The organism is Mesorhizobium sp. BH1-1-4, from assembly GCF_020165665.1.
Classification (GTDB): domain Bacteria; phylum Pseudomonadota; class Alphaproteobacteria; order Rhizobiales; family Rhizobiaceae; genus Mesorhizobium.
In genome coordinates, this window is record NZ_JAIUIN010000010.1 from 1 (window position 1) to 108632 (window position 108632).

Consider the following 108632-nt stretch of genomic DNA (forward strand, 5'->3'; position numbering starts at 1 on the left):
CTCCAGGAGCGGCGCGCCGAGGCTTTCCTCCATGCCCTTGATGCGCGCGCTGGCCGAGGCCAGCGCCAGGCCGGCGAGTTCGGCGCCATGCGTGATGCTGCCGCGTTCGGCGACCAGCAGGAACAGCCTGAGATCGGTGAGGTCGAAGCGCATTTTTCGCTCCCGCAAATCGTGTCGTGCCGGATCAGCCTTCGTTCAGGGCGAAGGCTGGCAGCGCAATTTCCACATTGTGGGCGGCCCGGATCTCAGTCAAATCATTTGGCGTGGAGATATGCGATGACCGAAAAAGCGACAGGCCGGCGAGGGCTCGGCATTCTTGAAGGCGCGGCGATCGTGCTGGCGCTCGCGGTGGCCTTGCTTGCGGTCACGCAAACGCGTCCTGGTTCGCGGGAATGCACCGTGGCGGCGGCTTCCGCCAACCGCGATGCCGCGCCGGCAAACCCCGATCGGGATGCCGAAGCGACGGACATGCTGTTGCATGACTGAAGCAGCCGGCGTGCCCGGGCTCATGCTGAGCGCCCATCCATGCTGAGCGCCCATCCATGCTGAGCATCGGCGCCGTCGCCTTCGTCGGTTTCGTGTTTCTCGCCGCCGGCCTGGTCAAGGGCGTCGTCGGCATGGGGTTGCCCACCGTGGCGATGGGCCTGCTGGCGGTGACCATGCCGCCGGCGCAGGCCGCTGCTCTGCTGCTGATCCCGTCGCTGGTCACCAACCTGTGGCAATTGTTCACCGGCCCGTCCTTCGGCGGCTTGTCCAAGCGGCTGTGGACGATGATGGCCGGCGTCGTCATCGGCACCGTCGCCGGCGCCGGCCTTCTGACCGGCGCGCACACGACGATCGCCTCGGCCGGGCTTGGCACAGCACTGGTGCTCTATGCGCTTGTGGGCCTCGCAAGGGCCGGCTTCACCACGCCGGCGCGCCACGAAGCGTGGATGTCGCCTCTGGTCGGCGTGGCGACCGGCCTGGTCACCGGCGCCACCGGCGTCTTCGTCATTCCGGCGGTGCCTTACCTGCAATCGCTGCGGCTGGGCCGGGAAGAGCTGATCCAGGCGCTCGGCCTCTCCTTCACCGTGTCGACCTCGGCCCTCGGCTTCGGCCTGTTCAGGACCGGCGCGCTGGCCTCGCCGACGGCGCAACTGGCGGGGTCGGTTCTGGCCTTGCTGCCCGCGCTGGCCGGCATGTTCGTCGGCCAGGCGCTGCGCCAGAGGATGAGCGTCGAGACCTTTCGCACGGTGTTCTTCGCCGGGCTGCTGGCGCTCGGGGCCTATCTCATGCTGGAGGCCGCGCTTTAACGCCAGGCCAGCCTTGGCACGCGCAAGGATCAAGCGCTGCGCTTGCGCGCCTGCATGACGCTCAACCATATGGCCGAGACGAGAAAATAGAAGGCGCCGAACGCGGCATAGGGGGCGATGTCGGTGATGCCGGGCGACGCTGCTCCGATTGCCTGCTTGATGAAGAAGCCGCCGGCAAGCGCCGACTGCGCACCGCTCAGCACCATCGCCCATTGCGCGCCGGCCCGCCAACGGCGCACGCCGGTGGCAAGCTGGAACAGGCCGGAGAGAACCGCCCACGCCCCGAACACCGCCAGCACGGTGTGCAGGCCCTGTCCAAGCGCGACGACGACCGCGATGGCGGTGATCGTGCTCACCGCAGCGTTGAGCGCCTGGCTGGGATTGGCCTTCAGGCCGCCGCTGCGCTGCGCATCCACGATGTTGGCGATCGCGTCCCATAAGGGGTAGGCGACCAGGAGGAGCGCCGCGACCGGCGGCGCGCTTTTGCCAAGGGTAAAGGCCGCCGCAACCCAGGCGACCGAAAAGCCGGCCCGGATGAAATAATAGGATCTCAGCCACTGCGATGCGGCAATGCCCGAGGGCGCCTGGATGGTTTGAGTGCTCATTGGAATTTCCTGTCTTGGTGGTTGGACGGCGGTCGACCCGCTTGATCGACTGGGATCACGTCCGCTTCGGATGATTGGGAAAGCTCACGCTCGCATCTCAACTTGCGGGAATGGCTTTGATCCAAGATGAAAACAGCGCATAATCACTGCGAGATGCGCTATTCTTGCTAGGGAATGTAGGGAAAACAGCCGGCCTCATCCATGATTGAATCGCCTGAAAATTTGACCATTCTTCCGGATGGAGGGCCGCGTGCCGGTGTCTCCGGCGACCTTCTCTCGCATGTGCTGGCGCAGATCAGGCTTACCGGCGACGAGGTTTTTTCAAGCGCGCTGGCGGAAGCGGAGCAGCTCGATCTCGACGACGGGCAGGCTCATATCGTCGTGGTGAGGTCCGGCGCGCTGCGCATGGAGAGCGAGGATCAGGCCGCTGTCGTCATCGAGGCTGGCGGCCTCGTGCTGCTGCCTCGCGGTCCCGGCGCTTTGCGGCTGGTGGCGGCGCATCCGCGCGTGGAGATCGTCGTCTGCCGCTTCTGGTTTGATCCGGACAGCCTGCGGGGAATGATCTTCGCCTTGCCGCAATGCATTCACATCCAGCGTACCCAGGGGGCAGGGTGGGTCGACGGAATGTTGCCGTTCCTGATGGTCGAAACCAGCGGCGCCGAGCCAGGTGCCGCCTTGATGATTTCGCGCATCATCGATCTCATGGTCATCCGCACCTTACGCAGCTGGGTCCATGAAGGGCACGCCACGGGTTGGCTCGGCGGGCTTTCCGACGCCCGCGTCGCCCGTTCGCTGAAGGCCATCCACGAAAGGCCGCTGCAGCGATGGAGCATCAATGAACTGGCCGACAAGGCCGGCATGTCGCGTTCGAGCTTCTGCGATCGTTTCGCCGCGCTCGTCGGGCGCTCGCCACTGCGCTACCAGAATGAATGGCGCCTGGGCCTGGCCCGCGACCTCCTGGCCAGACGGGACGCGCGGGTGGGCGAGATCGGCTTGCGCATCGGCTACGAGTCCGAGGCCGCCTTCAGCCGCGCCTACAAGCAACTCTTCGGGCATCCGCCACGGGTTGAATATGCCTTGGCGAATGAACTGGGCAAGCAGCCCTGAACGCCGGCGCCATTCTCAAAATAGCAAGGTGCGGGACCAGACGCTACCGCACCACCAGCACCGGGATTTCGGTATAGGACAGCACTTCCGCCGTCTGGCTGCCCAGAAGCAGCCTGCCGAGGCCCCGGCGACCATGCGAGGCCATGACGATCAGGTCGCAGCCTTGCGTCCTGGACAGCTCCAGGATCGCTTCGGCGGGTCGCTTGTCCTCGACATGGACCAGTTTGGCGGTGACGCCGGCCGCATCGGCGGATGCCTTGCATTTGTCGAGCACTTCCTTGCCGTAGCGGCGCGATTCTTCCTGGTAGACGGCCAGTTCATCGCCGGCCGCGTAACCGGCCATGGCGCCGCCCCAGGCGAAGATCGGGAATTGTTCCGAAACGGTGACGAAGGTGACGGCGGCGCCGAGATCCTTGGCCAGAGTGAGGCCCTGGGCGACGCCCTTGTCGGCCAGTTCCGAGCCGTCGGTGGCGATGAGCAGATGTTTGTACATGATGGTGTTGCCTGTCGTGCCTGAGGACTATCCAACAGAGATAGTTATGCCCCCGCGCCCATTCATTGAGCCAATGCGGCGGGGATCAGGGCCAGCGGGATGGCTTGACATACAGGCGTCTGGGGCGGTCAATCGTTGGCGTCGGCGCCGCCCCTCATTGCCCTGCCGGGCGTTTCTCCCCGTAAACGGGGAGAAAGAAGCCGCCGCAACGCCGGCGCGTACTTGCGCTGGCGAAATCATCCGACACGGCATGGTGAGGGGCGGCGCCAACCTGTCGAGAAGAGGCACGCCGCGCATTTCGCCAACCGGATTCCCCTTTGCGGAATCGTCCTCTAAGGTGCCGACGACATCGAAAGGCATCCCATGAGCAGCGCGTTTCCCCAAATCCATCTGGTCCGGCATGGCGAGACGGCGTGGAGCCTTTCGGGGCAGCATACCGGCCGCACCGACATGCCGTTGACGCCGGCTGGCGAGGCGGCGGCGCGCGGTCTCGCGGACCGGCTGAAAGGCCTGTCGGTTTCCCAGGTGTGGTCGAGCCCCTCGCAGCGCGCCTACAACACCAGCGTGCTCGCCGGCTTTGGCGCGCGGAGCGTGAAGATTGACGATCTGCAGGAGTGGGACTACGGCGCCTATGAAGGGCGCACGACGAAAGAAATCCTGGCCGGGCGGCCGGGCTGGAACGTGTTCCGCGACGGCTGCCCGCAAGGCGAGGTGGCGGCCGATGTCGGCGCCCGCGCCGACAGGATCATCGACCGGTTGCGCCATGCCAATGCCGACATACTGATCTTCTCCAGCGCGCATTTCCTGCGCGTGCTCGCCGCCCGCTGGCTCGGCCTGCCGCCCAAAGGCGGCGCGCTCTTCGTGCTCGACACGGCCAGCATCAGCGTGCTGGGTTACGAGCACGATCTGACCGAGCCGGTCGTGCGCAAGTGGAACCTTAAATAGGGGAGCAACGGCGCCTGCACAGCGCGGAAGCGCCCGTCACTTCGTCATCCACGGCGGAGCTAGGAGCGTAGCGACGCGGCGCAGACCTCTGGAGCTGCTCCGCAGCCCAAGGGATCCATGCCGGGACTCCGGTGCATTGCCACGGTCCAGAATTCTGCTCCGCTGCGCTCGATGGCGAAGGTCGCGGCATGGATCCCAGGGTCTCCGCGACGCCGCTTTCGCGGCTGCTCCGCCCTGGGATGACGAACGCGGGGAGGTCTCGGCTAATTCCGGATGCTGGGCTGCCCTCTACCTCTCGAATTTCCGGATCGCCTCCGCCGACACCGGGGTGAAGAAATTCACCAGATTGCCGTCGGGGTCGCGGAACAAAAGCGAGCGGTTGCCCCAAGGCATGGTGGTCGGCTCCTGCACGGTCGTCTTCTTGATGAGGTCCGACAGCCGGTCGAATTCTGCATCGACGTCGCCGACGCGGAATTCGAGGATGGCGGTGTGGTTGTCGGCGGGGCGGGCGATGTCGCCGCCGAACAGCATCAGGGTGCGTGTGCTGCCGATCGCCAGGGTGCAGGCCGGCGTCGCCAGTTCGGCGAAATCTTCCGTGTACACCGTCATCGGCATGCCGGTGATCTCCCCGTAGAAGCGCACGAGGCGCTGGACGTCCGACGTTATAATGCGGACAGAGACGAAATTCATCGCATTGGCTCCTTGGTCGCTGAAGCCGCGAGCGGGCTTCCCGCCGATGCATAGACCAGGCCTCCTGACAGCTTTCTGTCAGGAGAGAGGGAGCGGTTATGCTTCGGACCTGATCGGCGCCTGGACAGCGGGAGGGGAGAAATCATCGGCAGGCGACAACGTGTTGCAATCGGCAATCTGTTCTTGGCGCATTTTATGGTCTTAAGAATTTCGTGGCGTTGTTTCGAGATAAATACTTCATTTCGTCCGGTATGAGTATTGAGAATGGCGATCTCCGGGGCCATTCATCGATCTTTTTCTGATAACCATGAATTGATTGGCATGGCTGTTTCCGTGATTTGTTGCTTGCTCCGGGCTGTCATAAAATCGTCGGCCGGAGAGTTCCTAAACCGGGGGGAGACAATATGAGGCGCCGCGCGACACCTATCATGACGGGGCTGGTACTTCTGGGGCTGGCGGTCAGTCCCGCGGCTGCTTCCAACCGGACGTTCACCTACCAAAAGACAGCGCTTTCGGGCCGTGATGTCTATTTCTTCGGCGGGGCGAGCCTGAACGTGGATTGTTCCAGCGAGGGCAGGGACGATGTGAGGGTGGTCTCGGGTCCAAGCCACGGAAATGTAAAACTCGTCCATGACAAGGTGTTCACGCATTACAACAAGTCGAACGACCGGGCAAAATGCAATCTCCGCAAGGTGAATGGCATCAAGGCGCTCTACAGGTCGAGCCCGAGCTTCAAGGGCTGGGATCAGGTGACGATCTCGGTCCACACCTATGACGGCAACGCCTTTAAATATGTCACCAACATCAAGGTGGAGTAGCAGGCTTTCCGTCGCAAGGGCTGCGGAGGCCTGCCAATATCCGCCCGCATGCCGTGGCGGGCGGCAAATCGTGTAGCCAGGAGGATCGTTGAAATGAAGCGTCGAACGACAAATTTGATAACGGCATTGGCGATTCTGGGCTGCGCCGCCTGGCCGGCGGCGGCGTCGAGCTACGAAAAATCGGCGCTCTCCGGACAGGAGATCTATATTTTCAGGAATGTCAGCCTGAATGCCGACTGTTCGAGCGCGGGCGCCAACGATGTCCGGATCATCGCGGGTCCAAGCCACGGCAAGGTCAGGCTCGTCCACGCCAGGATCTACGCCGGTTTTGCCAAATCGAACGACCGTTGGAAATGCAACGCGCACAAGGTCGACGGCATCAAGGGGCTTTATCGGTCGAAGCCCGGATACAAGGGTCGCGACCAGGTTACGTTTTCGGTCCACACCTATATGGGCGACGCTCACCAGGCCGTGGTGAGCATCAACGTCGAATAGAAACTTAGACGCCCGTTCAGTCCGCCAGCAACGCCAGCTCCTCCGCCGTCAGATGCCGTGCGGCACCCTTGGCGAGATCGCCCAGCGGCAAGCCGCCGATGGCGATGCGGATGAGGCGCTTGACCTCGATGTCGTGGGCGGCGAGCAGGCGGCGGATGTGGCGGTTCTTGCCTTCGTCGAGCACGATCTTCAGCCAGGCGGTGCGGCCGCCGCTGCGCAAAAGCCCGATCGAGTTTGCCGCCAGGGTCTCGCCATCGACGGTGACGCCGGCGCGGAGCTTGCCCAGCATGACGTCATCCGGCACCGTGGCGACCTGCACGTGATAGGTCTTGGGCAGATGCGAGGCCGGATCCATCAGCCGGTTGGCGAAATGGGTGTCGTTGGTCATCAACAGCAGCCCTTCGCTCGCCTTGTCGAGGCGGCCGACCGGCGAGACATAGGGCAAATCGAGCCCCTCGAGACAGGCATAGACGGTGTCGCGCTGTTGCGGATCGTCGCGGGTGGTGACCAGCCCGCGCGGCTTGTTCAGCATCAGATAGACCTTGCGCTCGGCAACGACCGCGTCGCCGTCGACGACGATGCGGTCGCGGTTCATGTCGACGCGCAACGCCGCATCGCGCACCACCTTGCCGCCGACCCGCACGCGGCCCGCCGCGATCAGCACTTGCGCCTGCGTGCGCGAGCACAGACCGAGTTTCGACAGCGCGCGGTTCAGGCTGACGCCGGGAGGCCCGGCGGCGCGTGGCTTGCCGGGGGCCGGCCGGCCGGGCGGTGGTGATCGTGCTGCCATGGTTTTGCCGATGATCCCTTCCAGGCGACAGATGCCATGGAGAAAGCGGGCACCGCAAGCCACGCCTCCATGCGGCTGGAGGCTCCGTCCGAGCGATGAATCGTCAAGCACCGGGTTGAACTTTTCAAGCCGGGACTGATATTCGCTAGATCGGGTCTGATAGGGGCGGGCAGACTATTTGGGAATTGGTGCGGGCCAGACGGAATCCTTGGAGACGCTGACAACACCGGTCGCGGAACTGGCGAGGGCCGATCGCGACCGGATGTTTGCTCTCTACGAGACCTATTACGAAGCGATCGATCGCGGGCTTTTCGAGCGTGATCTGTCCGAGAAGGACGCCGTCGTGCTGACCCGTCTCGGCCCCGAGATCGTCGGCTTCTCGACCTATCTCGTGCGCCAACAGGCGATCGGCGGCGAGACGGTGCATTACCTTTTCTCCGGGGATACCGTCCTGCACGCCTCGCTTTGGGGCAATCCCGTGCTGCTGAAAGGTTTTTTCCGCGCGGCGGGCGCGGCCAAGGCCAAGGTCGACGGCCGGCTGTTCTGGTTCCCCATCATCAAGGGACACCGCACGTTTCGCATCCTGCCCGATTTCTTTCGCAAGTTCGTTCCGGCCATCGAAGGCCAGGGAGCGCCCTGCCTGCTGGCAATCCGCGATGCGATAGCATCTGCCCGCTACGGCGATTATTTCGATCCTTCGACCGGGCTCATCGATTTCGGTCCATCGCAAGGCCATCTTCGGGAACAATGGGCCGACGCCAGGCAAACGGCGGCCCACAATCCCCTGGCGGCCTTTTTCGTCAGAGCCAACCCCGACCATTCCAGAGGTGTCGAACTCGCCTGCCTGACCGAGTTCGAGACCGGCAATCTGAAGCGCTATGGCGCCACGAGCTTTGCAGAGGGGCTGGGCGATGGCCGCTGACCCCTGGGCTCGGATCGCCGGCGCGACCGCTGCCATCGAAGCAGGCTTTCGGGCGCGGCTCGGCCATGTCGAGGCAACGCAGCGCGATCTGCTGCGGCGGCTGATCGAGGCCAATGCCGGGACGGAGTTCGGCCGCGACCATGGTTTCGCCAGCGCCACGTCGGCCGAGGCGTTTCGCGATCTGGTTCCGATCGCCGACTACGAGGCGCTGCTGCCTTACATCAAGCGCACGATCGACGGCGCCGGCAATGTGCTGACGGCCGAGCCGGTCCGCTTCCTGGAGCAGACCGGCGGCAGTTCCGGCGGCTCTAAATACATCCCCTATACCGATAGCGGCCTGCGCGCATTCACCGACTGCCTCTATCCCTGGCTGGCGGACCTGATCCGCCGCCGGCCGGGCGTGGCGCAAGGGCATGGCTATTTCGCGCTGAGCCCGGTCGGCCGTGGCGCCGAAGAGCGCGTCGGCGCCCACAGGCTGGGCAGTCCGGTGCCTTTCGCCTATTTCGGGGCCTTGCGCGACAGCCTCGTCGAGCTGTCGGCCGTGCCGATGGAACTGAGGCTACTCGGCGACTTCGCCAGCTGGCAAAGGCAGACCTGTCTGCACCTGCTGGCCGCCGACGACCTCAGCCTGATCTGGGTCTGGAGCCCGACCTATCTGACCGAGATCCTGCGCGCCATGCGGCGCGATGCGGCGAGCCTGCTGCCGGAGCTTGGCGAGAGGCTTGGCGCCACGCGGCCGGCGGCCGCGGTGAGCCGCCGCATCGCCGTTCTGGAGGCAGCCCTCGGTGGGGCCGGTGCCGGCCTGTCGGCGATCTGGCCTCGGCTCGATACGATCAGCTGCTGGACCGATGCCTCGAGCCAAGGCTTCGCCGCCGAATTGCAGGCGCAATTTCCCCAGGCCTTCCTCCAGGCGAAAGGCCTTATGTCCACCGAGGCCGCCGTGTCGTTTCCCCATGGCGATGGTCCCGGCTCGATCCTGGCATCGCAAAGCGGATTCTTCGAATTTATCGACGACGACGGCGCCGGCCGCTTCGCCTGGCAGCTCGAACTTGGCCGCTGCTACCGGCTGATCGTCACCACCGGCTCGGGGCTTTATCGTTACGACACGCAAGACGTGGTCGAGGTCCGCGGCTTCACCGGCGACACGCCGCGCCTGCGCTTCATTGGCCGGGCAGGCATGGTGTCGGATCTCTGCGGCGAGAAACTCACCGAAGCCTTCGTCGCGCGCTCTCTGGCCGAAGCTGGGTTCGATCCCCGTACCTATGCGCTGCTGGTGGCGGTCGCGGCACCGCATCCGCACTACCAGCTTTTCATCGAATCCAGGCGCGCCCCGGGCACGGTCGCGTCGCCGGGGTCAGCCGTCGAGCGCAAGCTGATGGCCAATCCGCAATATGAATATGCGCGCCGCATCGGCCAGTTGGGCGCGTTGCGGACGACCGCGGTCGATGATCTCTATGGCCGGCTGAAGCGCCACCGCCTTAAAGGCGGCACGAGCATTGCCGGCATGAAAGCGCCGATCCTGCTCGGGCAATCGGATGAGGCGCTGCTTGCGGCCCTCAATGCCGGTGAAGCGGGGGTTTAGGATGATGCGTCATCCCTTTGGACCGGAATCGGAATTTGCCTTGGCGGCCGACGAGGTGGGGGCCAGCCTTTTCCGCTCAGGCAGTCAGGCGCAACGTCAGCGCGTCCAGGCCACGGATGGAGGAATTGTCCATCCATTGCCAGCCGACAGGCTCGATGATTTTCCAGCGGGCGAGCGCGGCTTCCAGCACCGCATGGCCCTCCATCTCGGCCAGCGCCCTGCCGATGCAGACATGCGCGCCACGGCCAAAAGCCAGATTCTGCCTGCCGGCGCGGCCAAGGTCGAAACGCGATGCATCGGCAAACTGGGCGGGATCGCGATTGGCGGCGCCGACCAGCAGCACCACCAGCCGGTCCTTGCCGATCTCGCGGCCGCCAAGGACCACGGGCTCGAGCGGCCAGCGGCAGATCTTCTGCACCGGGCTTTCCAGCCGCAGAGTTTCGGCAACCGCATTGGCGGCGAGCCGGCGGTCGGCGCGCAGCGCCGTCCATTGGTCGGGCCGGTGGGCAAGATGGAACAGCATATTGCCGATGAGATGCACCGTGGTCTCATGGCCGGCAAAGGCCAGGAAGGCGATGTTGCGGCCGGCGGCCGTCAGCCCCAGCGCGTCGGCCAGAGACGGCAGGCCCGCCAGCAGCGGCGGCAGGTCTCCGGCGGCGAGCAGATGGCGCAGATGCTCCACGAAATAACCGGACATCTCGTCGGCGGGATTGGCGCCATCGCCAAAGGCATCGTCGAAGCCGGTGTCGAGCATGGTGCGGATCGCAACCGACCAGGCCCGGATCAGCGGCATGTCCTCGTCCGGCACGCCAAGCAGGCGGCCGATGATGCGTTCGGGGACGGCGCGCGTGAAGGCGGCGACGACATCGACCGCACCCGACAGGCCGGCATCGCCGACGAATTCGTCGACCGCTTGCGCGACCACCGGGCGCAGGGCGGCCATGCCCTTGCCCACAAAGGGCTGTTGCACGGCCTGGCGCAGCGCGGCGTGGGTGCTGCCTTCCTGGTAGATCAGCCAGTCGCGTATCGCCGAATCTGGCTGCGCCGCCTCGCTGCCCGGCGGCACATGCGAGAGCTTGCGGTCGGCAAGACTGTTGGAGACCAGATCGTAGCCGGTGACATAGATATCGCCCCAAGGCGCCTGCCAGACGGGCGCTTGCCGGCGCATTTCATCATGGATGGCATAGGTGTCGGCGGCGCCCTCGAAGGCGCCGGCGCGAACCCCTTGCCAGGGATGTTCGACTGCCTCGGAGGGCCCGGTATGCATCGCTTTTCGAAAAACCCCACCTTGCCGGCCAAATCAGGCACGCGTCCGCAAACCGATAACCGGCCATGACCACCGATCAAGGGCCGATCTACTATTTCTGCACGCGCCAACACGCTTACACGATGGGCGTGCTGCTTGGCTATTACGACCATGGGCTTGGCGAACAGGTGCGGATCATTCCCTATGAGCATGTCGCGAGGCTGGGGCCGGTCGCGCTCGGCACCTTCATCTTCACCGATTTCGAACGGCTGTCCGCCGCGCAATCGCAGGCGGCGATTTCGCTGCACGGGCGCATCCGCTCTGTCAATCCCGACCTGTTGCTGCTCAACGATCCGGCGATCGTGCCCGGCCGGTTCGACTTGCTGAAACGGCTGAAGGCCGCCGGCCTCAACCATTTCGACGTGCATCGCCTGGAGGAGCGCAAGGCAATCCGTCGTTTCCCGGTCTTCGTGCGCTGGGAGAGCCAGCATGAGTTGCCGTTGACCGGACTGGTCGACAGCGCGGAGGCCCTCGATCGGGCCATCGCCGGCCTGCCGGCGCGTATCCGCCGCGACCCGGACCTGATGATCGTCGAATATGACGCGGCACCTTCGGCCGATGGGCGGTTTCGCAAATATTCGGCCTACAAGGTCGGACCGACGGTCTATCCGCAGCACTGCTTCATCAATGAAAGCTGGTACATCAAGTTTCCAAGCACCCGCTTCAGCGAGGCGGACAGGGCCGAGAGCCGCGCCTATGTGGCCGAGAATCCGCATGCCGAGCAGATCGAGCGTGTCTTCGCACTGGCCGGCATCGACTATGGCCGCATCGACTACGGCATCGTCGACGGCCAGGTCCAGACCTTCGAGATCAACAACAATCCCACGGTCCTGGCGCGTCCGCCCGGTTGGGAGGCAGGCGCCGACTACAGCCGCTACGCCGCCATGCACGCCCAGGCGCTGCGCGGCATCATGCGGCCGGCTTCCGGCCTCAGTCTCGTGCTCGGCGACGGCACGATGAGCGTCGATGCCGCCCATGCCGACGCCATGCAGGCGGTGCGTCGGCGCATTGCGGGGTTTTCGCTCAGGCGGCGCTTGTCGCTGCGGGTGCTGAAAAGGCGGCTGGCGCGTCTGTTGGGATGATTGCCGGGGGTGTTTCGCCCCCGGCAATAAATGCGTTCTGGCCGAGCAGGCTCTGCCCGGCCGGGTCGTTCTCAGGCCGCCTTGGCCTCGCCGCCGATGCCGTCCAGAACCTCGATCGCGTCGGCCGGCAGCTTCAGCTCCGCCGCCGCCAGGTTCTCCCTGAGATGGCCGACCGACGAGGTGCCGGGGATGAGCAGGATGTTGGGCGCGCGCTGCAGCAGCCAGGCGAGCGCCACCTGCATCGGCGTCGCGCCGAGCTTTTGCGCGACGTCGGCAAGCGTGCTCGACTGCAGCGGCGTGAAGCCGCCGAGCGGGAAGAACGGCACATAGGCGATGCCATCGGCGGCAAGCTCGTCGATCAGCGCATCATCCTGGCGATGCGCGATGTTGTACTGGTTCTGCACGCAGACGATGTCGACCTTGCCGCGCCCCTGCACGATCTGCTTGCGGGTGACATTGCTCAGGCCGATATGGCGCACAAGGCCCTGGCGCTGCAGTTCGGCGAGCGTGTCGAGCTGCGGCTCGAGCGATCCTTCGGCGGGTCCGTGGATGCCATGCATGGAGCGCAGGTTCACGACCTCGAGCACGTCGAGTCCGAGATTGCGCAGATTGTCGTGCACGGCCTGCGTCAGCTCCTGCGGCGACATTGCCGGGATCCACGATGCGTCCGCGCCGCGCCGGGCGCTGATCTTGGTGACGATGGTGAGGTTGGCGGGGTAGGGATGCAGCGCCTCGCGGATGATCTGGTTGGTGACGTGGGGGCCGTAGAAATCCGACGTGTCGATGTGGTCGACGCCGCTGGCGACGGCCTCGCGCAGCACGGCGAGCGCGGCATCGCGGTCCTTCGGCGGACCGAAGACGCCGGGTCCGGCCAATTGCATGGCGCCGTAGCCGAGACGTTTTACGGTGCGGTCGCCGAGCTTGAAGCTTCCGGCCTTGCTGATGTCGGTCATGGTGTCGTCTCCTTTGGATCAGCCAGATATAGACAACGCGCGCCTGCACGATAATATGGTGTAATCGGCACAACCTGTGCGGAAAGGCGAACAATGGCGGCGGATCTGGGCGACCTCCAGGCATTCATGGCGGTGGCGCGCGCCGGCGGCTTTCGCGAGGCGGCCCGGGTGGGAAGCGTCAGCGCCTCCAGCCTGTCGGAGACGGTGCGGCGGCTGGAGAGCGAACTCGGCGTGCGGCTCCTGAACCGCACGACGCGCAGCGTGGCGCCGACCGAGGCCGGCGCGCGGCTGCTCGAACGGCTCGGCCCGGCGCTCGGCGAGGTCGAGGCGGCGCTCGACGTGGTCAATGGCTTTCGCGGCCGCCCGGCCGGCACGCTGCGGCTCAACGTGCCTGTCGTGGCGGCCAAACTGGTGCTGCCGCGCCTCTTGCCGCCCTTCCTCGCCGCCTATCCCGAAATTCGGCTGGAAGTGACCGCCGAGGACAATTTCGTCGACATATTGGCCAGCGGCTGCGACGCCGGCATCCGCTATGACGAGCGGCTGGAGCAGGACATGATCGCCGTGCCGATCGGCCCGCGCCGGCAGCGCTTCGCCACCGCCGCCGCAACGGCCTATCTCGACCGGCATGGCCGGCCCGAGCACCCGCGTGACCTGCTCGACCATGCCTGCCTGCGCGGCCGCTTCGCCAGCGGCTTCACGCCGCCCTGGGAGTTCGAACGCGACGGCGAGGTGGTCAGCGTCGAGCCGACCGGACCGCTGCTGGTCAGCACCGGCACGGCAATGGCGCTCGCGCTGGAGGTGGCGGTCGCCGGCGGCGGTATCGTCTCGCTGTTCGAGGACTGGCTGCGCCCCTATTTCGACGATGGCCGGCTGGAACCGGTGCTGGAGCCCTGGTGGCAGGAATTTTCAGGCCCGTTCCTCTACTATCCCGGCCGCCGCCTGACGCCGGCGCCGCTGCGCGCCTTCATCGATTTTGTCGGCGGGATGCGGTGGTGAGGGGTTCCAGCTGAGCCAACGCGGCCTCCGGCAGCGCCGCCTTGCGCCCGCATTCGAACAATCCAAACGCGGTCTGTAACGGTTTGTTTTCCTGCCCGACGTATCAGAAGGGCGATTTCGCCAACGCCGGATGCACCTTCAAGAGGCAAAATGAAGGGGGACGCGTAAGAAAATGGGTTCGCCCTGGTCCGAATTGCTGGCCAACCTGGCGGTCGTCGCGATGTTCGTTTCGGTCTGGATCCACACCCATGTGTGGCTGGATCGCTGGGCGCCCGCCGTAAAGGCGGCGGCCTTCGGCCTGCTGATGGGCGTCGGCGCCATCATCCTGATGCTGACGCCCATGCAGTTGCAGCCGGGCGTGCTCGCCGATCTCCGGGCGACGATGATTGCCGTTGCCGGCTTCTTCGGCGGTCCTGTGGCCGGCATCGTCGCCGGGATCATGGCCGGTGCGTTCCGAACCTTCGAAGGCGGCATCGGCGCCTTCGCCGGCGCGGTGGGGATCGCGGCCGCCATGCTGGTCGGCATTGCCGGCAACCTTGCCCTGCGGGGGCGCCGGCCCACCATGATCGACATCATGATCCTCGGCGCGGCGGCAGCGGCGGCGTCGCTGCTTGGCCTCAGCGTCCTGCCTCGGGATGTGCTGCAAATGGTCCTGCCGAAGGTGGCGCTGCCTTCCTCCCTGCTCATCTTCGTCTCGGTGGTGTTGTCGGGGCTGACGCTCTACCAGGAGCGGCGCCGCCTCGAAGCGCTGCAGTCGCGGCGCATCTACAAGGCGGTGGTGGAGACGCTGCCCGATTGCCTCAACGTCAAGGATCTCGACGGGCGCTTCATCGCGGCCAATCCGGCAACGGCCGCGCTGATGCATGCGCCCGACGCCAAGGCGCTGATCGGCAAGACCGATTTCGATTTCTATCCGCGCGAAACGGCGCGGGGATTTCGTGAGGACGAGCTTGCCGTGCTGGCCTCGGGCGCCGCCTCCACCATCGAACAGCGTGTTCATCACGAGGACGGCACCGATGGCTGGCTGGCGACCCTGAAGGCGCCGTTTCGCGACAGGAGCGGGGCCGTGGTCGGCCTGATCACGCACAATCGCGACATCACCGTGCGCAAGCAGCTGGAGACCGAACTGGCGGAAAGCCAGGCCAGGCTCGGAGACGCGCTGACGCACATGGCCGATGGCCTGGTGATGTTCGACCCGGACGGCAAGATGGTGCTCTGCAACGCCCGCTACAGCGCCATGTTTCCGAAGACGGCCGAACTGAGGGTGCCCGGCGCCGATTACCGCGACATTCTGCGCGCCTCGGCGGCGCGCGGCGAGGGAACAACACCGCCTGGCGCCGTCGAGGAGTGGATCGCCGGCATCATGGCCGCGCAGAAGCTTGTCAGCCACCGCCAGATCCGGCTCGCCGACGGACGCTGGCTCGACGTGCGCACCCGCCCGACCGGCGACGGCGGAAGCCTCAGCGTGTTTTCCGACATTACCGAGACCAAGCAGGTCGAGGCCGAACTGATGGCCGCCAATGAGAAGCTGAACCTTCTGGCGCATTGCGACGGCCTGACCGAACTGTTGACGCGCCGCGCTTTCGACGAAGCGCTGGCGCGCGAATTCGCCCGCGCCAGCCGCAACGCGATGCCGCTCAGCCTGCTCATCATCGATGTCGACTGGTTCAAGCGTTTCAACGACCATTACGGCCATCCGGCGGGCGACGAATGCCTGCGCGCCGTCAGCCGCTGCATCGAGGCCGCAGCTCGCCGGCCGGCGGACGCCGCCGCCCGCTATGGCGGCGAGGAATTCGCGCTCATCCTGCCCGAGACAAACGCACGGGGCGCCTTCGTCATCGCCGAAAAGCTCAGGAGCAAGGTGCGCGACCTGGCCGTGGCGCATGCCGGAAGCGAGAAAGGCATCGTCACCGTCAGCATCGGTGTCGGCACATTCGAGGCAGGCGCCGCCGCGATGGAGATTGCCGATCTGCTACGGCGCGCCGACGAGGCGCTCTACGGCGCCAAGGCCGCCGGGCGCGACCGGGTGCATGGCTGGCGTCCGCATCTCAGCGATCAACGCTCGGCGGGTTCTCGCAAGACGTGAGCCTCGCCGTACCGCAAGCGTTGCGGGGAAAATTCGATCGAGGATGATCTGGCTGACGAAGCCTCTCGGCTTCAGCCGGATCCATCTCAATCCGTGCTGGCGGGATCGAGCTTTACAAGGCGGGCTCTTGCTTCGCCGACGCGTTGTTGCGCGGTTCTTATCCTGTCGCAAAGCCTCAGATTGATACCGACACCACAGTCCTCGTCCAGCATCGCGTTTGCCCGCTCAAGGGCGAGTTCCGCCCGGTTGAGGCGCTGCCTCGCCGTGGCCAGTTCCAAGGTCAGAAGTTCCATTACTCCGCTTCCGTGGTTGCGGTCCCTTCGAGTGGGAAACCGCTGCCGGTCGTTTTGGTTCCGGGGCGGATCGCCAAGCTGCACGGGCGCGTCGGCCCCGCCTTGCCGAAGCCGCCGCGTTTCGTGGAATGCGAAGGTTTTGGCTACGTCATTGTTTATTGACCCCGACGGCGACAGGCGTATTTTGCCCAAGCCGTCCGCAACGCCAGGCACGCTGACGCTTGGGAGCATCATCCTGCTTCCGCCAAATTCCAGGAGGAAGGTGTGAGTAGGCTGTTACGGACGCGCAAGGGCGAATACCTCGATCACCGATTAGAATGTCCGTTCTGCGGCACCATTCGCCTGAACATTCCGGCCGATGCGCAACCTTCGACCCGGATCAGTTGCGCGGAGTGCGGCAGGTATCTCGGGATATGGGACGAGCTTCAGACCGACTTCGAGCTCCAGGGCGGTAACGATGGCGTGTTCCGTCTCGACCAAGGGCGCATCCAGAAGCTCGACTAGCCGCCAGTCTTCACGGGCCTGTCTTCTCACGCCTCTCTTGTCACGCCTGCCTCTCTTGGCGGTGTCAGGACGGCCTTGGGTGGGCCAGGCTGGCGTCGAAGGTGGCCGGCAGCACAGGTGTGTCACCGCGTCCGGTCGAGGCCGTCGTCATCGTGTCGACGGGCACGATAATGACCATGCGGGCATGCTGCTCCGGCCACAATGGCTTGCCGAAAAGGAAGAACGTGCTGGCGAGGAAACAGACCAGCAAGAGGATGGCCAAGGTGTTGGCGACGATCTCACCAAGTTGCATTTACGTGTCCTCCAAATCGCCCGCCTGGTAGCGCAACGAGCATCGGCGGCCGATGTTCGGCATATGGGACCAATGCGCCGACGGTTGGGACTTCAGTCCCAATTGCAGCTGCGGCGATAAAGCCGCAACCTGCCCGCGCACCGGCCGAGCCTCCATCAAGCGGGGTAGCCGGCGCATAGCCCGGCCTGCTCGCCAACGTGCCGAACCTTCCGCCAAAGCGGGCCGGGCTCCCGCCATGAGAACATCACCAGCGGACCGCGATTTCCACGGGCAGGGGCGAGCGTTGGTTGCGCAACGAAGACAAGGCCCGATCGGCGGGCTGGCGGAAAGCACGCCGGAACCGGCCCGCTTGCTCGGCGGCGAGAAAGGCGCGGTTCTCGTTCCTCTGGCGGCCAGCCAGCGTGGTCAGGTTGGGGTTGTGTGACCGGATCTGACGTCTCATCGCCTCAGCCTCCCGCAATGAAGGCAGCTACCAGCTCAACGTAAAGCTGACGAGCAGAACGGCGACCAGGGCCGATAGCGGGACCGCCATCAACAGCGCCGCCTCGATCAGTTTGGTTTCCTTGTCGCTGAACATCACGATCTCCTGCCGTCTTGGCCCCGGCGGCGGAATTCAGGGTTCGCCCGCCACCCGGAAGCAACGAGCGAACCCTATTGGCGCAGGAAGGGACGGAGCTGCGCCAATGCCTGAACTTGCAGTCGACAACGAGCGCAAAAGGTGGCTGTTCCCGGCGGCGGCGCCGATAGGACCATTGCCTTTCTTGATCGGCCTTAAGTCCTGGGTGATGCCGGACCGAAGCCCGACCCTGGAACGTTCAACCCGGGCTGAAGTTCGGTTCCCAGCGCGGCGACAATTCCGTGCCGTGCGAATTCCAGATGGAGGATCTCATGAAGAAGAATCTTGCCGCCCTGGCAGCGGTCCTGTTGCTCAGCGGTGTCGGCGCCGCCGCCGCAGAGGACATCGTCATCCAGCCCGAGCAGGAGACGGTGATCAAGGAGTACGTGCATAAGCAGCCGCTGGCTTCGGTCAAGGTTCCCGGCGTGGAACTCAATGTCGGCACCGCATTGCCCGACACCGTCGAGCTGCACGAAGTCCCTAACGTCAAGTATCGCTACACCGTCGTCGACGACCGGACCGTGATCGTGGATCCAAGCACCCGCAAGATCATCAAGATCATCCAGTAACATCGCCTGGCCCGCCCCCCGCGCCGGGGCGGGGCGGGGACTCAAGCGGTTCCCCTGAATCAGAATTTGCGCGGGTCGATGCCCTTGGTGCCCGGCCCGTAAGGGCTCGGATAAATCTCACCGATGGTCATCAGTTCGATCTCGCCGTCGAGGGTCGAACCGATGATCCTGACCTCGGGATCGTCGCAACAGAACTCCCAGATCACCTGCCTGCATTCGGCGCATGGCACGCCCGAATAGGGACCGTGGCAGACGATGGCCTCGATCTGGCGTTCGCCGGCCGCGGCCATCCGCATCACCGCGTTGCGCTCGGCATGCACCGATTGCTGGAGGGTGACGATTTCGACATTGCAGGCGGAAAACAGCCGGCCCGAAGCAGTGCGCACGGCCGAGCCGACCTTGTGGTTGGAGTAGGGCGTGTAGGCCTTGTCGCGTGCCTGCGCCGCCGCTGTGACGAGCGCCTGGTCGGCGCTCGAAAGTTGGTCGAAGCTTGTCTTGCGCATCGGTCTCTCCGTATGCGGGCTCCATCCCGAATTGATTCAGGATGAAGCTTTATCGCATTGCTTTCTTGATCTTCGCCGTCACGCCGGCTGCCGTTGCGACCGGGCGACGAGCCCGGCGACGAAGGGGACGAGCGAGAGCAGGAAGCCGACCAGCGAGGCGGGAATGCCGCCCGGCTCGCCCATCAGCACGAGGATCGCGGTCGAGCCGGCGCCCAGCACGATGGTTGCCAGCATCGACCAGGAGGGAATGCGCCAGCCGAAGGTGGCCGACAGCACCGGCAAGAGCAGGCCCGGCACATAGACCGAGAAACCAAGCATCAGGATGGTGACGATGCCGGGCACCGAGAGCGCCACGACCAGCGCCACGAGGCCGAGCACGAGCAGCAGGATGCGGCTGGTCCACAGCCTCTCCCTGTCGCTTGCGCCTGGGCGCATGCGCGAGATCACGTCGCGCTGCAGCGTGGTGGCGGTGATGAGCAGCGTGGTGCTCGCCGTCGACATCGCCACCGCCAGGAAGGCTGCGACCAGCACGCCGATGACGCCGTGCGGCAGCAATTGCCCCATCAGGTCGGGCATGGCGTTGACCGGGTTGGCGCCGGCCGGCAGCAACGCCTTGGCGGCGACGCCGAGGAAGGTGAGGACGACGCCGAAGATCGCCATGATGACGAAGCCGTTGATCAAGCCCTTGCGCGCGGTGTCCGGCGAGTTGGCGGAAAAGACGCGCTGGAAGCCGATCGTGTCGATAAAGCCGGCGGGCAGAAGCAGGAACCAGACGAACAGCGTCGCCGGCGGCACGTTGGCGAACAGATTGTAGAAGCCCGGAATGTCCTTCGTCGCCTCGTAGATGCGCGGCACGCCGGGTCCGAAGATGACGTAGAGCGGCGCCACGACGCCGATGATGACGAGGAAGATGACGGCCTGCAATACGTCGGTCGCCACCACGGCGAGGAAGCCGCCGAGCATGGTGTAGACGATGACGACGAGGAAGGCGACGATGGCGCCGGTCCTGGGATCCATGCCCGAGAACAGGGTGAACACCATGGAGATGCCGAACACCTGCGCGGCCGCCCAGGCGAGATAGTTCCAGCTCGTCACCAGCGAGGCGGCGACGCGCACCGAGCCCGGATAATCCTGGGCGACGATGTCTGGCGTCGTCACATGCATGCGCTGGCGCACGATTTTCGCGAGGAAGATGCCCATCAGCAGCAGGCCGATCGGGAAGGTGAACCACCACCAGGTGCCCGCTATGCCGTAGCGGACGACCATTTCGGGCGTGCCGAACAGACCGGCAAGCCCGGTCCAGGAGGCGAAGGCCGAGATGGTCAGCCAGAGCGGCCCCATGCGCCGGCCGGCGACGATGTAGTCTTCCTCGGTCCTGATCGAGCGGGCGAAGTAGAGCCCGATGCCGGTGACCGCCACGAGATAGACGGCGACGACCGCAATATCCAGATTTCCCATTTTGTACCCCTTCACATGCGAAGCCGATGGCGCGCCACATTCCTTGGCGCGCGTGCTGTCCTGTCCGTTGTCCCTCTTGGCGGGACTTGACGACCCTCTGCAAGATTTGTCACATGCAAAAAAGTTTTTTGCAAGCGCTGAATCTAGACCGTGATCGGAGACTTCGAATGACCCAAGCGCCTACCAATTCGGCTAATGCCAGTCCGGCTGATGCCAATGCGGCCGATGCCGAACTGGTCGAGCGCGGCCGCGCCCGCATCGCCTGGATCCGTTCGCGCATGGCGTTGCTGGCGGGGCTGCGCGAGGAGTTCCGCCGCACGAGGCCGTTCGCCGGCCGGCGCATCGGCGTGTCGCTGCATGTCGAACCCAAGACCGCCGTGCTGCTCGAAGTGCTGGCCGAGGGCGGCGCCGAGATCGTCGGCACCGGCAATCACGGTTCGACGCAAGACGATATCGTCGCCTTCCTGCAAAGCCGGGGCATAGGCATCTTCGGCCGCCGCGCCGACACGCTCGCCGACCATCACGCCAATCTGGCGCGGGTGCTGGATGCCAGGCCCGACATGCTGCTCGACAATGGCGCCGACCTTGCCGCCGGAATCGTCGAACGGGGCAGGGCGGCGTCGATCCTGGGCGGCACCGAGGAGACGACATCGGGCGGCGACCGGCTGCGCGGCGAACTCTCCGGCAAGGTGCCGTTCCCCTCCATCGTCATCAATGACAGCCCGCTGAAGGCGATCGGCGAGAACAAGCACGCGGTCGGCCAGTCGGTGGTGGAAAGCTTCATGCGCATCACCAATCTGATGATCCCCGGGCGCCGCTTCTGCGTCGTCGGCTATGGCTGGTGCGGGCGCGGCATCGCGCAATATCTGCGGGCGCTGGGGGGCCGGGTGGCGATCGTCGAGGTCGACGAGATCAAGGCGCTGGAGGCCGCCCTCGACGGCTACCGCGTGGCACCGCTTGCCGACTTCGCACCATGGGCCGAAGTGTTCATCACCGCCACCGGCCGCGCCGGCGTGCTGCCGGCGGAGGCGATTGCCCTCATGCGGGATGGCGCGGTGCTGGCCAATTCCGGGCATTTTCCCTGGGAGATCGACACCGAGGGTCTTGGTGCCATGACCACCGCGACCACCGACCTGGACGGCACGCTGCGGCGGCTGGATCTCGCCAATGGGCGGCATGTCATCCTCGTCGCCGAGGGACGCATGTTCAACCTTGCCGGCGTCGAGCCGAAGGGCAATTCGATCGAGTCCATGGATATCGGCTTCATGCTGCAGGCGCTGTCGCTGGAGCGGGTGGTGAGCGGGAAGGACCTTGCCGCGGGCGCGCAGCCGGTGCCCGACGATATAAACCGCCGCATCGCCCGGCTGATGACGGCTTCGATGGGGGCCGCCTTGTAGCTATGGTAGCCCCATGATTCTCTCCGTCTGACGCCTGAAGGATTGTGGGCATGGCTGGCAAGACCGCGGAAGCGCCGGACTATTCGGTTCCGGCCCTGGAAAAGGCGTTCGATATCATCGAACTGCTGGCCGAGCAGAAGGACGGGCTGAACCAGGGCCAGATTTCCGAGGCGGTCGGACGCTCGATCCACCAGATCTACCGCGTGCTGCAGGCGCTGGAACGGCGCGGCTACATCTTCCGCGACCGGCCGGCCGGGCTCTATTTCCTGTCGCCGCGCCTGTTCGAGCTGGCGCACCGGCACGAGCCGCTGCGCGGTCTCGTCCAGGCGGCGCTGCCGTCGATGCGGCGGCTGTCGGACGCCATCCAGCAATCCTGCAATCTCGGTGTCCACAATGCCGGCAGGGTGCTGATCCTGGCGCAGGTGGAAAGCCCGGCCGCGTTCGGCTTCCGGGTTCGCGTCGGCGCCGAGTTTCCGCTGTTCGGCACCGCGACCGGCCGTACGCTGATGGCGTTCCAGCCGCAGGATAGAATCAATCAATGGCTGCAAGCCGCTGGTATCGCTGACGAAAAAAATAGCGAAGTGCGCGACGCGCTCGTCCGCATCCGCGACGCCGGCCATGAGGAGGTGGCGGACGGGCTGCAGCCTGGCGTCATCGACCTGGCCTTTCCGGTCATCGGGCCGCTCGGCCATTCGGTCGCGGCTCTCACCGTGCCCTATGTGGCGACCAGCTACAGCGTGGTCGACCTCGCCACCGTGCGCCGCCATGCCGCGCAGGCGGCGCACGGGATCGCCCTGGTGCTGGCGCCCGAACCTTCTGCCTGAAGCGCGGCGCCGTGACCGATCCTGCCGCGCCGATCGTCAAGGCTATCGCCATCGATACCGACCCGGCCAAGGTCTGGCGGGTGCTGACGATGCCGGCACTGATCGCGCAATGGATGTCCGACGAAGAACTGGATGTCAGCCTCGAGGCGCATGCCGGCGGCGCGATCGTGATCCGCGGCGTGCTGCATGGCATGCCGTTCGAAAACCACGGCACCGTCCGGGCGTACGAGCCGGCGAAGAGCTTCGCCTACAGCTATTGGAGCACGCTCTCGGCCTCGCGGCTGGCTGATATGCCCAAGAACCACACGGTGGTCGGCTTCGCTCTTGCGCCGGCGCATGGCGGAACCCTGCTGACCCTGACGCTGAGCGGCTTCGCCGAGCCGTCGATCCGCCCGCATGCCAATCTCTACTGGGGGCCGACCTTGCAAATCCTGAAGGCGGTGTGCGAGCGCCCTTAAGGGCTACACAGCGACGGGCTCGGAGGCATCTTGCTCTTTGCGGCGGCGGGCGAGGTCGCGGATGCGATCAGCGACCGCACTGTCCACCGGATTGTAAACGGTCAGGCTCAAATCCGGCCGGCCATCGACCGCGAAGGCCGAATATTCGAGCTCGATGTCGCCAAGCACGGGATGCTTCAGGCGCTTGGTCCCGTCGCCATGGGCGAGCACGTCGTTTTCCCGCCAGAGCGCGGCGAATTCCGCGCTGGCGCCGCACAATTCGTCGACGAGCTGGGCGACCTCGGACACCGCGCCGGCGCGCGCCGCGTCGGCCCGGAACGCGCCGACCACGAAGCGGGCGAGGTTTTCCCAGTCGTGCTGCTTGGCGCGGATGGTCGGGCTCAGGAACATGAAGCGCAGTATGTTGCGCTGGCCGTGGGGCAAGGTGCTGTAGTCGGTCATCACCACTTGCGCGGCGCTGTTCCAGGCAACGACATCCCAAGTCGCCGTCTTGATCAAGGCGGGGCTTGCCTCGAGCGTATCGATGAGGCGCTGCAGCCTCGGGCTGACGCCGTCGGCGCCGACGTAGCGAACCTCGGGCGGACGCCCGAGCCCGAGCATGAAGAGATGTTCGCGCTCGGCCTCGGTCAAAAGCAGCCCCTTGGCGATGCGGTTCAACACATCGGCCGAAGGCGCGCCGCCGCGTCCCTGTTCAAGCCATGTGTACCAGGTCGGGCTGATGTTGGCGCGCTGGGCGACCTCTTCGCGGCGCAGCCCCGGCGTGCGCCTGCGCCCGGAAAAGCCGAAGGACGAGGGGTCGAGCCGGGTGCGCCGGTCTTTCAGGAATGCGGCGAGCGAACCGGGAGAGCTGTTGGGCATCCTGCTGGCCATCCTGTTAAAGATTATACCATGATAAGGTCACTACTTTAATGGAATAATAGACCAGCGATATTGCGCAGGCAACCGCAGGAGATTTGTATGCGTATCTTTCTCACCGGCGCGACCGGTTTCATCGGTTCGGCCATCGTTGCCGAACTTCTTCAGGCCGGCCATCAGGTGGTCGGCGTCACCCGCTCCGATGCCGGGGCCGAGGCGCTGGCGGCCGCGGGCGCCGAGGTGTATCGCGGGACCCTCGAGGATCCGAAAGGCCTGCGCGACGGCGCGGCCAAGGCGGAAGCCGTGATCCACACCGCCTTCGATCATGATTTTTCGCGGTTCGCCGAGAACTGCGAAAAGGACAGCCGCGTCATCGCCGCGCTCGGCGAGGCACTCGCCGGCTCAGACCGGCCATTGGTGATCACCTCGGGCGTCGGCATGGGCAGCCCCGGACATGGCGAACTGGCGGTCGAGGATGTCTTCAATCCTGGCCACCAGAACCCCCGCATCGCCTCGGAACTCGCCGGCAATGCGTTGCTGGAGGCGGGCATCAACTTGTCGGTGATGCGCCTGCCGCAGGTCCACGACACGAGGAAGCAAGGCCTCATCTCGCCGCTCGTCGAGATCGCGCGGCAAAAGGGCGTCTCGGCCTATGTCGGCGAAGGCCGCAACCGCTATTCGGCCGGCCATGTGCTCGACGCGGCACGGCTCTACCGGCTTGCGGTGGAAAAGCGGCAGCCCGGCGCGCGCTATCACGCTGTCGGCGAGGAAGGCGTCGAGGTGCGCGCCATCGCCGAGGCGCTTGGCCGAGGCCTGAACCTGCCGGTGGTTTCGATCGCGCCGGAACAGGCGGCGGAGCATTTCGGCTGGATGGCGCTGTTTGCCCCGATGGACCTGCCCGCCTCCAGCGCGCTGACCCAGGCACGGCTCGGCTGGCGCCCGACCGGCCCGACGATGATCGCCGACCTGAATGCGATGCAATACTGAGGCGCGTGGCAACGTTCTGAATTGGCCGCGGCTTCTAAACTTCGTCATCCACGGGCGGAGCAAGGAGCGTAGCGACGCGGCGCAGACCCGAGGATCCATGCCGCGACCCATGAGCGTTGCCACGGTGCAGAATTCTGCTCCGCCGCGCTCTTCAGCCCAGGTTACGGAATGGATCCCAGGGTCTACGCGACGGAGCTTCGCTCCTGCTTCGCCCTAGGATGACGAAATAATGGAGGCGTGCAGTCCGTCAACGCAAGCAACAAATGGAGGAAAACCGGTTCCTCCTCAAGATCATGCGGGGCTCACGGCGTAGCGTAAGTGGATCACCCCATGCGCCAGGGTTTTGCAGTCGGTAAGCGACAGCCGCACCTTGCCTGCAAGCCCGGCCTCGCCGAACTCGACAAAGCCCTGGTTCGCCGCCCGCGCATCGAGCGCGGGGGCAACGAGAAGGCTGAGTTCATCGACCAGCCCCGCCGCCAGGAAGGTGCCGTTGATGCCGGCGCCGCCTTCGAGCAGCAGCCGGCGGATGCCGAGCTCGCGTCCGAGCACGTCGAGCATCGCGGCGAGATCGATGTCGGCCGTTTCCGACACGATGTAGGACACGCCGTCGGCGGTAAGTTCGGCCAGATGGCTGTCCTCGACATCACGCCCGAGCAGCACCACGACATGATCGCCGCCGATGTCGGGCTTGGCAAAGTGCAGCTTGCCGGAGGCATCGAGCGCCACGGCATAGCTGCCCGCGTCGCGCCGCGCGAAATGATGCGGCCGCTCGACCTTGCCCACATGCGCCGTCGGGTGCGCACCGGCCTTGCTCATCTCGGCCATGGTGACGCGGCCGACGATCCAGGCGTCGCCTTCGAGGTCGTTGTGGATCTGTTCATAGAGGCCCGACCACTCGGCCCGGCTGCCGTCGGGGCTTTCGGTGTAGCGGCTCGGATGAAGGCTGCCGTCGAGCGAGGCAAGCATATGGCAGATGATGTGCGGCTTCATGGGGCTTCTCCGGGATAGGCTGAGGGCCAGTCCAAACTAGTGCCGCAGCTGCAGAATGGAAGCAGCATGCCCGCGATCCAAAGTTCCGACAATTCCGGCAATTAGCTGACCGGCTCTGTTATATCGATGTTGCACAAATGGTTGACCCTGGGTTAGCATCCTCTTGTTGACGCCGATCGGAGGAATTTAGGCGGCGGTCAGCTGGAGCGGCATGCGTTCTTGGCGCAAGGAGGATGCTCCAACACTTTAACCGGCGCGCGATCCTTCCTTGAAACCGGTCCCGGTTTTTGGGGGCCGTGCGCTTTCGTGGAGGAGGAACCCAATGAACAGACGTGAATTCCTGATGACGTCCGTGGCCGCGGGCGCCATGATGCTGGCCGCACGCTCGGCTTTCGCCGAGGACAAGCTCACCATTCTCGGCTCTGTGCCCAGTCTGGGCTTTCCGTTCTTCGTGCACATGCTGAACGAGATCAAGGCCGAAGCGCAGGCGCAAGGCGTCAATTTGACCGAGAGCGACGGCCAGAACTCGGCCACCAAGCAGACCGCCGACATCGAGGCGGCCCTGGTGCAGAAGGTCAACGCCATCGTGATCTCGCCGCTCGACGTCAACGCGCTGGCGCCGGCGATCGAGGAAGCGGTCAAGGCCGGCGTTCCCGTGGTGACGATCGACCGCCGCGTCGACGGCGTGGAAGGCATCCTCGCCCATGTCGGCGCCGACAACGTCAAGGGCGGCGAGGCCGAGGCGCAGGCCGTGGTGGCGGCATTCCCCAATGGCGCCAAGCTGTTCCACCTGCAGGGCCAGCCTGGCGCGGGTCCCGCGATCGACCGCAACAAGGGCGTGCACAATGTGCTCGATCCGGTGAAGGACAAATACCAGATCATTTATGAGCAGACCGCCAACTTCGCCCGCGCCGAGGCGTTGTCGGTGACGGAAGCCGGCCTAGCCGCCAACGGCAAGCCGGACGCCATCATCTGCGCCAATGACGACATGGCGCTGGGCGCGCTCGAAGCCTGCGCCGCGCGCAACTTCACCGACGTCAAGATCTACGGCTTCGACGCGCTGCCGGAAGCGCTGGTCGCCGTGCGCGACGGCAAGCTCGCCGGCACGGTCGAACAGTTCCCCGGCAAACAGTCCCGCACCGCCGTGCAGATCGCGGTCGCCTATGCCAAGGACAAGACCGAGCCGAAGGAGAAGCTGGTGCTGTTGACGCCCATCGTCATCGGCAAGGATAATTTGGACAAGGCCGAGAGGTTGAACGAGACGAAATAGGGCTGATTGGCAAGGCAGGCGGGGCATCGCCCCCCTCTGCCCTGCCGGGCATCTCCCCCTCAAGGGGGAGATCGGCCGTATGTTTGGCTTTCGCCAATTTTAATGCCGCAGGAGAAGGCGACGACAGCGATGCTGCCAATCTCCCCCCTTGAGGGGGAGATGTCCGGCAGGACAGAGGGGGGCGTTCAAGCGCTGACGGAGCCCGGATGAACTCCACTAAGGAAACAACCCTTGCCAGCTGAAGCCGCACCCGTCCTGCTCGCCGTCGAAGGCGTCACCAAGCATTTTTCCGGCGTCACGGCACTCAGCGACGTCTCGCTCGACATCCATCCCGGCGAAATCCTCGGCCTGCTCGGCGAGAACGGCGCCGGTAAGTCAACATTGCTCAAAATCCTGTCGGGCGTCATGCCACCCTCCAGCGGCCGCATCATTTTCGACGGCGCCGAATACACCCCGTCCAGCCCGCAGGACGCCAAGCGGCTCGGCATCGTCACCATCTACCAGGAACTCAGCCTGATCCCGACGCTGACGGTGGCGGAGAACATCTTCATCGGGCGCGCGCCGACCGGGCCGCTCGGCCTGGTGAGCTGGCGCAGGATGGAGCAGGAGTCCCGCGCCATCATCGCCCGCGTCGGCCTCACAATCGACCCGTTGACGCCGGTCTCGGCGCTGTCGGTGGCCGAACAGCAGCTGGTCGAGATCGCGCGTGCGCTGTCGCTCAAAAGCCGGCTGATCATCATGGACGAGCCGACTTCGGCGCTGACCGAGACCGAGGTGCAGCGGTTGCTGTCGATCATGGACCGACTGCGCAAGGACGATGTCGCGATCATGTTCGTCACCCACCGGCTGGAGGAGGCATCCGCCATTTGCGACCGCATGACGGTGCTGCGCGACGGCCGGCTGGCGGGGCATCTCGACCGTCAGGGCGGGCCGATCAAGCTGCCCGCCATCATCGAAAAGATGGTCGGCCGCGCCGCCTCCGAACTTTACGCCAGGCCCGCGCAGCGCGCGGTGGCCGGCGATGTCGTGCTTTCGGTGCGTGGCCTGCGCACCGTGCGCGACCCCGAGGCGCCGCATGCCATCGTGCTCGACGGCGTCGACATCGACCTCAAGGCGGGCGAAATCCTCGGCGTTGCCGGTCTTGTCGGCTCGGGCCGCACGGAGCTTGCGCGTGCCATTTTCGGTGCCGACCGGATCGCGGCGGGAACGATCACGCTCGACGGCAAGCCGATCGCGCCTGCTTCGCCGGCCGACGCCATCAAGCTCGGCATCGGCCTGGTGCCGGAGGACCGCAAGCACCAGGCGATCTTCGCCGCGCTCGGCATCCTGCCGAATTTCTCCGTCGCCTCGCTCGGCCGCTTCAGCACCGGTTTTGGGTTCATGGCCGAGCGGCGCGAGCGCGACGCGCTGTCGGGTTTCAGGAAGATGTTGTCGATCCGCATGGCGTCGGCCGAGCAGGCGATCGAGGGCCTGTCGGGCGGCAACCAGCAGAAGGTGATCCTGGCGCGCTGGCTGGCGCGCGATCCAAAAGTGCTGATCGTCGACGAGCCGACGCGCGGCGTCGATGTCGGCGCCAAGGCGGAGGTCCACCAGATCCTGGTGCAGCTGGCGGCGCGCGGCATAGCGGTGATGATGATCTCGTCCGAACTGCCCGAGGTGCTGGCGGTGTCGGACCGCATCGTCACCATGCGCCGGGGCCGCATCACCGGTGAGATGCCGGGCGTCGAGGCAAATGAGGAAAAACTGATGGAACTGATGGCGCTCGACAGGCGGGAAACGCCGCCACAGGATGCGGAGGGGCAGGCACGATGAGCATCGCCGAGGACCAGAACCAGCGCGGCGGCGCGACGCTCGCAAAGCTTTTGATGAGTTTCGGGCCGCTGCTGTTCCTGGCGGCGCTGGTCGTCGTCTTCACCGTGCTGAAGCCGAGCTTCATCGACCCGATCAACCTCTTCAACATCACGCGCCAGATCTCGATCACCGGGCTGATCGCGCTCGGCATGACCTTCGTCATCCTCACCGCCGGCATCGATCTTTCGGTCGGCTCGCTGCTCGCCTTCTGCGGCATGGTGGCGGCGGTCGTGGCCAAGGGCGGCACCGCCAACACGCTGTCGCTGTCGACGTCGGGCACGCAGGGTTTTGGCTGGTTCGCCGCACTGCTGGCGGCCGTCGTGGTCGGTGCGCTCGCCGGCGGCGTTCAGGGGCTCGCCATCACAAGGCTGAAAGTGCCGCCCTTCGTCGTCACGCTGGGTGGGCTGACGGTATTTCGCGGGCTGACGCTGACCATCTCCAATGGCGGCCCGATCTCGGGCTTCGACGCCTCGATGCGCTGGTTCGGCACCGGCCTGATCGGCCCGGTGCCCGTGCCGGCGCTGATCTTCGCCTTCGCCGCCATATTGTGCCACATCGTGCTGCGCTACACGCGCTATGGCCGCGCCGTCTACGCCGTCGGCGGCAATGCGGAAGCCGCGCGGCTGTCTGGCCTGCGCGTCGACCGCATCCTGGTCTCGGTCTATGTCATCGTCGGCTTCTTCGCCGGGCTCGCCGCCTTCGTCTTGTCGGCGCGGCTGAATTCCTCCGAGGCGGTCGCCGGCATCGGCTACGAGCTGACGGTGATCTCCGCCGTCGTCATCGGCGGTACGTCGCTGTTCGGCGGCATCGGCTCGGTCGGCGGCACGGTGGTGGGGGCTGCGCTGATCGGCGTGCTGCAGAACGGGCTGCAGTTCAACAACGTCTCGTCCTACACGCAAAGCATCGTCATCGGGCTGATCCTGATCCTGGCGGTGGCGTTCGACCGGTGGCTGAAGTCGCGGGTGAGGCGGTAGGTCGCAAGGTCTGGGGGGGCCTCGCATCAGCCGGAAATCATTTCAACCCGGCAACTTCTCCTCGATGATCCGCGTCGAGCCCGGCACCAACTGTCCGGCATGGTCGAAGCGCAGCACCACCACCCAGTTGAAGACATCGCGCGGCCATTTGCCGTTCGGCAGCAGCGCGTTGGGGTAGACGCCGAAGGCCTTGATCAACTTGCTCAACTGGCCGTGATGCCAGGCGATCAGGATCGACTTGCCGTGCGTTTCGCTGGCCAGCGCGGCGACCAGGCCCTTGACGTCCTTGTCGGCGAAGCGCTGGTCGATCGGCAGTTTCAGGGCTTGCGCGAGCGGCGTCAGCGTCAGCCGTTCACGCGCGCTGTTTTTGGAATCGGCGCTGGCCACCAGCATATCGGGCCGGACCGGCGTGCCGTCGAGCATGAAGGGTTGAAAATAGGCGACATAGGCCTGCGCACGGGCCTCGCCCGCCGGCGACAGGCCGGTGCCGCTGTCGGGCTTCTCGCCATGGCGCACGATCAGCACGGTGGCGTCGGCAAGCCCCGATAGGGTGTCGCCGGCGGCATGGGCGGACAAAGCGAGTGCCATCATCCAGGCGGCTACAAGAACAAGGCGTTTCATGGCGGGTCCTTCCAGCGCTTTTCGAGGCATCAATCAGCGCATCATTCCGACGGAAAGAGGGCCGCCGGCATGCGCGGCGGCAAGGTAGCGAGCAGCGGGTGCGCGGAAGGTTCCCGGCCCGGTTGCAAAACATCGGCGCCTTGCTAGAAAGGCCGGGGCGGGTGGCGTCATGAGGGGTGCTCATGGTTGCCGACATCATCAGGCCGATCAGCTTGAGCTTTTCGCTGCTGCGGCGGTTCTGGCCGCAGTTCGTGGCGCTGGTGCTGGCCGGGGTGCTGGCCGGCGATCTGCTGATGCAACTGGCGGCGAAGGTGGCACTCGCCAATCATTTCGCCGGGCTTGCCATGCTCACCCTGGTGGCGCTGGCGCAACTGGTGGTGACGGTGGCGATGTTCCATGTGTTGCGGCCGGGCCTGCCCAACGTGCTGGCCGCGCAGCGCGGCGCGGGCAAGGCCGCGGCCGCCGGCAAGCAGGCTGGCGATACCGACCGGCGCGGCTCGCGGCTGGTGCGCATGATCACCATCGCACTGCTGCCGTTCTTCGCCTATTACGCGGCCTGGGGTTCCTCGGCGACATCGTGCGGCAATATTCGCGCGAAACGCTCGACCAGGCCGATTTCGGCCAGAGCGCCAATGTGCTCGACGTGCTCGAACTCAGGCCGCTTCGAGCGCCCACAGGCGATGGCCGTAGCGGCGGAAGAAGCGGGCCATGAGAAGCTGCCGCCTTGCCCTGGCGAGATCGGGCAGGCGCCGTTCCTGGCGCCAGCGCGGCATGTTGCGCCAGCCGGCGATGAAGCGGGTGGCCTCCTCGACGGCTTCGTGCGCCGACAGCGCCGGGCCGATCGCGGCCAGGAACAATGGCTCCGACTGTTTCAGCTCGTCGATGACGGCCTTGCGGCTGAAATGGTCGAGACGGGCCTGCGCGATGCCGTTGCGGCGGATCGCATCGAAGGCTTCCAGCAAGACTGGACTGTCGCCGGTATAACCGCAGGCGCGGGCGAAATCGGCGGCATCCATTCTTGCTCCCGGATCATGCGCGTGCAATTCCGCGCCGACTCACATCTGCAAGAATTATATAAGCATAACTCAAACAGACATAAAAGAGAGACTTTTGGAGGTGTTTGAAAACCGCGACTCGACTCCCGCTTCAAAACACGGGAAGATAGGAACAAATCAGAAACAAAAGGACAGGGGATGATGGCGTTGCCAGGCAGGGAAGCAGTGATCGCGCAGGTCGCCTCGCTGGCGGTCGAGTGCGCCGATTGCGGCCGCAACAGGTGGTGGCGGCCCGATCAGCTGAAGCGGTTCGGGGTGAACGGCAACACGCCGCTGGCCGCCTTGTCGGGCAGGATCGTGTGCTCGGCCTGCCGCGCCGACGGGCTGCCAGGCACGGCGATCTCCATCCAGGCCGCCTTCATCGACGAGCGCCAGCGCGTGCGCAACGAAGCGCGCATGCTGAGCGACCGGGACGTGCCGCTGGAAGGGGCGAGGCGGGCTTGAGGAGCGCTGGCTGGTAGCTGTCAGCGGACGTCGTCTTCATCGGAGAGAATGACGTCTCGTCCCCCTGACACTGAATGCGATCGTGGCTCGCCGGTGATAGCCGACGGTACGTAGGCCCGGTCTGATGTCGTCGTGGCGTGTGCCGCGTTCGGGAAACACGTCAAATTCCGCGCAATAGTCGATCAGGCGATCGACATAGGTTCGCGCAATCCGCTCGCCTGCCTGAGGAACCAGGTAGGACAACAAATCCGTCAGGTCGTCCTCCGCGGCCTTGCTGAAGACGACCCTGTACGTCATCCTTGGCGCGACGGCTTGCCCACGAGGGCGTCAATGCGCCCATGCAGCCGTTTGCGCACCTCCTCGAGAGGTGCAACGAGGGAAGGATCCTTATGGAGCGCGTCCATCGTCGGTGCGACCTCTTCCCGCAACCAGCGATCGACCGCCGCGTCGCGCGCCGCGAGAGTTCTCAGGCCATCGCGAATAACTTCGCTTTCGGTGGCGTACTCGCCCGATGAAACCTTCTCCTTCACCATCCGCGCCATTTCGAGCGGCAAGGTAATGGTCAGGGGCTGGGTGCTGCGCATTGTCGTTTCCTGAGTGGCGTGTGACTTAATCATACGCTTTTGTGGGAGCAGCCGCTAGGTGGGATGGTGCACCATGGGCCGCTAATACCCCAGCAGTTCCTTCAGCGGGATGACACGCCAGACCTGCTTGATGGCGTAGCGGTTGAAGGTCAGCGTCCTGGGTGGATTGTATTGTTCGACCACCAGCTCGCCCGCGGTGCGCCGGACCAGTTTCTTGATGAAGGCCTTGCCGTTCTTCTCGTTCTCTTCGGGAAAGGTCTCGATCACCACATGGTCGCCCGGCACCGCGTCGCGGCCGCCGCAATAGATTATGTCGCCGGGTTCATAGCGCGGCACCATGGAATCCGAGAGCACATGCAGCGCGAACACTTTCGGCAGGTTGCGCACGCCTGGCGGACGCTGGACATATCCCGCTGGCTCGCCGTTGAAGGTGAAGTCGCCGTCATCGCCGCCGACGGCGGCGCCAAGCACCGGAATATCCATCGCTCCGGCCGGCAGCGGGCCGGCATCGGTGACGATCTCGGCGTCCGCCACCGGCCCGGCGTCGTCGAGGAAGACGACCTGCCCCTGGCCGAGCGCCACGGGGTCGACGCGCAGGAAGGCGGCCGTCTTCAACAGGTTCTCGGTCTTGGGCAGGTTGCGCCCGGTTTCCCAATTGCCGACGGCGGCGACATCGGTGTCGTTGTGCTCGGCGATATGGCGCATGACCAGGCCGCGCTGCTTGCGGGCCTGGCGGATCGCGGCTCCGACCCTGATCGACAGTTGCGTTTTCACCATGGCCTCATGTGATCGACAAGTCCTGCTTCCGTCCATGAAAGAATGGCTTGCATCATTTTTTGAGTTATGCTTATATCAACCCATGCAAAAGCTCAACCCCCTCAGAGTCGACAGCGCCTCCAGCCCGGCCTTGCCGGTCTGCCCTTTCCCTTCCGACCCGGCCGCCTCCTCCCCGGCCGGGGCGAAGCGCGAAGCCGATTGCCTTGACGCATCGGCCTCGCGTCCGGTCCGCCCTTCCGCGGCGGCCGGAACGGCCGGAGCCGCCGCTCCCCGCGGCTCCGGCCCCCCATTCGACCCGGCCACGGGTTGTTCCCTGATCGGCACGCGGACCGTCGTCCTGTACCAGCCGAAGACGGGCAGGGCGATTTCCGCCGGCGATAGGGACATGGCGCTTGCCGCGCCCGTCGGCCGGCCGGGCTGAGAGCAGGCCCCTCCACAGGCAATCCCACCGGTCGACAGGCCGGACCACGGCCGACAGCCCATGGCGGCTGTGGGCAAACCCCGACGCTTGCCTGAAGGCGCCGTGCGCGGCAGCCGCTGGCCGCGCAATGGAGACGGACATGGCAAGCTACAGCGACAGTGAATTGCAGGCGATCGCCGCCTGGCTGAAGGACGGGCTTTCGGCCTCGCGCATCGCGGCCGTGTTCAGCCAGCAGCGTGGCTCGCCGGTATCGCGCAACGCCATTATCGGCATCGTCCACCGCAACGCCATGCTGGGCGCGATCGGCTTTGCCAATGGCAAGGGCCTGCCGGCAGCGGTGGCCGTGGCTGCGCGCCACGCCGCCACGGCGGAACGCAAAGCCGTGGCCAAGACACCGGCTCCCGCCTCGGCACCGGCGGCGCGCAAACCGGCCACACAGCTCAAGCGGGATCCTTCGCCGGCCCGGCCACGGCTTTTCCAGCGCGAGGCGGGGCTGCTGGTCGCCGACGGGCAAACCTATCGTTTCAAGGTGCCGGTCCGGCCGCGCGCTCCCATCGGCCGGCAGCCGCATGGCGTGGCCATGCGCTTCATCGACTGTCTGTTCAACCGCTGCCGCGCGCCGCTCGACCTGACGCTGGAGGACGATCCTCAAAATGATGCGCCCGGCGGACGACCCGGCCAGGAGATGCTGTGCTGCGGCATGCGCACAAGGGGGATGAAAAGCTACTGCACCTACCATCAGGCGCGCTTTCAACGCCGGGTCTGAAAATGAGAGCTTGCCTTCTCCCCGTCTCTATACGGGAGAAGGTGCCGGCAGGCGGATGAGGGGCAGCGCCGACATGGCGGATTTGGAGCTTCAGCGGACGCCAACCTGTGGAAACGCTTGTTCTGCCGTCATTGCCCTACCGGGCATGCTCCCCGTTCATGGGAGAAGGACGCTCCGCGAAATATTGGGAGAATTGCCTTGAACCGCTATCGCGCGGCACCGCTATTTCGGCATCTGACGGCCTTGCTTGGGCAGGCGGCTCTGCACCGTCCTTGCCTCCAGCGCCACCCCAGGGCCGCCTCCGGCAACCAGGATGCCGGTAACGCGGGCGAAGCCGGTGAAGACCTTTATCGCGTCGGATTGCGAGATCTGCGCGGCGATGGCCGCGCTGCAGGCGTTGAGGGCGCTGCGGTAGACGTGACCCCGCCGCTCGATCGGCCAACGCTGCAGGAAATCGGCGGCGTCGCTGACGGTCTCGATTTCCTCGACATGCCCGTCCAGGCACACTTTGAGCGGCACTCCGGTTTTCATCGTACCCACGGCGTTCACCTTCGGTCTGGCGTCAGAGCGCGCGGCTTTCAAGCCGACGCTCATAAACGCACGAGGCCGGCAGGCGGTTGCATCGCCGCCGCGCCCGACTCAGGGGCCGGCCGCGGCGTCAAGCCAATCATGCGCGCGGCTGCGTGGCCTGCTCACCAATATGCCCTGCTGTCTGGCCGCCTCGCGGAAGGCCTCGAAGGCGGGGCGCGGACAGCACGTGCCCTCGACGGCGAGCCGGACGAGCCGTGCGGCCTCGAGATAGCCCGGTGCGGTCTTGTCGGGCCATTGCTGATGAAGCGCCGTCGCCGCGTCGGCCACCGAGCCGACCAGCATGGTCTTGTTGTCGCAAAAGCGCAGGGTCACCGGCATGAAGGCCGTCATCGGCGGTCCTCTCCTTGGTTTGGACGCGTCACAACGTCCGGGCCGGGGACTGGTTCCATGAGCGCGAGCGCAAGCACGGCGTGGAGCGCGGCATGAGCGAACGGCCCTTCATGCAGCTTTACGTCTCCGATTTCGTCGGCGACACGCTGCAGCTCTCGACCGAGCAGATCGGCGCCTACATGCTGCTTTTGATGGCAATGTGGAATGCCGGCGGGAGCCTGCCCGACGACGAGGCCAGGCTGGCGCGCGTGGCGCGCCTGCCCTTGAAACGATGGCGGGCGATCAGCGCCGATCTGTTGGCCTTCTTCGAGCGCGAGGGCGGCCAGGTCGGCCACAAGAGGCTGACCAAGGAGCTGCGCAAGGCGCTGCTCAAGAGCGAGGCGAGGGCGGCCGCCGGCGCGCGTGGCGGGGCCGCTACCGCCTTGAAAACAAAGGCGCATGTCACGGCAAATGCCGATGTTTTGGCGCGGCATTCTCCAGACACCAGAAACCAGATGGAAAAAGCTTCCGCTTTTTCAGCGCGCGGGGCGCGCGAAAGCGTGGGGATTTCGATGCGGGAAAGCGGTGAGGGTGCTTCGCGCTCGCACGGCCCGGGCCGGCCCAGAAAACCACCGGGCTGGATCAGGCCGAGAACCCATGGCGACGCCGCCAACACCATCATCAAGGAGCTCCGCGCACATGACCACGGCCGAACTGCAGCAGGCGACGAAGGCGCTGGCGGCACTCTTCTCCTGCTTCCCGCAATCCGCGCTGACTGACGTCGAGATGCAGATGCGCGGCTATCTCGGCGCCGTCAGGGATGCCGAACTGGGTGATCTGCAGGCCGCCATCCAGCGCTTCGTGCGCGGCGAGGTGAGGAGCGGCAACGCCCAGTTCTGCCCTTCGAGCGCGCAGCTCTGCATCGAAGTGCGCGAGCGGCGGGTGATGCGCGAACTGCTGGCGCGGCGGAGTGGGCAAGCGGCGGCAAAACAGTTGACGGGATGATCATCTCCGCCAGCCTTTCCAACAAAACGTCACACCCCAAACCCGAGAGGAGCCACCCCATGCCCAAAAAAGCCAGACCCGCCAAGCCGCAGGCGCCGAAACTGCCGAAGGGCGAGGCCGAGCAGGTGCGCATCCGCCGCGAGGTCGGGCATGATTTCGCGCTGAGAAACGACGCCTTCGGCCGCAAGCGGCTGACATCGGGCACGGCCGAGGCGCGGCGCGTCTACGAAGTGTCGAATGACGGCCACACCTCGACCGGCGGCATCGTGCGGGTGCGCAATGTCGATCCGCTCGTCGGCATCACCTCGCTGTCGCGCCAGCAGCGCGAGGCCGGCCTGCGCTACCGCGAGCATTTCCGGTGCAGCCAGCAGGCCGACATCAAGCCGATGCGCTGGACCGAGCGCGTCGACGGCGGCCGCACCGGCGGCATTGCCGACAGCGTGCTCAACGCCGGCCGCGCCCACGCCGCGGCGACACGGGCGCTCGGGCATTGGGACGTGGCGGCGATCGTGCGAAAGGTCGTGTGCCTGGAACAACCGGTGAAGACCGTGGCCGAGCAGAATGGCGAAGGCCGCGACGTGGTGACGAAGCTCTTGAAGCTCGGGCTGGACCTGCTGGCGGTGCACTATGGGATGATGGGGCGGTGAGGGAAGGACAGCACGCAGGTTTTAGAGACGCCGTTCTTACATCTTCGAAACCGCAATCACCTCCGCTTGCGGGTATTCGCGTTCCTCTTTGTAGAGAATGATGTAACCGGCGAGGGCGGTTGCCTGCCATCCCGAGGGCAGGGCCGCGACGACATGGCGGATAGCGGTGCGTGGAGTGAGCGGACCGCTCAATGACGAAAGCACGGTGCTGTCGAAATCGTCGTGGGGCTTCCTATTCCGGCCGCCGCTCCCTTGATAGCGGAAAGTATATGGCAAAGCCTCCTTGAGGCGTGCGAGAGCGCTAGCGGCTGTTTCGTCGGCATCAATGGCGAAAGCCAATTCCCGATCGATGTCGATGGGAAATTGAGCATCATAGTTCTTGGGATCTACCTTGGTCGTATCGCGTTCTCGCCCAGGATCATTCGAGCCGAATCCGCTACCGTTCCAATCAATCGCTTTCACGCCGCCATAGTGGCGGATGAGGTCCGATTCCAGATCTACCGCGGTGAACACGAAGATGCGCACCGCCTTAAAACTTACCCGAGCCGGATCGAGACCGACACGATGCATGATCTTGCGCGCATGGCGCGCTAGACGTTTGTGAAGACCAGCATCGGCGTCGGTCTTGCCGACGTATACAACGCGATCGTCAAGCAGAAGCTGATAAACGCCCTGTTCTTCGGGAACCTCTTGCAAGTTCGCGCTGTTGAGTGGGGCGGTGTCGAGTTCGTCGAGCACTTTGATAAGGCGCGCCAACAAGGCGCCAGGAAGGTCGAATTCGAACTCGGTATATGCCTTCATTTCAGGAAGTCCGATCCCCCAAATGATAGATGGCGTTTCACGCTGCGCGCGATGATGTTCGCCAGTTCCACCGGAACAGCATTGCCGAGCTGACGCATGGTTTCGGACCATGCGCCGTGGAAACGGAAATTATCTGGGAATGTCTGCAAGCGCGCGCTTTCGCGCACGGTGAAGTAGCGCACGCTACCATCCGGCCGCAGCAGCATGTTCTCGCCACCCGGAACGCCGTGGACACCTGCTTTCAGCGTCTTGGCCGGTTCGTCGAGTGGGCTTCCGGTATGCCCGGGGTAGGATCGCGCCCCGGGTTGGAACCGGTGGTTGTTATGGTTCGCGGCTTTTCGCAATTCATGCTCGGGATCGGGCAGATCGCCAATCGCGTCTCGCGTCGTCCGCCATGGCGCGGTTTTTGGTTTGACGTCGAGTCGTGCCGCGCGCTCGGAATGCCTATCGCCAACCTTGCGATCAGCATTGCGGACCTTGTGTCGATCCCAGTAGTCCCCCTTTTCCTGATCCCACAGCAAGGCCTCGAGAGAGTGCGTCTCCAACGGGAAAGCCCATTTGATGTCGAGGTCGGCCCGGAAGCCTACAAAAATCACGCGCTCCCGACGCTGCGGGATACCGTAATTCGCCGCGTTCAACGACCGTGGAACGACCCGATATTCAAGGCCTCTCGGTCCGCGACGGCCGGTATGATGCTTTTCAAGGCGGCGCAGATGGCTTTCCCAACCCTCGTCGGATTCGGCGACCAGCTCCGGGTAAGTCATTTGCAGCACGATGTGTGAAAAATACGTCGCGAAGGTTTCGCGGGTCAGCCCCTTCACATTCTCGAAGATGAAGGCGCGTGGCTTGGTTTCCCGAACCGCCCGGACCGCTTCCGGCCACATATCACGCGAATCCAGATGGGCGCGATGCTTGCCGCCCAACGAGAATGGTTGGCAGGGCGGGCCGCCTGTCACCAGATCGATCTTGCCCTCGTGCGCACGAAAATCCACGCCGCGGACATCGCCCTCGATGGGCTCGGGCCAATCACCAACCAGCCCGAGGCCATCAGCCCGATTTTCGCGAATGGTATCGCAGCACCAGCGATCCCACTCAACCACGGCTTCCGGCGTGAAGCCGGCACGGCTCACGCCCATGCCAAGCCCGCCAGCGCCCGCGAACAGCTCGATCGATTTCATGCTATTCCCCCACGAATTGGCGCAGTTTGTTCTCTAATTGTTCACTCTGCCGCAATTCGCATTCCCAGACAACCAGTACATTCCAGCCGAGCCGCTTCAATGCATCCTGTTTGAGGGCGTCGCGCTCCGCGTTCGCCGACAATTTTGGTTTCCAAAAGTCCAGGCGGGACTTTGGAAGCCGGGCGAGCCGGCATGCCGGATCGTCGTGACGATGCCAAAAGCACCCATGAATGAAAATCGCCTTTTTGCGTTTTCCAAAAACAATGTCCGGTTTTCCGGGCAGGTCGCCACGATGGAGCCGGTAGCGATAGCCCATCCCGTGGAGTAGCCGGCGCACGACCATCTCCGGCTTCGTATCCCTGCCATGGATACGCGCCATCCGCTCGCTGCGTTCGGTGGTCGAGAGGGTGTCCACTTTTCATGATCCCATGATTCGGGAAGATGGTGTTGCGTTTTGCCGCGAAAGTGAAGGGCCAGAGGCGCAAGCATTGATGGAGGCAGACATCTCGCACGAAACTTGAAAGCTCGCTAAGCTCGATACCAAGCAGTGCCTGGGGGAATCGTGAAAGCCGTTTTCGATGTGAAGCCTGGCTCGGGTTACGACGACGACATTTCCCGTCGCTATCATTTTCCTGCCCGCAATAATTATCTGGAAGCGGCCCGAAACGCCATTGGCGATTGGGTGCTCTTTCGTGAGCCGCAGCGTAATGGCGGCCGCCGCGCCTATATCGGCTATGCGCGTGTGACCGATGTCGTATCAGACCCTGAACGGTCTGATCACTATTATGCCTATGTGGCCGACTATCTCGAATTTCCGACGCCGGTGCCTTTCGTCACCAACGGCCGCTACGCGGAGGCGTTATTGCGCGATGTCCTCGATCCAAGCCGTGTCGGTCAGGCCGTGCAGGGTAAGTCAATGCGCCCGATCCTGAATGAGGATTTCGACGACATCGTTCTTGCTGGCTTGAAAGAGACACTCGATCCCATCAACGCCAGAAAGCTCACTTCCGATATGCAGCCGTTGGATCTACCGCTGCCAGTGCAACCTGGTTTTAGAGCACAGCCCGGTTTTGCAGAGACAGTCGATCGTCGGGTAGAGCAGATTTTGCTAAACCGCAAAGTCCGTGACGCGACCTTCCGGCTCGAGGTTTGCCGCGCGTACGAGGATACCTGTGCCGTCACCGGCTTGCGCATCATCAATGGCGGTGGTCGAGCTGAAGTTCAGGCCGCTCATATCAAGCCTGTCGCGGCTGGTGGTCCCGATGTTGTGCGGAACGGCATCGCGCTATCGGCCACTGTACACTGGTTGTTCGACAGGCACCTGATTTCCATGGATGAGAACCATCGGCTGCTGGTCGCGCATAATCGAGTTCCCAGCGAATTGAGAAACCTCTTTCGCCCTGAATCCCAAGGTTTGCACTGGCCCAAGGATCCGCGATTGAGGCCAGATCCGGCGTTCCTGGCTCATCACCGAGAGCAGTTCGCGGGCGTGCACTGATGTTGAAGCCTTTTATCCGCCCGTTGGAAGCGATCCGGCCGGCTGATGCCGGCCGGATCAATCCCAAGCTCAAAAGCGGCAGACGCGCACTCTTTCGATGACGCGGTGGTGATGGCGCCAGTGCTTCACCAGTTCGGTGTGGCAGCGGCGATGGTGCATGCCGTAATAGCGCGGGCGGTAGCCGTCGTCGCTGTAGCGGTAGTGGCGGCGGCCGTAATAGGAGCCGTCGTCGGAATAATGGCGGTAATAGTCGCGATGTCTGGGAACGTAGTAATCGTCATCATAGCCGTTCCCGATGCCAAGCGTGATGCTGGCGGCATTTGCGGGGGCGATCACGGACACCGCCGAGACGACCGCGATCACGGATGCGAGCAAGAGCTTTTTCATGACAACCTCCTCCTTAAGGTATGTCTAATAAACGTCGCGGCGGCGGCCCTGTTCCCATAAAAATTGGCGAATCGATGGTTCGAGCCACGCGCCGTGACGGCAAAGCGCCTGTCCATGGCGGTGCATGGCCGCACGTGTCAGCATGGTGAGGCGCGTTTTGAACCTTGGTCGCCGCCATCCATTCCCCCTGTACACAAACAGCCAGGGAGAATGGACCATGCATATCATTCTTGGCGGCACCGGGCATGTCGGCTCGGCGGCCACGGCGGCGCTGCTGCGCCAGGGCGAGGCGGTGACGGTGGTGACGCGCGACGAGGCCAAGGCGGCGCCTCTGGCCGCCCAGGGCGCCGAGGTGGCGGTGGCTGACGTGCTCGACGTCGAGGCGCTGCGTGGCGTGTTCAGGCGCGGCAGGCGGGCGTTCCTGCTCAATCCGCCGGCCGACCCCTCGACCGACACGGATGCCGAGGAGCGCAGGACGGTGGCGGCGATCATCGCCGCGCTGGACGGTTCGGGGCTGGAGAAGGTGGTCGCGGAATCGGCCTATGGCGCGCATGCCGGCGAGCGGGCCGGCGACCTCACCGTCCTGCATGGGCTGGAAGAGAAGCTGCATCGTCAACCCATTCCGGCCAGCATCATCCGTGCCGCCTATTACATGAGCAATTGGGATGCCTCGCTGGAGACAGCCCGGCGTGACGGCGTGGTCCACACGCTTTTGCCGGCGGATTTCGAACTGCCCATGGTGGCGCCCCGCGACCTCGGCGAGGCGGCGGCGCGCCTGCTGATGGAGCCGGTGGAAAAGAACGGCCTGCATCACGTCGAGGGGCCGTCGCGCTACACGGCGAGAGATGTCGCCGCCACCTTTGGCGAGGCGCTCGGCAAGCAGGTGAGCGTGGTCTCGGCGCCCCGCGAACATTGGGTGGAGGCGTTCGAGGAGATGGGGTTTTCACCGCAAGCCGCGCAATCCTACGCGCGCATGACGGAGGTGACGGTTGATGACACCTATGATCCGCCGACCAGGCCGGAGCGCGGGAAGGTGACGCTGGAGCGCTATGTGGCTGATTTGGCTGGGTCAGGCTGAGTGGATAAGGAGGAACGCCGCGCTGCCCCTCATCCGCCTTCCGGCACCTTCTCCCCGTGAACGGGGAGAAGGGAGCCAAGCCTTTCTGGAAACAGCGCCTTTTCCAGCGGTTCTTCCAGCGTTTCGGCAAACGCCGTCGCCAGATGGTGCCGGTCGCGGAAGGCGAGCTTGCCGCCGATGAAGACGTGGCAGGTGGCGCTGTCGCAGAAGCGGTCGGTGAGGTCGACATAGAGCGTGCCGGGCACGCTTTGGACCACGGCGCGCTCTTGCGCCGCGGCGCCGTCATTGGCGGCCTGCGCCCGCGGCGTGTCGCACCGCGAGGGCGCCTCGCGCCACCACAGCGCGCGGGCGACGCAGGCATCGGCGAAGCTGCCGCCGATCGGCGTGTCGCGGATGACGGCGGTCGCGACGCCGGCCTGGCTGAAGGCCTCCAAGGTGGAGCGCAGGCCGGCCTGCCAGCGCGCGGTCTCGGCGGTGCGGCCGGCGGCGGTCATGTCGCGCGTCAGATTGCCGATCGAGAATTCCGAGATCACCACCAGGCGCGGCTTCCCGCGGATGATGTCGGCTATCGCCTGTTCGCGCCAGGCGTCGCATTCGGTGTAGTCGCGCTTGAGCACGGCGCTGAAGGTCGACAGTCGCGAGGCGCGGCATGACGACTTCAGATAGGTGACCACCTTGGTGTCGTTGCGCCGGGCCGCCGCGACCAGCGGCGTCGACCAGTGGTCGGCATGCGAATCGCCGAACAGCACGATGGTGTTGGCGGCATCGGCCGGCCCGAAGGTGCACGGTTTCGGCTTCACCGTCTGGAAGTCGAGCAGGCAGTTCGCGTCGGTGGCGCGCGCGAGGGAAGGCTGTTCGGCGGCCTCTTCGATGCCGCGCTGGGTGGGGTCGATGCTGCGCGTGGCCAGATGCGCGTTCGCGTAGGCGGCCGCCACGCCGGCGCCTGTCAGCACGAGGGCGGGGGCCAGCACAAGCCCGGGGAAAAGCCGGAGCGGTCTTGCGTCCGGACCGGCGTTGAGGCGAAAGGCTTTCGCGGCCGCCGCCAGCCAGTCGCCGCGCCGCGCCGGATTTTCGATCAGCCGATAGGTGAGCGCCGACAGAACCAACGCCAGCACGGCGCAGCCGAGGCGCTGCGCCACGCCGAGATCCGGCCGCAGCATCCCGGCATAGACGATGACCGGCCAGTGCCAGAGATAGAGCGAATAGGAGAGCGTGCCGACCCACTGCAAGGGCGCCAGCGAAAGCAGGGCGGCGGGCGCCAGGGCCTGCCAGCGCCCTACGCCCGGGGCGTCGCCCTGCTCGCCGGCGCCGCTCAAGAGCACCAGCACGGTGCCGACAACCGGCAGCAGCGCGTACCAGCCGGGAAAGGGCAGGTCTTCGCTCAAGGTGAGATAGGCTGTCGCGATCAGCGCCAGGCCGAGCCACCCCTGTGCCGCCCCTAGCCAGGATCGGTGATGCCAGAGCGCCGGCGAGACGAATGTCGCCAGGCCGCCGGCGGCGAACTCCCAGGCGCGCAGCGGCGAGAAGTAGAAAGCCCAGGCCGGCGCCAGGCTGGTGAGCCAGAGGCAAGCGGCGAAGGAGGCGAGGCCGACGATGCCGATCACCGCCACGGTCATGCGCCGGCCCGGCCGCAGCCAGGCGGCCAGGACAAGCAGCGCCGGCCAGACGAGATAAAACTGCTCCTCCACCGACAGCGACCAGAAATGGATGAAGGGGTTGCTCAAGGCGTCGGCGGCGAAATAGTCGAACGACCAGCGCAGCAGCCACAGATTGATGGCGTAGGCCGCCGCATACATGGCGCCGCGCGAATAGAGCGCCTGTTCCTGCGGCGCCATGATGAGGCTGCCGACGGCAAGCGTGGCCAGGATGACAAAGATCGCGGCCGGCAGCAAGCGCCGTGCGCGCCTGGCATAGAAGCGCCAGAGGTCGAGCCGGCCGGTCTCGGCGATCTCCCGCATCAGATGCGTCGTGATCAGCCAGCCGGAAATGACGAAGAAGATGTCGACGCCGGCAAAGCCGCCCGGCAGCGCCGTGAGGCCGAAATGGTAGGCGACGACGCCGCCAACCGCCAGCGCGCGCAAGCCCTGTATGTCAGGCCGAAACGATGCCGCCACGAGGTCTCCTTGGTGCAAGCCCGAAGCCCAGCCCTTGCCGGTATCGGCCGGGAAGTCGCTACCGCAATGCAACAAGTTTCTTATCGCAATGCAACATGTTTTTCGCAATGCAACATGGCCAGAAAAAGGACGAGCGGTGGGAAGAGGTATCGCCTGGGTGCCGATGGATCCGGCTTTACCCGCCGTCGACACAAGCGCCGCGCGGCCTCCCAGGAGCGAAGCCGGCACGCCGCATCAGCCTTTCCGGGGGCGAAACCGGCGAACATGATCAAACGGGCGACAAGTCGGGGCGGCGGCAGTGACAAAAAGACAGCCCCGCGAACGGGGCTGTCTCCAGGGCAGTGGCGCGTTATCAGCTGCCGCCATTCAGCTTTACGCTGCTGCAGAATTCCGGATGGGTGTTGGTGGGGTTTGCGTTCTTGGCCTCGTCGGCGCAGGCGGTCTTCATCGCCGTCTGGTCCTCGGGCGTCAGCGCCTTCCAGGCTTTCACGAAGTCATCATTGCCGACCATCGTCTTCATGCCGGAGTCCGTGTAGAACGGCTTCATCTTGGCAGGATCGTCGAGGGCGGACGTTCCCGTGCTGCCTCCCGCGAGAGCCGAACCGGCGGCCATTGAAAGCGCCATCGCGCCAAGACAGATCATCTTGATGTTCATGATTGGGTCCTTCCCTGTTGCTTTGTGACCGTCGAAGCAACGATCAAGCTTTCTAACGAAACAGTTTGCCCGAAAGTTCCGGATTTTCAGGCCAAAATTCCCCAAATGGGACAAAATAGCGTTTAAACCTTCGCCGGATCTGAAAGCAACGCGGTTCTGTCCTGCATCTACTGGTTTCAGCCCAGCCCCTCCCGCCGCCGGCGCCTGCGCGGGCTTCTGTGTGTCGGCCAGGCTTCTGGCCGCCTGGACAACTTCTCGATTCGTCGATGGTTCCCCGGGCGACCGACGGCCTCGGGCGAGCATAAAAAAAACCGCCGGCAAGAGGCCGGCGGGCATTGAATGGAGGGTCTTGCTATCGCCTTGGCGATCACGCAGCAACGAGGGCGGCTTGCGGAAAGTTTCAGGCTCTCGCCGTCTGTTGCTTCGGGCTCAGCCGGCTGGTGCTCGGCGACCCTGTTGGATCAGCGACCGGGCCGCGTCCGCTCCGGCCGCCAGGATGCGATCCGACAGGTCCGGCCCTTCCACGGCGCGGGCCAGTTGAAGCGCGCCGATGAGTGTCGCGAAGATGCCGAATGCCACGCCTTCGGGGTCGCTCGTATCGGGCGGGAGGGCGGCCGACACCTGCCGCACCAGGATCATCAGGCGCTCGGTATAGAGCTGCCGCGTTTCGGACTGCTGCCGCGCGATTTCCGGCAACAGCGCGGCGGAAGCGCAGCCCGTGCCCGGATTGTCGCGGTGCTCCGGCGACAGGTAGGCGTCCATGGCCTTTTCCAGCCCGCCGGAGGCCAGCGCCTCCGCGATCTGCCCGGACTGGCCCTCCAGTGCCGCCGCCACGCATTCCCGTACCAGCGCCGTCTTGGAGGGAAAGTGCGGATAGAAGGCGCCGTTGGTCAGCCCGGCGTCGCTCATGATGCTTGCCAGTCCGGAGGCGGCGATGCCGTCGCTGCGGAACCGCTCGGTGGCGACCTCCATGATCCGGCCGCGCGATGCATCCTTCCGGCCCTTTTCGTAGCGCATGTCCTTGCTTTCCCACATTACTATTGCATTATGATCATAATCTGATATTACGAGCATAATTCAATCTGTCGCGGAACGCTAGCCCGAGGGGCTCTGGAGCATCAAATGAAACGCACTCCGGAAAGATCGCGATCGTGAGAGAGCGAGTGCGATGAAAGCCTTTGTCGTCGACAAATATCAGAAGAACGGCGCGCTGCGGCTCGCCGAAATGCCCGTGCCCGAGCCGGGGGACAATGACGTCCTGGTCGAAATCCACGCCGCCGGCGTGAACGTTCTGGATTCCAAGCTCCGGGACGGGGAGTTCAAACTGATAGTGCCGTATCGGCCGCCCTTCGTCCTGGGCCACGACGTGGCCGGCGTCGTCGTGCGCGTCGGCTCGAAAGTCCGCAAGTTCAAACCCGGTGACGAAATCCTTGCACGGCCGCGCGATGGCCGGATCGGGACATTCGCCGAATTCATCGCCATCGACGAGGCCGACATGGCCCTGAAGCCGAAAAACCTCAGCATGGAGGAGGCCGCCTCCATGCCCCTGGTCGGCCTGACCGCCTGGCAGGTGCTGGTCGAAAGGGCGGGCTTACGGAAGGGCCAGAAGGTCTTCATCCAGGCCGGTTCCGGCGGGGTGGGCACGATAGCCATCCAACTGGCGAAGCATCTCGGCGCCACGGTCGCGACGACGGCGAGCGCGGCGAGCACGAACCTGGTGAAAAGTCTCGGCGCCGATATTGTCGTCGACTACCGGAAGGACGATTTCGAGCAGGTGCTGCAAGGCTACGACGTCGTCGTGAACAGCCAGGATGCCAGGACGCTCGAAAAATCGCTGCGCGTGCTGAAGCCGGGCGGGAAGCTGATTTCCATTTCCGGTCCGCCGGATCCAGGCTTCGCCAGCAAGCAAGGCCTGAACGTCGTGCTGAAGCTGGGGATGTGGTTTCTCAGTCTCGGCATACGCCGCAGGGCCGAACGCGCCGGTGTCGACTATTCCTTCCTGTTCATGTGGGCGCAAGGCGATCAGTTGAGCCGGCTCGCGTCGCTTGTCGAAACCGGCATCATACGCCCTGTCATGGACCGGACGTTTGCGTTCGAACAGACCAACGAAGCCCTGGCCTATGTCGAAACCGGGCGCGCCAAGGGCAAGGTGGTCATCAAGGTCAGGTAGGAACAGTCGGGAGCGAGGCCTCGACCTCCTGGAGATAAAAAACCTTGCTCGGCTGCAGGTGGTCGACGCAGAGCTGCGCCAGCACCCAATTGTCGCTGCGCTTCAGCGCCTCGATCATCATCAGATGGTGCTGGCGCGAGATGTCGAGCTTGTCCCGGTCGGCCAGGGAATTGGCCCGCACCGGCAGGCTGAGGCGCATATAGTGCTCGATCGAGGCCACCAGATAGGCATTGCCGCAGGCCGAGAACATGGTCAGGTGGAAGCGGTCATTGGCCTCGTGGATGCCTCTGAGATAACCGGCGTCGACATGGCCGCTGTAGACATGGTGGATCTCGGTCAATTCCGCGATCAACGCCTCGCTCGCCGGCAGGCGGATCATCAGCGCGGCCTGGCGCTGCAGCATCTCGCGCACCTCGTAGATCTGCCGCACTTCCTCGGGCGCGAGCCGGCGCACCATGGCGCCCTTGTTGCGCTCGCGCGTGGCGACGCCGAGCCTTTCCAGCTGGTAGAGCGCCTGGCGGATGATGTGGCGCGAGACCGGGAAACGGGCGAGCAGCACGTCCTCGACCAGGCGCGTGCCGGGCGCCAGCCGGCCGAAGATGATGTCTTCCTCCAGCGCGTGCACGATATCGGCTTCCTTGCCGCCATAGTCGACCGTGTTGAGCATCGCTCTCTCTCGTTGGCCAGGCCAAATCATCCTTGGCGCCGACCACTCTAGCCTTCGCGCGCGAGGCTGGCCACAAGCTGGTCGAGACGCGGGTCGTCGAGGCTGACGACGCCCGACATCCGCATTGCCTGCCGCAGGCCGATCCTGCCGACTTCCTGGCGCATGATGACCTTGATGCAGGCCGGCCCGGCTCCGGTCAGGACGAAGGCCTTGCCGACCAGCACCGGCTCCGAGAAGGGCGCCCATTGCACGGCCATGATCGACGGCTCGGCGGTCTGGCGGCGGTTGATGGCGGCGAAATAGATCCAGTTCAGGCGCGAGATCGCCACGCCATAATGCCAGCCCGGGACACGCGCGCCGCCCTGGCGATGGCCCTCGACCCAGCGGGTCACGCGCCTGAACGTCACCAGCTCGGCCTGCCGCCGCACGAAGGTGACCGAGCGCATCAAAAGGTCAGGGCGATCGGGAACCGCGAAGTAGGTGAAGTAGGCGCCGCCGGCGATGGCGGGGCTGGGGCCGCGAACCATGTTTTCGTAAAGCGTTTCGTGCATCGGCGACAGGAGGGCGTGTTGCGATGCCGCCGCTTCCGGCGCGCGGTACAATTCGTCCTCGTCGATGCGGAAATAGTCGCAGATCAGTCGCGCCGTGGCCCGGTTGGGCAGGCTCTTGCCTTGCAGGTAGCGTTCGAATTGCGAGCGGTTCATGTTCAATCCGCGGCAAACCGCGCTCACGGACGGATGGCTGCCGACCAGCCGTCTGAGATTCGCGGCTAGATTCCTGCGAATTGGCACGACCCCGCCCCGACGTCCCGACCATATTCAAGCAATTGCTGATATTAGGGCAATGTCGCACAAGATGGGCGCGGCGCGAATGGGACCTTCGGCCAATATCACGTGAGATGGAGAAAGGCCCGCCACCGACGCGACTCGTGACGGGCCTTCTGGAGTAGGCCGGGCGTCCCACCGCCCTGGCCGTTTGCAAAACCCGCCGGCGGCGCGATCGTTCCATCACAACGGGAGGCCCACCTCTGGGAGAAGGGGTATGCCTTGCGGATCGCTATCTATGAATGATCCATTCTATCAAGCCGGTCTCGACCAGATCGCAGCCGGTAAACTCGTGAACGAGGCTTCTGGCCAGATCGCGCCATTGACACTCGGGCACCTTCGTTTCCGAGACCAGATCTCGAAACACAGCGCGCAGAATGTCGGCATCGAACGCCGAGACGGCAACGGGAACCGGGTCATCTGCCCAGGCTCGGCTGTCGTCGCGCTGGCGTTGGCGAATCCGCTTCAGAAGCTCGCGCGATTGCGCGATCACGCGCCGGGAATGGTCTATTTCGCGGCGAAAGGCGACGTTCCCAGCAATGGAACGATGTCGTAGCAGGAAGCTGGCTTCGATAGCGGCCTGCGCTATGTCTTTATGGCTTCCAATCATCGCTGCCTCCCGAGTTGCATTTTTTACGCCTTTGAAGGCGCATCTCAAAGGGGATTCAACGTACGATTCGGTACAGACCTCGCCGATGCGGTTCAGCGATGCTCACACCGCCCGGTTGCTCAGTTCCTGTCGGACGGCTTGGAGCGCATCCTCGACACCGTCTCGCGTTCGGCGCGCTTGGAGCGCAACGGCGGCAGGCCCCGATCGATCAGGTCCATGTCTTCCAGCACCATGTCGCCCATGCGCTTGAAGGCGATGTCGAGGGCGCCGGCGCGGTGGGCGGAGCGCAGGAAGCCGGGCAGCGCCCGCACGGGATGGTCGCCCGCCAGCGGCTCCTCGGGAAAGACATCACTGGCGGCAAGGATGTGGCCGCTCTTCACCGCCGCCATCAAAGCCGGGAAATCGACCACGCCGGCACGGCTGAGCAGGATGAAGGCGGCGCCCTTGCGCATCGCGGCGAAAGCGTCGGCGCCCAGAAAGCCCTGGTTCTCGGAGGTCACCGAGGCCACGACGAAGACGAAGTCGCTCGACGACAGCACCGCGTCCAGCGAGGCCGGCTCGACGCCATTTTCCCTCAGGATCGACGGCGGCAGCCAGGGGTCGAACACTTTTGTTCGGGTGCGGAAACCCGACAGCAGGCGGTTGAGCGCGCGCCCGAGATCGCCGAAGCCGATAATGCCGACATCGGCGCCCGAAAGCAGCCGCGCCGTCTGGTTGCCATCGCCGCCCCAGAGCTCCCGACCCTGGCGGAAGGCGAGGTCGGCATCGACGATGCCGCGGGCAAGGTTGAGCGCCATGGCCAGGCCGAGTTCGGCGACCGGCTCGGCGAAGACAAGGCCCGTTGTCACGACATGGATGCCGCGCGCGAACAGGGTTTCATAGGGCATGTTGTCGAGGAGGTTGCTCTCGACATTGAAGACGCAGCGCAGCGCCTTCATGGCCGCAAGCGTTTCGGCCGAGATCGGCGGCTGGCCGACGATGTAGCGCGCTTGCGCCAGCACCTCGGCCGGCAGTTGCGCTACGCCGTCCGCCGTCGTCTCGACAATGCGGTAGTTCGCCTTGAGCCGCCCCAGCTGCGGCGGCGTGAAGATCAGTTCGAGCGTGCGCGGCTCGGGCGCGCTGATGACCAGCGGCAAGGCGGTGTTCGACATGGCAATATCCTCCCGAAGCGGCTCCCAGGGCGCTTCCTAGGCAAATCTATCGCGGATTAAACGATTTACAGGCACGATAAATCGATTTACTCATTTCGGAAGCAGGCCGATACAAGCCGGCCCTCGGGGAGGAGGACAATGGCGCACAGGCAGGCCCAGCAGCGGCGTCCGTCGATCCACGACGTGGCGGATCGCGCCGGCGTCTCGGCGGCCACAGTCTCCAAGGTGTTGTCCGGCGTCGCCACGGTGAAGCAGGAGAATGCGCGGTGCGTTCTCGATGCCGTAGAACATCTGGGCTACCGGGTCGATCCGCTGGCGTCCGACATGCGCAGGGCAAGGCGCCGCATCATCGGCGCCATCGTGCCGGAATTCGAAAGCGAGTTCTTCGGCCAGATGGTCACCCAGCTGGAGAGCCTTGCCGAAGAGCGTGGCTACACGCTGGTGGCCGCCTCGAGCCGCGAATCCGAGGCGCGCGAAAAGGAGATTCTGGCCCGCATGCATGACTGGCGGGTGGCCGGCGTGGTGCTGGCCCCGGTGCGCAACGAGCACGGACCGGCGGCCGGGTTCATGAAGGCCAACGGCATGACCGGCGTGCTGATCGACCGCGTGCTGTCGGACGCGGTTTTCGACACGGTGTCGGCCGACAGCGCGGCGGCCAGCGCGCAAGTGGCGCGCGAACTGGCCGGCAGGGGCCATCGCCACATACTGATCGTCGGCCTAGGCGAACAGGCGGCCACCGTGCGCGCCCGTCTCGATGGGTTCCGCGCCGCCGCGCTTGCGCTCGCACCCGACACGCGCATCGACGTGGTGCTGGCCGAAAGCGATGTCGAGCCGCTCAGGGTGCGGTTGCGCGACTATTTCGGCGGATGCGAGCAGAAGGGCGAGCGGCCTACGGCGGTTTATTCGCTGTTCCTCAGGGGTACGCTGGTCGCGCTGTCGGAGTTCCGCCGGCGCGGCTGGCGTTGCCCTGACGACATTTCGCTGGTCGGCTTCGACGATGCCGAATGGATGCAGGTGACATGGCCGGCCATCGCCGCCGTGGTGCAGCCGGTGGGCCGCATCGCGGAACACGCCATGGCGGCGCTGTTTGCCAGAATCGAGGGCGGGGAGGGGCCGCCGGCCGCGCGGCTGGAGCCGTGCCGGCTCCTGATGCGTGATTCCGTGGGTCCGCCGGCCGGCAATGCGGCGGCACGGGAAGGGAGAGGTTGAGTTGACGAACGTCTTTGGACTGCACACATTTGCGATTGCCCCGGTCTGGCATCTCGATTTGATCGAGCCCCAGATGAAGCGATTGAAGGGGCTCGGCATCGGGCTGCTGGAAATCCCGCTGCTGCGCCCCGAGGAAATCGACACGGCGCGCACGCGCGCCTTTGCCGAACGCTGGAATGTCGCGCTTATTCCGTCACTTGGCCTGCCGGCCTCACTCGATGTCGTGGCGCGTCCGGACGAGGCGCTGGCCTTTCTCGAACCGGCCTTCGGCGTCTGCGAGGCGGTCGGCAGCGAGGCGCTCGGCGGCGTCACCTACGGCACGATCGGCAAGACTTCGGGCCGCGCGCCGACGGCTGGCGAGATCGACGGCATGTGCCGCTTTCTCGCCCGGGCCGCCAAGGCGGCCGGTGCGCACGGGCTGAAGCTCGGCATCGAGCCCTGCAACCGCTACGAGACGCATCTGATCAATCGCGGTGTCGACGCGGCCGACATCATCGAGCGCGTCGGCGCCGACAACATCTTCATCCATCTCGACACCTATCACATGCATATCGAGGAGGAGAGTTTCGCCGCCGGCTTCAAGGCGGCGGCGCCCTATCTCGGCTATGTCCATGTGTCGGAAGCCAATCGCGGCGTACCCGGGCGCGGCATGCTCGACTGGGCGGCCTGCATGAAGGCGATCGCCGATATCGGCTATACCGGCGCCATTACGCTCGAAAGCATGAACCATGTCGATGCCGACATCGCCGGCGGCCTGGCGGTGTGGCGCCCGGTGGCCGACAATCCCGACGACGTCATCGGCGTCGGCCTGCCGTTCCTGCGCGAGGCGGCGGCGAAAGCGGGTTTGCGGCTGGGAGCGGTTCGCTGACAGAACTGGACTTCATCTCAAGGGCCACACCTCGACCACGCCATGCGCGACAGCACAGGGGACCTGCGAGACTTTCTCGATGGCGTCGGTAAGGTCAGCAGCTTCGATCACGGCAAATCCGGCGATCGGCAGATCTGACGACATGAACGCACCATCGCGCGTTTCCACTCCCGACGCTTCCGGATTGCGCACCTGTACCGGCGTCCCCGCCCTCCCTATCAGGGCGCCTTCGGAGAGCAACTTCACGTCCTGTTCATGAGCGGCATCCCTGATGGGTTGGGGCGTGCGGTCATACCCGGCCCGGTCGCCATATTGGATCGTAACGAACTTTGGCATTGTGAGTTCCTTTCAGGTTTCGACGTGACGCGGGGTGACGGCTGCCATTCTCGCAACCGCTTCGCGTAGGGGGGCCATGCTCCGGCGATCACCGAGAGCTTCTGTCGCGAGATTTATCGGGGCATCCTGAGCGCCGATCCATCGCGCCGACTTTCCAGTTGCGTTTTGCAACTAGTTTGAACGTATCCAAACCGGTTGCATATTGCAAGTGGATTTGAAGCCGATCTTGGAAGCCTTGCGGCGCCAGACCTTCGAGATGGTGAAATCTTATCCTGGCAGGCCGTCGAGGCGTTGGTGCCTGGGATTTTCGGAACCTTCGTGGGATCGCCTTGTCCCGCCGACCTCATTGCCGTGCTGGCCTTCGCTGCCGCGTGCCGTGACGCTCAGCAGGCGCCCGCGTCACGACGGCGCTTTGACGCGGCGGGCTTTCGCGGCTTGCCGCTGTCGCTTGCCGTGTTGCTCGCCGTGGACAGCCGCTCCTCGCGAAGGCGGGCGGTCTTGGCGTCGCGAGCCAGCCGTTCGGCGTCGAGGATGATCCTCGACTCGCGGTCGGCTCTCTCGAGCTTTTGCTTGTCGACCACTCGGGTCACTTCGTTCTCCGGCGCGATGCGATGTCCTAGAACCATTCGGATGCGGCAAGGTTCCGCCGGCTCGCGGACCAATCGCGTCAGGATTGCGCCACGCCTGACCGTCCGGCGCGATGACCGGCCTGCCAGCGGGTCAGTTCGCGCTCGGCCTCGGAAATGGTCACGCTCATCAAGCCGTCAAATTCGGCCATGGCTTCCATATGGCCATGGTCAATGATGGATTTACGAAGAATGCGCATCGCCAGAATAGCATCCTGCAACGCGCGGTCGATATTCTTGACCATGACAAGATCTCCTGCGGGGATAACCTGTCGGCGCGCCGCTTGTTCCGGACGAACGGCACTGGATTTGTTTTTTTCAACCCCGTGGAAAGAAACCGCTGTCTTCGATTGCGAGGAAGATTGGGAGGCGCCTCACGCCATGCCCGGTTGCCGCCGCGATCCCAAATGGCGCACCTTGCGGCCGATGAGCATCAGCCGGCGTGCCGTGTTGTTACGCAGGCGCCGCACGCGCCATTCCAGCCCGTTTTCGGTTGTGATCCGCCTGGCGTAGACACTCACACGCATGCCGGCCTCGTCGGAGGCCACCTTGACCGGATCGTCATAGAAAGCGGCGATCTTGTCGGCCGCCATGCCTGGCGTCTCCAGCCAGCGTGGAATGTGCACGGAGTGGAGTTGATCGATGTCGATCATGACCCGCCCAATTCCGACGCCCGGCGTCGGGCATGTCGTCCAGAACGCGTCGCCGACGAAGACAACCCCGTCGCGGCGGTGGCCTTGCGTCGTGGTCAGGTTGATCTGCCTGACTTCGACGGGACTCGCGACGGCGAAATTGCCGCATTGCGCCGATATTTCCGGCATCAATTCGCAAAGCATCTTCTGCGGATCGGCCCGAAAATCCCGCGTCCATTGTTCGGCCACGGTGCGATAGACGAACATGTTGGCCCGCATCTTGTCGCCGAGCGGGAAGATGGTGAGATAGGCCACGCGGTCCGCCGCCCGCTTGCCATAGCAGGTGACGGCTTGGTAGACGCATTCGCGCGGCGCAATGGCGAGGTCGAAACCCATCGACAGCGAATGGGCTTTCGATTGCTCGACGCGCTCGACGCCGATGGCGCGCCGCACCGCTTCGCTGTAGCCGGTGGCGACCACCAGCAGGCGGGCAATGATGACGCTGCCATCGCTCAGCACCAGGCGCTGCCGGTCCGGTCCGGTCGAGACCTGCATGACCTTGCCGACCGTAAGCGGTACCTGCGGGGGAAGGGCATCGCGGAGTCCGTTGATCAGCGCGCCATAGGAAAACGCGTATTCCGGCCTGCGCTCGCGCGCGAACAACTGGCCGAGGCGGAAGACATGAATGTCGTCGAACGGCGTGACGAGACGCATGATCGTTTCGTCGAGGCCGAGCTTCTCGAACAGCCGTATCTGAGCGGTACCGATCTTCTCGGCCCTGAACTCGTCATGATGGACGCGGTGCGGATCGATCAGCGCCACCTTGCGCCCGGCCTTTCCCAGCACCATTGCCAGGGTCGTGCCCGCCATTCCGGCGCCCACGATCGCCACGTCGACCTCGGTCGGGACAGCTTCGGCGGCGCTCGCCTCGCTGCCCTTCAAGCTCGTCATCTTTCTGCTCCACAATCTGTGGTGGAAATATCTACCGGACCTTGATCAACCTCAAGCAACCGGCGCGAGTGGCTGGTAGTAACAAGTGTTTAGGTTAACCACGGTCGCCTCTTTTGTTTCCAACGCGGCGCGATCGCCGAGCCATCGATGAACTCCAGGCCGCCCGCCTCGTTGAGCGTGTGCAGCTTGCGCCCGCTCCATAGCGGACCAGGGGTTAAGATGGTCTCGACAAGCTGTTCCATGCCATTCAAATCAAGGTGAGTGACGCGTGCGATGCCGAGCGCGGCGCCATAACCCCTGCGGCAGTCCTGCACCGGGCGCAGCAACTGGCCGCCGCGTTGCACCATGCGGCCGGCCGGCCGCGCCGAGGCGATGTCGATCAGCACCGGATTTTTGGGATGCGGCGTCCAGGGACCGCGAAAGTCCGGCGCCGACCACAGATGCAGTTCATCGGAGAAGGCGCCGCCACCCTCCCGCACGGTCGCGAACAGCCACCAGCGCCCGCCATGCTCGACCAGGGTGGCGTCGCTGGCGACGATGTCGGAGAGCAGTGTCGCTTCCTTCACCCATCCGCCGGGGAAGGCGGTGGCGCGGTAGAGATCGACCGTGCGGTTGGCGCAGCTTTCGGGCACCATCCAGACCTCGCCGTCACGCTCGAAGACGAAGGGGTAGGAGAGGTGGTAGGGCAGGTCGAGCACCGGCTCCGGGCGGCCGATCGGTCCCGCCGGGCCGAACGGCACGGCCGAGATGATGGCGCGGCCCAGACGATGGATATAGTCCTCGACGAACAGGGTAACCTGTCCCTGGTGGAGGATCGGGAAAGGATCGGCATAGAAGCGGCTGCCGTCGTCGGGAAGTTCCTGCCAACCCGATGCCGGATGGGCGCGCAGGTCGAACAGATCCTTCCCCCCGGTTTCGCGCCAGCCGACCTTCCAGTGCGGGGCGTTGTAGCAGAGATGGTAGATTTTCTGGACGATGCGCCGCGCCAGCGCCTTGCCCGCCCTGACGCCGAGCCTGCCGGCCGAGGGCAGCGACGGCGCGGCCCTGCCGTCCACCATCTCAGGCAGGACGGGCAGGGCGCCTCGCGCCGCGCCCGTCACCGCTGCCACGATCAGGCTTGCCGTGCGCGCCAGCATGTCCTGGAAGGCGGCGAGCGCGATGCCGCCATATTCGGTGCCGAGGCGTCCTTCGGCGACGACGGCGCCGTTCTCCTCGATGCTGGCCAGCGGGGTGCGGCCATCGAGGATCGATGCCAGAAGGGCGGCTTCGCCGGCGGCGCCGTCATAGGTCACGCGCCAGACGCGTGTCCCCTCCGGCCGCACGTCGCCGCACAGGTCGATCACGAGGTCGGGCGCGGCGGGCGGCGGCGTGCTGTAGGAGGCCAGCGCCGACAGTGGCAGGCGCTTGGCCAACCCGTCCGAGGGCAAGCCATGGATGACCGTTTCAAGCTGGAACAGGGCCGCGATGCTGCCTGGGACGCCGCTCCCGCCTGGGCGCGCGTCGACGCGAACCTCGACATCGGCGAGCGCCGCCAGGCGCCGCAGCAGCAGCAGGTGAAAAGCACGGAGGCAGTCGCTGTCCAGGCGCAGGCTCACCTGCATGTCGCACCCCTAGAATTCTGATGGTCGGTAACCGGCCGGTGTTCGATTTCGGGCATGAGAGGCGGGCGGACGGATGGACTGGAGGGACAGGTTGCTCCATTTCCATTCGTTTCCCGCTCGCTTGCGCCCTGTCAACATGGCCGTTGCCTTTGCTACGCAAACTTCGTGCCAGAAATCAGAAGAGCTCCCAACATAATTAACAGTGTTTTAACAGTTGGAGTAATAGCTAGGCTGAAGCCGCAATTTAATCTTTTGGGGCACATGGAGTGTTGTCGGAGCGACCTTTGCAATCATCCCTGCTCTCGTTGCCGCAACAACACGCTCCGGAGGGGATGCAATATGCCGCGCCGGAGCCGATGCCGGCCGCCTCCTATCCATCCTCGAGTGTCGAACTGGGTGACGTGAAGCGCATATTGGTGCGCCGCCGTTTCCTGATCCTCGCCACCGCCTTGCTGCTGACCCTTGCGGCGCTGCTCTATGGGCTGTTCACCCCGGCGCTCTACAGTTCGGTGGCGGAGATCATCGTCGATCCGCAAGACCTGCAGGTGGTCACCAACGACGTCAATCCGAGCCGGGTTCCGCCCGATGGCGGCATCACCATGGTGGAGAGCCAGGTCGCCGTCGTCCAGTCGAGCGGCGTGCTCCTCAGGGCTATCGCGGCAACCAATTTGACCGAGGATCCCGAATTCAACGGGCAGGGCGGGTTGCTGAGCCGTCTGCTGGGCGGTGGCTCGGCCGAAACCGACAAGACGGGCAAGACACTCGATGCGCTGCGCCGGCGGCTGGCGGTGAAGCGGGCCGACAAGGTGCTGGTCCTCGACGTCATCGTCACCGCCAAGAGCGCCGACAAGGCGGCGATGCTCGCCAATGCCATCGCGCAGGCCTACCTCGCCGACCAGGCGAGCGCGCGCGCCAAGATGGCCACGGATGCTTCCGATTCCATCACCGCGCGGCTCGACGAGCAGCGCAAGCGCGTCCAGCAGGCCGAGAACGCGGTCGAGGCCTACAAGTCCGCCAACAACATGGTGATGGCGGCGGGCAATCTGGTCAGCGACCAGGAATTGACCGAGATCAACACGCAGCTGTCGGCCGCGCAGAGCCGCACCGCGGCGCTGAAGGCCCAGGTCGACCAGTTGCGCAAGCAGGGCGGCGCGCCCGACGCGACCTCCGAGGCCATGCGCTCGTCGGTGATTTCGAGCCTGCGCACGCAAGAGGCGACGCTTGTCGACCAGCTCTCGCAGCTCGGTACCGAACTGGGGCCGCGCCATCCTTCGATGATCGCGGCCCAACAGCAGTTGCGCGACACGCGCCAGCTCATCGCGCGCGAACTCGGCCGCATCGTCACCGCCGCCGAAACCGACTACGAGCGGGCGCTGGCCAACCAGCAGGCGCTGGAGGCCAAGGTCGCCGGCATGAAGAGCAAATCGCTCGACACCGACCAGGCATCGGTCAAGCTGCGCGAATTGCAGCGCGATCTCGAGGCGGTGCGCTCCGTCTACGCCACCTATCTGCAACGGGCGCAGGAAACGCGCGAGCAGGTCAATGTCGACAGCACCAATGCGCGCATCATCTCCAGCGCCATGCCCGCCCTGAAGAAGAGCTGGCCGCCGCTGTTGCTGCTGGTGTTCGGCGCGTTCTTCGGCGGGCTGGGGCTCGGCACCGGCATGGCGCTGATCGCGGAATATTCCTCGCCGACGGTGCTTTCCAGCGCGCAGATGCAATCGGCCATCGACGCGCCCGTGGTGGGCGTGCTGCCGGCAAAACCGGCGCGGCGCCGCTGGTGGCCTTTCGGCGGCGCCGCCACGCCGGCCGGGCAGAAGATGGATGCGGTCGCGGGCCTGGCGCTGAGACGCCTGTTCGCCTCCAGCCGGCGTCCGCCGAACTGGCCGCTGGTGCCGTCGATCCTGTTGACGTCGGCGCCAGAGGACGCCGTGCAGCGCGGCCGGGTGGCGCGCCTGCTGGCCAATGCGGCGGGGGCCCGGGGCAGCCGCGTCCTGTTCATTGACACCAACAAGGCCGGTGGCAGCCAGAAGGAGCCGCAGCCAGGTCTGCTCGACGTGCTGCGCGGCGAATATCCCTTCGAGACGCTCAGCCAATACGCGCCCGGCAGCAACGTCGCGGTGCTGGGCAAGGGTCGGCCAAAGGCTGCCTTTTCCGAGGCGCAGGGCGTCTATTTCACGCAGCATATGCTGGCCCAGGCGAGCCGCAATTTCGACCTCGTCGTCGTTGACGGCGGCGCGCTGGCCGACAATCTCAACGCCTCGCCGCTGGTCGCCATGGTCGACGAGATCGTGCTCGTCGCCACGCTGAACGCGACGCCGATGCGCGATGTCACGGCGGCCTCGCAAGCCATTTCCGTCATGGGACGGTTGCCGACCGGCGCCTTGCTGGTCGACGAGGCGGCCTGAGATGGCTCGGCCCGCCGTCCCGGCAGCCGGCTGGGGCCAGGCAACGGCCGCGCGCCCCGGCGGCCACTCGCTCGACTGGGTGACCGGCTACGGCCTTGTCGCGGTGGTGGCGCTGCTGTTCGCCATCTCTGGCGGGATGCTGTGGCTGGTCGGCTATAATTACGATGGCCTGACCGGCAATCCGGCGACCAAGATCCATCCCTCGACCTATCTGCTGGTGCTGATGTTTGCCTGGCGCGCCTGCACCTTCGGCAACCCGGTCGGCTACACGCTGGCCATCGCCGGCCGGCGGCCGGCGAGCGCGCTGATGGCGGTCATCTCGATCTTGCTGCTGGTGGTGGTCGTCGTCAGGCAGCGTCCCGGCATGGCCGGCATGATCGACACGTTCGTGGCGCCGGCGCTGCTGGTGATGATGCTGGCCGAGGACGACGAAAAGACCTTCGCCCGGATACAGACCGTCGTCCACGCGGTGATGACGGCGAACGCATTGCTGGCCCTGTTCGAGTTCGCCACCAAGACGCTGGTCTTTCCCTACCGGCTCGACGGCGCGGTGTTCATGAACGACCTGCGCTCGACGGCGCTTCAGGGCCATCCGCTGTCCAACGCCACGGTCACCTCGATCTATGTGCTGGCGCTGCTCTCGGGTTCGCGATCGCTGTCCATGCCGATGCGGCTCGCCCTGATCGGCCTGCAATGCGCGGCGCTGGTCTCGTTTGGCGGGCGCTCGGCGATGGTGACGACGATCGTGCTCGGCGGCATTTATCTGCTTTTCAGCGGTGTGGCCTATCTCAGGCGAGGACGCATCAGCCTGCCGGGTGCCGCTCTTGCGGTCCTGCTCGCCTCGCTGCTGCCGGTGGTGGTCGTCATGCTGTTTTCGTGGGGCTTCTTCGACGCGCTGCTGGAGCGCTTCGTGTCTGACAGCGGCAGCGCCAATGCCCGCGTCGAAATGTTCGAGCTCTTTAAACATCTGGAACTGCGCGACCTGATCGTGGGGCCCGATATCGATCTCATCGAAAGCCTGCGCCGCATCAATGGCCTCGAACAGGGAATCGAGAACCCGATCATCCGCCTGGTCCTCTATCAGGGCGCCTTCTTCACCCTGCTGTTGTTTTTCGGCTTCGTGCTGTTCATGCACGAGGTGGCGCGCCGCTGCCATCCCGGCATCTGGCTGACGATGCTGGGCTGGCTGATCCTGCTCAACACCTCCGAAAGCCTTGCGTCCAAGACGACGCTGATGACCAAGTTCGTGGTGATCGCGCTGGCGCTGTACAGGCCGGTGCGGGTGAGGCGGCTCCAGATGCAGCCCCGCGAAGCGCACGAACCGTCAATGTCGGTGATTGGCGACAGGCCCTCGCGTCGTCGTTATCCTAGGGCGTAGCAGGAGCGTAGCTCCGTCGCGGAGGATCCATGCCGTGACGTTGACCATAGAATCTGGCGGTCGGAGGCTGCCGCGAACCGCGCCGATCAGCACGCCGTCGGCGACCATCTCGACCTTGCCGAAGCTCACCTGAGGCGCAACGCCCTCGATCTGGGCAATGTTCGAGGCGACCTCCTGGCCGTAGTCGTCTAGATGACCGTTGCATATCGTGTGGACACTGCATTACATCCTTGATGTTGGCGGTGGCGGCAGAATTTAAGTTGTCTGGGGAAGATTTTACGTATTGGAAAAATCATCGCATTGCTTGTGAGCGGAATCGCTGTTGGGCTTGTTCTCACCTTATGGTGGGAAAATTTGCGGTTATCGTCCCAACTGACCGAAGGATTGCCTTCAAGCTTTGGCGCTGCGTCCATAGAGTTTGATGCCCGGGTTCGTGCCCGCTTTCCTCTTGGTATTTCGGTTTGGAAACTTGCCGATGAACTTCGAGCGGAGGGGTTCAATCCAACGTGGTTTGAACCCACCGGGGAATACGGTGCGAAGCGAAACGAGGATAGCTTCGTTTGCAACATCGCCGCGCGGGTATATCGGCGAGTGGGGATGGACGGGACACTGTCTGCAGTCCGAGGCGTTTATCGCGAAGAAGGCTGTCTATAGCGATACATTTTGCCACTTCGCCGCCAGTTGTTCAGTTATGCACAAATGTGCTTTCTTTGATACAAATTGGGAGGGAACAATGAAATTAGGCTTTGCTTTGGCTTCATTCACCGCAGGAATTTGCTTCGCGATATCGGCTGCCTCAGCAGGGCAAGGAGAGCAGAACAACATAAATTTCTTGGCTGGAAAGGACGATGCCTATTTGAAGAAGGTCGCAACAATGGCGGGCGATCTGAACGGCGTGATCCAAAGATGTCGGTTGAGGCCGAACGAGGATGGAAAAGCGATCATCACTGTTCCAGTCCTTTTGTACGATGGGATCGATAAACATCTGACGCCCAATCCGGGCAAGTTCCAGAGGGCCATCCACGTCTATGAAAGAGCCTACGCGATGGCGGTTCAAAGGGCGGGAAATTGTCAAACCGAGAAGGCCAGGCACCCGAACCTCTATCGGTAGATGGGCACCAGACGAAAAGAAAGGGAGGCATTCGGCCACTTTCCGTCGTCGACTCTCTACTTCGCCATCCTCAAACCCAGCGCATCCACCATCGCCGGGTCGAGCGCGCGCGTCGTGTCGTCCATCATGCCCATGCCGTCGAAGAGGTCCCAGAAGGCCCAGGGGAAGCCGGCGGCCTCGGCGCTTTGGCGGACATCTGATATGTAGCGGGCGCGGTCGGGGTTGGGGGCGGCGACGTAGCGGGCGTCGGTGCGCAGCGCGCCGAATTCGCCCATGATGACGCGGCCAGGCGCGATGCCGTTGCTGTCTGCCCAGGCGCGCGCCTGGCTCAGGTATTTGTCGATGAACCAGCGGTCTGGCCGAGCGTCGAAATAGACCTTCAGCACGCGTTCGGTTTCGGCATAGGCGGCCTGCTTGTCCGCTTCGGAGGTCTCGGTATCCTCAGCCATGCGCGCCCTGACCGAGGCCAGCGTCTGCTCGAGCGAACCGGCGGAGGCCGGCCATGGCACGTTGTTCAGCGCGCGGTAGACGGGCTCACGCATCCAGGGCGCGCCCTGGTGGCTGAACAGATAGGGTTCGTAGAAGTGGAAGGTGAACAGGATCGGCTCGAAGGCCGCCAGCGGCTCCGGGTCGAGCGCTGCCAGCCCGCTCACCATCGAGCCGCAGCCGCCGGTGACGACCAGCGGCAAGGTCGACGACGATGCCCTGGCAGCCGTCAGAAGGGCCGCCTGGACGTTCGACCAGACATTGGAAGAGCAGGATTGCGGCGGCTCGTTGACCGGTTCCAGCGCCACCATGCCCTGTGCGAAGCGCTGCAGCCTGCCGGCAAGCGTGCCGACCAGCGCGCGATAGGCTGCGAATTCGGGGGCGGCGGTGCTGGAGACCATGCGGTCGGGATTCCAGTAATGGGTGGCGCCGTTGGCCTGTACGTTGACGATGATGCCGAGATCGGCATCGAGGGCGGCCGCGACGGCGTCGTCCAGCATCGCCAGCAATTTCGCGCGCGTGGCGGCGTCGGCGGCGAGGAACGGCCCGGGATCGACCGGCAGGCGGATGAAATCGAGCCCGGTTCGGCGCAGCCGGCGAAGGTCGGCCGGTGTCGGCACCGGCCGCTGCGACTGGAAGGGCGGCCAGTCATAGTCGGTGCGCGGTGCGGGAAACTCACGCGTCAGCGCGAACCAGGGCCAGGCATTGACGCCGCGGCGAAAACGCCATTCGCCGGTGGCGGCCAAAGCGGGCGGCACGGACGAAAATGCGGCCGTGGCGGGCAGCAGCGCCGTCGAAAGCGCGGTCCGCAGCAGCCGCCGTCGCGACCAGCCCCTCATACGGCGCCGGGCGAGGGGCGCTCGAGCGGCACGGCAGCCGCGGCGCTCACACCCAGAAGCCGGTAGGCTTCGGCTTCGTAGGCGAGCAGGACATCGTCCCAGCGGAAGACTTCGTCGGCGCGGGCTCTCGCCGCCTCGCCGCAAGTCCTGACCAGGGCGTCATCCTCCAGCGCCTGTCGCATGCGCTCGGCGCAGCTCTGCCTGTCGGTGAAGAAGACGGCGGCCGCGCCGGCGGTCCATCTGTTGTAGGGGTTGTCGTGGGCGATGACCATGTTGCCGGCGGCCAGCGCCTCGACCAGAGACGGGTTGGTGCCGCCGACCGTGTGGCCATGCATATAGGCGCGCGCGTGAAAACGCATCGCCTTCACCGCCGCCTGGTCGTAGATGGCGCCGGGCAGCACCACCGACGCGTTGGCCGCCTTGCGAACGGCGACATGATAGGGGATGTCAGGGGAAAGCGTGCCCAGCACGACCAGCTTCATGTCGCGCTTCTGGCTGCAGAAGGCCTCGACGATGGGCAGGATGTTGTTGTCGGGCTCGATGCGCGCGATCGAGATCAGGTATTTTCCAGGTTCGAGGCCGAGCGCGCGTACCGGCGCCTCCGGCGCCGATGTCACCGGATCGGCGCCATAGGTGATGGTGGCGATGGCGCCGCGCGGCCGGCGCGTCGCCAGGTGATCGGCGATCACGGGATGGTCGGCGACCAGACGGTGCGAGGCCCAGGCGCCGATCCACTCGTTGAGCCAGAACCATGTGCGCGCCGCCACACCCCATTTGGGCCGGCGCCATTCGATGCCGTCCATGTTGGTGATGATCTTGCGCCGCATCAGCCGCAGCCAGGTCAGGAAGACCGCGCCATTGTAGCCGAGCACCAGGCAGACGCCGGGCCGCCGGGCGGCGTCGAGCACGCATTGCCAGTCGAATTCCAGCGTCGCGCGCGGGCCTTTGGAGGCGACCTGGATGTGAATGAGGTCGATGCCTTTCCAGCTATCGACGCGCACCCTCTGGTCGACCCGCTCAACCTCCTCCTGGCAGTAGACGCCGACCTTCCAGCCGCGCCCGGCAAGAAACAGCGCCAGCTTCTCGGCGAAGGTTTCAAAACCGCCATGGGCCGCTGGAATGCCGCGCGTCCCGAGGATCAGGATGGCAGGCTGTTCCGATTTCATGACTGCTGGCACTTTTCAGGTCCGCTCGATCCGCAATGCTGTCTCATCTCAAAACCGCGCCCTTGCAGTTGGCTGGCAGGCCCGATTCCAGCCATCATCGCACCCGGGTTGTAAAATATTTCTTCCAAGCGCCCGAGTTGTTTCATTATCGGTCAACCTTCCCAACGTATGTGTATCGAAACGAGGCCACGCTGCGGCTTGTCGGCCTGCGAACGGATATATTAGCACGGCATAATGCTTGCGTAAGGACTTCTGTGCGCCAGAATCGGCGGAGGGTGCGCAGCATTGGTGTGGTGATCCCAGATCAACATCCGTTGATCCGGGTTCGAGATTCGTTTCACGACCACGCTGACAACGAGGGAAGTCCAAAGGGGTGTTGCTTGAAGTTTCCAGCCGCCGATAGCGTCAGGCAGCGGAATCGTCTCACCACCCTGACAGAAAGATGCATTTGAAGATGCGGATTGCCTGCATCCACCAGGGCTACGAGCTCTACGGTTCCGATCGCAGCTTCGCGGAGAGCGTGGCGGCGTTGCGCGCCGCGTTTCCGTCGGCCGACATCGAAGTGGTCCTGCCGCGCCGCGGACCGATCGTGCAAATCCTCGAGCCGCATGCGACCCGCATCGTCTTCGAGCCGCTCTGGGTGCTGAGGCGCCAGGCCATCGCGCGCCTTGCCACCATCGAGATGGCGCGGCTGCCGGTCGCGGTGCTGCGGGCCTGGCGGCGGCTCAGGGATTTCGACCTCACCTATGTCAACACCTCGATCGTGGCCGACTACGCGATCGCCGCGCGCCTTCTGCCTGATAAGGCCGTGCTGCACATCCACGAAATTCCCGAAGGCGCCATGCGCAGGATCCTTGTCGGCCTGATGCACTGGAGCCATGCCGATCTCATCTTCAACTCGCGCGCCACCCGCGCCGCGTTCGGCGATCCCAAATCCGCGCGCTCCCATGTGGTCTATAACGGGGTTGCCGGCCCGGCGGCGGTCGAAGCGACGACCTATGACGGCAAGCGGCCGCTCAAGGTGCTGCTGCTTGGCCGCATCAACAGGATCAAGGGCCAGGAAGTGCTTCTCGAGGCGGTCGCCTCGCTGCCGGCTGAGCTGAAGTCGCGGATCGAGGTGCGGCTGGTCGGCGGCGCCTTCGAAAGCGTCGAGCGCGAGCGCGCGCTGGCCGAACTGGTCGCCAGCATGGGGCTTACCGGACGCGTCAGCGTGCTGCCCTTCATTCCCGATCCGTCCGAACATTATCGCTGGGCCGATATCGTCACCGTGCCGTCACGGCGTCCCGAATCGCTCGGCCGCGTCGCCATCGAGGCGATGGCCTATGGCCGGCCGCCGTTGGTGTCGGCGATCGGCGGGCTGGTCGAGGTGGTCGCGGACGGCGAAACCGGCTGGCATGTGCCGCCCGGCGATGCCGCGGCCCTTGCCGGCAAACTCGAGGAAATCATCCTGCGGCCCGAGGCCTGGCGCTCCTTCGTCGCCGCCGGGCGCGCGCGCTACGAAGCGGTGTTCAGCGAGCCGGTCGCTGCGGCGGCGATCGCCGCGATAGCCGCCGACAAGCTCAAGGCGGCGATCGCCAGGCCGGGCCGGACGGCAACCGTGCGTCAGGCGGAGACACGGTCGTGAAACTCCCTGGCCATCTGGTGCGGCGCCTCGTGCTGATGATCGGCGGCGAGGCGATGCAGAGCGGATTTCACTTCGCCCTCAACATCGCGCTGCTGCACATGCTGTCGGCGCAAGGCTACGGCCTCTTCGCCATCGGCATGGTGATGGGCGGCGTCGGCCTGTCCTATATCAGGTCGCTCACCGCCGTTCCCGCCTCGATATGGATGAGCAAGAGCACCAACAGCGCCGGCGTCGATGCCTATGACGTGGCCTTCGGGACGGCGGCGCTGGTCGTCGCGCTGGTGATGGCGCTCGGCACGACGATCGTGATGCGTCTCCTGGGTGATCCCAGTGGGATCGCCGCCGGCTGCTTCGTCGGCGCGTGGTCGCTGCGCAGCCACATGCGCACGGCCTTCTTCGCGCGCCGCCAGCAGGTGATCGTCTCCATCAGCGATGCCGCCTTCACGACCGCCGGCACCGTCATGGCCGGGCTGGCGATCTGGCTGGCCAAGGACATGCTGCAGATCGTTTTTTACGTACTGGCCGCGGCCAATGTGTTCGGCATCTTCGTCCTGGTCCGGCTGGCGCGCCGCACGCTGCGCATCAGCTTCCGCATGCCGACGCGGCGGCGCTATGCAAGGCTCTGGGCCCAGCTCTGCTGGTCGGCGTTCAGCGCCACCACCACCAACATCCAGGGCCAATGCCTGGCGCTGCTGGTTGCCGGCATTGCCGGGCCGGCAGCCTATGCGCCGCTGGCGGCGGTGATCGTGCTGTTCGCGCCGCTGCGCATCATCAGCCTCGCCTTCGTCAACATGACGCAGCCGGAACTCGCCAAGCTGATGCGCAATAACGAGACCCGTCGTGTCTGGGCGCAGGCGAAGCTGTGGGCTGTCGTCATGGGGCTCGGCGCGGTGGTCTATGGAAGCGCCATCCTGTTCGTCCTGCCGATGATAAACTCGCAGGCGCTCCAGGATGCGTCGGTAAGCTTCATCGGGCTTTTCGTGACCGCGAATTTCGTTCCGATCATGCTCTACATCATGCCCCGCATCGTGCTGGAGATCATGGGTGACTTCCGCATCGTCGCGTTCATCACCCTGGGCGGCGCCATCGTCGGGCTGGCCTTGATCGCCATCTCCCTGGCAATCGCGCCGCCGCCATGGGCGCTGCTCGGTTCCGCGCTCTCCGAGATCTTCGTGCTCGCGGCATCGTGGTATTTCGTGCATCACCGCATGTGGAACATCGAACATCCGGACCAGCAGCGCGACAGCCGCCTGGGCTCCTGGCGGCGGGCGGTTTCGTTCGCCGCGGTAAAGCGATAGGAGACGGACGTGTCAGGCCAGGCCGTACAAATCGCCGCTGTGACCGAGCTGCCCGACGGGCAGGTTCCGCACGCCGCCACCGCCGTCGCCGCCAACGACGCCTATACGGCGAAGCTGCACACCAGCCTCGAGGCGGTCAGGCCGCTGTGGCTGCGCCTGCAGGCGCAGGGTGTGTGCACCGGCCACCAGAATTTCGCATGGACGGAAGGGATCGTCGCGCGGCTGCTGCCGGAAGGCGCGCAACTCCTGCTCGTGGAGGTGAGCGACGCCGCGACCGGCGAAACCAGGATGCTGGTGCCGCTGATGCGCCGCAAGGCTTTCCACCATTGGGTGGTCGAATGGTTGAGCTGTGGCGTCTGCGACTATGCGGCACCGCTGCTGGCCGATGACACTCCATGGACGAAACAATCCGCGCAGGCCGCGTGGGCCGCGCTGTGCTCGGTGCTGCCGCCGGTGGACCGCGTCCACATCGAGGGGGTTCCGCGACAGATACAGGGCGTTGCCAATCCGCTGGCCTTGCTTCCGGCCACGCGCGATTCGATCCAGACCACTTTCGGCCTCGCCATCGACGGCGATCCGGAAACGGTCCTCAAGCGCCTTTGCAGGCCGTCTTTCGTCAAGGAATTCGGCAAGGATTGGCGTCGCCTGGAGCGGCTTGGCGGCGTGGAACTGGTCGAGGCGCGCGCGCCGGCCGAGGTTGAACGCATCTTCGGCGAGCTGGTGCGGATGCGGCTCGATCGCTTTCGCGAGCTTGGCCGCTTCGACCTGCTGACGCAGGACAAGATCGTCGATTTCTACAGGAACGCGGCCATTCAGGGCCTGCTGGACGGTTCGGTGCGGCTGTTTGGACTGCTCGTCGGCGAGGCTCTCATTTCGGTCCAATATTTGCTGGTTCATGAAGGGACTGTTCACGCTCTGCTGATAGCAATGGATCAGAGCGTGGTGCCCAATGTCTCACCGGGCCTTGCAATCATGGGCAGGTTGATCGGCTGGGCGCGCGAACGGGGTTTTGGCTATTTCGACCTGTCGGTCGGCAACCAGAGCTACAAGGAACATATGGGCGCCAAGGGTTCGGTGTTGGTCGAACTCTGCCATGGGTTGACGATGCGGGGCAGTCTTGCCAGCACCGCCATCGAGTTGCGCAGGCGGGCCGAGGCCTCCATACGCTCCAAACCCAGGCTGCTCAAGGCGGTCCAGGGAACGATGCGGGGTCTGCGGCGCTTGCGTGGATAATGCCTGGGCGCCCCAGAACGAATGGGAGAGGCATTTGGCAAGCCAGGCAGTGCGGTTGGTGGCGACGGCGGATGCACCGGTCCAACCGATTTCTCCGATCAGAGCAGGCATGGGCGCCACGGCGCGCTATACGGCGCGGCTGCACACCAGCTTCGACACCGTAAGGCAGCTCTGGCAGCGTCTCGAGGAGACCGGCCTGTGCACCGGCCACCAGGGCCTTGCCTGGGTGGAAGGGATCGCCGGGCGGCTGATGCCCAAAAGCGCCGAGCTGCTGGTCGTCGAGGTCAATGACGCCGACACGGGCGCGCCGGTCATGCTGATGCCGCTGATGCGGCGCCGGGCGCTCGGCCACTCCGTGATCGAATGGCTGAGCCGCGGCGTGTGCGATTATTCGGCGCCGCTACTGGCCGATGCCAGGCCCTGGACCAGGCAAAGCGCCGACGCCGCGTGGGCGGCGGCCCGCGCCGTGCTGCCGCCGGCCGACCGCATCCATATCGCGGGGATTCCACGGGAAATCCACGGCGTTGCCAATCCTCTGGCGCTGCTTTCGACGGCGCGCGACTCCATCCAGATCGCCTCGGGTATGGTCATGGATGGCGAGCCGGAGACGCTTCTCAAACGCATCTGCAAATCGTCCTTCACCAAGAATTTCAACAAGCACTGCCGCCGCTTCGAAGAGCACGGCGGTCTCGCACTGGTCGAAGCCGAGACGCCTGACATGATCGAGGAGCAGTTCGACAGGCTGCTCGACCTCAGGCTCAATCGCTTTCGCGAGCTCGGGCGCTTCGACCTCTTGACGCAGGCACCGGTCGTGGAATTCTACCGCAACGCCGCCCTGCAGGGGCTTTCCGACGGCTCGGTGCGGCTGTTCGGGCTGCGCGTCGGCCACGCCTATCTCGCTGTCATGTACGTGCTGGTCATGAAAGGCACCTTGCATGCCCTGCTGCTCGGCATCGACCAGGACGCGGTGGCCAACGTCGCCCCGGGCCTGACAATGATCGGCAAGCTGATGATGTGGGCACGGGCGCAAGGGCTCGGCTATTTCGACCTCTCGGTCGGCGGACAGGGATACAAGCAACATATCGGCGCCTCGAACTCGGTGCTGGCCGAACTGTGCGAGGCGACGACCCTGAAGGGCCGGGGTTCGACCGCCTATATCAGGCTGCGCTGCAAGACCGAGCTGTACGTGCGCTCCAAGCCTCGGCTTTACAAGGCCATGCAAGGCACGATGCGCCGTCTGCGGCGATTGAAGACCTGACTGCTATCTTTCCTGCCTGGCATTCGGGCACGATTGCTCTCATCCTGATTCAAGGCAGCCCCGGAACCTTTTCAAAACACTGCGAAGATTTAATCGAACCGCAACCTGCTGTGTCTATAGGGTTGTGCGAGGGATCAAAAGCAGGGGCATGACATGTCAGCAACTATTTCTCGGTTCATCCGGGATGATTCCGGCGCCACCGCGATCGAATACGGCCTGATCGCCGCTCTTATCGCGCTAGCCATCATCGTCGGCGCGGGCGCGCTAGGCAATGCGATCAACAGCAAGTTTTTGAAGATCGGCAACACGCTCAACACCAGCGGCTCGTAAGCCATCGGCCAGGGCCGCCGCCCGCGAAATTGACAGGGCGGCGCGTCTCCGTCATCCTTAAGCACAGTCGCGGGCCAGGGAAACGGCCATGTGGCGTGTAAGAGCGACCGAGGGCAGCGTCATGTTCAGTCCCGTCACCGGCCAGAATGCCAAGCGCGCCGCGGTGCGCAAGGCGCTCGACCGCCACAAGGTCTACATCACCGCGCAAAGCTTTTCGGATGGCGCCTACCAGGCGCGCGTGCTGGTCGACGGCGAGGCCTACTGGGTCGACGAATTCCGCTTGAGCCAGTTGCAGCAGGGGTTGACCCCAGCCGAGCTGGAGCTGACGCCCGCGATCGACGATTGAGACCACGTGAAAAATCGCGAGTGGTGCAAACGTAGCGCCCTACGGCGCCCCCCTCTGTCCTGCCGGACATCTCCCCCTCTAGGGGAGAGATTGGTAATTTCGCCTACCGCGCTATTCCTTCAAAGTCCAATATTCGCGAAGGCCGGCGTGAGGTTTGTCCGGCAGGGCAGAGGGGGGCGCGAAGGAACGAGGCGGTTGTTGATTCCCGCCCGGCTCGGCTGTTGACATGCCGCCCACCAAGCTCAAGACCTATCGCGCCAAGCGCGAATTTTCCAAAACGCCCGAACCCGCCGGCGGGCTGATCACCGATGAAGGCAACCGCTTCGTCGTCCACAAGCATCACGCGACCGCGGACCACTACGATCTGCGCCTGCAGGTCGGCGATGTCCTGAAAAGCTGGGCGGTGCCGCGCGGGCCCTCGCTCAATCCGGCCGACAAGAGACTGGCGGTCGAGACCGAGGACCATCCGCTCGAATATATCGATTTCGAGGGCGTCATTCCCGAAGGCGAATATGGCGGCGGGCCGATGATCGTCTGGGACACCGGCAGCTGGGCGCCGATGGACGATGTCGACAAGAGCCTGCGCACCGGCGCCTTCAAGTTCCGGCTGGCCGGGGAAAAGCTCAATGGCGGCTGGATGCTGACCCGGCTGAAGCCCAAGCCGGGAGAGGATTCGGAGAAGAAAAACTGGCTGCTGTTCAAGGAGCGGGACCTCGCCGCCGACACGGTGCTGAACATCCTCGAAGCGCGGCCGGAGAGCGTCAAATCCGGATTGCGCATCGAGGAACTGGTGGCGCCGCCGAAACCGGCCGCCAAGTCCGCGCCAAAGCCTGGTTCGCTGAAGCCGGGCGAGCTGCCGGGTGCCGCCAAGGCGCCGGCGCTCAGCCGCATCGAGCCGCAACTGGCAAGCCAGGTGCCCAAGCCGCCGGGCGGCGAAGGCGTTGCCGAAAACACGAACGAGCTCTGGCTGCATGAGATCAAATTCGACGGCTACCGCACCATGGCACACCTCGCCGATGGAGAGGTGCGGCTGATCACCCGTGGCGGCATCGACTGGACGAAGCGCTATGGCGACCTGCCTCATGCGTTCGCCAAATTGCCGTGCCGCGAGGCGATCATCGACGGCGAGATCGTCGTGCTCGACGCCAAGGGCATTTCGCGCTTTGCGCTGCTGCAGGACGCGCTTGCCGAGGGCGCCGGCAGCAAGCTGCATTTCTATGCTTTCGACCTCTTGCATCTCGACGGCTGGGACCTGATGAAGGTGCCACTCATCCGGCGCAAGGCGCTGTTGGCCGAATTGCTTGGCGGGCTCGGCGCCAACTCCGCCATCCAGTTTTCCGACCATGTCGAGGGTTCGGGGCAGGGACTTTTTGATCAAGCCTCGGATATGGGGCTGGAAGGTGTCGTCTCAAAACGGGCGACCGCCATCTACCAGAGCGGCCGGACCAAGAGCTGGACCAAGACCAAGGCGCTAAAGAGCGAAGATTTCGTCATCGCCGGCTACACTGTCTCCGACGCGGCGGAAGGGCTGGCCGCGCTCGGCATGGCCGAATGGGTGGACGGCGAATTGCACTATCGCGGCAAGGTCGGCACCGGCTTCGATGCCGGGACCGCGGCCGATCTGCTGGCCCGGCTGCAGCCGCTCGCATCAGGCGCGACCCCGCCGGAAGGCGTGCCGCGCGAAATCATGCGCGAGATGCGCTGGGTGAAACCGTTGTTCTCGGCGCGCGTCCACTATGCCAACCGCACGGCGGACAATGCGCTGCGCCATGGCGTGTTTCGCGGTCTTAGGGATGTCGGCCTGTCGACGCCGGTGTCGACCAAGCGCAAGCGCCTGATCTCCGAGGCGGATCTGGCGACCATCTGGGTGACCAATCCCGAACGGCGGCTGTTCGGCAAGACCGGGCCGACCAAGCTCGACATCGCCGTCTATTACGCGCTGGTCGGCGACTTCATGCTGCCGCACCTCCTTGGCCGCCCGGTGTCGCTGGTGCGCTGCCCGACCGGCCTGCCCAAGGACTGCTTCTTCCAGCGCCACGCCTTCACCGGCATGCCGCCTTCGGTGGTGACCTTCCAGGCGATCAATTCCGAGGGCGAGGCCAAATCCTATCTCTCGGTCGAGGGCGCCAAGGGCTATCTGGCGCTGGCGCAGTTCGGTGTCGTCGAATTCCACACCTGGGGCACGCACCGCACCAGCCTCGACAAGCCCGACCAGATCGTCCTCGACCTCGACCCGGGCGAGGGGATCTCCTGGCGCGAGGTGGTGGAGGCCGCCCTCCACATCAAGGGCGAGTTGGAGGGACTGGGGCTGGTGCCGTTCGCCAAGACGTCCGGCGGTAGCGGCATCCACATCACCGTGCCGGTGACGGGCAAGCAGAACTGGAAGAAGCTGCACCAGGCAACCAGCGCCATCGCGACGCATCTGGCCGCGACCGCGCCCGACACCTTCACCACCACCATGGGCAAGGAGAACCGCAAGCGGCGCATCTTCATCGACTATCATCGCAACGCGCGCGGCCACACTTCCGCCGCGCCCTATTCACTGCGCGCGCGCACCAACCTGCCGGCCTCGACACCGGTGAGCTGGAGCGACCTGGAGGCGATCGATGCGCCGCAGGATCTGAATTATGCCTCGCTGCCGGGGTTGCTGGAGACGTCGGGCGATCCGTGGGCCGAGATTGACGGGTTTGCCAGGGATTTGCCTGTGGTCTCGTAGAGGTAAACGGGCTTCAAGGCGCCCTTCGACGACCAGGGCTCCTCAAACTCGTCATCCTAGGGTCCGTGCGCGTCCCTTCGCTCCTTGCTTCGCTTTGGGATGACGAAGCATAAGAGCGTTCGCTGCGGTCGCCGGCGTGTCGGCTCAAACTCCATCGACGCTTCCGACAATTTGAATTATTCTCCTCCCGTGGCCTCCAAAGCCGGCGGGAAGACTTCGTCAGGGATTTGCCGGTATTGTGCGGGGTCGGTGTAGGATTCGCGCAGCCTTGTTCGTCCTTCGGACGAAGCGCTGCGAAGTAACAGTCAGTGCGTGGCCGCGTAGGAGTTCATCATGGCGCCCAGGGCAAGTTGGAAGGGTTATCTCAAGCTCAGTCTCGTCAGCTGTCCGGTGCGGCTATACCCCGCCACCAGCGCCAGCGAACGCATCTCGTTCAATCAACTGCACAAGAAGACCCATAACCGCATCAATATGAAGCCGGTCGATCCCGAATTGGGGCTTGTCGAGCGCGCGGATCTGGTCAAGGGCTACGAGTACGAGGACAAGCAGTACATCATCATCGATGACACTGACCTCGACGCGGTGCGCATCGAATCCAACCACACGATGAACATCGAGGCCTTCGTCGACGAGGACGAGGTCGACGTCATCTACCAGGACGCGCCCTATTACATGGCGCCGGACGGGGCGATGGCGGAAGAGACGTTTGCGGTGCTGCGCGAGGCCATGCGCAAATCCGGCAAGCTCGCCATCGCGCGGCTGGTGCTGTCCAGCCGCGAGCGCGTGGTGACGATCGGCGCGCGCGAGAACGGCATGTTCGTGTGTACGTTGAGGAACCCGAACGAAGTGCGCGGCACCGCTGAATATTTCGGCAACATTCCGGCCGGCAAGCCTGACCCGGAAATGCTGCAGCTTGCCGAAGCGCTGATCAAGCAGAAGGAAACCACCTTCGACCCGAAGAACTACGAGGACCGCTACGAGGTCGCACTGATGACGATGATCCGCGAGAAGCTGAAGGGCCACAAGCCGATCATCGCGGCGGCACCGGAACGCGGCAATGTCATCAATTTGATGGATGCGCTGAAGGCCAGCCTGTCGCAGTCGAAGCCGCCGGCCAAGTCGAAGAGCAAGGCCGACGAGGCCGCCAAACCCGCCGCCAAGAAGGCGGCCGCGGGCGGCGCTGCTCCTGAAAATCCGCTCAAGGCCAGTCTGCTCAAGGCGGTCGGCAAGAGCAAGAAATGACGGCACCGGCCGTTGCGGGCGCCGTCTTCGGCACGATCGGCGCGCTGGCGGCGTTTCCGCTCCGGCTCGCGGCGCGCGAGGTGGAGCGCCAGCACGGCCAGCTCAGGCGCGGCGTCACAAGGCGTACCACGCATGTCGTGTTCGGACGGACCTTGCTGGCCAAGGCTGGGCTGGCCAAGGCGGGGCTGACCAAGGTTGGGCTGACCAAAAACAGCGATAGCGAGATCGAACGCCGGCTCGACGCCGAGCGCGCCGCCGGGCGCGTGGTTTTGAGCGAGAACGGTTTCCTGCGCCTGCTCGGGCTGATCGAGGCGCCCGGGGCGTCTTCGCTGTCGCGCCAGTCGCTGATCGACCAGTCCAGATTGTCCGGCGCCGATCTCGACCGGCTCAGCCTGTTCGATGCCTTCGAACATGATGGCGAGCCCTATTCCTTCCGGGACCTCATCCTGGCGCGCAAATATGCCGGGCTGATCGCCGGCGGCGCCACATGGGGCGCGATCGCGCGCTCCGTCCACCGCTCCGGTCCGGTCGCCTCGCTCACCGCCAAGTCGCTCAATGTCGGCTCGGCATTTGGCCGGCCCGACGCGATCTATCTCGAAGGTGGCCAGAGCGAACTCGACGGGCAACTGCTGTTCGATCTGGGCGCCGCCGCGATCGGCGACGACACGCTGGAAGACCTTTTCGCCGAAGCTGAAGCGGCGGAGGAGGGCGGTGAGCATGACGGCGCCGCCGCGCTCTACCAGCGCTGCCTGGCGATCGACCCGACCGACGCCATCGCCGCCTTCAACCGCGCCAACTGTCTGCGCGGGGCCGGGCGTGTGGCGGAAGCCGCGCATGACTACGCCCGGGCGATAAAGCTCGACCCGGCCTTCGTCGAAGCCTGGTTCAACCTCGCCGGGCTGATGAGCGAGCAGGGCCGCGACGCCTCGGCGCGAAGGCATTTGCAGAAGGCGATCGCGCTGGACAGGACTTATGCCGATCCGGTGTTCAACCTGGCGCGGCTGGAATTCGACGCCGGCAATTTGCCCGAGGCGCGGCGGCTCTGGGTGCGGTATCTCGAACTGGACGCGGAGTCGGAATGGGCCGGCGTGGCGGCCAGGGGCGTGCAGTTCGTGGATATGCAGTTGGCGAAGTCGGCCGGGTGAGGTCGTGGCATTCGACTCAAAAACCATCCGGACAAAGGTTGCCGAAGAGCTTCATACCCGTCTCGGACAAAAATGGTTCAAGCCAGGCAGCCCTGGGCTGGAGATCGCATCGGCGGACAACCTTACGGACTTCAGCATCGAATTCGATTGTTATGCGGAACGCCGGTATGGGGAATATGATTGCTCGTTGGTGGCTGTGTTCAAGTGGAAGAAGTTCGCCAAATTATACAGGGACTTCGACCAGTGGTATGAAATCAAGGATCCGAGTTCGGCGCAGTTCAAGACGAAAAGTTCTCGGCAACAGAGCAAGCAATTTCTCCGGGTGTCGGTCGATCATGTTTACTCGAGTTTTTCAGTTCCTTGCCGATGGCCCTTCTGTGCCGTGGACGAGCAGGATGTCGGTGGGTTCATAGCCCAGTGTGTCGCCGACTTCGACGGCAAGGTCGGCGCATGGATCAGGCAATGGTTCACCTGGACGTCGGCGCTAGATGTGATGGACGGCAACAAACAGTTGTGCGGCGCGTGGCGAGATCTCGCCTATTTCTGTTTGCTTGAGCAGGTTCATGGGCGTGCAGCTGCTAGCAAATGGATAGGCGGTGTTGATGCAACTGGCTGGCCGGGATTTCTGGCGGCGCAGGTGGAGTATTTGCGGTCGCTCCAACCTGAGCAAAAGGATCGAAATGGTCGCGCCAAGGAACTCGGCCTTTATCGGAAAGTCGCCCCATGACCACCTTCCTCTTCGACGGTCACGACACCGCCCCCGTCACCATCCTGCTCGCGCATGGCGCGGGCGCCTCCATGAACTCTCCCTCGATGACCGCCACCGCCAAGGCGCTGGCCGCCGTGGGCTTTCAGGTCGCGCGCTTCGAGTTCCACTACATGGCGGCCCGCCGCTACGGCCAGCGCAAGCCGCCGCCGCGCGCGGAGACGGTGAACCCGGAATACATCAAGGCGATCGCCGATCTCCGGGCGAGGGGCGTGACGGGCAAGCTGATCATCGGCGGCAAGTCGATGGGCGGGCGCGTCGCCTCGATGGTCGCCGACGAAATGCTCGCCAGGGGCGAGATCGTTAGCCTGCTGTGCCTCGGCTATCCCTTCCATCCGCCAGGCAAGCCCGAGCAGCTGCGAACCAAACATCTGTTGGGGCTGAAGACGCCGACGCTGATTTTTCAAGGCACGCGCGACGAATTCGGTGCGCCGGACGAAGTGGCCGGTTATGGCCTTTCCGATGCGATCGAAGTGATCTGGCTGGAGGACGGCGACCACGATCTGAAGCCGCGCAAGAGCGTGTCGGGGTTTTCGACGGCGGATCATTTGAAGACCGTGGCGGAAACTGTGAGGGGGTGGGGCGGAGTTTGCAGTTCGATGAAAGTCTCGTAAAGCGAGCCAACGTGTGGATTTCGCAAGGGCTATAATCTAGAAGAGGTAACTTTGCCCTATTTGATATATGGTAAGAGAAGGCTTGAAACGGCCGCTGCCTTTATTGCAGCGGCGTTGATTATTTTGATATCTATATCGCTTTCTGCTGTGTCTTTTTTGAATTTTAGATATTTATCGTACATAGAATATGTATCTTTCATCTTGTCAATAATATATGTATATCTTGTAATGAGCAAATCGAATGAGTATGCTGATTATTTCTGGTTTATGTTGAATCATCGCGATATAGCCAGATTTAAAAGGTTTTCTATCGTGATTTATATTATTGCGATATCGTCTATATTATTCATATTTGATAAGATAGCCGGAGTAGCTGAATCGGCGGCCTATGCGATCGTTCTTCTTTTTTCTATTTTCATTTTCCCTGATGTTATTCTTTTCTGGAAAGGCTCTCGTCGGCTTCATCTAGATACCCAATGAAAATCGCCACCTTCAACATCAACAACATCAACGGCCGGCTCGAAAACCTTCTGGCCTGGCTCGCCGCCGCAAGGCCCGATGTCGTGTGCCTACAGGAATTGAAGGCGCGCGACACGCAGTTTCCGCGCACCGCACTTGCCGATGCCGGCTATGGCGCGGTGTGGAAGGGCGAGCCGACCTGGAATGGCGTCGCCATCCTGGCGCGCGGGGCCGAACCGGTGCTGACGCGCGATGCCTTGCCGGGCGACGACGAGGACCGCCAGAGCCGGTATATCGAGGCGGCGGTCAACGGCGTCGTCATCGCCTGCCTCTACGCGCCCAACGGCAATCCGCAGCCGGGGCCGAAATTCCAGTACAAGCTCGCCTGGCACGCGCGGCTGGAGGCGCATGCGGCACAACTCTTCGACACCGGCCTGCCGGTGGTGCTTGCCGGCGACTACAACATCGTGCCCGAGCCGCGCGACATCTACGCCACCCGCTCCTATGACGACAACGCGCTGGTGCAGCCGCAAAGCCGCGCCGCGTTCGCCGCGCTGCTCGATCAAGGCTGGACCGATGCGTTGCGCAAGAAATATCCGAAGGAGACGCTCTACACCTTCTGGGACTACCGCCGGAACCGCTGGCCGCGCGACGCCGGATTGAGGCTCGACCACATTCTGCTGTCGAAGACGCTGGTGCGGCGGCTGAAGGGGGCGGGGATAGACCGAGAGGTGCGCGGGCAGGACGGCGCCAGCGACCATGCGCCGGTGTGGGTGGAATTGGGGTGAGGCATGTCACGCCTGCCGGGCATTAACCGCGCGCCACCCTTTTGCGCGGGGCATCCGTCGGGCTAAGCTGGATCGGATCGGCAAGGGGCCGCTTGATGAATTGCATTTCTGACAAGTGGCGAGCGGCCGCCAGCGAAGCCGGTCCGCCATGAGTAATCTCGCTCTTGTCGGCCTCCTTGTCGCGGCGCTGGCGATCATTGCCGCCGCCGTTGCAGTGATCTGGCTGTTGCGGCGGCGGCACCTCAGCCGCCGCGCGTTGCGCCGGGCCAACCCCGCCAACGACTATGCGGTGCGCACCGACTGGAGCCGCAGCACGGGCACCGTCAACTATTCGTCCTTCGTCTATTTCGATGTCGACCGCGACGGCAGCTACGGCGTGGCCGACCGGCCGATGGCCGGCATCATGGTGCGGCTGTTCGACGGGCAGGGCGGCTTCGTCGCGTCGTCGAGGACGAACAATGCCGGCTATGCCAATTTCACCATGTCGACGTCGGCGGTGAAGGCCGCATTGCGCTTGCCCGGCGCCCATCGGTTCTCGGTTTCGGTGCCGCCGGGCTGGCGCTCGCCCAGCGCCAACGACACGCAGTCGATGCAGTTCGAGCTGGCGCCCGGCTCACCCGCCGGGCTGGTGTCGCGGGATCTGCCACGCCCGGTCGGGCTGGCGCCGGTGCGCACCCTGGCCGGCAGGATAGCGGCGGCCGACAGCGCGACCCTATCGGTGATGGCGAACGGGCAGATGCTGGAGCGCCACACGCTGGCGCCGGCTTTGGCCTTTCGCTTCGAGCTTGCCGGCGAGGCCGACATGGTGGTGATCAGCGGCGGCGGGCTCGACCGCCGGCTGGCGCTGTCGCCTTACCCGACCGATCTCGGGCAGCTTTCGCCCCGAGCCCTGGCCGACGAGGCGGTGGCGCGCACGATCGGCTTCGACGACGTCACCGGGCGCGGCTTCCGCAAGATCCCATGCGGCCATGCCGGGCTCGACTGGCGCAATCTGAACGCCATGGCGAAGGACCACACCAAGGACAGCGAGGGCTATGTCAACGGCAATGTCTCGGGCGACCACGTCGCCTATACAAGCAGCGGCTATCCGGCCGAGTTCAGCCGCGAGACGCCATTCGGCTTCCACTCGGTGCTGCTTAGTGTTGCGTGGCTGAAGGCGGAAGGGGAAACGGCGCTGATCGAAAGCTGGCTCGGCGACCAGTTGGTCGCCAGCGATGAAGTGGTGCTGTCGGCGCTCACGCCGCTGCACTACGCGCCGATGCTTGGAGAAGTCACCCGCGTCCGTCTCTCGACGAAACATACCTGGCAAATGGTCGTGGACGACCTGGTGCTGGCCGGCTGATTAGCTGGGCGACTTTGAGATCACCACCGTGCCGTTGGTCCCGGCCGTGATCAATTTCAGATTGCCCTTCCTGACCAGAGCGGGCCGTTCATAAATCTTCTTCATGATGTAGGCTCTCCACTATATCCCGGCTGGAGTGTGCCATAGCGTTGCCCGCTGTCAATGTCGACAGGGATGGTCCAATCCATACCGATCGCGACCGTGGTAAATCTGACACCAGTACTTTATCGGGCTCGTTGAAGGGTCCGTAATCAATCTCGGCGCTCACGCGTCGCCCAAATGCCTGGAGCGATAAAACCGCCAGCACTCTTCGAAGAATGCTGTTGGAAAATGGTCCCGAGTGCCCTGACGCCGACCTGCTGACCTATTCCGGGCGCACCGGCGGCGAGGCCGTAGCCACGATGGACTTCAGATTGCCCTTCTTAACCAGGACGGGCCGTTCATAAATCTTCTTCATGATCAAAAGCTCTCCCCTGTATATCGCCATCATCGTGACACATCTTGGTTCTCTGTCAATGTTGCATTGTGGCAATCGGGAACATGTCGAGGAACCGCCGGATCATCTCCGCAGCCTGATCAAGCAGAGACCGGTGATCGAAGGCGATGGAGTGGGCAGCGCTTTGCGCGCCGAGCGCCTGGCCGACGCGGACGGGGGGGCGCATTGTTGGGGTGTGCTCGGCGCCCGCGTCAACCAGGGCGGCTCGTACCGCCGCAAGAGCACCATCGCACATCGCATGCCGGCCGAAACTTCCGCGAAAGCGGAATAGGCAAGGGTGGCTAGGTCCGGCATTCTAGCCGGGCATGATCGGCCAACCGCCAGGCGGGCGTTGTGGGCATGGCGATGCTCGGCATGGAAAAGTGTTGGAGCCTCTTTACCGACCGGGCCTGAGTGCCGCGGATCGAACCGTGCGGTTTTCCTTGTAGGACCAAGGTCTTGGGGTGCGCGCGCAAAGGTCCGAGAGGCCCTCTTCGGTTCCGGCAATGTCCATTGGACGTTCCGCTATTTTATCCAATCAATATGTAACGATCCCGTCTCGCCCGAAGGTTGAGAGGGGGGCAAAAGCCTGCCAGGATAGGCATGGGCCGGTGACCGCCCGGCAGGGAAGGCAAGCGCAAAATTGCGAGAAAGCCGCTGCTTGAGTTCCCGGCTGCCCTTACCCCAGCCACCACCACAATGCCGCGATCGCCGCCGCGATGGCCGCCGCCGTCAGCCCCAGCATGATGTAGGAGCCCTTGATGATGTCGCGGATGATCTTCTTGATCGTTTCGCGGTCGTTCAGGTTTGGGAAGGGTTCGTTCGGCTGCGCCACGTCGAGGAAATGGCAGAGCGGGCCCCAGCCTTCGCTGACCTTGAAGACCAGCAATTTTTCCGGCGGCACGGCTGCCTTCACTTCGTCGACATAGGCGTTATAGCGGGCTACCGCCTTGTCACGGTCGCCCATGACACCGGCCAGCGTGCGGCCCCAGACCAGCTTACTCGACATGTCGCCGAACTTGCGGCCGAACGGCGTCAGCCATTCCAGGATCTTGAACTGCCAGACGTTCTTGGTGAAGTAGATCGTATCTATGGTGCTTTCATACCAGGCTTCGGCGCCGCGCGGGTGGAGCGTGAGCAGCACCTTGGCATCGGGATAGGAAGCCATCAATTCCTTCCAGACGCAGCAGCCTGGATTGTCGACGGTGGCGGTATAGTTGGCGAACACGCGGTTCCAGTCGTGCTGGGAGCCGGGCGGGCTGTTGGCCACCTTGCGCCAGAAATCGAGATGGCCCTTATTGGCCTTGTTTATAATCACTTCCTGCATGTGGTAGCAGGGCAGGCCGAGCTTGTTCAACGCGGCAAAGGTCGACCATGTGCCGGTGCGGCCGAAACCGACCCCGATAAGCTTGAGCGTCATATTCAATCCCCACCGGACTTCTTTTCCCGCATATCGCGGTTCGCGAGCATCAAACTGCTCCTGTCGGCGCCGCCCCGTAATAAACTTCTACATGGAGGCCCAGCCGAACGCCATACTTGCGTAATTGCTAAAATAATGGAAGCCTGTGCGCGGGTGTGGTGTTTGGGCAGGGGAGTCGCCGGGACCGAAACGGGTTCGGCGATCTTGAAGGTCGATGTATTTTGGGCCATTTCTCGTCGGGATGTCGGCGACCACGATCCTTGTCGCGGTGTGGACCTATATTGCCACCGGGTCGTTGTGGGTGGCGCTTGCGTGGACGGTGGTGGTCCTGGTCGTGCTGCAGGTCGGCTACTTCGTGCTCGTCGTGGGGCTGATCTACAGGCGCGCGCAAGACGCCGCGATGAGCCCGGATGCAGTCAACCCGGTGCCGCCGCTCCATCGGGACGGCGTCCGGTTCTAGCGAAGAGTTCGTACTCCAGCAGCATGTCGAGCGTTGCGTCCCTTCCGCCAAATCGCGTCGGCATGTGGAACGAAGCCTCGGTGCGTGCGTTTTCCTGCCGCGACCGGTGAGGCGCCACCTCTACCGATCCATTGAAGCCCGCTCTGCTCCCGGCAGGGCGGGCTTTTTTGAAGGCCGGTAGAGCATTGGGAACGACACTCTTCGCTATACGTTAGTTGTTGCTAAGGAGTGGATGATCCAGACGAAGGCTGCATTGCTTGGCTGCAAAGCGCTAATGCTTTTTGCTATTCCTGAAAAACGGGAAGAAGTTCTGGCTGGCATGAAAATCATGTCAGTGATTATCTTCGCGTGTATGCATAACAAAATGTGGCATGTTTCTGGTTCCTCGCCACACTTATTTCACAAGCAGCAATGGAACCTCCGAGTTGCGTGGGAGTTTTTCCCGAGGCGGAGCGAAATATCCAATCATGGAGGTTGTTATGAAACATTATCTTACGAGTGCCGCGGCTGCGATCGTCCTGCTGGGCGGCGTGGGTGCCGCCATGGCGGACACCATCGTTGTCCAGCCGGAACAGGAGACGGTCGTTCGCGAATACGTCAAGAAGGAGCCGCTGGCGTCGGTGAATCTATTGGGCGTCGAGCTCAAGCTGGGTTCGTCGGTACCGGACAAGGTCGAACTGCGTGAAGTTCCCAACGTCAAGTACCGCGTCGCGGTGATCAACGATCAGACCGTGCTGGTCGACCCCGACACCCGTCAGATCGTTGAAGTTCTTCACTGATCCGTCTCATGCGAAGCAAAAAGCCCATCACCGGTCGGACCGGTGATGGGCTTTTGTTTTGACGCCGACCAGGGTGGAATTTATTCGGCGGCCAGCTTGTCCTGCGTCTTCGTATCGAAATCGCTGGCGTCATGGCGTTCGTGCAACTGCATGGCCGGTTCGCCGAAGGCGCGATTGACCATGCGGCCGCGCTTTACCGCGGGGCGTTCATCGATCGCCTTTGCCCAGCGCTGCACGTTCTTGTACTCCTGCACCGACAGGAAATCGGCGGAATCATTGTACATCCGGCCGAGCGCCAGCCCGCCATACCAGGGCCAGACCGCCATGTCGGCGATCGAATAATCCTTGCCGCCGAGATAGTCGGTTTCGGCCAGCCGGCGGTCGAGCACGTCCATCTGGCGCTTCACCTCCATCGAGAAGCGGTCGATGGCATATTCGAACTTTTCCGGCGCATAGGCGTAGAAATGGCCGAAGCCGCCACCGAGATAGGGGGCCGAGCCCATCTGCCAGAACAGCCAGGACAGCACTTCCGCCCGGGCCGGCTGTTCGACGGGCAGGAATTCGCCGAATTTTTCGGCGAGATAGACCAGGATCGAACCGGATTCGAAGATGCGCACCGGGGTGCCGCCGCTGTGGTCCATCAGCGCGGGAATCTTGGAATTGGGATTGACCTCGACAAAGCCGCTGCCGAACTGGTCGCCATCGTTGATGCGGATCAGCCAGGCGTCGTATTCGGCGCCCTTGTGGCCAAGCGCGAGTAGTTCCTCCAGCATCACCGTCACCTTGACGCCGTTCGGGGTCGCCAGCGAATAAAGCTGCAACGGGTGCTTGCCGACGGGCAGGTCCTTGTCATGCGTCGGACCGGCGATCGGGCGGTTGATGCTGGCAAATGTGCCACCATTGGCCTTGTTCCAGGTCCATACTTTCGGCGGGGTGTAATCGGTCATGCGGGGCCTCGGATGGCGGGGAGGAAGAATGGGGTTAGGCAGATACGCTAGAACTAGGGTGGGGGAGCGGGAAGTTCAACTTGCGTTGAACTATTGTCGATGTCAGCACGGACGTCGGATCTTCCTCCTCCCACAAGGGGAGAAGGCAAGCGCCACCCCTTGCGCCTTCCTCTCAGCGGCATACCTATAGAAGAAGCCGCCGGGCATTCGCATCGCAGGACAAAACCATGACCATCAATCCTAATCCGCGCTCCGTGGTTGCCGTGCGAGCGACCGTTCCCGACGATGCCTTCACGGCCGGGGCGCTGGGCACGCTCAGGGAAGGCAGCGGCGTCGTCATCAGGGATGACGGGCTGGTGCTGACCATCGGCTATCTCATCACCGAAGCGGAGGAAGTCTGGCTGACCGCGCATGACGGCCGCGTCATCCCCGCGCACGCGCTGGCTTACGACCAGGAATCGGGCTTCGGCCTCGTCCAGGCGCTGGCGCCGACCGGCCTGCCGGCCGTGGCGCTCGGCGATGCCGGCAAGGCCAGGATCGGCGACGCGGTTGTGCTTGCCGACGGCATCGGCCGGGCGGTCGAGGCCAAGATCGTCACCAAGCAGGAATTCGCCGGCTATTGGGAGTATCTGCTCGACGAAGCGATCTTCATCGCGCCGGCCCATCCGTCCTGGGGCGGTGCGCCCTTGTTCAGCGCCGAGGGCGCGCTGCTCGGCATCGGTTCGCTGCGCCTGCAGATGAGCCGCGCCGGCGAGGTCGCCGACATCAACATGGTGGTGCCGATCGACCTGTTGCCGCCGATCCTCGACGATTTGCTGACGCGCGGCCAGGTGGCCAAGCCGCCGCGTCCGTGGCTCGGCGCGCTGTCGGCCGAAAGCGACGGCAAGGTGGTGGTGATGAGCGTGACCGAAGGCGGCCCCGCCGCCAAGGCCGGCCTGCGCGAAGGCGACGTCATTTCGGAGGTGCGCGACGGCGCGGTCGACGGGCTCGCCGATTTCTATCGCAAGCTGTGGGAAAGCGGCTCGGCCGGTGCCGAGATCCCGATGCGGGTGGTGCGCGACGGCCGCGAAACCTGGCTGCGCGTCAAGTCCGCCGACCGCGGCAGCTTTTTGAAGAAGCCGCAGCTGCAATAGGGCGGCGCGATTTCGGCCAAGCGATGCATCCAAGACTGCTCAAGACCTTCCTCGCGGTGGCGCTGAGCCGCAACGTCACGCGCGCCGCCGAGGCGGTGCACCTCGCCCAGTCGAGCGTCAGCGACCAGATCCAGTCGCTGGAGGCCGAACTTGGGACTGCGTTGTTCACGCGCTTGAAGTCAGGCCTGGAACTGACGCCGGCGGGGCTGGCGCTGAAGCCCATCGCCGAGGAACTGCTGCGGCTCGATGGCGAGGCGCGTGCCGCCGTTCAGGCGGCAGCGGAGCAGACCAGCGGCGCGCTGACCATCGGCGCGCTGGAAACGATCGCCTCGGTCCGGCTGGCGCCCTGGCTGCCGGGGTTCCAGGCCAGCCATCCCGACATCGCCGTGCGGTTGAAAGTGGCTGATAGCGGCGCGCTGCTGCGCCAGCTCGAGGATGGCGACATCGATGTCGCCTTCTGTTTCGATCGCCGCGACGTTTCAAACAGCGGCGCCGATCAACGCTTCGCCAGGCACATGATAGCGGCCGAACCGCTCGTGCTTGTCGCCGCGCCGGGGCAGAACTTGGCTCCATGCGACCTGGCCGCGCTTGCGGCAAGGCGTTTCCTGGCAACGGAGCCTGGATGCATCTACCGGCACATGTTCGACACCGCCTTTGCCGAAGCGGGCATCGGCGCGCCGGAACTCGCCGCCGAAGTCGGCAGCATTGGCGCCATCGCGCGGCTGGTGGCGGCCGGCTCGGGGCTGGGCCTCGTTCCACGTATCGCGGTCAGCGACGCGCTGGCGCGTGGTGATCTCACCGAACTGACATGGCCCGGTGAGATGCGGACGGCGCCACTGACGATGATCTGGCGGCGCCGGCGCGTCCAACCGCCGGCACTCCGGCAATTCCTCGCCGCCGCGCGCGAAACGCTGGCGCCCGAACGGGTGCGGGCCGATTCAGGTCTTGAATCGGCGAACCGCCCCAATGTCTTGTTTCCAAACAATTCCTGAGCGGGCGGCGCTTCTGCCTAGGCGAGGCGATGTCCACCTTCCACATGCAGCGTCGTTCCGGTCGTAAAACCATTGCCGATCAGGAACAAAATCGCGTCGGCGATATCGTCGGGCTGGCCGATCCTGCCGACGGGCAGGCGCTCGGCCATCGCCGCCAGCGTCTCGGCCTTCCTATCGCCGGCAACCTGCGCCCAGATCCCGGTGTCGACCCAGCCGGGCGAGACGGCGTTGACGCGGATCGGCGCGAGCTCTATCGCCAGCGCCCGCACCAGCCCTTCGAGCGCCGCATTGACGGCCGCGACGACCGAGCCGCGCGCCGCCGGCCGGTAGGCGGCAATGCCGGAGACGAAGCTCATCGAGCCGGCCGCCGCCAGCCGTGGCGCGCCATGCTTGGCGAGCAGCAATGGGCCGAAGAGCTTGCTGTCGACCACGCGTTGCGCCGCCTTGAGATCGAGATCGGGCAGCAGCCTATAGGCGCCTTCGATGTCGGCGGCGGTGCTGACGATGTGATCGAGGCCGCCGATCCCTGCGAACAACGCGGCGACCTGATCTTCCCGCGTGATGTCGACGACGGCCACGTCCAGGCCGGCGGGATTGCCCAGCGCCTCGCGTGCCTGCCGCAACCTGTCCTCGCCGCGCCCGGCGATGGTGATGTCCGCACCGGCCTCGACACATCGTCTGGCCGTGGCCAGGCCCATGCCGGAGCCGCCGCCGACGATCAGGATTTTCTGATTGGAAGTGCTCATATCGCTCTGCCTTTGTCTGGATGGACACGGGCAGGGGATTGGCAGGTCGGCGTGGAAAGCGGAAACGGAAGAAACCGATGGTGCTATCGGAGATGCCGATGGATTGGTGAGGGGCAGGGGGAGGTCAGCAGTCGAGGATTTGCAGATATTCCGGCGCGGCAAGCCCTCGCATCACGCCGTCTCGCGTCATGACGGAATCTTGCGCACCCCAGCGGTGGCGGTAAGATAGCAGTCACCAGGGTCTTTGTGCGCCGTCGCAGTGACCACGGCGGCTGCTTCGATGGCTATCCGCTGTTTGATTGGAATGATCTTCGCGGCTGTGGCTTCGACAGCTGCTGAAAACCAGCGCGCAGGAGAATTGGCGCCAAGATCGGGCGGATTCTTATGGGCAGGCTTTCGCGCGGCGATTGCCAACTCCCACGCTGTGATAGGCGAGACATAAAGGGTGCCGGTCTCTTGGTTTTCGCCGATGGTTATCAGCGCATCGTTCGAAAGCGGTTCTGTCTCGCTCACCACCAATAGAGAACATGTGTGTCGAGCAGAATGCCCAGCACGGGTCAGCCTTTGGCCGCGTGTTTCGAAACTTGAGAACCGCCCTTGAGGGCTTGCTCGGCGATAGGCTTCGTCAGGTCTACGCTCTTCTTGATCGCGAACTTGCTACCTTTCAGCGATCCGGCGCCACGGACAACCACCGACTTTCCCGTCTTCGCGTTGCGGACTGTTAGACTTGATGATGCTGCGCTTGTCTTGGCCATGCGCTACATATAGCGAATTCTGAATGCCTGGACGAGAGGGCTTCTTTAGAAGATTGCACGCTTTTCCGCCCTATTCCCGCTCGGCACTCGCGAGCACCACCAGATTCCCGTCGGGATCGCGCATGCGCATGATCCAGAAATGGTCGGCTTCCTCGATCGGGCCTGGGTCGAGGCCTGCATCGACCAGTCTCCGCCGCTCCGGTGCCAGCGGCAGCACGCCGAGCGTCAGCGTCGAAGTGCCGGCCTTTTCCTTGTCCTCGAACAGTTGCACTTCCGCGCTTTCCGTGAACTGCCATTCGGCGAGGCCGGGCATCGGCCGACGCAACGGCGGCTTGCCGAAGAGCTTTTCGTACCAGTCGATGCTGGCTTCGAGATCGGTGCAGCTGACATGGGCGAAAACGGTTTGGATCGCCATCGGGACCTCCACGATTGCACTCCAGTCGCAACGCGGCGATGGTTGGTGCGTTCCGGGCCAGAGCGGTTCAGCGTTTGACGGAATCGCCGACCCGCTCTAACTCTTTGTTTTCACGCAATTCTCAAGGGGAAGCGCTACGCGCTTCTCCCTGGAAAACCGTTACACACTTTTCCTGGAATTGCTCTAGGCGAGGGCAGGGTTCCGCTGCTGACGAAAATTGGCAGTGGACCATGCCATGATGCCGGGAGCTGAAACGAGGCCGGAGGCAGATGACAGTGACGCCAGCGACTACAGCACCGAACAGGCAGGCCCACTGATGGCGCCGGTCAAGGTCGATCCCGACAAGGTCAGGGAATTCCCCGACGCGGACAGTTTTTACACCTGGCTCGGCCAGCACCACGCCACGGAAACCGAACTGTGGATCAAGGTGCACAAGGTGGGGTCGGGCCTGAAATCGATCACGCCGAAGGAGGCGATCGACGTCGTGCTGTGCTTCGGCTGGATCGACGGGGTGCGCAAGGGACTGGACGAGAACAGCTTCCTGCAGCGCTACACGCCGCGCGGCAAAAAGAGCATATGGAGCAAGATCAATGTCGAGAATGTCGCGCGCCTCGTCGAGGCGGGCCGCATGACCGCGCACGGGCTGGCCCAGGTCGAGGCGGCCAAGGCAGACGGCCGCTGGGCGCGCGCCTATGGCAGCGGCAAGGAGATGAAAATCCCCGATGATTTGCAGGCGGCGATCGACGCCGAGCCGGCGGCGAAGGCGATGCTGGAGAAACTCAGCGCGCAGAACCGCTTCGCGCTTGCCTTCCGCACCCACAACATGAAGACCGAGGCCGGCCGCAAGAAGAAGATCGAGACCTTCGTGGCGATGCTGAAGCGCGGCGAGACGATCTATCCGCAGGGGAAGAAGTAGATCCTTCAGGCCCCGGAATGCGGGTCGATGCTGTAGGGATGGACTGGATAGCCCTGGCCGATGGCGTCCGCCACGCGCTCGGCCCAGGTGAGGAACGCCGGATAGTCCGCGATCGAAAAGCCGCAATCCTCGGCGCGATGGCTGTAGGCATAGACGGCGATGTCGGCGATGGTGAAGCCGGTGCCGGCGAGGAAAGGCGTCTCGCCAAGGCTGCGGTTCAGGGCGGCGAGCGTGCGGGCTCCGGCTTCGCGCTTGCCGGCAACCATGGCCTGGTTGCGCTCGAGCCGTCCGGTCAAGGTCCAGAAGCGCAGCGAGCCGATGACCGGCTCGACATTGTACTGTTCGAAGAACAGCCACTGCATGATTTTGGCACGCCGGAAGCGGTCCGACGGCAGCAGGGGCGTGCCTTCGGCGAGGTAGGTGAGGATCGCATTGGATTCGGCAATGGTGGTGCCGTCCTCGAGCTGAAGCACGGGAACAGCGCCTGCCGGATTGAGCGCCAGGAAAGCGTCGGTATGGCTTTCGTTCTCGAAGATCGAGACCATGCGCGTGTTGTAAGAGATTTTGAGCAGCCCGAGCTGGACCCGGACTTTCCAGCCGTTCTGCGACGGCAGATAATCGTGAAGCGTGAGCATGGTCGATCCTCGTGATGGATCGACAATCGCATGGCGCGACGGTCGCCGACACCCGATTCCCGCGCATCAACTCATGCGCGTCGTCGCATGATGACTGCGATCTCCAGCATCTAATAAAACAATTCAGCCCATGCCATTTTCCCCGAGATGACCGACAAAGAGGCATTCTCCATGAACACCGACAAAGTAGCCCTCGTCACCGGCGGCAATCGTGGCATCGGGCTCGAAACCGGCCGGCAACTCGCGGCACTCGGCTTCACCGTTCTGCTTGGCGTGCGCGATCTTGCCAGGGGCGAGGCGGCGGCCAAGGGGCTCGGTGGCGCTGTCGAAGCCATCGCGCTCGATGTCGCCGCGCCTGACGCTGCGGCAAGGGCAGCCGACGAGGTCGAACGCCGCTTCGGCCGGCTCGACGTGCTGATCAACAATGCCGCCATCCATTACGACACCGGCTCGCGCGCCTTGCGGCCCGACTGGACCGTCATTCGCGAGGCGTTCGAGACCAATGTCTTCGGTGCCTGGCGAGTGGCTTCCGCCTTTGCGCCGCTGGTTGGTGCAGGCGGCCATGGCCGGCTGGTCAATGTCTCGTCCGAAGGCGGTTCGCTGGCCTCGATGGGGGCGGGCGCGCCGGCCTATTCGACCTCGAAGGCGACGCTCAATGCGCTGACCCGCGTGCTGGCGGCGGAACTGCGCGGGGCAGGCGTGCTGGTCAACGCCGTCTGCCCCGGCTGGGTCGCCACCGACATGGGCGGGCCAGGCGGACGCCCGGTGGCGCAAGGCGCGGCGGGCATCGTGTGGGCCGCGACCTTGCCGAATGACGGCCCGACCGGCGGCTTTTTCCGCGACGGCAAAAGAGTGCCGTGGTGACGGCAGGATTGCCGTGGTGACGGCAGGACTGCCGTGGTGACGACGGCTGTTGAACAGGAGGCAAGGATGAAAATAGGAATTCTCGGCGCGGGCATGATCGGCGGCACGGTCGGGCGGCTGTGGGCGCAGGCCGGACATGACGTGACCTTCGGCGTCAGGCATCCCGAACGGCTGCGGCCGATGCTGGCGGAACTCGGCGGCAAGGCCGGTGCCAGCCCAGCCGTCGATGCGGTCGCAGGCGCGGATGTCGTGCTGGCCGCCATTCCGTTCCGGGCATGGCCCGATGTCGCGGCCGAGATCGAGGCGGCACTCGGCGACAAGGTGCTGCTCGACGCCACCGTGCCGGATCCACCGCGCGACGGCGCCTTCGGCGACGCGGCGCTGGCACGAAAGGACGGCGTGGCCTTTGCCGTGGCGCCGCTGCTGCCGCGTGCCAAACTGGTGCGCGCTTTCAGCACCGTGATGTGGACGACGCTCCGGTCGCAGGCGCATCGGGCCGGCGACAGGATCGGCATCCCGCTCGCCGGCGATGATGAAGAGGCCGTGGCCCTCGCGGCCCGGCTGGTGGTGGATGCCGGCTTCGATCCGGTCGTGGCCGGCCGGTTGGCGCTGGCCCGCCGCTTCGATCCCGGCACGGCTGTCTTTGACAGCGGCATGAGCGGGCCAGAGGTTCGGGGGGCACTCGGTATCGCGTAACGGCGTTCAGCATCTGAATCGGAAAATTGTGCCAACTGGTTGTTTTTGCATCAATCCCGCCTGGCATCCGCGCATCGCCTCCCGCTGAGATGGCGGGTGGACGAAGGGCGGCATGGCGGCTACCTTTCCGTGCCGCGACCAGATCGCGCGGCGCAGGGTCGCCGGGAGTTTTACCGTTGAGAAGTGCTGCTTCGTGGATGATGGCGGTGATCCTCGTTGCCGTCGCCGCGTGTGTCGGGGCGGGCGCCGCGGCCGCCCAGACACAGACACCCGCCGAGCTGTCTTTACCGGCGGATTTGGCATCGAAGGACATATCGGTCGGGGTCAAGGCCGCGCCGCCCTTCGCCTTCAAGCTGCAGGACGGCACCTGGTCCGGCTTGAGCATCGACCTCTGGCAGAAAATAGCCGGGCGGCTCAACCTTCGCTTCCACTATGTCGAAGTGGCTGGTGTGCAGGACCAGATCGATGGCGTTGCCAGTGGCAAATTCGATGTGGCGATGGCCGCGATCACGGTCACGGCCGACCGCGAGAAAGCCGTCGATTTCTCGCAGCCCTTTTTCACGACCGGCCTCGGCATCGCCACACCGCTCAACAGCCAGCCGTCATGGCGGCCGATTTTGCATGCGCTGACCTCGTTCGGTTTCCTGCAGGCGGTGCTGGCGCTGGTCGTCATCTCGGTCGTGGTCGGCGTCCTGATCTGGATGTTCGAACGCCGCCACAATGACGATTTCGGCGGCGGCGTCGCCAAGGGTCTGTTTTCCAGCATGTGGTGGTCGACGATTGCCGCGACCCAGGCCAGCACCGGCGATTTCGGTCCGCGAACCGTGCCGGGACGCGTGCTCGCCGCGCTGTGGATGATGGGATCGATCATCGCCATCGCGGTGTTCACCGCCGGCGTCACATCGGTGCTGACGGTGACGCAGATGGAAGGCATGGTGCAGGGCGAAAGCGACCTCGGCACGGTCAGGGTCGGCGCCGTGCGGAATTCCTCGACGGCGTCCTATCTGGATTCCACCCATATCCGCCATCAGGATTTTGACACCATCCAGCAGGGCCTGGACACGCTGCGCACCGGCAAGATCGATGCGCTGGTCCATGACAAGCCGCTGCTTGGCTGGCTGGTCGGACAGAACTATGGCGCGAGCCTGCGGGTTCTCGACGCGACCTTCGACCAGCAGCAATATGCCATCGCGCTGCCTCTCGGCAGCCGGCTGCGCAAGCCGCTCGACGTCGCCCTGCTGCAAACCATGGAAAGCGACTGGTGGAAGCAGGCGGTCTTCCAGTATCTGGGCGAGAAATAAGCGAAATCCGGCCTTGATGGACAAGAAAAAGCCGCCCTCGCTTTTTGCGAGTGGCGGCCTTTTCCCGGGAGGAAGTCAGAAAAGAGAGATCAGAGCAGCTCAAGCTGCCTTGGCGTGCTTGTGATCGTGCTTCTTGTGGTGGTGCTTCCGGGCGACGTGCTTCTTGGCGACGTGCTTGTGGCCGTGCTTCTTGCCCGCGTGCCGGTGAGCGTGCTTGCGCACATGCCTGTGGTGCTTCTTGTGGTGCCGGTGACGCTTGTGCGCGGCCGACTTGACCGGCGTCTTCGCCGCGTCTACGGCCGCCGGCGTGGTCGCGGGGGCGGTTGTGGTCGCGGGGGCGGTCGTCGTCGCCGGAGCGGTCGTCGCGGTGGTGGTCGTGGCGGCAGCATTGGCGGTGCCGACAACCGGCATTGCGAGACCCAGCGCGATGGCGAGACCGAGAGCGGAGAGGAGAGGCTTGTTCATAATGGGCTTTCCTTCAGGGTTGATGATTGTCGTCACTGGTTGAGGTCGACCGGCGTCACGCCGAGGAGTTTCAGGGCGTTGGCGTAAGTGCGGATGCCTTGCGCCTGCTTGCTCTCGCTACAGAACCGGTTCGCCTTGTCCTGCAGCGCCGTTGCCTGCGCGATCTGGCTCGCACTGGCACCGGGTTCGGCCTTGGTCCGGATGGCTCCGTCGAGTTGAAGCCCAAGCCGGCTGCAATATTCGCTCCGGGTGACCGCCGCCTCCGCGCCCGACTGCGCGACCGCGAGCATGGCAAGCGAAATGCCTGTCAGGGCACCCATCCATCTGGTCGAACGTCGTTGCATCGCAGGCAAGATCCCGTTGCGTTGTCTGGCGCCGCTGTCCGGCCGCCACGGGATGGTTATCGCAGACGATCTTTTCGCCAGTTTTTCCCGGATGTTGAATCTTGTTTCTGGAGTGTGTCTGGAGGCCGGGTTCACACCTCGTCGGCGTCGAACAGCAGCATCGTCAAATCGTCGTCGCCCGGGGCCAATATCCGCCGGTCGGCGGCGCAGGCAACGCCGACCTCGCTGGCGAACGCGGCGCGGATGTCGTCGAGGCTGTCGAAATACAATGTTCCCACCAGATAAGGCATCTCGCCCGCCGAGAGCTTGACGATGGGCCGCCTGCTGACATCGTAGCGCCGCAGGCCGGGAAGCTTCTTGGCCAACGGTATGTGAATGTCGAAATAGTGCCGGTCGAAGGCGGCCGGATCGGCCGGGGTTTTGTAGATCACGAGCATCTTGGCCATTGCCATGGTCCTGTCCTGTTGGCGTTGCTGGTCGGGCCGTGCGGGCCACCGCGCCGAAGTCGTTCGACAGGCGCGGATTTCGACCGTCCGCCGATTTTTATGAGGCGCGGGCAGGGGTGAGGGCTGCCAGGGAACGCCTCACGGACGCCGGCGGCTCACTTGCCGACGAAGACGAATTCGGACTCCGGCTCGTCGCCGGCCTGGATCATGCGATAGAAGACAGGCGTCTGGCCGTTGGCCGATGTCGCGAAGGCATATTCGATGGCCTTCGGCTTGAGCTTGCCGGCGAACAGCTCGTTGGCGGTGAAGACCTTGTCGGGCATTTCGGCGAGCCCTTCGAGCAGGGCGCGGGTAAACAGCGAGTGATTGCCGCCACCGCCGTCCTGCACCGGCTCGTCGCCGCCGCTGGCGATCAGCTGGCGCGCCTTGAAGCGGGTCGACTTGGCAAGGTAGCGCTCGCGCGGGCCCACGGGCGCCTTCACCGCATCGCGCGACAGGCCGCCGGCATAGCAGGAGTCCGAAATCAGCAGCACGGAGCCGGAGGCGAGCTTGCGCAGGTCCTCGGTGATCTCGAAAGCGCGCACCCAGGTGAAATCCTCGCTGGCATCGCCGTCGACCGGCACCCAATAGGCTGTGTTCTCCTGATCGGTCTGACCATGCCCGGCGTAGTAGATCAGCAACTGGTCCTCAGCCGTCAGCGACTTGCGCAGATCAAACAGCACCTTCTGGATGTCGGCCTTGGTGGCGTCGACCAGCAGCAGGCTGCGCTGCGTCCCCGACGCCATCGTCAGCGTCGTCGTGTAGCCGAAGCGTTGGGCGAGCAACCGCGCCACCGCCTTGCCGTCATCGATGGGGGTTCGCAGCGTCGGGAAGGCGGGATCGAGATAGTGCTGGTTGGCGATCACCAGCGCCAGCCGTCGGCCGACCGGCGCCAGCGAGGCCACGGTCTCGCTCTCGCCGAACAGAAGCCGCCGTTCGGCAAGCAGTGAGGCATCGCGGCCATAGACGCGGATCGGCAGCTCGCCGCGGGTTTCGAGCTTGACCGGGCGTCGGAACTGGCCGTTGGCGTCGATCTCGACATTGACGCCATCGATCGAGGCGAAACCCGCCGGTCCTGGCCCGCTGTAGCGCGCCACGATGTCCATTTGCGGATCATGGATCGGCGTGGCGCCGCGGCTGAGCTTGGGGTTGATCACCTCGATGCGGTCGGGGTTGGATTGCGGCTCGTCGCGCGTCGCCAGGAAGCGCAGGTTTGGGTTGGTCGCCTCGAATACCGGCATCTGGTCCCGCTTTTGCTCGGCCATGGTGCGGTCGACCTCGCGGGCAAGCTGTTCGATCGTCGGGCTGGGGTTGCTGCGCAGCGCCTGCGAGACGGCAAAAGTCAGCTCGCCCAGCACGACATCGCCGGTGTGGCTGGTTTCATAGCCGAGTTCGTTCGCTCGCGTGGCATAGAGCGCCGCCATTTCGCCCGCGCCGAACAGTTCGATGGCGTCGGCGGGCGGGGGGGCAGTGGCGTCGCCGCGCTGCCAATGCCACCTCGCCTTGTAGCGGGCGGCTTCATTCTGTTCGAGTAGCTTGAAATCCTCGGCATAGTTGGTGTCGAAAATGAAGATGACGTCGGCGCCGCGGTTCTGGAGCTGGATGGCGAAGTTCGACAGCTCGCTGGTGCGTATGCCGCTCACGGCCGAGCCCTCGGCCATGTACTCGTGGCTGACAATGACGGCGTCGGAGGTGAACAGCACATGCTCGTTGAAGTCTTTCTCGAGTTCGAGAAAGCGCTCCGACACCGCGTCCCTGACCGTATCCGCGCACAGTTCGGCCCGCGTCTCGGCGGCAAGCGAGGGATTGGAGCAACGCCGCTCGAGAAAGGCCGCGGCGTTCGCGTGCGTGCCCCATTTCATGTAGGAGCCCGCGCCGCCCGAAAAGCTCACCACCACCTGGTCGCGCTCACGCGCGCAGGCAACGGTCGAGCGCATGACGTCGAGCACGGCTTTGCGCGTCACCGCGTCTCCGTTCATGACATGCAGGTTCTCAGGCGCGACGCCGCGCTTCTCGAACAGCGCCTTGAGCAACACGGCGTCGTTCTGCGTGCCTGGCAGTTCGATGAAGTGGCGGTAGTAGGGCGCAAGCACGATCGCGTGGACGATGGGCTGCGCGCCTTGCCTGGCCGGGCAGGCGGTCTGGCCGCCTGCCACCTCGAAGCGCTCGGCCGGGCCTGCAAGCACCGGAAACCATGCCGATTGTTCCGCCGCCAGCCATGCCTTCAGCGTGTCGGCGCAACTGCCGTCGCACCTTTGGCTCATGGCAAGGCCCGCGCGGCCCGCCGATGTGCCGGCGAGCAACGCGACGAACACCACCAGCAGCAGAGCCGAAACCCTCGACAGCGACGCGCCCATGAAACCCACCCGGTTGCCCCTGCGGATGATAGATATGCGATTGGGGCGATCAAGTGACGCGATCGGCCACCGTTTGCGCCATCTTCCTGTCTTATCGCGGGCACCCGCCGCCGCCCTTGCACGATGCCTGATTGACCGCTGCGGCGCTTCTGCCTCTTCCCCCGGCACCATCATTCGCGTAAGGCGCCGGGCAAATCCTCATCATCGCAGATATCGCGGCTGGAATTCCCATGATCAGACTGGAAAACATCGGCAAGCAGAACGGCCGTCAGCTTGTCTTCATCGAGGCGTCGGCCTCGCTGCAGAAGGGCGAGAAGATTGGCCTTGTCGGCCCCAACGGCGCCGGCAAGACGACGTTGTTTCGCATGATCACCGGCCAGGAACAGCCCGATGAGGGCCAGGTGCAGGTCGATCGCGGCGTTACCATCGGCTATTTCAGCCAGGATGTCGGCGACATGGCGGGCCACAGCGCGGTGGCCGAGGTGATGAACGGCGCCGGACCGGTGAGCGACGTGGCGGCCGAGATGGCGGAGCTAGAGGCCGCGATGGCCGATCCCGACCAGGCCGACCGGATGGACGAGATCATCGAGAAATATGGCGAGGCGCAGCATCGCTTCGAGGAACTCGACGGCTATGCGCTGGATGGCCGCGCGCGCGAAGTGCTGGACGGTCTCGGCTTTTCGCAGGAGATGATGGACGGCGATGTCGGCAAGCTGTCGGGCGGCTGGAAGATGCGCGTGGCGCTGGCCCGTATTCTTCTCATGCGGCCCGATGTCATGCTGCTCGACGAACCGTCCAACCATCTCGATCTCGAAAGCCTGATCTGGCTTGAGCAGTTCCTGAAAGGCTATGACGGCGCGCTGCTGATGACCTCGCACGACCGCGAGTTCATGAACCGCATCGTCAACAAGATCGTCGAGATCGATGCCGGCTCGCTCACCGCCTATTCCGGCAATTACGAATTCTACCAGCAGCAGCGGGCGATCGCCGACAAGCAGCAGCAGGCGCAGTTCGAGCGCCAGCAGGCGATGCTGGCCAAGGAGATCGCCTTCATCGAACGCTTCAAGGCGCGGGCCTCCCATGCCGCGCAGGTGCAGAGCCGGGTGAAGAAGCTCGACAAGATCGACCGCGTCGAGCCGCCCAAGCGGCGCCAGATCGTGAATTTCGAGTTCCAGCCGGCGCCGCGTTGCGGCGAGGATGTCGTCACCTTGAAGAACGTCCACAAGGCCTATGGCAGCCGCACCATCTATGAAGGGCTCGACTTTCAGGTCCGCCGCCGCGAGCGCTGGTGCATCATGGGCGTCAATGGCGCGGGCAAATCGACGCTGTTGAAGCTGGTGGCCGGCGCCTCCGACCCCGATGCCGGCACGGTGGCGCGGGGACCGAGCGTGAAAATGGGCTATTTCGCCCAGCACGCCATGGAGCTTCTGGAAGGGGAGCGCACCGTGTTCCAGACGCTGGAAGACAATTTTCCGCAGGCCGGCCAGGCGCCGCTTCGGGCGCTTGCCGGCTGTTTCGGCTTTTCCGGCGACGAGATCGAGAAGAAATGCCGGGTGCTGTCAGGCGGCGAGAAGGCGCGGCTGGTGATGGCGCTGATGCTGTTCGACCCGCCCAATTTGCTGGTGCTGGACGAGCCGACCAACCACCTCGACATCACCACCAAGCAGATGCTGATCGAGGCGCTGTCGCAATATGAGGGCACCATGCTGTTCGTCTCGCACGACCGGCACTTTTTGGCCGCGCTGTCGAACCGCGTGCTGGAGCTGACGCCCGAAGGCGTCCACACCTATGGCGGCGGCTACACCGAATATGTCGAGCGCACCGGACAGGAAGCGCCGGGCTTGCGGAGCTGATTCCAGCTTTTGGAATGTGCGCCGAAGCGCGCCGCATGGTCGATGGCGACGCGCTCCGGGGACAGCCTATCTCAGCGAGATGGCCATCCCGCTCAGGTCAGCGTTGACCTGCAGGCCCACCTGTTTGCCGGTGAGCTCGAGCTGGGCGCCCTTGTCGTTGGTCATCACGATCACCTGGGCCCCTTTGCCGAGCGTGCCGCCGCCGCCGGCCGCGCCATATACGCCGGTCACGTCCCGGGCGCGCCTGATATGGCGCACGGTGCCGCGGAAATAGGTCTTGGAGACGCCGAAGGCGAGGCCGCCCGAGACGCCGCCGATCGAGATGGGGTAGCTTTTACCATGGAAGGTGAAGGTCCCTTCGCCTCCGGAGCCGCCGACGAAGAAGGCCGCCTTGTAGACGGAGAAGCGGATCGTGCCGCTATCGGCATGCGCGGCGGTGGCAAAGCCAATGCCCGCGGTGGCGATGGCGGCAGCCGCTATCGAGCGAAATCCAGATGAAATTTTCATGATAAAAGCTCCTCAAATTGCCGCTTGTCCGACCGGACAGGCGCGTCAGCGCTGTGTCAAAGTCACAACTGAACAGTCTCGCCTGTCATTTGGTTCCGGGCACGCAGCTCGATTCTGACCGTGGAAGATCGACACGGAGCGAGGTCTATGGCAAGCGCTTGGACGAGACATCGCGGATACGTGATTGGCGCGGGCACGACGACGGGCAAGCCTGCCGAGAGCGGGACGGCGACAGCAAGGGGCTTCGGGATGAGAATTGCGATGACAATTGCAATGTCCGCACTGGCCGCGACGATGGCTGGATGCGCGACCTCTCCGGTTGACTACGGAGCCTCGCTTTCGCAGCAGGACCAGAAATGGGCAACGCCGCAATGCCAGCAAGCCCGGGCGGCGGCCTCGGACTACGCGGTCCGCGAAAAAACGCATCCGGGTTGGGAATTCGTCGCACTTGGCCCGTATGGCTTGGGGATCATAGCGGCCACCAAGGAGCACGAGCAGAAGCAGCGAAAGCTGCTCGCCCGCGACGTGCATCTGCAATGTTCGAGCCTGCCGCTGCCGAAGGAATTGCAGGGTGACCTGGGGGCGGGCGGCCCGGACAAGGCGAAATATCCGTAGGCTGAAAGGCGTTAGACGCTTTTCCTGGAATTGACCTAGCGCAGCAGCCCTTCGGCCTCGAACGTGTCCCAGCCTTCGAGCTTCGGCGCATCCTCCCCACCCGGATTTCTGGTCTTGCGGACCTTGCCGCTCCGCTTGCCTGCTCGCGTCAGTGCGGCCTTGCCGGCTCCGCGCCGCCTGTTTTCGGATGTTTCGCGCGCGTCCTCTTCCCGCCAGGCGGTCGCCAGGTCACGATCGAGAACGTCCTCGATGTGCCGTGGATCGAAGACATGGAAGGTCACGGCCTTGGATCGCCCACGCATCTTCACGGTGCGCGTGCCGATGCTTTTCAGGCGACCGTCCTTCAGCCATTTGTGACGCTCGCGGGCGGAGATGGTGAGAATGTCCTCGGCCTCGCGCGGCAGCACGGGCAGCGCTTCAATCCCTTCCAGTGTGCTGGCAATGGTTGCCGAGGCGGCCTGGAACGCATCCGCGTCGGCTTTCACCATACGCAAGACGATTCGGCCCGTCTCGGCCTTGGCGAACGTCCTCACCGTCCACGGCAGTCTGGCCCTGATTTCGCGTTCGATCCCCTTCAGGCGCATGGAGGACCCAAGCGTCGCCGATGGCGGCAGCGGCCATTCGGCAACGAGTGACGCAGCTGTGGTACCGCCGCGCTCCGATGCGCGATCAGGAGCGGCGGCAATTGCCGCAACGATGCCGCTCACCATCTTGCGCAGTGAACCGCGCTTCTTGTCGGTCATGTGTCCTTTTTGCTCATCAGGTGCCTTGCTGGAACCACGTTACCACGGCCGACAACCGAAATCGGGCCAAACAGTTCCTTGATCCGGCCAGCTTGCACATTCCACTCGGGCGATGTGCGATAACGGCGACAGCAATCAGCCGGTGAGCCACCTGCGCAGGATGCTGTAGATGCCGTCGTTTGGGCGCACTGATATCCGTGGGAGAAGCAGCCTGTCGTCTTCCGACCGCGCCCTGCCGCCGCGAGTGGTTGTGGCGCTGGCATAGCCGGCCTCCTCAACCACGCTCCTGATCTCCTCGGACACATCGCCGTAGGGGTAACAGAAGGCATCGACCGTATTGCCGATCAGATCTTCCAACTCGTGGCGAACATCGGTGATCTGGCGCCGGGATTCGGCCGGCGCGGCAGCCGTGAGGCGAACGTGGTCCAACGTGTGGGCACCCACCTCATGACCTGAGCGGACCCAATCCAGTATCTCTTCCTTTGACATGCAGGCGGCGTGCGGGATGCCGAGCCCCGCATCCCATTTGTTGAAGCCACCAATCTGCCTGCTGACCAGGTAGTTGGTTGCGGTGAAACCACATCTCTGAAGGGTCGCAAGCGCGTTCGAATGGACATTGCGAAAGCCATCGTCGAACGTGATGCCAACCACCCTCCCGGACCTTTCTCCGTCCAGAAAGGGTTTCAGGTCACGCATCGACAGGCCTGTCCATCCCAGGCGCTTCAACCAATTCATCTGATGGCGAAAGGCGCGTGGGGAGACCGTCAAATGGCTGAACGGGCCACCCTTTCCGGCGGCCTCACCGATTTGATGGTACATCAAGATTGGTATTGGCATTAGGCGGCGCCGAATGGTGTGGATATTCCATCACCATCATGCCGCGCCGAACGCGCGCTCCATGATGGTGGAACGGTATCGTCTTCTCCAGCCTCAACCGGCAGATGTTGGCGATTTGCAAGCCCACCCGCCGTGCTTCGGTCTTGACGGTCGTCAACGGAGTTTTTCTGCGCTTTTTTACGAGATTGCGCTTCATCTGGTACGGCGATCGATCCTGCTCTATCTGGCTCGCCAATTCGATCGATTTGTCCTTGAGAAACACCCCCTGCGCGCAAGCCGCGGGCAGGATTTGATAGATGGTCTCGGATGATGACGTCGCGAGCGTGGGGTCGAAAAGCACGTGATCGACTGGAATATTGAAATCTCCAGTCGCTTGAAGGAGGTCGCGGGCCGCCTTCCTTGAAATGATGTAGGCTCCAGCGCCAAGATGCAGTCCGTAAAGCCTCGCCACCGAAAAACTGAAGCCGACATGCGACGGCATCATCGCTATCACGGCCTTCTTGAAGACCGTCTCCAGCTTGATGATGCTTGCGTCGGCTGGTATCCAGCCGACGTCGGCAAGCAACGGGCCTGCCTTGGCGGTGAAGACCGTGTCATCCTCGAACACCGCGCCATAGGCTTCGTCGCCCTCCGCAATGATGTGCCAGCATGCCTTATGGCTCAGAAAGCAGGCAATTTCGGTGGGTGACAGGATTCGCGACATCGCGGCGATCTCCGGCCGTTTCATCCCGTCAACGGCGGAAACACGCTCAAATTTTACCTGGATCCGTGCAAACTCGGTGGTCATATGGGCAAGCCGACCAGGTGACCGGTCCAAATTGATGACCAGGCATCTCATCATGCGACCCGCCACTTGGCCGCGCATATGCATGGCAAGACGTTCGCAGCCAAAGCGAATGAAAAGAAATCGCGTTGCAAGTCATCATCCCAACCCATCTGTATTTTACTACGAGGCCGCATGATTGGTCAAGTTGTAGGCCGGATTGTGCAAATAGCATTTGCCGCCGGGTCGAATTCGTTACGGCACAATCAATTTGGCGTCCCTCCATGCTGAGCTGGGATGGCCGGCTTGGGCGCGAGCCAGCGCGGGGAGGTCGAAGAAAGTCGATCTCGCGCGGACCCTGGTCTCCTCCACGCCCTATTCGGGTTCGCCGAACCACCGTGACGCGGCCTGGGTGGCCTCCTCGATGTCGGGCTCGCCATCAGCGGCCCAGGCGACGAAGCCATCGGGGCGCACGAGCAGGGCGCTGAGGCCCAGTCGCTCTCGGGCATCGCTGGCGATATAGGCGATCCGCCCGCTCCAGCGACCGCCGAGCGCCTGGAGCGGAGCGCGGCCATCGAAGTCCAGCAGCAGGCCGCGTCCAGAGCGCATGAGCTCCCCCAGCCTCGTCCCGTCGGCCAGCCCGAAATCGGGCGCGCCGCGGCCGACCAGCGGATGGGCGCCGCCGAGATCGTAGCGCAGGCCAACGCCCCAGACGCGCTCGGCGAAATAGGTGGCGCCGTCGCGCGTGTCGATGAGGTCGCGGACGATGGCCGCGAGCGCCCGCGAATCGCGGCTTGGGCGCATCAGCGCGACCTGCGCGCGCGACCAGTCGAGCACATCGGCGCCGACGGGATGACGCTCCTCGAAATAGCTGTCGAGCAGGCCTGCCGGCGCATCGCCACGGATGGTGGCGGCAAGCTTCCAGCCAAGGTTCATCGCGTCGCCGAGGCCGAGATTGAGGCCCTGGCCGCCCAAGGGGGAGTGGATATGCGCGGCGTCGCCGGCGAGCAGCACCCGGCCCTTGCGGTAGGCGGTCGCCTGGTAGGCGCGGTCCGTCCAGGTGGTGGCCAGCCGCAGCGCGGTCACCGTGACATCGGTGCCGGAGACGCGGCGCAACACCGCCTGCACATGCTCCGGCGTGATCGGCTGGGTGCGGTGGAAAGCGCCGCCGTCGAACTCGACCATCGCGATGGTGCCCGGCTGTCCATAAGTATACATGCCCGTCGCCGTGTAGTGACGGCCGGGCTCGAGCTTTTCGGGATCGGCCAGCTCGACGTCGACCGAATAGCCGGTGAATTCGGGATCGGTGCCGACGAATTCGAAGCCGCCGGCCTTGCGGACCGTGCCGCGGCCGCCATCGCAGCCGACGAGCCAGCGCGCGCGAAAAATTGCGCCGCCGGCACGGATGGCCACATCCCCGTCCGACTGGTCGAAACCCTCGACGCCGAGGCCGCGCCTGATCTCGGCTCCCATCGCACTTGCCCGCGCGGCCAGCAGAGTTTCGATCGCCTCCATGTCCGACGCGGTGTGGGTGCCGGCTGGGCCGGGCAGGCGATACGGCCATTTCGAAGAGTCGACCGCGTCGAGATGGAACTGGATGCCGGCGAAATGGCCGCCCGGCCGGCGCGGCTGCTTAATCCAGTGCGCGGCGGCCGAGACGTCGCCGGCCGCCTGTCGCGGCGCGGCGATGTCGGCGAGCAAGCCGCGACGGTGGAAAGCCTCGATGGTGGGCGCCGAAAGGCCGCGCATGCCGAAAGGCAGACGCTTGAGAGGCGAGGCGGGATGCTCGGCCTGCTCCAGCACGAGCACGCGGAGGCCGGCGAGGCGAAGCTCGCAGGCGAGAAACAGGCCGACAGGGCCGGCGCCGGCAATCACGACATCATATGGGTTGGGGTTTTGCATGAACTGCTCCTTGGTCGATGTCCGACCGGAGCGTTCCTCGCTTTGAGAACCACACGGACGAACGATTGGGCGCCATCAGCGTCCGATGTTCGTCGCGGGGATCTTGTGCACGAAGCCAAAGACCAGAGCCTTCTCAGCGAACGATTTCGCTGGCGAAGGGGAGTTGGGCTTACCAAACCAACCCTGCCTTTTCCGACAGTGGCGATATAAGGGAGTGACGATTGATCCGCAACAGGGGGAACGTGATGATCTTCTGGGTAGCGAGCGTGGCCGGACTGGCGATCGCCTATCTCTTCGGTTCGATTCCCACGGCCATCGCGCCAACATCCGGCGGCTTCTGGCCGGGACGGAGCCGCGCCTTGGGCAAGAAAGCGCCAAGACGGGACCAAAGGTTTGAGCTATCAGGTTAAGGGCATAGGGACGGTTTCGAACAACAATGGCCAGGCGGTTTGCGTTTCTCTTGGTTCGCGACTTCACCCTATCGCCGCTGTCGCTGTTCATCGACACGCTGCGCCTGGCGGGCGATGAGGGCGATCGCAGCCGCAGGATAGAGTTCGACTGGGAGATCGTCGGCGAACGCGGTCTGCCGATCCGGGCAAGTTGCGGCGTCGAATTGCTGCCGACCGGGGGGATCGGCAATCCGGAGGATTTCGACAATGTCGTCGTGGTCGGCGGGCTGCTCGACACCAACCGTGCCTTGAGTTCCGAAAAGGAGGCGTTCCTGTTGCGGGCCGCACGCAAGGGGGTGCCGCTGACGGCGCTCTGCACGGGCAGTTTCGTGCTCGCGCGCTACGGCCTGCTCGATGGCTATAGCGCCGCCGTCAGCTGGTTCCACATCAAGGATTTCCGCAGCCGGTTCCCGGAGGTGAACGCTCATGCCGACAGCCTGTTTACCGTCGACCGGGGCCGCTCGACATGCGCCGGTGGCACTGGTGCCGCCGACCTTGCGGGTCACTTTGTATCCCAGTTCATCGGCCAGAAGGCGGCCGAAAAGGCCGCCAAGATCCTCGTCCTCGACCGGATCAGAAGCAGCAGGGACGTGCAGCCGGTGGGCGACCTGTTTCCCGGTGCGTCGAGCCGGGCGGTGAAGCGCGCCCTGCTGTTGATGGAGAGCAATTTCCAGGAGACGCTGTCGGTCGCCGAGATCGCAAGCCGCCTGAACTGCTCGCGGCGCCAGCTCGAACGGCTCTTCGGTTCGGAACTGGGCATCGGCCCGATGGCCGCCTATCTGGCGCTCAGGGTGCATCATGCGAAGTCGCTTCTGGAAGGCAGCGACCTGCAGGTCGGGGACATCGCCTACCGCTGCGGCTTCACCAATGCCGGCCATTTCAGCCGCGTGTTCCGCCAGCAGACCGGCATCACGCCGACGCATCTCAGGCATCCAAACCGCATGCCCGGCGGAGCGATGATACAATGAAGTCCGCGACGTGAAGTGCGGCGCCTAGGAAATCCGCCGACCATCCTCATCAAGCAGAACGCAACCCTCAGGGTCGAAGCCAAGGTCGATCGCCTCGCCTTCGCGAAGCACGCGGCCAGCGATCGGCGCGTTGACGCGGAGGTGGGTCTTGCCGCCGATGTCGATCTCGTAGATTGCGCTGCCGCCCAGATAGGAGGCCGAGACGACGCGGCCGGACAGACGGTTGGCACTCACCGCCGCACCGACCGAAAATTTCTGCGGCCGCACCACGACGGTGACCTTGCTGCCTTCGGCAAGCGGCCTTGAAGAGGCCACCGTGATGGTCTGGCCGCTGGCAAGCACCACCGCCTGGCCGGACCTGCTCACGGTCCCGGCAAGCATGTTGGCCTTGCCGAGGAAGTCGGCGACGAAGGCCGTGGCCGGCGTGTCATAGACTTCCTGTGGGGTTCCGATCTGCTCCACGGCGCCGGCGTTCATCACCACGATGCGATCCGACATGGAGAGCGCTTCTTCCTGGTCGTGGGTGACGAAGATGGCGGTGATACCGGTTTCCTTCTGGATCTTCTTGATCTCGACGCGCATCTCCTCGCGCATGTTGGCGTCCAGCGCCGATAGCGGCTCGTCCAGCAGCAGCACCTGCGGCTCGAAGACAATGGCGCGGGCAAGCGCGATGCGCTGCTGCTGCCCGCCAGACAGCTGCGACGGCAGCTTCTTCTCGCTGCCCGGCAGCCGCACCATTTCCAGCGCCTTGCCGACCTTGCGGGTGATCTCGGGCTTCGGCACGTTGCGGTATTTCAGGCCGAAGGCGACGTTGTCGAACACGTTCTTGTGCGGGAACAGCGCGTAGCTCTGGAAGACCAGCCCGATGTTGCGCTTGTAGATCGGGATGTCATCGACCCGCCGCCCGTCGATCATGATCTGGCCGCCCGAAATGTCGACCAGGCCGGCGATGGAGCGCAGGATCGTGGTTTTGCCGCAGCCCGAGGGCCCGAGCAGGGTGACGAAGCTGCCCTTGCGGATCGACAGCGAGAAATCGCGTACCGCGACGAACTTGCCGTAGGCGATGTCGATGTCGCGGAACTCGACCGCCGGGCTGTCTGCCTCGGCGGCCGCGCTCGCGCCGGCTGCCCCGGCCAGGACTGGCCGGGGATGGAGTGTCGTGTCCTGGCTGTCAGGCACCTTTGGAGATCCTGTTCCATTGCTTGGTCCAGGCGTCCTCGTTGGTCGCCCAGTAGGTCGGATCGGCGAAGGTCAGCGACTTCATCGTGCCCGTCTTGTCGAATGCCGGCAGCTTCTCGATCTTCTCGGTCAGCTTGACCTTGTTGGGGTCGAGCGACGGCGGATAGCTCTGGCCCTCGGCAACCGCGATCGAGGTCGCCGGGTCGAGCATGAAGTTGATGAGTTCCTCGCACTCGGCCATGGGCGAGCCCTTCAGGATCAGCATGTCCTCCATCCAGGCATAGGAGCCGGCCGGATCGAGATAGCCGATCGGATGGCCCTGGTCCTGCAGGGCGGCGACACGACCCGACCAGGCATCGGTGACCACGATCTCGCCCTTGGAAAGCAGGTCCATCAGCTCCGCGCCGGAGCTCCAGAACTTCTTCGCGAGGTCGCGCGTCTCGCGCACCTTGGCCCAGATGGCGTCCATGTCCTTGAGATTGTTGGGGTCCTGCCCGGTGGCGAGCGCCGCGTACCAGACGCGCGTCGTCATGTCGGAATAACCGCCGACCTTGCCGGCATATTTCTTGTCGAGCAGGAGCCCGGCGCCCTTTTCCTTGGCTTCCTCGGGCGAAATCACCTTGGTGTTGTAGGCGATGCCGGTCGTGCCGTAGTCATAAGGCACGGCCGACAGCTTTGGCGTCAGCTTGCGGAACGGCTCGATCATCGGCTGCAGCACATTGGCCATGTTGGGAATGTTGGCCTCGTTGATCTCCGAGGTCAGGCCGGCGTTCACATATTTGATGTAGTAGTTGACGCCGGAGGAATGGATCACCTGGTAGTCGCCGGGCTTGGCGGTCTTGATCTTGGTGATGATCTCGTCCTCGTCGCCGAACGTGCCCTGGACCACGTTGATCTTGGTCTTGGTCGTGTAGGGCTGGAAGGCGAACTTGTCGATCGCGTCCTGCACCGTGCCGCCCCAGCCGTCGAAGCGAACCTCCTGGACCGCGGCGAGCGCCCGGCCCATCCACGGCATGGAAAGGCCGGCCGATGCCGCCGCGGCGGCCGTCAGCGTCAGGAAAGTGCGGCGGCTCAAATCGCCATTGGCATATCGGTCATGCAGCCGTTCCAGCCGCTTCGTGGTGGTGAGTTTCATTGTGTATCCTCCTTTGGTTCGCCACGTCTTCTCAGTTTCGTCAGGCTTTGCAGAATCAGGCCGCCGATCAGCGGGATGCCGACGGTCACCAGGATCATCACGGTGCCGAGCGCGTTGATTTCCGGGCTGATCGAGATCTTGAGCATGGAAAGGATCTGGGTCGGCATGGTCTCGACGCCGGCCGGCCGCCAGAACAGGCTGGCCGAGGTGTTGTCGAACGAGATGGTGAAGGCGAGCAGCGCGCCGCCGACCACGGCCGGGATGAGCAGCGGCAGCGTGATCTCGCGGAAGGACGAGACCCTTGAGGCGCCGAGCGACAGCGCCGCCTCCTCGTAGACGCGCCGGATGCCGATCATGCGCGCCTGGGCGATCAGCACGACATAGGGCACGGCAAGCAGGATATGGCCGAGCACCAGCAGCAGCATGGTCCTTGGCTGGTCGACGGCCTTGATCAGCACCAGCAGGCCGACGCCAAGGATTGTTTCGGGCACCAGCGCCGGCAGGATCACCAGCGTGCTCAGCGCCTGCTTGCCGCGAAATTCGAAGCGCACCAAGGCAAACGCAGTGGTGACGCCGATGGCGGTGGTGACGAGGGCGGTGACCAATGCGATCCACAAGGATGTGCGGAAGGCGGCCAGCACCGCCTCGTTGGCCATCAGCTTGCCGTACCATTGCAGGCTGAAGCCGGTCATCGGGAAGCCGCCGAACATCGAGGCGTTGAACGACAGGATCACCGTCGCCACGATCGGCGCGAACATGAAGATGTAGACGCAGACCGTGACGAAGCCGGTCAGCCGCCAGGCCCATCTGCCTTCCTGCTTGCGCCGGGTTCCGCTCATCCGCCAAGCCCCGTCATCCACCCAGTCCCGTCATCCACCAAGCCCTTTGACGATCTGCGACATGCCCATGTAGCGCGTGTAGACGGCGGCGAAGAAGCCGAGCACGACGAACAGCACGATCGAAAGCGTGGCGCCCATCGGCCAGTTCAGTTCGCCCATGATGGTGTCGTAGATCAAATTGCCGAACAGCGCGTCGCGGCCCGAGCCGAGGAGCTGCGGCGTCACATAGCTGCCGGCGGCCAGCACGAAGCAGAGCAGCAACCCCGCCGCCAGGCCGGGCAGCGACAACGGCAGCGTCACCTCGCGGAACGCCTGCGCGCTCGTGCAGCCCATCGAGCGGGCCGCCGAAATCAACGTGCGATCAATGCTCTCCAGGCTGACATAGACGTTGAGGATCATGTAGGGCAGCAGGAAATGCAGCATGCCCAGTATGACCGCGCCTTCATTGTAGAGCATCTGCAGCGGCTCATGGATGATGCCCATTTTGAGCAGCGCGACGTTGATGACGCCCTGTTCGCCCAGGATGTTGATCCAGGAGAAGGTGCGGATGGTGAAGCTGATCCAGAACGGCACGATCAGCAAAAGCAGGAGCAGCCATTTGTGCTTGAAGGTGGTGGCCCATATGAAATAGGCGGGGAAATAGCCGAGTACCCCGCACAGCAGCGCCGTGATCGCGCCGACCCGCAGCGTCTTCACAAGGAAGCCGGAATAATAGCTGTCGGTGAGGAATTCGTGCCAGTTCGCGGTCGTCAGCGCGCTGGTTTCCACGCCGGCGGTGACGAAGGTGAAGAAGGTATAGCCGGCCATCACGGCGATCGGCAGCACCAGGAAGAAGATCAGCAGCAGGAGCACCGGCGCGACCAGCATCCAGGCCAGCCGTGGATCATACAATGTCCATCGTCGTTTCATGAGCACCCGGTGCGCTTTCTTTGAAGCGCCTGTTTTGTTCCCGGGGTCAAGAGTGGGTGATTGGAAGCCCGATGTCTACAGCTGGCGATTGAGCCAGCATCGAAGGACTGTTGGGCGGCGCCGGCTTAGCCTTTCGAAATTCCCCTCGCGATCAGCCGCGCCAGGCGCTCCGAGAACGCCCGGGCGTCGGCCGGCTTGTCGCCGTCGAGCACGCGCGCCTCGTCGTAGAGAAGGTGGGCGGCATCGTCCTTGAAGGCCTGCTCGTCGTCGCCAAGACCGGCGAGCGCCAGCACGCGCTCATGGCGGGGGTTGATTTCGAGGATCGGCTTGGCCGTCTTGTCGAGGCGTCCGGCGGCATTGAGCAGCCGCTCGAACTGGCGGTCCGGTCCGTGTTCGGGCGCCACCAGGCAGACCGCGCTTTCGGTCAGCCGGTCGGAAGGTTTTACATCCGACACGGCGTCACCAAGCGCCGCCTTGACGAAGGCCAGGAAGCCGTCGACTTCGGGCGTCGCCGCCGTGTCCGGCTTCCTGGCATCGTCAAGCAGGGGAATGTCGGAGAGTTCGGCCACGCCTTGCGTTACCGACTTGAACGGCTTGCCGTCGAACTCCGGCGCCATCGA

The 108632-nt window shown here is 64.5% G+C and carries 120 protein-coding genes (1 of these 120 running past the window's edge); 59 read left to right on the plus strand and 61 right to left on the minus strand.

Annotated elements, in window-relative coordinates:
* A partial coding sequence (locus LB569_RS18180; RefSeq protein WP_224693696.1) for a LysR family transcriptional regulator occupies positions 1-153 on the minus strand: 153 nt, incomplete at its 3' end.
* A 123-nt stretch (positions 154-276) separates the two neighbouring features.
* Between LB569_RS18180 and LB569_RS18185 the strand changes: the two genes are divergently transcribed.
* Together LB569_RS18185 and LB569_RS18190 are read left to right on the plus strand one after the other, a co-directional pair.
* A complete protein-coding gene (locus tag LB569_RS18185) occupies positions 277-486 on the plus strand; it encodes a hypothetical protein (RefSeq protein ID WP_224693490.1) in 210 nt (69 codons plus the stop codon).
* A gap of 56 nt (positions 487-542) precedes the next feature.
* Positions 543-1292 (plus strand): sulfite exporter TauE/SafE family protein, encoded by a 750-nt coding sequence (locus LB569_RS18190; RefSeq protein WP_224693491.1) that lies wholly within the window; start codon positions 543-545, stop codon positions 1290-1292.
* Between the two features lie 29 nt (positions 1293-1321).
* On the opposite strand, the gene LB569_RS18195 is transcribed toward LB569_RS18190, so the two are convergent.
* Complete coding sequence (locus LB569_RS18195) at positions 1322-1897, minus strand: DUF308 domain-containing protein (RefSeq protein ID WP_224693492.1); 576 nt, start codon at positions 1895-1897, stop codon at positions 1322-1324.
* Between the two features lie 201 nt (positions 1898-2098).
* Here LB569_RS18195 and LB569_RS18200 point away from each other — a divergent pair, with 201 nt between their 5' ends.
* Complete coding sequence (locus tag LB569_RS18200; RefSeq protein ID WP_224693493.1) at positions 2099-3004, plus strand: AraC family transcriptional regulator; 906 nt, start codon at positions 2099-2101, stop codon at positions 3002-3004.
* 43 nt (positions 3005-3047) lie between these two features.
* Here LB569_RS18200 and LB569_RS18205 read toward each other — a convergent pair whose 3' ends face one another.
* A complete protein-coding gene (locus LB569_RS18205) occupies positions 3048-3497 on the minus strand; it encodes a universal stress protein (RefSeq protein ID WP_224693494.1) in 450 nt (149 codons plus the stop codon).
* Positions 3498-3860: 363 nt separating this feature from the next.
* Here LB569_RS18205 and LB569_RS18210 point away from each other — a divergent pair, with 363 nt between their 5' ends.
* Positions 3861-4442 carry a histidine phosphatase family protein gene (locus tag LB569_RS18210; RefSeq protein WP_224693496.1) on the plus strand — a complete coding sequence of 194 codons (582 nt, stop codon included), beginning with the start codon at positions 3861-3863 and terminating at the stop codon, positions 4440-4442.
* Between the two features lie 288 nt (positions 4443-4730).
* Here the strand turns inward: LB569_RS18210 and LB569_RS18215 are convergent, their stop codons facing one another.
* Complete coding sequence (locus LB569_RS18215; RefSeq protein WP_224693498.1) at positions 4731-5132, minus strand: VOC family protein; 402 nt, start codon at positions 5130-5132, stop codon at positions 4731-4733.
* Positions 5133-5560: 428 nt separating this feature from the next.
* On the opposite strand from LB569_RS18215, the gene LB569_RS18220 reads away from it, so the two are divergent.
* Both LB569_RS18220 and LB569_RS18225 read left to right on the plus strand, forming a co-directional pair.
* A complete protein-coding gene (locus LB569_RS18220; RefSeq protein ID WP_224693500.1) occupies positions 5561-5950 on the plus strand; it encodes a hypothetical protein in 390 nt (129 codons plus the stop codon).
* A 93-nt stretch (positions 5951-6043) separates the two neighbouring features.
* Positions 6044-6445, plus strand: a complete 402-nt coding sequence (locus LB569_RS18225) for a hypothetical protein (protein ID WP_224693501.1) — start codon at positions 6044-6046, stop codon at positions 6443-6445.
* Between the two features lie 16 nt (positions 6446-6461).
* Here the strand turns inward: LB569_RS18225 and LB569_RS18230 are convergent, their stop codons facing one another.
* Entirely contained in the window at positions 6462-7235 is a 774-nt protein-coding gene (locus LB569_RS18230) for a pseudouridine synthase (protein WP_224693503.1), read from the minus strand.
* A 208-nt stretch (positions 7236-7443) separates the two neighbouring features.
* Here LB569_RS18230 and LB569_RS18235 point away from each other — a divergent pair, with 208 nt between their 5' ends.
* A complete protein-coding gene (locus LB569_RS18235; protein ID WP_224693504.1) occupies positions 7444-8157 on the plus strand; it encodes a hypothetical protein in 714 nt (237 codons plus the stop codon).
* On the plus strand, positions 8147-9739 hold the full coding sequence (locus LB569_RS18240) for a GH3 auxin-responsive promoter family protein (RefSeq protein WP_224693507.1): 1593 nt from the start codon (positions 8147-8149) through the stop codon (positions 9737-9739). The genes LB569_RS18235 and LB569_RS18240 overlap by 11 nt, the downstream gene beginning before the upstream one ends.
* A gap of 76 nt (positions 9740-9815) precedes the next feature.
* On the opposite strand, the gene LB569_RS18245 is transcribed toward LB569_RS18240, so the two are convergent.
* Positions 9816-11006: a cytochrome P450 gene (locus tag LB569_RS18245; RefSeq protein ID WP_224693509.1), complete on the minus strand. Its 1191-nt coding sequence runs from the start codon at positions 11004-11006 to the stop codon at positions 9816-9818.
* Between the two features lie 65 nt (positions 11007-11071).
* Between LB569_RS18245 and LB569_RS18250 the strand changes: the two genes are divergently transcribed.
* Positions 11072-12127: a hypothetical protein gene (locus LB569_RS18250; RefSeq protein WP_224693510.1), complete on the plus strand. Its 1056-nt coding sequence runs from the start codon at positions 11072-11074 to the stop codon at positions 12125-12127.
* Positions 12128-12198: 71 nt separating this feature from the next.
* On the opposite strand, the gene LB569_RS18255 is transcribed toward LB569_RS18250, so the two are convergent.
* On the minus strand, positions 12199-13080 hold the full coding sequence (locus LB569_RS18255; protein ID WP_224693512.1) for an aldo/keto reductase family oxidoreductase: 882 nt from the start codon (positions 13078-13080) through the stop codon (positions 12199-12201).
* A 93-nt stretch (positions 13081-13173) separates the two neighbouring features.
* Between LB569_RS18255 and LB569_RS18260 the strand changes: the two genes are divergently transcribed.
* Positions 13174-14076, plus strand: coding sequence for a LysR family transcriptional regulator (locus tag LB569_RS18260; protein ID WP_140708950.1), 903 nt, complete (start codon positions 13174-13176; stop codon positions 14074-14076).
* 172 nt (positions 14077-14248) lie between these two features.
* Complete coding sequence (locus tag LB569_RS18265; RefSeq protein WP_224693514.1) at positions 14249-16162, plus strand: diguanylate cyclase; 1914 nt, start codon at positions 14249-14251, stop codon at positions 16160-16162.
* Positions 16163-16248: 86 nt separating this feature from the next.
* Here LB569_RS18265 and LB569_RS18270 read toward each other — a convergent pair whose 3' ends face one another.
* Positions 16249-16455, minus strand: coding sequence for a hypothetical protein (locus LB569_RS18270; protein ID WP_140708946.1), 207 nt, complete (start codon positions 16453-16455; stop codon positions 16249-16251).
* Positions 16456-16719: 264 nt separating this feature from the next.
* Here LB569_RS18270 and LB569_RS18275 point away from each other — a divergent pair, with 264 nt between their 5' ends.
* Positions 16720-16959, plus strand: a complete 240-nt coding sequence (locus LB569_RS18275; protein ID WP_140708944.1) for a hypothetical protein — start codon at positions 16720-16722, stop codon at positions 16957-16959.
* A gap of 64 nt (positions 16960-17023) precedes the next feature.
* On the opposite strand, the gene LB569_RS18280 is transcribed toward LB569_RS18275, so the two are convergent.
* Together LB569_RS18280 and LB569_RS18285 are read right to left on the minus strand one after the other, a co-directional pair.
* Entirely contained in the window at positions 17024-17251 is a 228-nt protein-coding gene (locus tag LB569_RS18280; RefSeq protein ID WP_140708940.1) for a polymerase, read from the minus strand.
* Between the two features lie 244 nt (positions 17252-17495).
* A complete protein-coding gene (locus LB569_RS18285) occupies positions 17496-17693 on the minus strand; it encodes a hypothetical protein (RefSeq protein ID WP_224693516.1) in 198 nt (65 codons plus the stop codon).
* Between the two features lie 446 nt (positions 17694-18139).
* Between LB569_RS18285 and LB569_RS18290 the strand changes: the two genes are divergently transcribed.
* Positions 18140-18436: a DUF1236 domain-containing protein gene (locus tag LB569_RS18290; RefSeq protein WP_140708937.1), complete on the plus strand. Its 297-nt coding sequence runs from the start codon at positions 18140-18142 to the stop codon at positions 18434-18436.
* A 59-nt stretch (positions 18437-18495) separates the two neighbouring features.
* Here LB569_RS18290 and LB569_RS18295 read toward each other — a convergent pair whose 3' ends face one another.
* Together LB569_RS18295 and LB569_RS18300 are read right to left on the minus strand one after the other, a co-directional pair.
* Positions 18496-18939, minus strand: coding sequence for a cytidine deaminase (locus tag LB569_RS18295; RefSeq protein WP_224693518.1), 444 nt, complete (start codon positions 18937-18939; stop codon positions 18496-18498).
* A gap of 78 nt (positions 18940-19017) precedes the next feature.
* Positions 19018-20397 (minus strand): sodium:solute symporter, encoded by a 1380-nt coding sequence (locus LB569_RS18300; protein ID WP_224693527.1) that lies wholly within the window; start codon positions 20395-20397, stop codon positions 19018-19020.
* Between the two features lie 167 nt (positions 20398-20564).
* On the opposite strand from LB569_RS18300, the gene LB569_RS18305 reads away from it, so the two are divergent.
* From LB569_RS18305 to LB569_RS18315, 3 genes are read left to right on the plus strand one after another with little or no spacing between them, the layout of a single operon-like run.
* Positions 20565-21794, plus strand: coding sequence for an adenosylhomocysteinase (locus LB569_RS18305; protein WP_224693529.1), 1230 nt, complete (start codon positions 20565-20567; stop codon positions 21792-21794).
* Between the two features lie 50 nt (positions 21795-21844).
* Positions 21845-22618, plus strand: a complete 774-nt coding sequence (locus LB569_RS18310; RefSeq protein WP_224693531.1) for an IclR family transcriptional regulator — start codon at positions 21845-21847, stop codon at positions 22616-22618.
* Between the two features lie 11 nt (positions 22619-22629).
* A complete protein-coding gene (locus tag LB569_RS18315; RefSeq protein ID WP_224541477.1) occupies positions 22630-23076 on the plus strand; it encodes an SRPBCC family protein in 447 nt (148 codons plus the stop codon).
* A gap of 3 nt (positions 23077-23079) precedes the next feature.
* Here LB569_RS18315 and LB569_RS18320 read toward each other — a convergent pair whose 3' ends face one another.
* A complete protein-coding gene (locus tag LB569_RS18320; RefSeq protein WP_224541475.1) occupies positions 23080-23934 on the minus strand; it encodes a helix-turn-helix transcriptional regulator in 855 nt (284 codons plus the stop codon).
* A 99-nt stretch (positions 23935-24033) separates the two neighbouring features.
* Between LB569_RS18320 and LB569_RS18325 the strand changes: the two genes are divergently transcribed.
* A complete protein-coding gene (locus tag LB569_RS18325; protein WP_224693533.1) occupies positions 24034-24918 on the plus strand; it encodes an SDR family oxidoreductase in 885 nt (294 codons plus the stop codon).
* A gap of 291 nt (positions 24919-25209) precedes the next feature.
* Here the strand turns inward: LB569_RS18325 and LB569_RS18330 are convergent, their stop codons facing one another.
* A complete protein-coding gene (locus LB569_RS18330) occupies positions 25210-25908 on the minus strand; it encodes a RibD family protein (protein WP_224693535.1) in 699 nt (232 codons plus the stop codon).
* 322 nt (positions 25909-26230) lie between these two features.
* Here LB569_RS18330 and LB569_RS18335 point away from each other — a divergent pair, with 322 nt between their 5' ends.
* The 3 genes from LB569_RS18335 (at position 26231) to LB569_RS18345 (ending at position 30003) form a co-directional block, all read left to right on the plus strand.
* The gene (locus tag LB569_RS18335) at positions 26231-27178 is read left to right on the plus strand and encodes a substrate-binding domain-containing protein (RefSeq protein ID WP_224693537.1); all 948 of its coding nucleotides are present in this window, start codon (positions 26231-26233) and stop codon (positions 27176-27178) included.
* Positions 27179-27409: 231 nt separating this feature from the next.
* Positions 27410-28990 (plus strand): sugar ABC transporter ATP-binding protein, encoded by a 1581-nt coding sequence (locus tag LB569_RS18340; RefSeq protein ID WP_224693539.1) that lies wholly within the window; start codon positions 27410-27412, stop codon positions 28988-28990.
* Positions 28987-30003: an ABC transporter permease gene (locus LB569_RS18345; protein ID WP_224541467.1), complete on the plus strand. Its 1017-nt coding sequence runs from the start codon at positions 28987-28989 to the stop codon at positions 30001-30003. Before LB569_RS18340 ends, LB569_RS18345 begins: the two co-directional genes overlap by 4 nt.
* Before the next feature lie 42 nt (positions 30004-30045).
* On the opposite strand, the gene LB569_RS18350 is transcribed toward LB569_RS18345, so the two are convergent.
* Positions 30046-30624, minus strand: coding sequence for a flagellar basal body-associated protein FliL (locus LB569_RS18350; protein ID WP_224693541.1), 579 nt, complete (start codon positions 30622-30624; stop codon positions 30046-30048).
* 251 nt (positions 30625-30875) lie between these two features.
* Between LB569_RS18350 and LB569_RS18355 the strand changes: the two genes are divergently transcribed.
* Together LB569_RS18355 and LB569_RS18360 are read left to right on the plus strand one after the other, a co-directional pair.
* Positions 30876-31748, plus strand: a complete 873-nt coding sequence (locus LB569_RS18355) for a hypothetical protein (protein ID WP_224693543.1) — start codon at positions 30876-30878, stop codon at positions 31746-31748.
* Between the two features lie 72 nt (positions 31749-31820).
* A complete protein-coding gene (locus LB569_RS18360) occupies positions 31821-32123 on the plus strand; it encodes a hypothetical protein (RefSeq protein ID WP_140709106.1) in 303 nt (100 codons plus the stop codon).
* Positions 32124-32159: 36 nt separating this feature from the next.
* Here the strand turns inward: LB569_RS18360 and LB569_RS18365 are convergent, their stop codons facing one another.
* From LB569_RS18365 to LB569_RS18380, 4 genes are all read right to left on the minus strand, one after another.
* Positions 32160-32420, minus strand: coding sequence for a type II toxin-antitoxin system RelE/ParE family toxin (locus tag LB569_RS18365; RefSeq protein ID WP_224693544.1), 261 nt, complete (start codon positions 32418-32420; stop codon positions 32160-32162).
* Positions 32417-32707 carry a type II toxin-antitoxin system ParD family antitoxin gene (locus LB569_RS18370; protein ID WP_224541455.1) on the minus strand — a complete coding sequence of 97 codons (291 nt, stop codon included), beginning with the start codon at positions 32705-32707 and terminating at the stop codon, positions 32417-32419. The genes LB569_RS18365 and LB569_RS18370 overlap by 4 nt, the downstream gene beginning before the upstream one ends.
* 81 nt (positions 32708-32788) lie before the next feature.
* Entirely contained in the window at positions 32789-33484 is a 696-nt protein-coding gene (locus LB569_RS18375) for an XRE family transcriptional regulator (protein WP_224693546.1), read from the minus strand.
* A gap of 75 nt (positions 33485-33559) precedes the next feature.
* Positions 33560-33871 (minus strand): hypothetical protein, encoded by a 312-nt coding sequence (locus LB569_RS18380; protein ID WP_224693547.1) that lies wholly within the window; start codon positions 33869-33871, stop codon positions 33560-33562.
* A 173-nt stretch (positions 33872-34044) separates the two neighbouring features.
* On the opposite strand from LB569_RS18380, the gene LB569_RS18385 reads away from it, so the two are divergent.
* On the plus strand, positions 34045-34671 hold the full coding sequence (locus LB569_RS18385; RefSeq protein WP_224693548.1) for a GcrA family cell cycle regulator: 627 nt from the start codon (positions 34045-34047) through the stop codon (positions 34669-34671).
* A gap of 222 nt (positions 34672-34893) precedes the next feature.
* On the opposite strand, the gene LB569_RS18390 is transcribed toward LB569_RS18385, so the two are convergent.
* The gene (locus tag LB569_RS18390) at positions 34894-35202 is read right to left on the minus strand and encodes a DUF982 domain-containing protein (RefSeq protein WP_411910205.1); all 309 of its coding nucleotides are present in this window, start codon (positions 35200-35202) and stop codon (positions 34894-34896) included.
* Between the two features lie 108 nt (positions 35203-35310).
* Positions 35311-35592 (minus strand): DUF982 domain-containing protein, encoded by a 282-nt coding sequence (locus LB569_RS18395; RefSeq protein WP_224693550.1) that lies wholly within the window; start codon positions 35590-35592, stop codon positions 35311-35313.
* A 92-nt stretch (positions 35593-35684) separates the two neighbouring features.
* Here LB569_RS18395 and LB569_RS18400 point away from each other — a divergent pair, with 92 nt between their 5' ends.
* Genes LB569_RS18400 through LB569_RS18410 form a run of 3 tightly spaced genes read left to right on the plus strand, consistent with a single transcriptional unit; the run spans position 35685 to position 37223 of the window.
* Positions 35685-36350, plus strand: coding sequence for a YdaU family protein (locus tag LB569_RS18400; protein WP_224693551.1), 666 nt, complete (start codon positions 35685-35687; stop codon positions 36348-36350).
* The gene (locus LB569_RS18405) at positions 36271-36576 is read left to right on the plus strand and encodes a hypothetical protein (RefSeq protein ID WP_140708897.1); all 306 of its coding nucleotides are present in this window, start codon (positions 36271-36273) and stop codon (positions 36574-36576) included. Before LB569_RS18400 ends, LB569_RS18405 begins: the two co-directional genes overlap by 80 nt.
* Before the next feature lie 59 nt (positions 36577-36635).
* Positions 36636-37223 carry a DUF6456 domain-containing protein gene (locus LB569_RS18410; protein WP_224693552.1) on the plus strand — a complete coding sequence of 196 codons (588 nt, stop codon included), beginning with the start codon at positions 36636-36638 and terminating at the stop codon, positions 37221-37223.
* Positions 37224-37259: 36 nt separating this feature from the next.
* Here LB569_RS18410 and LB569_RS18415 read toward each other — a convergent pair whose 3' ends face one another.
* Genes LB569_RS18415 through LB569_RS18425 form a run of 3 tightly spaced genes read right to left on the minus strand, consistent with a single transcriptional unit; the run spans position 37260 to position 39617 of the window.
* A complete protein-coding gene (locus LB569_RS18415) occupies positions 37260-38024 on the minus strand; it encodes a GIY-YIG nuclease family protein (protein ID WP_224693553.1) in 765 nt (254 codons plus the stop codon).
* On the minus strand, positions 38021-39202 hold the full coding sequence (locus LB569_RS18420; RefSeq protein ID WP_224693554.1) for a DNA cytosine methyltransferase: 1182 nt from the start codon (positions 39200-39202) through the stop codon (positions 38021-38023). Before LB569_RS18420 ends, LB569_RS18415 begins: the two co-directional genes overlap by 4 nt.
* Position 39203: 1 nt before the next feature.
* The gene (locus LB569_RS18425) at positions 39204-39617 is read right to left on the minus strand and encodes a very short patch repair endonuclease (protein ID WP_224693556.1); all 414 of its coding nucleotides are present in this window, start codon (positions 39615-39617) and stop codon (positions 39204-39206) included.
* Between the two features lie 147 nt (positions 39618-39764).
* Between LB569_RS18425 and LB569_RS31960 the strand changes: the two genes are divergently transcribed.
* On the plus strand, positions 39765-40700 hold the full coding sequence (locus LB569_RS31960) for an HNH endonuclease (RefSeq protein ID WP_224693557.1): 936 nt from the start codon (positions 39765-39767) through the stop codon (positions 40698-40700).
* Between the two features lie 69 nt (positions 40701-40769).
* Here the strand turns inward: LB569_RS31960 and LB569_RS18435 are convergent, their stop codons facing one another.
* A complete protein-coding gene (locus LB569_RS18435) occupies positions 40770-41087 on the minus strand; it encodes a hypothetical protein (RefSeq protein ID WP_140708893.1) in 318 nt (105 codons plus the stop codon).
* Between the two features lie 217 nt (positions 41088-41304).
* On the opposite strand from LB569_RS18435, the gene LB569_RS18440 reads away from it, so the two are divergent.
* The gene (locus tag LB569_RS18440; protein ID WP_224693558.1) at positions 41305-42165 is read left to right on the plus strand and encodes an NmrA family NAD(P)-binding protein; all 861 of its coding nucleotides are present in this window, start codon (positions 41305-41307) and stop codon (positions 42163-42165) included.
* 29 nt (positions 42166-42194) lie between these two features.
* Here the strand turns inward: LB569_RS18440 and LB569_RS18445 are convergent, their stop codons facing one another.
* The 3 genes from LB569_RS18445 to LB569_RS18455 form a co-directional block, all read right to left on the minus strand.
* Positions 42195-44279: an acyltransferase family protein gene (locus tag LB569_RS18445; RefSeq protein ID WP_224693559.1), complete on the minus strand. Its 2085-nt coding sequence runs from the start codon at positions 44277-44279 to the stop codon at positions 42195-42197.
* Between the two features lie 352 nt (positions 44280-44631).
* On the minus strand, positions 44632-44934 hold the full coding sequence (locus LB569_RS18450; RefSeq protein WP_140708887.1) for a hypothetical protein: 303 nt from the start codon (positions 44932-44934) through the stop codon (positions 44632-44634).
* Positions 44935-45363: 429 nt separating this feature from the next.
* Complete coding sequence (locus LB569_RS18455) at positions 45364-45951, minus strand: TetR/AcrR family transcriptional regulator (protein WP_224693560.1); 588 nt, start codon at positions 45949-45951, stop codon at positions 45364-45366.
* Positions 45952-46102: 151 nt separating this feature from the next.
* Between LB569_RS18455 and LB569_RS18460 the strand changes: the two genes are divergently transcribed.
* Complete coding sequence (locus tag LB569_RS18460; RefSeq protein ID WP_224693564.1) at positions 46103-47104, plus strand: NADP-dependent oxidoreductase; 1002 nt, start codon at positions 46103-46105, stop codon at positions 47102-47104.
* Here LB569_RS18460 and LB569_RS18465 read toward each other — a convergent pair.
* The 4 genes from LB569_RS18465 to LB569_RS18480 form a co-directional block, all read right to left on the minus strand.
* Entirely contained in the window at positions 47097-47771 is a 675-nt protein-coding gene (locus LB569_RS18465; RefSeq protein WP_224693565.1) for a GntR family transcriptional regulator, read from the minus strand. The genes LB569_RS18460 and LB569_RS18465 overlap by 8 nt on opposite strands.
* A gap of 47 nt (positions 47772-47818) precedes the next feature.
* Complete coding sequence (locus tag LB569_RS18470) at positions 47819-48562, minus strand: helix-turn-helix domain-containing protein (protein ID WP_224693567.1); 744 nt, start codon at positions 48560-48562, stop codon at positions 47819-47821.
* Positions 48563-48827: 265 nt separating this feature from the next.
* On the minus strand, positions 48828-49205 hold the full coding sequence (locus LB569_RS18475; RefSeq protein WP_224693569.1) for a hypothetical protein: 378 nt from the start codon (positions 49203-49205) through the stop codon (positions 48828-48830).
* Positions 49206-49324: 119 nt separating this feature from the next.
* On the minus strand, positions 49325-50356 hold the full coding sequence (locus LB569_RS18480; protein ID WP_224693571.1) for a hydroxyacid dehydrogenase: 1032 nt from the start codon (positions 50354-50356) through the stop codon (positions 49325-49327).
* A gap of 138 nt (positions 50357-50494) precedes the next feature.
* Here LB569_RS18480 and LB569_RS18485 point away from each other — a divergent pair, with 138 nt between their 5' ends.
* Together LB569_RS18485 and LB569_RS18490 are read left to right on the plus strand one after the other, a co-directional pair.
* A complete protein-coding gene (locus LB569_RS18485; RefSeq protein ID WP_224693573.1) occupies positions 50495-51565 on the plus strand; it encodes a LacI family DNA-binding transcriptional regulator in 1071 nt (356 codons plus the stop codon).
* A 1-nt stretch (position 51566) separates the two neighbouring features.
* Complete coding sequence (locus LB569_RS18490; RefSeq protein WP_224693575.1) at positions 51567-52433, plus strand: sugar phosphate isomerase/epimerase family protein; 867 nt, start codon at positions 51567-51569, stop codon at positions 52431-52433.
* Positions 52434-52445: 12 nt separating this feature from the next.
* On the opposite strand, the gene LB569_RS18495 is transcribed toward LB569_RS18490, so the two are convergent.
* The 5 genes from LB569_RS18495 to LB569_RS18515 all read right to left on the minus strand — a co-directional run bounded on the left by LB569_RS18495 (position 52446) and on the right by LB569_RS18515 (position 56579).
* Positions 52446-52769, minus strand: coding sequence for a transcription initiation protein (locus tag LB569_RS18495; protein WP_224693577.1), 324 nt, complete (start codon positions 52767-52769; stop codon positions 52446-52448).
* A gap of 383 nt (positions 52770-53152) precedes the next feature.
* A complete protein-coding gene (locus tag LB569_RS18500; RefSeq protein ID WP_224693579.1) occupies positions 53153-53359 on the minus strand; it encodes a hypothetical protein in 207 nt (68 codons plus the stop codon).
* A gap of 77 nt (positions 53360-53436) precedes the next feature.
* Positions 53437-53640 (minus strand): hypothetical protein, encoded by a 204-nt coding sequence (locus tag LB569_RS18505; protein ID WP_140708867.1) that lies wholly within the window; start codon positions 53638-53640, stop codon positions 53437-53439.
* A gap of 129 nt (positions 53641-53769) precedes the next feature.
* Positions 53770-54978, minus strand: a complete 1209-nt coding sequence (locus LB569_RS18510) for an FAD-dependent oxidoreductase (RefSeq protein WP_224693581.1) — start codon at positions 54976-54978, stop codon at positions 53770-53772.
* 89 nt (positions 54979-55067) lie between these two features.
* Complete coding sequence (locus tag LB569_RS18515) at positions 55068-56579, minus strand: formyl transferase (RefSeq protein WP_224693582.1); 1512 nt, start codon at positions 56577-56579, stop codon at positions 55068-55070.
* A gap of 332 nt (positions 56580-56911) precedes the next feature.
* Here LB569_RS18515 and LB569_RS18520 point away from each other — a divergent pair, with 332 nt between their 5' ends.
* From LB569_RS18520 to LB569_RS18530, 3 genes are all read left to right on the plus strand, one after another.
* Positions 56912-58987 (plus strand): GumC family protein, encoded by a 2076-nt coding sequence (locus LB569_RS18520; RefSeq protein ID WP_224693583.1) that lies wholly within the window; start codon positions 56912-56914, stop codon positions 58985-58987.
* Between the two features lies 1 nt (position 58988).
* Positions 58989-60365, plus strand: coding sequence for a VpsF family polysaccharide biosynthesis protein (locus tag LB569_RS18525; protein ID WP_224693584.1), 1377 nt, complete (start codon positions 58989-58991; stop codon positions 60363-60365).
* A gap of 475 nt (positions 60366-60840) precedes the next feature.
* Entirely contained in the window at positions 60841-61476 is a 636-nt protein-coding gene (locus tag LB569_RS18530; protein ID WP_224693585.1) for a hypothetical protein, read from the plus strand.
* A 56-nt stretch (positions 61477-61532) separates the two neighbouring features.
* Here LB569_RS18530 and LB569_RS18535 read toward each other — a convergent pair whose 3' ends face one another.
* Both LB569_RS18535 and LB569_RS18540 read right to left on the minus strand, forming a co-directional pair.
* Positions 61533-62801: a glycoside hydrolase family 5 protein gene (locus tag LB569_RS18535; RefSeq protein ID WP_224693586.1), complete on the minus strand. Its 1269-nt coding sequence runs from the start codon at positions 62799-62801 to the stop codon at positions 61533-61535.
* Positions 62798-63967 carry a DUF1972 domain-containing protein gene (locus LB569_RS18540; protein ID WP_224693697.1) on the minus strand — a complete coding sequence of 390 codons (1170 nt, stop codon included), beginning with the start codon at positions 63965-63967 and terminating at the stop codon, positions 62798-62800. The genes LB569_RS18535 and LB569_RS18540 overlap by 4 nt, the downstream gene beginning before the upstream one ends.
* Before the next feature lie 442 nt (positions 63968-64409).
* On the opposite strand from LB569_RS18540, the gene LB569_RS18545 reads away from it, so the two are divergent.
* The 13 genes from LB569_RS18545 to LB569_RS18605 all read left to right on the plus strand — a co-directional run bounded on the left by LB569_RS18545 (position 64410) and on the right by LB569_RS18605 (position 79128).
* On the plus strand, positions 64410-65591 hold the full coding sequence (locus tag LB569_RS18545) for a glycosyltransferase family 4 protein (RefSeq protein ID WP_224693587.1): 1182 nt from the start codon (positions 64410-64412) through the stop codon (positions 65589-65591).
* Positions 65588-66889, plus strand: coding sequence for a hypothetical protein (locus LB569_RS18550; protein ID WP_224693588.1), 1302 nt, complete (start codon positions 65588-65590; stop codon positions 66887-66889). Before LB569_RS18545 ends, LB569_RS18550 begins: the two co-directional genes overlap by 4 nt.
* Before the next feature lie 9 nt (positions 66890-66898).
* Complete coding sequence (locus LB569_RS18555; RefSeq protein ID WP_224693589.1) at positions 66899-68122, plus strand: GNAT family N-acetyltransferase; 1224 nt, start codon at positions 66899-66901, stop codon at positions 68120-68122.
* A 34-nt stretch (positions 68123-68156) separates the two neighbouring features.
* Positions 68157-69380 carry a GNAT family N-acetyltransferase gene (locus LB569_RS18560; protein ID WP_224693590.1) on the plus strand — a complete coding sequence of 408 codons (1224 nt, stop codon included), beginning with the start codon at positions 68157-68159 and terminating at the stop codon, positions 69378-69380.
* A 153-nt stretch (positions 69381-69533) separates the two neighbouring features.
* Positions 69534-69710, plus strand: coding sequence for a Flp family type IVb pilin (locus LB569_RS18565; RefSeq protein ID WP_140708849.1), 177 nt, complete (start codon positions 69534-69536; stop codon positions 69708-69710).
* 121 nt (positions 69711-69831) lie between these two features.
* Entirely contained in the window at positions 69832-70056 is a 225-nt protein-coding gene (locus LB569_RS18570; protein WP_140709102.1) for a hypothetical protein, read from the plus strand.
* A gap of 226 nt (positions 70057-70282) precedes the next feature.
* The gene (gene ligD / locus LB569_RS18575; protein WP_224693592.1) at positions 70283-72772 is read left to right on the plus strand and encodes a DNA ligase D; all 2490 of its coding nucleotides are present in this window, start codon (positions 70283-70285) and stop codon (positions 72770-72772) included.
* 333 nt (positions 72773-73105) lie between these two features.
* Positions 73106-74014: a Ku protein gene (locus LB569_RS18580; protein WP_140708845.1), complete on the plus strand. Its 909-nt coding sequence runs from the start codon at positions 73106-73108 to the stop codon at positions 74012-74014.
* Positions 74011-75159 carry a tetratricopeptide repeat protein gene (locus LB569_RS18585; RefSeq protein WP_224693593.1) on the plus strand — a complete coding sequence of 383 codons (1149 nt, stop codon included), beginning with the start codon at positions 74011-74013 and terminating at the stop codon, positions 75157-75159. The genes LB569_RS18580 and LB569_RS18585 overlap by 4 nt, the downstream gene beginning before the upstream one ends.
* Before the next feature lie 4 nt (positions 75160-75163).
* Positions 75164-75886, plus strand: a complete 723-nt coding sequence (locus LB569_RS18590) for a hypothetical protein (RefSeq protein WP_224693594.1) — start codon at positions 75164-75166, stop codon at positions 75884-75886.
* Positions 75883-76539 carry an alpha/beta family hydrolase gene (locus LB569_RS18595; RefSeq protein ID WP_224693595.1) on the plus strand — a complete coding sequence of 219 codons (657 nt, stop codon included), beginning with the start codon at positions 75883-75885 and terminating at the stop codon, positions 76537-76539. Before LB569_RS18590 ends, LB569_RS18595 begins: the two co-directional genes overlap by 4 nt.
* 476 nt (positions 76540-77015) lie before the next feature.
* Complete coding sequence (locus tag LB569_RS18600) at positions 77016-77786, plus strand: exodeoxyribonuclease III (RefSeq protein WP_224693596.1); 771 nt, start codon at positions 77016-77018, stop codon at positions 77784-77786.
* 148 nt (positions 77787-77934) lie between these two features.
* A complete protein-coding gene (locus LB569_RS18605) occupies positions 77935-79128 on the plus strand; it encodes a hypothetical protein (protein ID WP_224693597.1) in 1194 nt (397 codons plus the stop codon).
* On the opposite strand, the gene LB569_RS18610 is transcribed toward LB569_RS18605, so the two are convergent.
* Both LB569_RS18610 and LB569_RS18615 read right to left on the minus strand, forming a co-directional pair.
* Positions 79129-79233, minus strand: coding sequence for a putative RiPP precursor (locus tag LB569_RS18610; protein WP_224693598.1), 105 nt, complete (start codon positions 79231-79233; stop codon positions 79129-79131).
* Positions 79234-79492: 259 nt separating this feature from the next.
* The gene (locus tag LB569_RS18615) at positions 79493-79585 is read right to left on the minus strand and encodes a putative RiPP precursor (protein WP_224541386.1); all 93 of its coding nucleotides are present in this window, start codon (positions 79583-79585) and stop codon (positions 79493-79495) included.
* Here LB569_RS18615 and LB569_RS18620 point away from each other — a divergent pair.
* Positions 79584-79895, plus strand: coding sequence for a hypothetical protein (locus LB569_RS18620; protein WP_224693599.1), 312 nt, complete (start codon positions 79584-79586; stop codon positions 79893-79895). The two genes, LB569_RS18615 and LB569_RS18620, sit on opposite strands and share 2 nt — an antisense overlap.
* A gap of 387 nt (positions 79896-80282) precedes the next feature.
* Here LB569_RS18620 and LB569_RS18625 read toward each other — a convergent pair whose 3' ends face one another.
* The gene (locus LB569_RS18625; RefSeq protein WP_140708835.1) at positions 80283-81023 is read right to left on the minus strand and encodes a sulfotransferase family protein; all 741 of its coding nucleotides are present in this window, start codon (positions 81021-81023) and stop codon (positions 80283-80285) included.
* Between the two features lie 214 nt (positions 81024-81237).
* Here LB569_RS18625 and LB569_RS18630 point away from each other — a divergent pair, with 214 nt between their 5' ends.
* Together LB569_RS18630 and LB569_RS18635 are read left to right on the plus strand one after the other, a co-directional pair.
* Entirely contained in the window at positions 81238-81483 is a 246-nt protein-coding gene (locus LB569_RS18630; protein ID WP_224541382.1) for an exopolysaccharide production repressor protein, read from the plus strand.
* A gap of 479 nt (positions 81484-81962) precedes the next feature.
* Positions 81963-82262, plus strand: coding sequence for a DUF1236 domain-containing protein (locus LB569_RS18635; protein WP_140708831.1), 300 nt, complete (start codon positions 81963-81965; stop codon positions 82260-82262).
* Positions 82263-82342: 80 nt separating this feature from the next.
* Here LB569_RS18635 and yghU read toward each other — a convergent pair whose 3' ends face one another.
* Positions 82343-83209: a glutathione-dependent disulfide-bond oxidoreductase gene (gene yghU, locus LB569_RS18640; protein ID WP_224693600.1), complete on the minus strand. Its 867-nt coding sequence runs from the start codon at positions 83207-83209 to the stop codon at positions 82343-82345.
* A gap of 227 nt (positions 83210-83436) precedes the next feature.
* Here yghU and LB569_RS18645 point away from each other — a divergent pair, with 227 nt between their 5' ends.
* On the plus strand, positions 83437-84342 hold the full coding sequence (locus LB569_RS18645; protein WP_224541379.1) for a S1C family serine protease: 906 nt from the start codon (positions 83437-83439) through the stop codon (positions 84340-84342).
* Between the two features lie 23 nt (positions 84343-84365).
* The gene (locus LB569_RS18650; protein WP_224693601.1) at positions 84366-85334 is read left to right on the plus strand and encodes a LysR family transcriptional regulator; all 969 of its coding nucleotides are present in this window, start codon (positions 84366-84368) and stop codon (positions 85332-85334) included.
* A 17-nt stretch (positions 85335-85351) separates the two neighbouring features.
* On the opposite strand, the gene LB569_RS18655 is transcribed toward LB569_RS18650, so the two are convergent.
* From LB569_RS18655 to LB569_RS18665, 3 genes are all read right to left on the minus strand, one after another.
* Positions 85352-86080, minus strand: coding sequence for an SDR family oxidoreductase (locus LB569_RS18655; protein ID WP_224693602.1), 729 nt, complete (start codon positions 86078-86080; stop codon positions 85352-85354).
* Positions 86081-86266: 186 nt separating this feature from the next.
* Entirely contained in the window at positions 86267-86593 is a 327-nt protein-coding gene (locus tag LB569_RS18660; protein ID WP_224693603.1) for a type II toxin-antitoxin system VapC family toxin, read from the minus strand.
* A gap of 312 nt (positions 86594-86905) precedes the next feature.
* The gene (locus tag LB569_RS18665; RefSeq protein ID WP_224693604.1) at positions 86906-87250 is read right to left on the minus strand and encodes a VOC family protein; all 345 of its coding nucleotides are present in this window, start codon (positions 87248-87250) and stop codon (positions 86906-86908) included.
* A 316-nt stretch (positions 87251-87566) separates the two neighbouring features.
* On the opposite strand from LB569_RS18665, the gene LB569_RS18670 reads away from it, so the two are divergent.
* The gene (locus LB569_RS18670; protein WP_224693698.1) at positions 87567-88166 is read left to right on the plus strand and encodes a YdeI/OmpD-associated family protein; all 600 of its coding nucleotides are present in this window, start codon (positions 87567-87569) and stop codon (positions 88164-88166) included.
* A 5-nt stretch (positions 88167-88171) separates the two neighbouring features.
* Here LB569_RS18670 and LB569_RS18675 read toward each other — a convergent pair whose 3' ends face one another.
* Positions 88172-88801: a glutathione S-transferase family protein gene (locus LB569_RS18675; protein ID WP_224693605.1), complete on the minus strand. Its 630-nt coding sequence runs from the start codon at positions 88799-88801 to the stop codon at positions 88172-88174.
* A gap of 171 nt (positions 88802-88972) precedes the next feature.
* On the opposite strand from LB569_RS18675, the gene LB569_RS18680 reads away from it, so the two are divergent.
* From LB569_RS18680 to LB569_RS18690, 3 genes are all read left to right on the plus strand, one after another.
* Positions 88973-89665, plus strand: a complete 693-nt coding sequence (locus tag LB569_RS18680) for an SDR family NAD(P)-dependent oxidoreductase (RefSeq protein WP_224693606.1) — start codon at positions 88973-88975, stop codon at positions 89663-89665.
* Between the two features lie 66 nt (positions 89666-89731).
* On the plus strand, positions 89732-90361 hold the full coding sequence (locus LB569_RS18685) for an NADPH-dependent F420 reductase (protein ID WP_318013124.1): 630 nt from the start codon (positions 89732-89734) through the stop codon (positions 90359-90361).
* A gap of 176 nt (positions 90362-90537) precedes the next feature.
* Positions 90538-91662 (plus strand): transporter substrate-binding domain-containing protein, encoded by a 1125-nt coding sequence (locus LB569_RS18690; RefSeq protein WP_224693608.1) that lies wholly within the window; start codon positions 90538-90540, stop codon positions 91660-91662.
* A 99-nt stretch (positions 91663-91761) separates the two neighbouring features.
* Here LB569_RS18690 and LB569_RS18695 read toward each other — a convergent pair whose 3' ends face one another.
* The 4 genes from LB569_RS18695 to LB569_RS18710 form a co-directional block, all read right to left on the minus strand.
* Entirely contained in the window at positions 91762-92127 is a 366-nt protein-coding gene (locus tag LB569_RS18695) for a hypothetical protein (protein WP_140708812.1), read from the minus strand.
* A 32-nt stretch (positions 92128-92159) separates the two neighbouring features.
* On the minus strand, positions 92160-92447 hold the full coding sequence (locus LB569_RS18700) for a hypothetical protein (RefSeq protein WP_224541362.1): 288 nt from the start codon (positions 92445-92447) through the stop codon (positions 92160-92162).
* Between the two features lie 155 nt (positions 92448-92602).
* On the minus strand, positions 92603-92917 hold the full coding sequence (locus LB569_RS18705; RefSeq protein WP_224541360.1) for an EthD family reductase: 315 nt from the start codon (positions 92915-92917) through the stop codon (positions 92603-92605).
* Between the two features lie 155 nt (positions 92918-93072).
* On the minus strand, positions 93073-95313 hold the full coding sequence (locus tag LB569_RS18710; RefSeq protein WP_224693609.1) for a caspase family protein: 2241 nt from the start codon (positions 95311-95313) through the stop codon (positions 93073-93075).
* A gap of 230 nt (positions 95314-95543) precedes the next feature.
* Here LB569_RS18710 and LB569_RS18715 point away from each other — a divergent pair, with 230 nt between their 5' ends.
* A complete protein-coding gene (locus tag LB569_RS18715; protein WP_224541359.1) occupies positions 95544-97166 on the plus strand; it encodes an ABC-F family ATP-binding cassette domain-containing protein in 1623 nt (540 codons plus the stop codon).
* Positions 97167-97232: 66 nt separating this feature from the next.
* On the opposite strand, the gene LB569_RS18720 is transcribed toward LB569_RS18715, so the two are convergent.
* Entirely contained in the window at positions 97233-97673 is a 441-nt protein-coding gene (locus LB569_RS18720; protein ID WP_140708803.1) for a hypothetical protein, read from the minus strand.
* Between the two features lie 249 nt (positions 97674-97922).
* Here LB569_RS18720 and LB569_RS18725 point away from each other — a divergent pair, with 249 nt between their 5' ends.
* The gene (locus LB569_RS18725) at positions 97923-98288 is read left to right on the plus strand and encodes a hypothetical protein (RefSeq protein ID WP_140709096.1); all 366 of its coding nucleotides are present in this window, start codon (positions 97923-97925) and stop codon (positions 98286-98288) included.
* Between the two features lie 35 nt (positions 98289-98323).
* Here LB569_RS18725 and LB569_RS18730 read toward each other — a convergent pair whose 3' ends face one another.
* The 4 genes from LB569_RS18730 to LB569_RS18745 form a co-directional block, all read right to left on the minus strand.
* The gene (locus LB569_RS18730) at positions 98324-99031 is read right to left on the minus strand and encodes a hypothetical protein (protein ID WP_224693610.1); all 708 of its coding nucleotides are present in this window, start codon (positions 99029-99031) and stop codon (positions 98324-98326) included.
* Between the two features lie 135 nt (positions 99032-99166).
* A complete protein-coding gene (locus LB569_RS18735; RefSeq protein ID WP_224693611.1) occupies positions 99167-99868 on the minus strand; it encodes a polysaccharide deacetylase family protein in 702 nt (233 codons plus the stop codon).
* The gene (locus tag LB569_RS18740; protein WP_318013125.1) at positions 99831-100739 is read right to left on the minus strand and encodes a glycosyltransferase family 25 protein; all 909 of its coding nucleotides are present in this window, start codon (positions 100737-100739) and stop codon (positions 99831-99833) included. Before LB569_RS18740 ends, LB569_RS18735 begins: the two co-directional genes overlap by 38 nt.
* Before the next feature lie 267 nt (positions 100740-101006).
* A complete protein-coding gene (locus LB569_RS18745; protein ID WP_224693612.1) occupies positions 101007-102533 on the minus strand; it encodes an FAD-dependent monooxygenase in 1527 nt (508 codons plus the stop codon).
* Positions 102534-102969: 436 nt separating this feature from the next.
* On the opposite strand from LB569_RS18745, the gene LB569_RS18750 reads away from it, so the two are divergent.
* Positions 102970-103950 carry a GlxA family transcriptional regulator gene (locus LB569_RS18750; protein ID WP_224693613.1) on the plus strand — a complete coding sequence of 327 codons (981 nt, stop codon included), beginning with the start codon at positions 102970-102972 and terminating at the stop codon, positions 103948-103950.
* A gap of 24 nt (positions 103951-103974) precedes the next feature.
* Here LB569_RS18750 and LB569_RS18755 read toward each other — a convergent pair whose 3' ends face one another.
* The 5 genes from LB569_RS18755 to htpG all read right to left on the minus strand — a co-directional run.
* Positions 103975-105129, minus strand: a complete 1155-nt coding sequence (locus LB569_RS18755; RefSeq protein ID WP_224693614.1) for an ABC transporter ATP-binding protein — start codon at positions 105127-105129, stop codon at positions 103975-103977.
* Positions 105122-106264 carry an ABC transporter substrate-binding protein gene (locus tag LB569_RS18760; protein WP_224693615.1) on the minus strand — a complete coding sequence of 381 codons (1143 nt, stop codon included), beginning with the start codon at positions 106262-106264 and terminating at the stop codon, positions 105122-105124. The genes LB569_RS18755 and LB569_RS18760 overlap by 8 nt, the downstream gene beginning before the upstream one ends.
* Positions 106261-107103, minus strand: coding sequence for an ABC transporter permease (locus tag LB569_RS18765; RefSeq protein WP_224693616.1), 843 nt, complete (start codon positions 107101-107103; stop codon positions 106261-106263). The genes LB569_RS18760 and LB569_RS18765 overlap by 4 nt, the downstream gene beginning before the upstream one ends.
* Positions 107104-107133: 30 nt before the next feature.
* Complete coding sequence (locus LB569_RS18770) at positions 107134-108012, minus strand: ABC transporter permease (RefSeq protein ID WP_140708787.1); 879 nt, start codon at positions 108010-108012, stop codon at positions 107134-107136.
* Between the two features lie 125 nt (positions 108013-108137).
* On the minus strand, positions 108138-108632 hold the final stretch of the coding sequence (htpG, locus tag LB569_RS18775) for a molecular chaperone HtpG (protein WP_224693617.1). 1398 nt of this gene lie beyond the right edge of the window; only the last 495 of its 1893 coding nucleotides appear in the window; its start codon lies off the right edge, out of view — the gene reads right to left on this strand; its stop codon occupies positions 108138-108140.

What these genes read in the sequence shown, in the direction of transcription:
- LB569_RS18185 (WP_224693490.1), top strand. Translation starts at nt 277, where the DNA reads ATGACCGAAAAAGCGACAGGCCGGCGAGGGCTCGGCATTCTTGAAGGC.
- LB569_RS18190 (WP_224693491.1), top strand. Translation starts at nt 543, where the DNA reads ATGCTGAGCATCGGCGCCGTCGCCTTCGTCGGTTTCGTGTTTCTCGCC.
- LB569_RS18195 (WP_224693492.1), bottom strand. Translation starts at nt 1,897, where the DNA reads ATGAGCACTCAAACCATCCAGGCGCCCTCGGGCATTGCCGCATCGCAG.
- LB569_RS18200 (WP_224693493.1), top strand. Translation starts at nt 2,099, where the DNA reads ATGATTGAATCGCCTGAAAATTTGACCATTCTTCCGGATGGAGGGCCG.
- LB569_RS18205 (WP_224693494.1), bottom strand. Translation starts at nt 3,497, where the DNA reads ATGTACAAACATCTGCTCATCGCCACCGACGGCTCGGAACTGGCCGAC.
- LB569_RS18210 (WP_224693496.1), top strand. Translation starts at nt 3,861, where the DNA reads ATGAGCAGCGCGTTTCCCCAAATCCATCTGGTCCGGCATGGCGAGACG.
- LB569_RS18215 (WP_224693498.1), bottom strand. Translation starts at nt 5,132, where the DNA reads ATGAATTTCGTCTCTGTCCGCATTATAACGTCGGACGTCCAGCGCCTC.
- LB569_RS18220 (WP_224693500.1), top strand. Translation starts at nt 5,561, where the DNA reads ATGACGGGGCTGGTACTTCTGGGGCTGGCGGTCAGTCCCGCGGCTGCT.
- LB569_RS18225 (WP_224693501.1), top strand. Translation starts at nt 6,044, where the DNA reads ATGAAGCGTCGAACGACAAATTTGATAACGGCATTGGCGATTCTGGGC.
- LB569_RS18230 (WP_224693503.1), bottom strand. Translation starts at nt 7,235, where the DNA reads ATGGCAGCACGATCACCACCGCCCGGCCGGCCGGCCCCCGGCAAGCCA.
- LB569_RS18240 (WP_224693507.1), top strand. Translation starts at nt 8,147, where the DNA reads ATGGCCGCTGACCCCTGGGCTCGGATCGCCGGCGCGACCGCTGCCATC.
- LB569_RS18245 (WP_224693509.1), bottom strand. Translation starts at nt 11,006, where the DNA reads ATGCATACCGGGCCCTCCGAGGCAGTCGAACATCCCTGGCAAGGGGTT.
- LB569_RS18250 (WP_224693510.1), top strand. Translation starts at nt 11,072, where the DNA reads ATGACCACCGATCAAGGGCCGATCTACTATTTCTGCACGCGCCAACAC.
- LB569_RS18255 (WP_224693512.1), bottom strand. Translation starts at nt 13,080, where the DNA reads ATGACCGACATCAGCAAGGCCGGAAGCTTCAAGCTCGGCGACCGCACC.
- LB569_RS18260 (WP_140708950.1), top strand. Translation starts at nt 13,174, where the DNA reads ATGGCGGCGGATCTGGGCGACCTCCAGGCATTCATGGCGGTGGCGCGC.
- LB569_RS18265 (WP_224693514.1), top strand. Translation starts at nt 14,249, where the DNA reads ATGGGTTCGCCCTGGTCCGAATTGCTGGCCAACCTGGCGGTCGTCGCG.
- LB569_RS18270 (WP_140708946.1), bottom strand. Translation starts at nt 16,455, where the DNA reads ATGGAACTTCTGACCTTGGAACTGGCCACGGCGAGGCAGCGCCTCAAC.
- LB569_RS18280 (WP_140708940.1), bottom strand. Translation starts at nt 17,251, where the DNA reads ATGCAACTTGGTGAGATCGTCGCCAACACCTTGGCCATCCTCTTGCTG.
- LB569_RS18285 (WP_224693516.1), bottom strand. Translation starts at nt 17,693, where the DNA reads ATGAGACGTCAGATCCGGTCACACAACCCCAACCTGACCACGCTGGCT.
- LB569_RS18290 (WP_140708937.1), top strand. Translation starts at nt 18,140, where the DNA reads ATGAAGAAGAATCTTGCCGCCCTGGCAGCGGTCCTGTTGCTCAGCGGT.
- LB569_RS18295 (WP_224693518.1), bottom strand. Translation starts at nt 18,939, where the DNA reads ATGCGCAAGACAAGCTTCGACCAACTTTCGAGCGCCGACCAGGCGCTC.
- LB569_RS18300 (WP_224693527.1), bottom strand. Translation starts at nt 20,397, where the DNA reads ATGGGAAATCTGGATATTGCGGTCGTCGCCGTCTATCTCGTGGCGGTC.
- LB569_RS18305 (WP_224693529.1), top strand. Translation starts at nt 20,565, where the DNA reads ATGACCCAAGCGCCTACCAATTCGGCTAATGCCAGTCCGGCTGATGCC.
- LB569_RS18310 (WP_224693531.1), top strand. Translation starts at nt 21,845, where the DNA reads ATGGCTGGCAAGACCGCGGAAGCGCCGGACTATTCGGTTCCGGCCCTG.
- LB569_RS18320 (WP_224541475.1), bottom strand. Translation starts at nt 23,934, where the DNA reads ATGCCCAACAGCTCTCCCGGTTCGCTCGCCGCATTCCTGAAAGACCGG.
- LB569_RS18325 (WP_224693533.1), top strand. Translation starts at nt 24,034, where the DNA reads ATGCGTATCTTTCTCACCGGCGCGACCGGTTTCATCGGTTCGGCCATC.
- LB569_RS18330 (WP_224693535.1), bottom strand. Translation starts at nt 25,908, where the DNA reads ATGAAGCCGCACATCATCTGCCATATGCTTGCCTCGCTCGACGGCAGC.
- LB569_RS18335 (WP_224693537.1), top strand. Translation starts at nt 26,231, where the DNA reads ATGAACAGACGTGAATTCCTGATGACGTCCGTGGCCGCGGGCGCCATG.
- LB569_RS18345 (WP_224541467.1), top strand. Translation starts at nt 28,987, where the DNA reads ATGAGCATCGCCGAGGACCAGAACCAGCGCGGCGGCGCGACGCTCGCA.
- LB569_RS18350 (WP_224693541.1), bottom strand. Translation starts at nt 30,624, where the DNA reads ATGAAACGCCTTGTTCTTGTAGCCGCCTGGATGATGGCACTCGCTTTG.
- LB569_RS18360 (WP_140709106.1), top strand. Translation starts at nt 31,821, where the DNA reads ATGGCGTTGCCAGGCAGGGAAGCAGTGATCGCGCAGGTCGCCTCGCTG.
- LB569_RS18365 (WP_224693544.1), bottom strand. Translation starts at nt 32,420, where the DNA reads ATGACGTACAGGGTCGTCTTCAGCAAGGCCGCGGAGGACGACCTGACG.
- LB569_RS18370 (WP_224541455.1), bottom strand. Translation starts at nt 32,707, where the DNA reads ATGCGCAGCACCCAGCCCCTGACCATTACCTTGCCGCTCGAAATGGCG.
- LB569_RS18375 (WP_224693546.1), bottom strand. Translation starts at nt 33,484, where the DNA reads ATGGTGAAAACGCAACTGTCGATCAGGGTCGGAGCCGCGATCCGCCAG.
- LB569_RS18380 (WP_224693547.1), bottom strand. Translation starts at nt 33,871, where the DNA reads ATGTCCCTATCGCCGGCGGAAATCGCCCTGCCCGTCTTCGGCTGGTAC.
- LB569_RS18385 (WP_224693548.1), top strand. Translation starts at nt 34,045, where the DNA reads ATGGCAAGCTACAGCGACAGTGAATTGCAGGCGATCGCCGCCTGGCTG.
- LB569_RS18390 (WP_411910205.1), bottom strand. Translation starts at nt 35,202, where the DNA reads ATGAAAACCGGAGTGCCGCTCAAAGTGTGCCTGGACGGGCATGTCGAG.
- LB569_RS18395 (WP_224693550.1), bottom strand. Translation starts at nt 35,592, where the DNA reads ATGACGGCCTTCATGCCGGTGACCCTGCGCTTTTGCGACAACAAGACC.
- LB569_RS18400 (WP_224693551.1), top strand. Translation starts at nt 35,685, where the DNA reads ATGAGCGAACGGCCCTTCATGCAGCTTTACGTCTCCGATTTCGTCGGC.
- LB569_RS18405 (WP_140708897.1), top strand. Translation starts at nt 36,271, where the DNA reads ATGACCACGGCCGAACTGCAGCAGGCGACGAAGGCGCTGGCGGCACTC.
- LB569_RS18410 (WP_224693552.1), top strand. Translation starts at nt 36,636, where the DNA reads ATGCCCAAAAAAGCCAGACCCGCCAAGCCGCAGGCGCCGAAACTGCCG.
- LB569_RS18415 (WP_224693553.1), bottom strand. Translation starts at nt 38,024, where the DNA reads ATGAAGGCATATACCGAGTTCGAATTCGACCTTCCTGGCGCCTTGTTG.
- LB569_RS18420 (WP_224693554.1), bottom strand. Translation starts at nt 39,202, where the DNA reads ATGAAATCGATCGAGCTGTTCGCGGGCGCTGGCGGGCTTGGCATGGGC.
- LB569_RS18435 (WP_140708893.1), bottom strand. Translation starts at nt 41,087, where the DNA reads ATGAAAAAGCTCTTGCTCGCATCCGTGATCGCGGTCGTCTCGGCGGTG.
- LB569_RS18440 (WP_224693558.1), top strand. Translation starts at nt 41,305, where the DNA reads ATGCATATCATTCTTGGCGGCACCGGGCATGTCGGCTCGGCGGCCACG.
- LB569_RS18450 (WP_140708887.1), bottom strand. Translation starts at nt 44,934, where the DNA reads ATGAACATCAAGATGATCTGTCTTGGCGCGATGGCGCTTTCAATGGCC.
- LB569_RS18455 (WP_224693560.1), bottom strand. Translation starts at nt 45,951, where the DNA reads ATGCGCTACGAAAAGGGCCGGAAGGATGCATCGCGCGGCCGGATCATG.
- LB569_RS18460 (WP_224693564.1), top strand. Translation starts at nt 46,103, where the DNA reads ATGAAAGCCTTTGTCGTCGACAAATATCAGAAGAACGGCGCGCTGCGG.
- LB569_RS18465 (WP_224693565.1), bottom strand. Translation starts at nt 47,771, where the DNA reads ATGCTCAACACGGTCGACTATGGCGGCAAGGAAGCCGATATCGTGCAC.
- LB569_RS18475 (WP_224693569.1), bottom strand. Translation starts at nt 49,205, where the DNA reads ATGATTGGAAGCCATAAAGACATAGCGCAGGCCGCTATCGAAGCCAGC.
- LB569_RS18480 (WP_224693571.1), bottom strand. Translation starts at nt 50,356, where the DNA reads ATGTCGAACACCGCCTTGCCGCTGGTCATCAGCGCGCCCGAGCCGCGC.
- LB569_RS18485 (WP_224693573.1), top strand. Translation starts at nt 50,495, where the DNA reads ATGGCGCACAGGCAGGCCCAGCAGCGGCGTCCGTCGATCCACGACGTG.
- LB569_RS18495 (WP_224693577.1), bottom strand. Translation starts at nt 52,769, where the DNA reads ATGCCAAAGTTCGTTACGATCCAATATGGCGACCGGGCCGGGTATGAC.
- LB569_RS18505 (WP_140708867.1), bottom strand. Translation starts at nt 53,640, where the DNA reads ATGGTCAAGAATATCGACCGCGCGTTGCAGGATGCTATTCTGGCGATG.
- LB569_RS18510 (WP_224693581.1), bottom strand. Translation starts at nt 54,978, where the DNA reads ATGACGAGCTTGAAGGGCAGCGAGGCGAGCGCCGCCGAAGCTGTCCCG.
- LB569_RS18515 (WP_224693582.1), bottom strand. Translation starts at nt 56,579, where the DNA reads ATGCAGGTGAGCCTGCGCCTGGACAGCGACTGCCTCCGTGCTTTTCAC.
- LB569_RS18520 (WP_224693583.1), top strand. Translation starts at nt 56,912, where the DNA reads ATGCAATATGCCGCGCCGGAGCCGATGCCGGCCGCCTCCTATCCATCC.
- LB569_RS18525 (WP_224693584.1), top strand. Translation starts at nt 58,989, where the DNA reads ATGGCTCGGCCCGCCGTCCCGGCAGCCGGCTGGGGCCAGGCAACGGCC.
- LB569_RS18530 (WP_224693585.1), top strand. Translation starts at nt 60,841, where the DNA reads ATGAACTTCGAGCGGAGGGGTTCAATCCAACGTGGTTTGAACCCACCG.
- LB569_RS18535 (WP_224693586.1), bottom strand. Translation starts at nt 62,801, where the DNA reads ATGAGGGGCTGGTCGCGACGGCGGCTGCTGCGGACCGCGCTTTCGACG.
- LB569_RS18540 (WP_224693697.1), bottom strand. Translation starts at nt 63,967, where the DNA reads ATGAAATCGGAACAGCCTGCCATCCTGATCCTCGGGACGCGCGGCATT.
- LB569_RS18545 (WP_224693587.1), top strand. Translation starts at nt 64,410, where the DNA reads ATGCATTTGAAGATGCGGATTGCCTGCATCCACCAGGGCTACGAGCTC.
- LB569_RS18565 (WP_140708849.1), top strand. Translation starts at nt 69,534, where the DNA reads ATGTCAGCAACTATTTCTCGGTTCATCCGGGATGATTCCGGCGCCACC.
- LB569_RS18570 (WP_140709102.1), top strand. Translation starts at nt 69,832, where the DNA reads ATGTTCAGTCCCGTCACCGGCCAGAATGCCAAGCGCGCCGCGGTGCGC.
- ligD (WP_224693592.1), top strand. Translation starts at nt 70,283, where the DNA reads ATGCCGCCCACCAAGCTCAAGACCTATCGCGCCAAGCGCGAATTTTCC.
- LB569_RS18580 (WP_140708845.1), top strand. Translation starts at nt 73,106, where the DNA reads ATGGCGCCCAGGGCAAGTTGGAAGGGTTATCTCAAGCTCAGTCTCGTC.
- LB569_RS18585 (WP_224693593.1), top strand. Translation starts at nt 74,011, where the DNA reads ATGACGGCACCGGCCGTTGCGGGCGCCGTCTTCGGCACGATCGGCGCG.
- LB569_RS18595 (WP_224693595.1), top strand. Translation starts at nt 75,883, where the DNA reads ATGACCACCTTCCTCTTCGACGGTCACGACACCGCCCCCGTCACCATC.
- LB569_RS18600 (WP_224693596.1), top strand. Translation starts at nt 77,016, where the DNA reads ATGAAAATCGCCACCTTCAACATCAACAACATCAACGGCCGGCTCGAA.
- LB569_RS18605 (WP_224693597.1), top strand. Translation starts at nt 77,935, where the DNA reads ATGAGTAATCTCGCTCTTGTCGGCCTCCTTGTCGCGGCGCTGGCGATC.
- LB569_RS18610 (WP_224693598.1), bottom strand. Translation starts at nt 79,233, where the DNA reads ATGAAGAAGATTTATGAACGGCCCGCTCTGGTCAGGAAGGGCAATCTG.
- LB569_RS18620 (WP_224693599.1), top strand. Translation starts at nt 79,584, where the DNA reads ATGATCAAAAGCTCTCCCCTGTATATCGCCATCATCGTGACACATCTT.
- LB569_RS18615 (WP_224541386.1), bottom strand. Translation starts at nt 79,585, where the DNA reads ATGAAGAAGATTTATGAACGGCCCGTCCTGGTTAAGAAGGGCAATCTG.
- LB569_RS18625 (WP_140708835.1), bottom strand. Translation starts at nt 81,023, where the DNA reads ATGACGCTCAAGCTTATCGGGGTCGGTTTCGGCCGCACCGGCACATGG.
- LB569_RS18630 (WP_224541382.1), top strand. Translation starts at nt 81,238, where the DNA reads ATGTATTTTGGGCCATTTCTCGTCGGGATGTCGGCGACCACGATCCTT.
- LB569_RS18635 (WP_140708831.1), top strand. Translation starts at nt 81,963, where the DNA reads ATGAAACATTATCTTACGAGTGCCGCGGCTGCGATCGTCCTGCTGGGC.
- yghU (WP_224693600.1), bottom strand. Translation starts at nt 83,209, where the DNA reads ATGACCGATTACACCCCGCCGAAAGTATGGACCTGGAACAAGGCCAAT.
- LB569_RS18645 (WP_224541379.1), top strand. Translation starts at nt 83,437, where the DNA reads ATGACCATCAATCCTAATCCGCGCTCCGTGGTTGCCGTGCGAGCGACC.
- LB569_RS18650 (WP_224693601.1), top strand. Translation starts at nt 84,366, where the DNA reads ATGCATCCAAGACTGCTCAAGACCTTCCTCGCGGTGGCGCTGAGCCGC.
- LB569_RS18655 (WP_224693602.1), bottom strand. Translation starts at nt 86,080, where the DNA reads ATGAGCACTTCCAATCAGAAAATCCTGATCGTCGGCGGCGGCTCCGGC.
- LB569_RS18665 (WP_224693604.1), bottom strand. Translation starts at nt 87,250, where the DNA reads ATGGCGATCCAAACCGTTTTCGCCCATGTCAGCTGCACCGATCTCGAA.
- LB569_RS18670 (WP_224693698.1), top strand. Translation starts at nt 87,567, where the DNA reads ATGGCGCCGGTCAAGGTCGATCCCGACAAGGTCAGGGAATTCCCCGAC.
- LB569_RS18675 (WP_224693605.1), bottom strand. Translation starts at nt 88,801, where the DNA reads ATGCTCACGCTTCACGATTATCTGCCGTCGCAGAACGGCTGGAAAGTC.
- LB569_RS18680 (WP_224693606.1), top strand. Translation starts at nt 88,973, where the DNA reads ATGAACACCGACAAAGTAGCCCTCGTCACCGGCGGCAATCGTGGCATC.
- LB569_RS18685 (WP_318013124.1), top strand. Translation starts at nt 89,732, where the DNA reads ATGAAAATAGGAATTCTCGGCGCGGGCATGATCGGCGGCACGGTCGGG.
- LB569_RS18695 (WP_140708812.1), bottom strand. Translation starts at nt 92,127, where the DNA reads ATGAACAAGCCTCTCCTCTCCGCTCTCGGTCTCGCCATCGCGCTGGGT.
- LB569_RS18700 (WP_224541362.1), bottom strand. Translation starts at nt 92,447, where the DNA reads ATGGGTGCCCTGACAGGCATTTCGCTTGCCATGCTCGCGGTCGCGCAG.
- LB569_RS18705 (WP_224541360.1), bottom strand. Translation starts at nt 92,917, where the DNA reads ATGGCCAAGATGCTCGTGATCTACAAAACCCCGGCCGATCCGGCCGCC.
- LB569_RS18710 (WP_224693609.1), bottom strand. Translation starts at nt 95,313, where the DNA reads ATGGGCGCGTCGCTGTCGAGGGTTTCGGCTCTGCTGCTGGTGGTGTTC.
- LB569_RS18715 (WP_224541359.1), top strand. Translation starts at nt 95,544, where the DNA reads ATGATCAGACTGGAAAACATCGGCAAGCAGAACGGCCGTCAGCTTGTC.
- LB569_RS18720 (WP_140708803.1), bottom strand. Translation starts at nt 97,673, where the DNA reads ATGAAAATTTCATCTGGATTTCGCTCGATAGCGGCTGCCGCCATCGCC.
- LB569_RS18725 (WP_140709096.1), top strand. Translation starts at nt 97,923, where the DNA reads ATGAGAATTGCGATGACAATTGCAATGTCCGCACTGGCCGCGACGATG.
- LB569_RS18730 (WP_224693610.1), bottom strand. Translation starts at nt 99,031, where the DNA reads ATGACCGACAAGAAGCGCGGTTCACTGCGCAAGATGGTGAGCGGCATC.
- LB569_RS18735 (WP_224693611.1), bottom strand. Translation starts at nt 99,868, where the DNA reads ATGCCAATACCAATCTTGATGTACCATCAAATCGGTGAGGCCGCCGGA.
- LB569_RS18740 (WP_318013125.1), bottom strand. Translation starts at nt 100,739, where the DNA reads ATGCATATGCGCGGCCAAGTGGCGGGTCGCATGATGAGATGCCTGGTC.
- LB569_RS18745 (WP_224693612.1), bottom strand. Translation starts at nt 102,533, where the DNA reads ATGCAAAACCCCAACCCATATGATGTCGTGATTGCCGGCGCCGGCCCT.
- LB569_RS18750 (WP_224693613.1), top strand. Translation starts at nt 102,970, where the DNA reads ATGGCCAGGCGGTTTGCGTTTCTCTTGGTTCGCGACTTCACCCTATCG.
- LB569_RS18760 (WP_224693615.1), bottom strand. Translation starts at nt 106,264, where the DNA reads ATGAAACTCACCACCACGAAGCGGCTGGAACGGCTGCATGACCGATAT.
- LB569_RS18765 (WP_224693616.1), bottom strand. Translation starts at nt 107,103, where the DNA reads ATGAGCGGAACCCGGCGCAAGCAGGAAGGCAGATGGGCCTGGCGGCTG.
- LB569_RS18770 (WP_140708787.1), bottom strand. Translation starts at nt 108,012, where the DNA reads ATGAAACGACGATGGACATTGTATGATCCACGGCTGGCCTGGATGCTG.